We start from the raw sequence: 115,343 nt of genomic DNA on the forward strand, positions 1-115,343 counted from the left end.
GCAAGCCCCGCTACCAGGACCCGGAGTTCCGGGTTTTCCTGCGGGCGTATCAGCGCCGTGCTTTGCTCGTGGGCAAGAAGCGAGCGGCCGAAGAATGCGCGCAGACGCCGATGCCTGGGAGAGCCTCTCTCTCGTAGCGCCGCACTAACCCGCGATGTGAGGGCCGGCTATCGGCCGCGCGCGGGGCCGCTTGAGGCTGTTTACCTCTTGCGACAATTGCGCCGCGTGGGCAGCACTGTCCGCCCGAATAATGTCAGCCCATCAGCCTAGGGCTGGCGACCTCTCTGAGAGTCATGACCAAACTGGTCAAGATTCGAGGCTGAAACCGCCGGCATGCAATCTGCAACGTCGTCCGACATCGAGACGGCTGCGAGAAACACAGAATATGACTGCACGCAAAACGGCGCTCAAGACGACCACGCTCTGGTTCTCGGTTGCTGCTCTGGCCTCGCTGGCTGGCTGTGGTGCCGGTGGTGATGTCAACGAGACGAGTGGGACCCCGATTCCCCCGGTGACGTCGCCGACGCCGCCTGCGCCAGCCCCGGCGCCTGCTCCCAGCCCAGCACCGGCGCCTGCGCCTGCGCCGAGTCCATCCCCTGCGCCGAGCCCGGCTCCGAGTCCTGCGCCCGCACCAAGCCCGGCACCCGCCCCGAGTCCTGCACCGGCCCCGAGCCCCGCTCCGGCTCCGGCTCCGGCCCCTGGCGCAGCGCCGACCTACTATTTCTCCGACTGCCAGGCCGGCGCTGCCGCAGGCTGCGTCCCGGGCAGCAACAGCAACCCCGGCACCCAGGCTGCTCCGAAGCAGAACCTGTCGGGCATGAACGTCAACGCGCTGCCGGCCGGTACCCGCCTTCTGTTCAACCGCGGCGGGGCCTGGGCGAATTTCTCCGTGATGCTGGAGAACCCCAACACCACGGCAGCTTCCCCGCTGACCTTCGACGCCTACGGCACGGGTGCTGCGCCTTTGATGCGCATCGCTGCGAACAACATGTTCAACCTCGGTGGTGGTTGGGGCAACACCAGCAATGACGGCGGCTACGTGATCCGCAACCTCAAGCTCGACGGCATGGGCACCGCCGAATGGGGCTTCTGGTTCATCCAGACCGTGCGCGACGTGACGATCGAAAACACCGAGATCACCGGCTTCCGCATCGGCATCAATTCGAACGACACTGACAACCACACGGTCACCGGCATCACGCTGCGCAACAACAACGTTCATCGCAACCGCGCGATGGGCATGCTCGGCCACTACAGCAACATCCTGATCGAAGGCAACACCTTCGAGGCCAACAACTTCAGCGGCAGCACCTTCGACCACGGCACCTACATCGGTGGCGGCAACAACATCACGGTGCGCAACAACCGCTACATCCGCAACTCGACGGTCGGCGGCGTCTGCCTCGGCGGCAACATGACCTTCCACGGCCAGATCGACGGCCTGCTGATTGAAGGCAACACCATCGAGCAGGATGATTCGGCGCCCAGCTGCTGGCTCATGTCCATCACCCAGGGCTACGCAACGCCCGAGTGGTTCCGCAACGTGATCGTGCGCAACAACACGCTCGTGAACGGTGGCAATGGCATCACGGCTCAGTCGGCGCCGGGCATCGTGGTCGAAGACAACGTCTCGATCAACACCCGCGTGGCCTCGCTGAACAGCTTCATGATCGGCGGCGGCAGCTACTCGAATGGCGACGTGAACGATTCGAACGCGGTCGTGCGCAACAACACCGTGTGCCGCGTGCTCAGCACGGCCGGCGGCTACATCGCCAGCGTCAACTCACCGGGTTCCACGGTGAGCAACAACGTGGCGGTGACCGGCACGGCGGCGACCACCGGGGTTTGCGCCCGCTGATCAATTCTCGGAAAGTGAAAAACGGCCGGAGCGATCCGGCCGTTTTCGTTCGTGCGCAGGTTTCAGCGAGGCCGCATCCAGACCGCTTCGCGCCCTTGCAGCGCGTCGGGCATCGTGGCCGCCAGCAGGCGGTCGACGCAGTGGGGCCAGTCGAGGACGTCGCGCACGCGTTTGACGGCGTTCTGGCCCATGTCCATCAGGTGCTTCGGGTCACGCAGCGCTTCGACGATGGCTTCGGCCAGGCCGTCGACGTCGTGCCGATCGCTCAGCACGCCCGTCACGTTGTGGTCGACGATGTCGGGCAAGGCCCAGTTGCTCCAGTTGGCCGTGGGCAGGCCGTGGGCAGCCGCTTCGACGTACACCAGCCCCCATGACTCGCAGATGCTGGGCATGCAGAAGAGAGAGGCCGTGGCGTACAGCTCGTGCAGCTTCTCGTCGCTGGCGTGTCCGAACTGCTCGACACCGGGTTCGTTGAGGGGCGGTGCTCCAGCGCTCACCACCGTCAACGTGGCATCGGGCAGCTCGCGGCGGACCTTGCGGAACGCCTCGATCAACACCGGCCCACCCTTGCGTTCCCAGGCCCGCCCGCAAAACAGGATCTGGCGCTTCTTGTAGCGCTCGAGGTCTGCCGGCACCGGGCGATCCCAGCGGCGGATGGGGCCGCCCCCCAGCGCGAAGACCTTGCTCTTCGGGATGCCGTACTGCGCGTGCATGGTGTCGGCCACGAAGCTGCCGAACGACACGATGGCGTCGGCATCGCGGTTGGCCTGGATGATCTCGGCACGGCTGGCGTCGATCTGCTCCTGGCTGCGCGAGCCCCAGCCGAAGCCGCCGGCACGCACCGCGTCGTCGACCGTCATGTCCTGGAACAGCACGCGCTTGATCGGCAGCGAACGGTCGATCTTCGGAATGGCGTAGTGGTACATCACCCAGCTGCCCTCGGGCAGCTTGCGCAGCAGCGGCGCGAGCAGCGGGCTTCGCTCGTCGGTGGCGAGCGAGTCGTCGGTTGGCTGATGCGGGCGGCCCATCTTGCGTTGCAGGCGGCGAATGAAATGCCGCGTGGCACTGCGGCCATGCAGTTCCTTGAGGTCGGTGTCGAAGCGGCTCAGCGCGCCGTACAGCCGGCCGTGTTGCTTCAGCCCGTCGATCAGCGCGATCGTGGTGCCGGAGTTGGTCCAGCGGTCCCACGGGTCGCCGGGTGCGATGTAGAGCATTTGGGGCGCGGATGTCGGCATGGTGATGTGAGGCGCGTAGGGGCTGGCGATCAGGGGGCAGTGCGGCTGCGGATCTTCTGCAGCAGGGCCTTGGCCAGCTTCTGGTTCGAGGCCGGCACGTAGTGTCCGTCAGGGAGGAAGTTGGTCGGGTCGTTGGCGGAGAACAGCGTGTGGGTGCTGATGTAGTCGATCTTCGCCGCATCGAGCGCCGGTCCGATTGCCCGGTAAAGGTGGTCGGACTGGCCACGCGTGTGCAGCAGCAGCACGACCAGGCGCTCGCCGCGTTCTTGTGTGCGGCGCGACAGGTCGGCCAGCATTGCCTTCAGCACCTGCACCTCTTCCGCCTTCGGGTTGAAGCCTGCGTGCGAGTCGTACACCCCTTCGTCATAGGCTTCATGGTGGGCGACCCAGCCGCGGCGCACGAGGCGCACGATCGCCGAGCGGTCGAGCGGCGACTTGTCGAAGACGAACCAGTCGTAGCCGCGATCACTGGCCGCCAACTGCGCCTTGAACCGGCTCCACTCCGGCTTTCCAAAGGCCTGGCGGAACTGCGCTTCGCTGCGGATCAGGGGCTCGTCCTCGGTCAACCGATCGCCCACCAGGTGGTAGCGCGGGAAGGTGAACGGAGCGGGGCTCTCGAATTGCCAGAGCAAGCCTGACATCGAACCCATGTCGGGCACGCTCGACGAGAGCACGCCGAACACCACCACGTCGGCCTTGCGGAACGGCGTGTCGGCCTTGTAGCCTGCATACGAATGATTGGGCGGGGCGCCCGGGCCGCCGAAGCCGCGCAAGGTGATCTTGCCGTCGAGCGCCACGGCGGCGTTGGCCGCCTGCATCGAGAACGACTGGCCATACACCGCCACCGTCAGGTCGGTGCCTTCCTTGCGCTCGGACGAGACCGATTTCAGGAGCTCGGGGTCGATCCAGCCGGCGCTCAGGAGCGAGCCCTTCTTCCGCTCCTCGGTCAGGGCCTGCGCCAGCTTGCCTTCCACCGAGCGGCCATATTCGAAGTAGCGGCCGAGCGTGGTGTCCTTGGCGGCACGCGAGCCGAAGGCGAGGTTGACGGCGACGTCTGCCAGCACCAGCCACACGACGACCCACAGCACGATCCTGGCACTGCGCCCCAGCAGAATGGTCTTCAGAAGGCCCATGGTCAGAACTGGAAGTAGATGAACGCGCTGCGGGCATTGGCCATGCCCATGAGCGTGAGGAACACGAGCGCCGCGTAGAAGGCCGCCCGCACGGGCACCGGCATCGCGCGGTAGAAGGTGGCGCGCCCGCTTCGGTAGGCGGCGAGGTCGTAGAAGCACAGCAGCGCCACGCCCAGCAGCGCGGCCAGCGGCGGCCGCGCGACCGTGGCCGCCAGCGGCTGCGAGAGCGTCACCAGCTCCACCGTGAAGGCCTTGATCTGCTCGAAGGACTTGGCGCGAAACAGCAGCCAGCCGTAGCAGACGAACTGGAAGAAGACGACCGTGGCGAGTACGCGCGCGACCAGCGCTTTCCATCCCGTGAGCAGCGGCGTCTTGATGAGGTCGTTCACGATGAGCAGGGCGCCCTGGTAGCCGCCCCAGAGGATGTAGTTCCAGGCGGCCCCGTGCCAGAGGCCGCCAAGCAGCATCGTGATCATCAGGTTGACCTTGGTGCGCACCGCGTTGACGCGATTGCCGCCCAGCGGGATGTAGAGGTAGTCGCGCAGCCACGACGAGAGAGAGATGTGCCAGCGCCGCCAGAACTCGCTCGGGTTGGACGAGAAATACGGGAAGCGGAAGTTCTGGCTGAGCTCGATGCCGAAAAGCTTGGACACGCCGCGCGCGATGTCGGTGTAGCCGGAGAAGTCGCAGTAGATCTGCAGCGCGAAGGCATAGGTGCCCAGCACGATGGCCGCGGCGTTCGGCGTCTCGACGCTGTTGAACACCGAGTCGACGGTGGGTGACAAGCCATCGGCGACCACCACCTTCTTGAAGAGGCCGAGCAGGATCAGGAAGCACCCACGGGTGATGAACTCTTCGGTGATGGTGCGCGGCTTCTCGATCTGCGGGATGAGCACGGCCGGGCGCTCGATCGGGCCCGCCACGAGCTTGGGGAAGTAGGCGATGAAGAGCGCGTAGTGCCGCAGCTTCGTGGTCGCTGGCATGTGCCGCTGGTGGATCTCGATCACGTAGCTCAGCGACTCGAAGATGTAGAACGAGATCGCCGGGGGCAGCACGATGTCGAGGACCGTGCGATGGACCTTGAAGCCGAGTGCCTGCAGCGCCGTCTGCGCCGAGTCGATGAAGAAGTTGAAGTACTTGAAGTAGCCGAGGATGGTCAGCGCGAACACCGTGTAGATCACGATGTAGCGGATGCGCTTGCCGTGGTCTTCCGTCTGCCCGATGGCGCGGCCGGTGATGAAGCTCGCCCCGGTCACCACCCAGATCAGGATCAGGAAGCGCGGGTCCCAGCAGGCGTAGAAGTAATAGCTGCCGGCCAGCAGCAGCAGGTTCTGGACTTCGTGGTTGCGGATCAGCGCGTAGAGGCCGAAACCGATGAGCAGGAAGTAGGTGAACTCGAGGGAGGCGAAATTCATGGCCGATGTGCAGGGGCGTTGGCTTGGTTTGTCAGCGCGACGGGCACAGGCCGTGTGCGTGTGCAGCGGCTGCGTGCGGATGCATGGCTTGCGTCATGACCGCAGTTGCCGAGCCGCAGCGGCGACCCAGGGTCGGCGCTTCAGCCCGGGCGGAGTATGGCCGTGGCCTGAGGCCTGGAAAACCCTGTTGTTGGGGGGTGCACAAGGCTTGCGTGTGAAGTCCACACTTCGCGGCGCGCTCCGGCCAGCGGCCCGGTCAGCTGCACGCATGCAGAACATGCGCATACTCGGGCATCGGCGCGCAGCGCCCTGCGAACTGCGACACGGATTCCCATCGATTTCAGCGACTGGACGCGAATTGACCATCTTCTATGTCTGCCCTTGGTCACCGAAGCCGACCGGAGGCATCAAGCAGATATTCCGCCACGTCGAGGCGCTGAATGCGGCCGGGTTCGATGCCTACGTGCTGGCGCTCGAAACCAAGATGCCTTCATGGTTCGACTCGTCGGCCGCGGTGGCCAGGGTCCGGGTGCGCCGGCCCTTCTGGGACCTGCGCCGTTCCGCGCGGCGGAAGAACCAGATTCCATGGCTCACCGCGCCGGTCGGCCCGGAGATCGAAATCTCACGGCCCGGCCTGTCTCCACTGGAGCGGCGCCTCGGCGCGGGCGACATCATCGTCCTGCCCGAGTACTTCGGAAAAGCGCTGAAGCCCTGCGGCTTCGGGTCGAAGCTCGTGGTGTTCAACCAGAACGCGCACTACACGTTTACCGGGTTCTCTCACTCGGATGACCTGAACGGCTTCGTCTACCGCGGCCACGTGCTTGGAGCATTAGGCGTCTCGCAGCACATCTGCGACTACCTCAAGTTCGCTTTTCGCGATCTGCCCGTGCTCCTGACGCCGAATGGCGTCGACGGGACCCGGTTCTTCCCTTCGCCCGGTGAGCAGAAGAAGCAGATCGCCTTCATGCCCCGCAAACTGCCCGGCAGCATCGTGCAGGTGCTGCAGATGCTGCGCGGGCGCGGTGCGCTGGACGGCTGGGCCTTGTGCCCCATCGACGGCATGAGCGAAGCCGACGTGGCCCAGGCGCTGCGGGAGTCGGCGATCTTCCTGTCGACCTGCCACGACGAAGGCTTCGGCCTGCCGCCACTGGAGGCCGGCGCCAGCGGGTGCATCGTCGTGGGCTACACAGGCTATGCGGCGCGCGAGTTCATGCTGCCGCAATACTGCTACCCCATCGCGCAAGGCGACGTGCTCGCTTTTGCACAGACGCTGGAGGCCGTGCTCGCCGAGTTCGCGCGCGACCCGCAGCGTCTGCGGCAGCAGGCAAGCGCCTACGCCGAGTTCCTGCGGACTCACTACTCGAAGGAAGTGGAGGGCAAGTCCGTCGTGGCAGCGTGGAGCGAGCTGTGCGGTACGGCGGGCCTCCGGCAAGCGGAGGTGCGCCGTGACCGATGTGTGACGCAGTGCCGCTTCTGGTGTCGCAAACGTGTGGATTCCGGGCGATGGACGCTTGGATAGAGGGGGTCTGCAAGGACCCCTTGTCTTACAATTTCCGTCGAAGCAAATGAGTTTTTGGTATTTGCTTGCGGTGACAGTGGCGCATCTGACGCGCCGATGATCCAGCCAACCAGATCGATGAACGTTCTGCCCAGCCCTCTCAGCCGCGGAGCTCGAGACCCATTGATGCAAGATCAGGCACCTCATCGCCTGCCTTGCTCGTTGGTCTTCGTGGCGGGGCCGCTTCGCTCCGGGTCGACCTTGCTGACCTTGATGCTGGACAGGCATTCGTCGCTCAAGAATCCCGGGGAGTTCGACTTCCTCTTCGATGCCTTCGGCGTCGATGGTGGTCTGGCGCAAGCCCAGGCGATGAGTTCCGAGGAGCTCGACGACTTCTTCAGCGACCATCGCGGCTTCCTGTGCTCACCTTACAAGCTCGGCCCTGCCGCGCCGGTGCCCGATCGGCTGCATGAACTGGTGAGCCGCTACGCGCAGGGCGTGCCGTGTCTCGCGCTGTCGATCCACCGCAACTTCGTCAGTGCGCACGAGATCTTCCCGCAGGCCCGTTTCATCCATCTGCTGCGAGACGCACGCGATTGCGCCAAGTCGGCCGTCGCAGCGTCTTTCTCCGGCAACGTCTACCACGGGCTCGAACCCTGGATGAACTCGGAGGAAAGCTGGGATCGCCTGCTGCCTCGCCTCAAGCCCGAGCAGTACATCGAGGTTCGTTACGAAGAGCTGGTGTCGGAGCCGAAGAAGGTGCTGACGCAGATCTGCGAATTCCTCGGCCTCGAATTCGAGCCGCAGATGATGGACCTGAGCGGCACCACCTACGAGCCACCGTCTCCCCGCTTCGCCAACCAGTGGCGCCGCAGCATGGCCCCGCGCGACGTGAAACTCATCGAAGCGCGCGTCGGCCCGATGATGGCAGCGCGTGGCTACGACCTGGTGCACCCCTCGCAGCCCCGTTTGAGCCTCTGGACGCTCCTCTCGCTCAAGGTGCAGAACACCGTGGAGCGCCACCGTGTTGGCCTGCGCACCTATGGCGTCGGCAACTGGATGCAAGACGTCGTCGCCCGTCACCTCGGCCTGCGCAGCGTGGTACGCGCTGCCCGCCTGAGGATGTTCCCCATCAAGGCCAAGACGCTCAAGTGAAGCGGGCGGCGCCGCAGCGCCGCCAATCGTGGATCGCTCGCCGCGCGAGCCTCGCGCCTTCAGTCGAGCAGGCCCATCTCCCGCAGTTTCGAGATCACCTGGTCGGCCGCCTGCTCGGCCGTCTGATGCTCGGTGTTCACGCGGATCTCCGGTGACTCGGGCGGCTCGTAGGGCGAATCGACCCCGGTGAAGTTGCGCAGCTCGCCGCGCCGCGCCTTGCGGTAGAGGCCCTTCACATCGCGAGCCTCGGCCACGTCGAGTGGCGTGTCGACGTGTACCTCGATGAACTCGCCCTGCTCGAAGAGGCCTCGCGCCATGGCCCGTTCGGCGCGGAAGGGCGAAATGAAAGCGGTAAGCACGATCACGCCCGCATCGACGAAGAGGTGCGCCACCTCGGCCACGCGGCGGATGTTCTCCACGCGGTCGGCATCGGTGAAGCCGAGGTCCTTGTTGAGGCCGTGGCGCAGGTTGTCGCCATCGAGCAGGTAGGTGTGCCGACCCGACGCGTGCAGCTTCTTGTCGACGATGTTGGCGATGGTCGATTTGCCCGCGCCGGAAAGGCCGGTGAACCAGAGCACCGTCGGCCGCTGGCCCATGCTGCGCGCGCGTGCGGCCTTGTCCAGGTCGACCGGCTGGAGGTGCACGTTGTGCGCGCGGCGCAGCGCGAAGTGCAGCATGCCGGCGCCGACCGTGTTGTTGGTCATCCGGTTGATGAGGATGAAGGCGCCGGTGTCGCGGTTGTCCTTGTAGGGGTCGAAGGCGATCGGGCGGTCGAGCGCGATGTTGCACACGCCGATCTCGTTGAGCTCCAGCTTCTTGGCGGCCAGGTGCTCCATCGTGTTGACGTTGATCTTGTACTTGGGCTCGGTGATGGTGGCGCTCAGCGTGCGCGTGCCGATCTTGAGCAGGTAGGGGCGGCCGGGCAGCATGGCCTCCTCCGACATCCACACGAGTGTGGTCTCGAACTGGTCGGCCACTTCGGCCGGGCTGGTGGCGATGGAGATCATGTCGCCGCGCGAGACGTCGACCTCGTCGGTGAGGGTGAGCGTGATGGCCTGGCCGGCCACGGCCATCGGCAGGTCGCCCGCGGCGGTGACGATGCGGGCCACGCGGCTCTCGCGCCCCGAGGGTTGAACGCGGACACGATCGCCGGGCTTGATCGTCCCGCTGGCCACGGTGCCGCAGAAGCCGCGGAAGTCGAGGTGGGGCCGGTTGACCCACTGCACCGGCAGGCGGAAGGCGCTGCTCTGTTGCTGTCCGTCACCACCATTCGGGCCGACGCTCACCGTCTCCAGGTAGCCCATCAGCGTGGAGCCGTGGTACCAGGGCATGCGGGCGCTGTGTTCGATGATGTTGTCGCCGCGCAGCGCCGACATCGGGATCGCGGTGATGTCTTCCAGGCCGAACTGCGAAGCGAAGTTGCGGTATTCCTCGACGATGCTGCGGAAGGTCTTCTCCGAGTAGTCGATGAGGTCCATCTTGTTGATGGCCAGCACCACCTTGCGAATGCCCATCAGCGAGACGAGGTAGCTGTGGCGGCGCGTCTGCGTGAGCAAGCCGCGGCGCGCATCGACCAGGATCACCGCCACGTCGGCGGTCGACGCGCCGGTGATCATGTTGCGGGTGTATTGCTCGTGGCCGGGGGTGTCGGCCACGATGAACTTGCGCCGGTCGGTCGAGAAGAAGCGGTAGGCGACGTCGATGGTGATGCCTTGCTCGCGCTCGGCCGCCAGGCCGTCGACGAGCAGCGCGAAGTCGATCTCGCCGCCCTGCGTGCCCCATTTTTTGGAGTCGGCTTCGATGGCTGCGAGCTGGTCGTCGAACAGCATCTTCGACTCGTACAGCAGCCGGCCGATGAGTGTGCTCTTGCCGTCGTCGACGCTGCCGCAGGTGATGAAGCGCAAGAGGCTCTTGTGCTCGTGCTTGCGCAGGTACTGGTCGATGTCGGTGGCGATGAGGTCTGAAACGTGGGCCATGTCGTGATCCTCTTAGAAGTAGCCTTCTTGTTTTTTCTTTTCCATCGACGCCGACGCATCGTGGTCGATCATGCGGCCTTGCCGCTCCGAGGTGCGGGTGAGGAGCATCTCCTGGATGATCTCGGGCAGCGTCTGCGCGTTCGACTCCACCGCGCCGGTGAGCGGGTAGCAGCCCAGCGTGCGGAAGCGCACGTGGCGCATCTGCGGCGTCTCGCCGGGCTTGAGCGGCATGCGGTCGTCGTCGACCATGATCAGCGTGCCGTCGCGCTCCACCACCGGCCGCGCCGCGGAGAAGTAGAGCGGCACGATGGGGATGTTCTCCAGGTAGATGTATTGCCAGACGTCGAGCTCGGTCCAATTGGAGATCGGAAACACGCGCATCGATTCGCCCTTGTGCATGCGCGCGTTGTAGAGGTTCCAGAGTTCGGGGCGCTGGTTCTTCGGGTCCCAGCGGTGCTGTGCCGAACGGAAGGAGAAGATGCGCTCCTTGGCGCGCGATTTCTCTTCGTCGCGCCGTGCGCCACCGAAGGCGGCGTCGAACTTGTACAGGTCGAGCGCCTGCTTCAGGCCCTGCGTTTTCCACAGGTCGGTGTGGATCTGAGAGCCGTGCATGAAGGGGTTGATGCCGAGCGCCACGGCTTCGGGGTTCTGGTGCACGATGAGCTTCATGTCGAGCTCCTTCGCCATGCGCTCGCGCATCGCGTACATCTCGCGGAATTTCCACGTCGTGTCGACGTGCAGCAGCGGAAAGGGCGGCGGCGCGGGGTAGAAGGCCTTGCGCGCGAGGTGCAGCATCACCGAGCTGTCCTTGCCGATGGAGTACAGCATCACCGGGTTCTCGCACTCGGCCACCACCTCGCGCAGGATGTGGATGCTCTCGGCCTCGAGGCGTTGCAGGTGGGTCAGCTTCTGGTTCATGGCGGCAAAGGCCTCGGGAAGAGGCGCAGACACGTTGACGGGGGCGCGGGGCTGCACGGTGGCGGGCGCGGGTTGTGGGTTCGAGAAGGCGACAGGGCCCGCGGTGGGCGCGGCACTCGGCACCTGCGGGTCGGGCCCGATGGGGCACGGCCATGCTCCCTCGGGCCAGCTTGCCTGTGGCAGCGCTGGCGCGTGCAATGCGATGCACAGCGGCACGTCGAGTGCTTCCGAGAGCTGCGCGAGAAAGCGCGACAGGAGCGCGGTGTCGGCAGCGTCGGGTACGACCCGCCAGGCGATGCGGCCCTTGAGCGTCTGGGCGCGAAGCAGGGTGCCCTCGCTGCCGGGCGCGGCGGACACACAACACCACGCCACCTGTGCGCCACGCGAGCGGGCTGTCTTGACGAGATCCGGCAGGCGCGTGTTCCACCACTGCACGCCGGTCTCGCTCGTGCTCGCCACCTTGCGCCACGGCGCGAGTGCGAGGCCCCAGCGCACGAGGTAGCGCGCGAGGGTGCGTTCCTCGATGGCCACGCCGAACTGCTGCTGTACCCACTGTGCGGTAGTTGACAAAGTCCACACGCCGCCGCCGGTACCTACCGTTTCAGGGGCTTGTAGCAGTGCCGCGTGCGTCGCATGCTCCTGCGCGGCATCCAGCACCCGGCCCACGCCGAGCTTGCGGCCACGGCCTTCGAGGGGGACGGCATCCCAGCCGCCCGCGAGATAGGCCTTGTGCGCGGCGATCACGGTGGGCGCGCTGAGGCCGGTCTCGCGGCGGATGTCGGGCAACGACTTGCCGGCCACCCGCAGTTCCACCGCCCGTTTGCGACGGGCGTTCCACTGCTGGAGGTTGGCAACGGTCTCGGAATTCATTGCGACGCTTAAAATTTAAAGATTCAGGGATGGATGCATGAAAGACTTCGTGCACCTTATTCGAATAACTTACTACTACAAAGGAAATTTGTGACCCTCCCCCTCAATTCAGCGGCCCCGTCGGCCGGCGCCCTGCTCGACGCCATCGTGAAGATCGCCCGCGACGCCGGTGACGTGATCCTCGCGGTGTACGCCACCGACTTCAGCACCCGTGGGAAGGCCGATGCCTCGCCGGTGACCGAGGCCGACGAACGTGCCGAGGTGGTCATCACCGCCGCCCTCGCCGCGCTCACGCCCGACATTCCCATCGTGGCGGAAGAGGCCGTGTCGGCTGGCAAGATCCCGCAGGTGGGCAATCGCTTCTGGCTGGTCGACCCGCTCGACGGCACCAAGGAGTTCATCAACCGCAACGGTGAGTTCACCGTCAACATCGCGCTCATCGAAGACGGCAAGCCGACGCTGGGCGTGGTGCTGGCGCCTGCGCTCAAGCGCCTGTTCGCCGGGCGCGCCGGTGCCGGGGCCTACGTGGAAGACGACCAGGGCCGCCGCGAGATCCGATGCCGCGCGGTGCCGGCCGAAGGCCTGACCGTCGTGGCCAGCCGTTCGCATGGCGACGCGGCGGCGCTTGACCAGTTCCTGGCGGGTCGCAAGGTGGCCGCGCTGGCCAATGCCGGCTCGTCGCTCAAGCTGTGCCTGGTCGCCGCCGGCGAGGCCGACCTGTACCCGCGCCTGGGGCGCACGATGGAGTGGGACATCGCGGCTGGCCACGCCGTCCTGGCCGCGGCGGGTGGCAAGGTGGAAACGCTGGCCGGCGAGGCGCTGCGCTACGGCAAGCCCGGTTTCGACAACCCGCACTTCGTGGCGAGCGCCGCCTGAGGCCAGCGGCGCTGCGGGGGCGTCAGTGCACCGCGGCGCCCAGGCACTCGGTGCACAGCACCTCGGCCAGGGCCTTGGCGTGGCGGCGCAGCTCGGGCACCGCGGTGCACTCCCAGTACTGCGCCCGAAGGAACGGGCCGAGGTAGCGCAGCACCGGAGACGGCCGGCCCTTGGCGTCGAGCAAGGCGTAGTGGTCGCCGGTGGCAAGGCCCAGGCCGAGGCTGTCGGGCGTGGCCTGGCCGCAGGCCAGCAGGGACTGCATCAGCGGCTCGCGCGCGCGTTTCAGGTCGGTGCTCGGGCCGGTGCAGTTGATCACGTGGGCCACCCGCAGCGAGGCCGCGAGGTATGCGCCGCGTGGGCGGTAGATGGCCGTGAGACCACCGGCCGCGCCGCTCTGCAAGGACTGCAGCCGCCCGGCGCGCACCTGCAAGCGGCCGCTCTTGAGCAGGGCCTGCAGGCGATCGTTGAGCGGCGGCGCGAGGCGATGGCGGTGCACGTCCCAGTAGGCCTGCACGTGCCGCAGGAACTGCGCGCGCTGGCGCTGATCGAGGCGCTGCCACAGGTCGGGCGTGGCGTTGCGCAATGACGCGAGCGTTTCCCGCCAGTCGATGCCCTGACCGGCGAGCGTGTCGCACTGCGTGCGGATCATCCGCAGCCAGTGCTTGAGGTCGGGCGGGCCGGCCAGCAGCTCGTCGGGGAGGGTGATGCCGATGGGCGGTGCGCCGCCCGTGCGGTGCGGCTGCGGCAGCAGGCCGCGGCGCGAGAGGGCGATCATGGGGCCCTTGTGGCCGCGTGCTTCGAGGGCGAGTGCGATGTCGACCATCGTGAGGCCGGTGCCCAGCAGCAGCACGGGCTCGTCATGCCCGATGCGGGCCAGCGCGTCGGCACGCCAGGGGTCGCGCACGTAGCGGGTGCTGGCCAGCACGGTGTTGTCGTCGAGCCGCGGGTCGGCGGGCGCGAAGTGGCCGAGCGCGAGCACGGTGCGGTCGGCCTCCAGCGAGGCGCCCTGGCCGAAGTGCAGCACGGTGCCGTGATCGGTGAGTTCGAGCGATTCGACGTGCTCGCAGCGGTGTTCGAAACGCTCCGGCTCGGACAGTTGTGCGTGCGCCTGCTGCAGCGTCCACTCGAGGTAGTCGCCGTAGAGTTCGCGGCGCACGAAGGTGCCGCCTTGCACGCCCGGCTCCTGCGACTGCGCGTACCGCAGGAAGTGGCCTTCGTCGTCTTCGAACGCGCTCATGCGCGCGGCGGGCACGTTGAGCACGTGGTCGGCGCTGCGCGTGCCGTAGGCCACGCCGCGGGCCAGCAGGCCCGAGCGGTTGATCAGCACGATCTTGAGGTCGGCTTCGACGGCGCGGCGCATGAGGTGCACGGCGGTGAGCGTGCCGCTCAGTCCTCCGCCGACGATGGCAATGGTGTGGGTCATGCGGTCCTTTCTTGCGTGCGGGTCATCTCAAGCAAGCCACGGACCACGTTCTTCACTGCCGCGCTCAGCGCGTGAGGAACTGCCTCAAGGCGTTGAGCGATTTCGTCTTGAGCTCGTCGAGCCGTGCGTGCTGCGGCGATTGCATCGCCACCTCGGCCACCGCCACCAGATCGCCGGGCTTCAGGCGAAGGTCGGGGAAGTCGTAGCCGTAGAAGCCGGTGGTCTGCTGGTCGGGCGGCGCGTGCGGCAGGGTGGCCTTCAGGCAGTCCACCGTTTCCGAGAAGCCGAGCAGCTTGGGGTGATAGGCGATGCACACGATGGGCACGCGCTGGGCATAGGCCATCACGCAACCGTGCAGGCGCATCGAGGTGGTGAGGATGGAGCGTGCGAGCAGCGAGCACACCTCGCGTGGCTCGAGCGCCTCTTGCACGTCGACGACCTGCACGTCGGGGTGGTGCTCGGCGAGCTTGGCGGCGATGCGCTTGTGCTCGACGCGGTCGTCGTCGTGCAGCGAAGACATCGGCACGAACACGATCGCGGCATCGAGCTTGCGCGCGAGTGCCGCCAGATCGTTGGTGATCCATTGCGTCCAGCCGGCGTCTTCGCTCCAGCGCGGGGCCAGCACCACCGAGATGTAGCGCGAGGGCAGGGCGAGCTTCGACAGCAGGGGCGTGTCGTGCTGCGGCTTCATCCACAGCACGAGGTCGCCGATGGTTTCGGTCTTGACCCAGGGGGCGATCTTGTTGAGCGAGCGTTCCGAGAGCTTGTCTCGCGTGTAGACGGTGCCCAGGCCCATCAGCGAGCGCAGCAGCCGCAGACGCGCCCTCAACCCGTAGCGCACACCGGGTTCGACCGACGAGCCGAGCACCGCGGCCTGGCCCTTTGCCGCGGAGCGCAGCAGCGGCCGCGCGCGGTAGAGCACAGCACCCGGGTTCGGCTCGATCACGCCACCGCCGCACACCAGCATCGGCAGGCCTGCGAGCGCCTTGCGGCGCTGGGTGTCCTGCGGGCCCATGTAGACGATGGAGTCGAGGGTGCCGGAGCGAAAGCGCGACACAACCGACAGGCGGTGCTTCAGCCCCAGCTCCTGCAGCATGTCTTCGATGGCCAGCGGCACGGCTTCGTCGCCCGCGTTGCCGAAGCCGAACGATCCGCAGACCGCGATCTGGTCAGATTTCATGAGCACGAACGTGAACCCGGGGTGTCAGGAGGTGGCGCGCTTGACGAAGCGGTGGATGACCTGGTTTTCCCAGTCGAGGGACTCCGCGGCCTTGAACCCGGCTTCTTCAAACACGCGCAGGAACTCGGCCGCGGTGTAGTCGTTGACCCACCCGCCGGCGCGGCGGCCGGTGGTGTTCTTCTCAAGCACGGCATAGGAAGCAATGATCTCGGTCGTGCGCGGGGCGAGGTGCCGCAGGAACGAGGGCACGTCGTTGACGTACTCGAGCACGCCGCTGAACACGACAACGTCGTGCGTCGGGAAGTCGGGCAGGGGCCGCGCGTTCAGGTCGCACACGATGGTGCCGGGGCCACGGTCCACCAGGTCGCTCGGCGTGTAGCGCGCGGGCTGCTTGAGCATCTTGGCGAGCACCATACGGCCGGCACCGAATTCGAGCACGGCCTTGTGCGCCGGGATCATGTCGGCGATCTTCTGCGTGCGTGCGTCCCACAGCGGGCTCAGGTTGTCGACCTCGCGCCAGCGGCGGTAGTCCGACTTGCCGGTCTGCTTGAGGATGCGGGCGGTCAGGTCGGCGAGCACCCTCTTGGCGGTGCTGCTCACCCGGTACTTGATCGAACGGGGTTTGGTGTAGTTCAAGTCGTCCTCCTCACTCTGAAAACGGTATGTTCGCGATGCGTCAGTTGAAGGCGCGCAGCACCAGCCAGCCCAGGAAGTAGCCCACGAAACCGGCGGGCAGGGCGCAGAGCTCGAGCTTCAGGCTGAGGATGCCCCCCGCCAGCAGTCGCTTGTAGACGATGGGAAACACGATTAGCGAGCCGAGCACGGCGCCGATGGCGGCACCCGACAAGCCCATCAAGGGGTACAGCAGCCAGATGGAACCGAGCGACACCACCGTGCGCACCGCCGCGGCGAGGGCGGTCGACTTCACGTCGCCGGTGGTCATCAACGCCTGCAAGGCCAGCCGCGCCGGGATCGACAGCAACAGCAGCGACAGCCATGCGAACACGTCGGCGGCCTTGGCGTAGCGGTGGTCGTACAGCAGGTCGACGACGACCGGCGCGGTCTCGAACAGGAAGAAGGCGGTGAACCACACCAGTGCCGCGATGGGCACCAGCAGGCGGTAGTACACCCGGGGCAGCTCCTCCGGCTTGGTGCGGAAGGTGTTGCTGAGCACCGGGAAGGCGACGGCGTTGATGACCTTGTTCAGGCCCTGCTCGATCGCCATCACCAGCAGGTGGGCGATGGCGTAGAGGCCGAGCAGGTTGGCGGGCACCAGCGTGCCCAGCAGCAGGCGGTCGCCGCTCAGCGCGGTGAAGCCCAGCGCCGAGGCGATGGTGAGCCATTTGCCGAAGCGGAAGACCTCGGCGAAGGGCCCTTTGGCGATGTGCAAGGTCGGCCGCGTCGGGAACATGACGTAGGCCACGATGAGGCGGAAGACGTTGCCGCACAGGGTGCCGATGACCAGCGCCCAGACCGTCGGCGTGATGCGTGCCGCGGTGACCATGCACAGCAGCGTCACGATCTGGACCGACAGCTCCAGCTTGACCGTCACGCGCACGTTCATCTGGCGCGCCAGCCCCAGCATGCCGGTCGGCTCGAGTGAGGTGAGCAGGGGCGCCACCGCCAGCGCCATCAGCACGTAGGGGAAGAGCGGGTCGAGGTAGACGCTCTCCGACGTGCTGTGCACCTCGCCCAGGGCCAGCAGCCCGCAGGCCACGAGCAGCATGGAGACGAAGATGATGCAGCCGCGTGCGACCTGCACCGTCCAGAGGGTCTGCCGGAACTCGCGGTTCTCGAAGTTCTTGGAACTCACCGCCAGCTGCTGCAGCCCGAGGTCGGAGACCATCGCGAGGCCCTGGATGATCGCCATCGACAAGGCCATCAGGCCGAACATCTCCGGCGCCAGCAGGCGCGTCATCACGAGGTTGCTGCCCAGCCGGAGCACGATCGAGATGGCGTAGCCGGCGAGCGTCCAGAGGGCGGCCTTGGCGACGCCGCGCCGGCCGAACCGATCGTGGGTTTCCGTGATGGCCTCGCTCATGGTGCCGAGGCCTCCGGGGCAGGGCGGGCTCGCTTGCCGAGGGTCGCCGCCAGCAGGGTGTCGAGCCCGAACAGCAAGCCGACCGCCACGGCCATCAGCACGAAGCCCGCGGCGCTGTGCAGGAAGCCGGCGCCGGCCTCGTCACCGAAGTGATAGGTGATGAGCGAGAGGATCGTCACGCGCACGATGTTGGCCATGAAGGCGATCGGAAGGATCGAGGCAATCATGATCAGGTTATGCAAGCGCTGTGCGCGGTGCTTGAAATAGATGAAGAGCGCGCCGATGGCGGTGAGGCTGAACATCGAGTTCAGGCCCGAGCAGGCATCGGCCACCAGCAGCTGGTAGGGGCCGATGGAGATCATCACGCCGGTGCGGGCGATGGGGTAACCCAGGGCGTAGAGGAGGTCGACCACCAGCACCGACACCCAGCCCTTGAGCGAGCCGGTAATCGCGTCGATGACGCTGGCCGGCAGCGGCACCAGGAACAGCAGGTACAGCAGCGGGAACCAGGCCGCCTTCAAGGCCCCGCGGCCACCCAGCAGGGCCAGGCCGCTGGCGAGCACGAAGATCTGCGAGAGGAACTCGATGCTCGCCACCGAGAAGGTGCGCCCGAAGGCGTAGAGCACGACACCGAATGCGAAGAGTGGCCAGCCGAGCGCGTGGACGGGCGCGGTGGACTGCGAAGCGATGTTCTCGCGCGCACGCCAGAAGAGCCAGAGCACGAGCGCCAGGATGATCGGGCCGTGGCCCATCTCTTCGCTTTGCCAGAGCGTCTGGCTGGCCGCCCAGTAGACGGGGGCATACATGGCGGCCAGGCCGGCCACCAGCAACCACCACGGGGACAGCGGGCGCACCTCCCCCATTGCGCGAATGGGCTCAGCGCTCACCGGCCTCACCTTGCTTCTTGAGCTTGGTGGAAGGCTTCGTGAAGGGAGCGTCCACGAGCACGGAACCGACGACCTTGACCCCGGCGTCCTGCATGTGCGCGACGAGGTCACGAAGTTCGGATGTGCGGGTCATGTTGTTGCGCGCGACCACGAGCGCGGCACCCGCGAACCGCGCCAGCAGCGTCACGTCGGCGCCGCAGGTGATGGCGGGGGTGTCGATGATGATCACGTCGAAGGCCGACATGCTCTGCTCGAGGATGCGGGCGAACGACGCCCGGCCCAGCAGCTCTTCGGGGTTGGGCGGAATCGGCCCGGAGGGCAGCACCGCCAGACCCGGGATGCCGGGCACGAGCTTGATCACCTGCTCGTGCATGCGGCCCGTGAGCAGGTTGGACAGGCCGGTCTGGTTCTCGACGCGGAAGAGCGAGTTCTGCCGCGGGTTGCGCAGGTCGCCGTCGATCAGCAGCGTGCGCTCCTTGGCCTGCGCGAAGGTGACCGCGAGATTGGCCGCCAGCAGGCTGCGCCCTTCGCCAGGGCGGGTGCCGATCACCGCCAGCGCCACCCGCGAGGCGCCTTCGCGGAACCAGCGCAGCTGGAGCTGGCTGCGCAGCGAGCGCAGGCGTTCGCCTTCGGCGCTGAAGGGGCGGTAGGCCACCACCACTTCATCGCTCACCGGGTGGCCGGGGCCGCTCAGGTACGGGTAGTCGAACTGCAGCGACAGCGCGTAGAAGATGTCGGCTTCGGTCAGCAGCCCGAGCTGCATGCCCGCATCGCCGAAGCGCAGCTCCCGTTCCTTCTGGAAATTGATGATGCGTTCGACGTCTTCGATCGCCAGACGCCCTGAACTCACCAGAATCGCCCCAATTGATCGGTCTGCCTCTCGCGCCTTGCCCGAGGACATCGTCGCCATCAGGTGCCCTCTTCCAAGGTGAGTTGTGGCGGGAAGTTCTTGTCCGCCGGTGGCAGGCCCTGAGGCCCGCGTGGGCGGTGTGGCCAGCGGCGGTGGGCGTCGGCCCACGGCGACACCACACCGAGAACCGGCACGCCTTCGACGAAGTCGAGGTCGGCCGGGCTGCGCACGCGCCGGTCGAGCATTTCCCAGCCGAGGGCGGCGGCGATCGCCAGCGCCAGGCCGAGCGCAGCCGCGGCGGCCATGTTCTTCGCGATCTTCGGGCTCGACGGCGCCAACGGCTCGGCGGCCGGTGTCAGCACGCGGGCGCTGGCCTGGTCAGCCTGGCTCTCGAGCGAGACCTGGCTGCGGCGGTTGGCCACGGCATCGTGGGCACGCTGTGCGGTTTCGACGTCGCGTTGCAACAGCGCCATCTCGTCGAGCTGGGCCCGCATGCTGAGCACCGTGCGTTTCTGTGCCTCGGCCAAGGCGGAGAGTTCGGCGATCTTCTGGCCGGTGACGCGGTTGGCGGTGGCTGTGACACCCGACACGCGGCGCATCTCGGACGCGATCTGCTGCTTCAGGCCGGCGATCTGGGCCTCGAGCTGCACACGTTGCGGGTGGTTGGAGCCGACGATGGCGCTGATCTCGCCGAGCCGGGTTTCCGCACGCGCCAGCTCCGACTTCAAGCCCTGCACCACGGTGCTCTGCTGCACGTCGAGCGAGGTTTCGGTGCCGGTGTTGCGCTGGCGGCTGTTGGCTTCGGCCATCTCGGCCTGGGCGGTGGCCAGCTGCGCCATCGTGGTGGCCAGGCGCGAGCTTTCGAGCTCGACACGATCCGTGGCAACGATGCCACGCTCGCGCTGGAAGGTCGACAGCTTGCGCTGTGCTTCTTCGAGCTGCGTGCGCAGCACCTTGAGGCGCTCGTCGAAGAAGGTGCCGTACTGCCGCGAGGGCTCGATGCGCAGCTCGACGCTGAATTCGATGTACGCCTTGGCGAAGGCGTTGGCGGCAGCGGCCACGAAGCGCGGGTCGCCACCGGTGAAGCCGATGTCGATCAGGTTGGTGTTGCGGGCCGGCACGACGCTCAAGCCGTTGCGCAGGATGGAGCCGTAATACGTCTCGATGGGCACCCGACCCTGCGTGGCCTGACGCCACTGCTCCACCGCGGCCGGGCCTTCGGTCATGCCCAGCATCTTGGCGACGCGGCCGGCCAGCCGCTCGCTCTGAATGATCTCGACCTGCGTGCCCAGGAACTCGCGCGAGGCGATCGAGGGCATCAGCGTGGCCACCAGCGGGTCGGCGCGGACGTCGAGCAGCAGCGAGGTCTCGGCGGTGAACTTCTTCGGCATCCGCAGCGAGACGACGAAGGCGACGGCCATCACAAGCACGAAGAGCGCCAGCACCAGCGGCCAGCGCAGGCGCAGGATCAGCAGGATCTGGCGGAGGTTGAGGCCGTTCATGGCAGGGCGATCAGAAAACGGATTCGCGGACGTAGACCACGTCGTCGGCGCGCAGCGTGTCGTTCATCTGCACGTCGAGGATCTGGATGTTGCCGTTCGCGTCGCGGCGGTGCACCTTGAGGCCACGCGCCGTGCCGCGCTGGGTGATGCCGCCGGCGCCAGCCAGGGCCTGCACCAGGCTCATGCCGCGCTCCAGGCGCAGCGCCCCGGGGCGGGCGATTTCGCCATACATGTAGACCACAGGCGCGCGCTCGACCCAGATCACGTCGCCGTTCTGGAGCACCACGTCTTCACCGCGGCGGCCCGGGCCGAAGATGCCCGGCAGGTCGATCTCGACCCGATACGGCTGGCCGTTGCGGCGCCCGACCAGCACCACCGTGTCGGCGCCGCCCGCGGCGATGCCGCCGGCCGTGGCCAGGATGTCGGTCAGTTTGGTGTCGGCCAGCTCGAGCGGGAAGCGCCCCGGGCGGCCCACCTGGCCCAGCACCGACACCTGGTGGCCACGCACCTGCGTGACCAGGATGGAAACCTGCGGCTGCTTGACGAAGTTGCCGTCCTTCAGGCCGTCGGCGATCTTCTTCTCGGCCTGCAGCAAGGTGAGGTTGCCGATCGAGACCGAGCCGAGCAGGGGGTAGGAGATCACACCCGTCTCGCTCACGCGGGCTTCCAGCGTGAGGTCGGGGTTCTGGAAGACGGTGACACGGATCACGTCGCCGGTGGCGAGCCGGTACTGCGCGTTGGCCGTGCCCCCGGTCTGGGCGGACGCGGGCGATGCGGCGCCGAGCAACGACAGGCCCGCCAGCAGCGCGGCTGCGCAGGCGAAGTGGCGGGTCAGGCGACGGAAGATTCTCATTTCGGGCTCTCGCTGTTAACGGAAGCCGCACCGTTCACTGCGCTAGCAGGTGACGGCTGCGATGCGGCGGCCTCTGCCTGTTGGGCGAAGCTGCCGAGGTAGCGGATGGCAGAGGCCGCGCGCAGGGCCTTGATGTCGTCGGCGATGATCCGACGCTTCTGCTCGTTGAGGAGGAACTGCTCGATGGCGGGCTTCGCGCGGGCCAGCTCCACCGGCTCCAGGCGCGAGTTCGCGACCGCGATCACCAGCAGGCCGTTGGGCTTGTCGATGAGGAGCGTCTCGCCATCTTTCATCTTGGAGAAGGATGCGAGGCTGTCGAGCGGGAGTTGCTCCGCCGGGCGCACGGCCTGGTTGAAATCGAACTTGATGCTGTGCGCGCGCAGGTGGTCGGTCAACTCGTTGATCGCCTTGCCCGACTGCGCTTTCTCGCGCACGGCGTCGAGTTGCGCCGGCGTGGCTTCGATCAGCCACTCTTGCAGGCGATAGACGCGCCGCTCCGCGAAGAGCGCGGGGTTGTCATTGAAGTACTTGAAGATCTGCGCTTCGCTCGGCTTGCTGGCGCCTTCGCCCACACGTTCGTAGTAGGCACGGGACAGCACCTCGCGGCGCGCGGCTTCGAGCTGTTGCATCACGCGCGGGTCGCGGTCGAGCTTGATTTCGCTGAGCTTCTGGATCGCAAGCTCCTGGTCGATCAGGCGTTCGAGCGCTTGCTTGCGCGCGGCGTCGGCCTGCTCGGGGCGGAGGCCGCGTTGCTGCTCGAGCAGGAAGTTGACCTGGTGGATCGTGATCTCTTGCTTGTTGACCTTCGCGACGACTTGCGAGGCCGGCTTGTCATCGGACTTGCTGCAGCCCGCGAGAAATGCGCCGCAGATCACGATGACACTCGCAGCGACGGCAGGCCATGTGGGTTGCTTGCCGGGTTGTCGCTGCGGGTTCATTCAGGCTGTCTCCGGACTGGGTCGTCAAGGGGATCGCGTTGCATCGGAAGCGGGCCTGAGTGCTCGCAGGCGCGCGCTGAGACCCTGAAGTTTTTGAGTGTAGCGGCTGAGGATGTTCCGTCCCGCACCCGGATTGAGGGGGCGAAATGGAGCCGATGTCAGAGGTGTGAAATGTTCACTGCGCGTGAAGCGGATCACATGGTTTTGGCTTGCGCGCTCGGACCCGACAGGCCGCTCAGGCGCACACGATCCGCCGTCGCGGTGGCACCCAAGAGATCGGTCACGAAACGATCGTGCTCCGAGTAGGCGCGCTTCGTGTCCGTGTCGATCGACGAGACGCGAAACAGCAGGCCATCAGGGATCTGACCGGTGAGCGTGGCGCGGATCTCCCCCATGCGCTGCTCGAAGCGCGAGCGCACGGCCTGCTCGCCCAGCGTGAACCAATAGGTGACCGGCTCGAAGTGGCTGCCCTTGTTCGTGCTCATGCGCCGCCCGGGGATGGCGCCGTAGGGTGTGCCGATCTCGGCGCTTTCGCTGTGGAGCAGGTTGAAGCCCTGAGCGGGGTAGCAGACTTCGGGCTTGTGGGCCTGCATCGCACCACGCTGGTGGTTGCCGTAGGCCACCGACAACATGATGCGGTAACCGTTGGGGTTCACGTAGGTGCGGGTGAGCACCTGACCGTACAGCTTGTCGAGGAGTTGCTGCGTCTGTGGATTGACCACGAGCACGGCCTGCGCCGGGTCGAGGCGCCACTCGCCGAACTGCCGGGGGATCGCCTGCTCCAGCAGGATGCTGGGCGCTTCTCTTCTGTCTGCCAGCGCCTTCGGCTGAGGGGCGAAGGCCAGGATGACCGACGCTGAGCACATCAGCGTGGCCAGCACCGCGGCGATTCGAAGCCTGGACACCATGAACGAACTTCCTCGGGCGACGGCCCGGGCGGATTCTGCCCCGCAGTGGGGATGTCCGTGGGTGCACGCATGGCCGAACCCCGACAAATGCGGTGGAAATACCGGCCATCTCCCGCGTCTCCGGGATGGGTTGCCTGTGCCTGGCTGTTACGACGGTTCTGGTTTGTAAGTTTTCCGAAACACCGCCTCGGAGGGCCAGTGCTCGCAAACCCCCTAGTTATGGGGGTGGAGGGGGTGTTCCGTTGCCTTCTAGAGAAAACCCCGGCGGATACGTGTTGACAGTTCGACTTACAGCGCCTAGGCCGGCCGCGCCGAAACTGCTCATACCAAATCTGCAGTCCCGGAACGAATGAATCGGGGCTCAGGCTGGCTAGGCCGAGGTCTCTGCGTGATGGTGATGCACCGAAATGGTGGCAGCCGCTCAGGTTGGTAGTCCTCAATTGAAGCGTGTTGCAAACCCCTTGTGCGACGCCCGAAGCAGCCCCGAAACGGGCGTCAACTTACCGGAATTTGAAATGTTGTCTTTCTCGATCGAAACCAGGTTCAAGCTGATCCCCCTGTCTGCCCTGTGCATGGCCCTCGCGGCCTGCGGCGGCAGCGACACCTCCACCACCGAAGGTGCCCAGGCCGAATCTGAAACCCAGACCGAAAGCGCCCTCGGCACCGTGGTGTCCCTGGTTCCCGCACCGATCGGCTGGGCGCGCGTGGCCAACGAGGGTCAGAGTTTCACCCTCACCACCACCACCACCTTGCGCTACGGCTCGGGCACCCTCTACGTCCAGCGCACCCTTGCTGCCGGGACGTACACCTGCAACAACGCCCTCTTCCGCCGTGACCCGCGCCCGCAGTATGCGAAGGCCTGCTACGCGATGCCCACAACGGCACCGGCACCGGCTCCCGCACCTGCACCGGCTCCCGCACCGGCACCGGCACCGGCTCCGGCTCCGGCTCCGGCTCCGGCTCCGGCTCCGGCTCCGGCTCCGGCTCCGGCACCTGCGCCCGCTCCGGCGCCCGCACCGGCACCGGCTCCGGCTCCGGCACCTGCACCCGCACCCGCACCCGCTCCGGCTCCGGCACCGGCACCGGCACCGGCACCGGCACCGGCACCGGCACCGGCACCGGCACCGGCACCCGCCCCGTCTGGCGCCCCGACCTACTACTTCTCCGACTGCCAAGCTGGCGCCGCCACGGGTTGCATCCCCGGCAGCAATGGCAACCCCGGCACCCAGGCCCTGCCCAAGCAGAACCTGTCGGGCATCAACGTGAACGCGCTGCCGGCCGGCACCCGCCTGCTGTTCAAGCGTGGTGGCGCCTGGGCGAACTTCGCCGTGTCGCTGGACAACCCCAACACCTCGGCCGCGAACCCGCTGACCTTCGACGCCTGGGGCACCGGCTCGGCTCCGCTGATGCGCATCGCCTCGGGCAACATGTTCAACATCGGCGGCGGCTGGGGCAACACCACCAACGACGGTGGCTATGTGATCCGCAACCTGAAGATGGACGGCATGAACACCGCCGAATGGGGCGTGTGGTTCATCCAGAACGTGCATGACGTGACCTTCGAGAGCAACGAGATCACCGGTTTCCGCATCGCCATCAACTCGAACGACGGCGCGCCTTACGGTGTCTCGCACATCAACCTGATCAACAACAACATCCACCGCAACCGTGCGATGGGCCTGCTCGGCCACTACCACGACATGCTGATCGAGGGCAACACCTTCGAGGCCAACAATTTCGGCGGCAGCACCTTCGACCACGGCACCTACATCGGTGGCGGCGCGAACATCACCATCCGCAACAACCGCTACCTGCGCAACTCGGCGGTGAACGGTGTCTGCACCGGCGGCAACATGACCTTCCACGGCCAGATCGACGGTGCGCTCATCGAAGGCAACACCATCGAGCAAGACGCCGCCACGGCCAGCTGCTGGCTGATGTCGATCACCCAGGGCTACAGCTCGGCTGAAGGCTTCCGCAACTTCGTGGTGCGCAACAACAAGCTCATCAACGGCGGCAACACCGTGATGGCCGTGCAGTCGGCGCCTGGCGTGCTGGTGGAAGGCAACGTGGCGATCAACACGCAAGCCACCTCGCAAACCAGCTTTGCGATCGGCAGCGGCTCCGGCCCCTACGCCGACGGCGACCTCGCCGACTCCGGTGCGGTGGTGCGCAACAACACGGCCTGCCGTGCCAACGCCAGCGCCACGGGCTCGGTGGTGAACGTCAACTCCCCGGGGTCGACTGTCACCAACAACCTGGCCGTCACCGGCTCGGCTGCGACCACCGGCGTCTGCGCTCGCTGATCGGCTGAGCGACAGCACCCTCCGGTTCTTCCGGCAAAGGCCCCGCAGCGTGCTGCGGGGCCTTTTTTCATGGCCCCCGTGTATTCTTGTTGCGCCCGAAATTGCGCAGCGGAGAGAGCAGATGGGGATGTACAAGCAAGTGGTGCCTTGGCGAACGGTGGCCGTCGCCGCCTTGGCGGCGAGCGTCAGCGCCGGCTGCGCGACCTCGGCCTCTGCGGTCGGCCGTACCTACTACTTTTCCGACTGCCAACCCGGCGCCGCCAAGGACTGCGTGCCCGGCAGCGACGGCAACAACGGCACCAGCGAGCGCTCGCCCAAGCGCACGCTGTCGAGCGTCGACATCAACGCGCTGCCGGCCGGCAGCAAGCTGCTGCTCGCGCGCGGCGGGGTGTGGGTGCAGGGCATCACGCTGCTCGACAACCCGCGCGCCACCGCCGAAGAGCCGATCGTGATCGATGCCTACGGCAAGGGCGACAAGCCCTGGATCCAGGTTCCCAACACGAAGAACGGCGCCTTTCTCTTCGGTGGCTACAACAACACCTCCTACGACGGCGGCTACACGCTGCGCAACCTGAAGATCGACGGCATGGGCAGCTCCGACTGGGGCTTCTTCCTCGTGCACAACCTGCATCACGTGACGATCGAAGACAGCGAGATCACGGGTTTTCACATCGGCATCCACTCGCAGGCGCGCGGCCCCAAAGGCGTGACGCACGTGGTGATCCGCAACAACAGCATCAGCCGCAACAAGGGCATGGGCATCCTCGGCCAGTTCAGCGACAGCCTGATCGAGGGCAACCTCTTCGAGGCCAACAACTTCAGCGGCAGCACCTTCGACCACGGCACCTACCTGTCGGGCACCGACCCCTACAGCGGCAAGAACGTCACCCTGCGCAACAACCGCTTCATCCGCAACTCCACCGTCAACGGACAGTGCAAGGGCGGCAACATGACCTTCCACGGCCAGATGGACGGGGTGCTGATCGAGGGCAACACCATCGAGCAAGACAGCGCGGCGCCGCAGTGCTGGGGCATGTCGATCACGCAGGGCTACAACACGCCCGAGTGGTTCCGCAACTTCGTGGTGCGCAACAACAAGTTCATCAACCTCGGCAACACCGGCATGGCGGTGCAGTCGGCGCCGGGCATCGTGATCGAGGGCAACGTCTTCATCAACACGCAGGCCACCCCGCAAACGGCCATCGCGGTGGCGGGCAATCGCGACTACCCGAACGGCGACGTGGGCGACGGCGATGCGGTCGTGCGCAACAACACCGCGTGCTTCCAGTCGGCCAGCGGCGGCACCGCGGCGCGCGTGCTCGCGGCCAACAGCAAGGTCGACAACAACGTGGTGCTTTCCGGCGCCGCAGCCAAGACCGGCGTGTGCGCGCGCTGAGCGCCCTCGTGGCGCTGGCGGGCGCCGCCGTGATGATGGCGCCGGCCGAGGCGGCCACCTATTACTTCTCCGACTGCCAGCCGGGCGCTGCCAAGGGCTGCGTGCAAGGCGACGATGCCAACGACGGCAAGAGCCCGCGCAGCCCCAAGCGCCGGCTCGAGAGCGTCGACCTGAGCGCCCTGCCGGCGGGCAGCAAGCTGCTGCTCGCCCGTGGTGGCGTGTGGGTGCTGCCGATGATGATCATCGACAACCCGCACGTGACCGCCGAGGCGCCGCTCGTGATCGACGCCTACGGCGAGGGCGAGCGCCCCTGGCTGCAGGCGCCCGGCGTGAAGAACGCCGTCTTCATGTTCGGCAAGTACAACAATACGAGCTACGACGGCGGCTACACGCTGCGCAACCTGAAGCTCGATGGCATGGGCACCGCGCAGTGGGGGCTCTTCCTCATCCACAACCTCCACCATGTGACGATCGAGGACAGCGAGATCACGGGCTTCCACATCGGTATCCACTCACAGGCGAGGGCGCCGCACGGCGTGAACCAGGTGACGATCCGCCGCAACGTGATCAGCCGCAACCGGGGCATGGGCATCCTCGGCCAGTTCAGCGACAGCGTGATCGAAGACAACCTCTTCGAGGGCAACAACTTCTCGGGCAGCGACTACGACCACGCCATCTACCTCTCGGGCAACGAGGTCGGTGGGCGCCGCAACGTCGTGCGCCACAACGTCTTTCGCCACAACTCGGTGGTCGATGGCGTCTGCAAGGGTGGCAACGTCACCATGCACGGCCAGATGGACGGCATGCTCATCGAAGGCAACACCATCGAGCAGCGTGCGTCGGCGCGCAGCTGCTGGGGCTTTTCGATCACGAGCGGCTACAAGACGGCCGAGTGGTTCCGCAACTTCGTGATCCGCAACAACACGGTCGTCAACGTCGGCGAGTGCGCGATCTGCATCAACGCCGCGCCGGGCATCGTGGTCGAGAACAACCGCGTCTTCAACGACCAGAAGGCCGCGCACGTGGCGGTGATGATTGCCAACGGCAACCGCGGCCCGGGCGACGCGGCCGACCGCGACGCGGTGGTGCGCGGCAACGTGGCGTGTTTCCCGTCGGGCGCCTCCAGCCAAGTGGCGCTGCGCCTGGCGTCGCCGGGCGCGATCGTCAGCCAGAACGCCGAACTCTCCGGCGTTGCCGCGACCCGCGGCGTCTGCGCCCGTTAGGGCCTGCTACACGACCCTTCAGCGCCAATTGGCGCGGCCGGGGATGCCACGCGCGGGCTGCTGGGCGCCTGGTTTGGCCGCTGCAGCGGTGGCGCCGGCGCGTCGGGCCACCGGTTCGCCACGCGCCACCAGCTGCGTGAAGCCCACCATGAGGCCGACCAGCACCCAGTAGATCGGGTAGACGAAGAAGATCGGGCTCACCGTGGCGATGGTGACCAGCACGCCCACCATCGTGGCCAGCAGGGCCCGGCCGAGCACGTGGCGCTCCTCGGTCTTGTCGAGCTTCAGCAGGGTGGTGAACACGCCCCACATCGCCACCAGCACCAGGCTTGCGAACAGCGCGAGCGAGACCAGGCCGCCCTTGAGCGCGATCATGATGTAGGTGTTGACCACGTCGATGATGCCGTCGTTGCCGCGCAGGGCTTCGATCTCGGGGATCAGCGCGAAGTCGAAGTTGCCGAAGAACGGGTACTGCATGATCACCCGCACCGCCACGTCGAAAAGGTTCTCGCGGAAGTCGACGTTGCGTGAGTCCACCGTGCCGATCCAGGGCAGGTGGTCGATGATCGTCAGGCCGGCCTCGGTGCTGAGCAGCAGCGGCAGCGACAGCAGGATCACGCCCACGATCTTGCCCAGCGTGCCGAGCGGCGACGGGCCGAGCAGCACGAAGACCGCGATGATCGCCACGCCCCCCACCCACGGCCCGCGCGCGAATGCGCCGATGATGCCGGCGAACATGAGGGCCATGCCGAGGCGCCGCAGCCACTTGTTCTGGATCAGGGTGCCCACGTACAGGTAGATGCCGATGCCGACCGCAGCGGTGTAGCCGGCGATGATCGACTGACCGGCGGTGCCCTCGGCGCGCAGCATGCCCGAGCGAATGAGATAGCCGCGATCGCCCAGGCTCACCCCGAGTGCCCGCTCCACCGACGAATAGAGCAGCCACCGTCGCAGGAACTCGAAGGCCACCAGCGCACAGAAGACCCACAGGCCCACGGTGAGCGCGCCCAGCGCGTCGCGGAAGTGCTGCATCGAGCGCAGGGACCGGCTGCCCACGTAATACAGCAGGAAGACGTTGGTGAAAGCGTAGAAGACGCTGTCGCGCAGCACGCTCGGCACGGTGCGCTCGGGCAGCGTGAGCACGATCTCCAGCGCAAACATCGCGATCATGATCTTGTCGCACAGCAGCTTGCCGAAGGGCTCGACGTCGGGGCGCTTGCGCAGCTGCCACCACACCGGCACGAGGATGAAGAGCGCGAGCAGGCGCAGCGGGTCGATCGCGAACAGCTCCTTCACGATCCCCCCGCCCGAGATCGAGGCGGTCAGGCGCGGCAGGCAGACCAGCACGGCCAGGTGCAATGCGCACTTGTTGGGCTCGTCGCGTGCGAGGAAGATGATCGCAATCGTGGCCAGCGCGGCGAAGAGCCAGAAGTTGTGCGCGAGGAACGCCGCGAGCGTCAAGGCAAACCAGAGCTTGCGCCGCCGGTCGAAGTCTTCCGGCGCGCACGGCCCGCCGACCGTCATCGCCTTCTTCGCGAAGAAGAACACCAGCCACGCGATCGGCAGGATGAAGATGAGGGCTCTTAGATGCTCAGGCAACCGGCTTCTCCGGTACAGCAGACGGGCCGCGAGGGCGAGGGACAGGCAGTGTAATTCCGCGCTCTGGCCGGGCCGGGCTCAGCCGACCTTCTCCAGCGTGTGGAATGTGGAGCGCGGCACCAGGCCTTCCAGGTTGTAGCCGCAGGCTTCCACGTGCGGGCGGAAAAACTCGAGGTCGTAGCGCGTCCAGGCGTGGCAGCCGAAGGGCAGCCGTTCGCCATTGAGCTTGAAGAGCCGGCGCGGCAGGGTCTCGAAGGAGAACTGGCGCGCCTCGTCGAACGAGGCCACCTTGAACCACGGCAGGTGGCGGTTGACCACCAGGCCCCAGAAGCTGTCTTCGCCGCGGGCGTAGTCGAGGGTGGTGTCGCCGCCGACGAGCATGCGCGGCAGGTCGGTGAGCGCGCGGCGCAGCGCCTGCAAAGGCTTGCGGCGCGCCTCGGTGGCGAGCAGGCGCAGCCACAGCCGCTTCGAGAGGCGGCCGCGCAGCATCGACGACACCTTGCGCAGCGAGAAGCCGCCGTTGCCGACGCCGTGCACTGCGGCGTTCTCCTTGGCCGCCACCATGCCTTCGAACCAGGGCGCACCGATGTAGTCGAGCCCGCGGTCGCACCAGGCGGCGAGGTCATCGCGGAAGACGAAGGCATCGAGTTCGTAGAAGAGCACGTACTCGTACTGCGCATAGCGGCGGTACAGGAAGGGCTCGATCTTCATCAGCGTGAAGTTCGCGTAGCTCGACTGCCAGTGCGGCGGGATGTGGTCGACCTCGATCTGCGGAATGACGGCGCGGTAGGCGCTCGTGTCCATGCCTTCGGGGCAGACGAGCCGGATCGGGTAGTGCCCCAGCACCTTGAAGCACTGCCGCAGCGAGATCTCTTCCAGCGGCGTGAAGGTGGGTTGGTGCACCGTGATGAGGATGACAACCCGCTTGGAATCTTTCATGGTGTGGACTGGCCCTGCCATCGTGCAGCGGCAGATTGTTGCCGCTGCCGGCGAGTCGGAAACCCACTCAATCGGGGGCCGATTTCAGCGTGATGCCATCGCGTGATGCACGTCACGCCCAGCCGAGCTTCGCGCGGCGGATCGGCAGCTCGCGCACCCGGTGGCCGGTGGCGCGGAAGATGGCGTTGCACACGGCGGGTGCCACCGGCGGCAGGGCCGGCTCGCCGAGGCCGCCGATGGGGTTGTCGGAACGCAGGAAGTGCACCTCGATCGCCGGCGCATCGGCCATGCGCAGCAGCGGGTAGTCGTGGAAGTTGCTCTGCTTCGCCCGGCCGCCTTCGATGTCGACCACCTGCAGCCAGGCGGCGCTCAGGCCGTCGAGGATGGCGCCTTGCACCTGGGCTTCGGCGCCGCTCAGGTTGACGATCTGCTCGCCCACGTCGCACACGCAGACCACGCGCGTCACCCGCAGCTGCCCCTCGGGTGACACCGCCACCTCGGCTACCTGCGCCACATAGCCGCCGTAGCTCGCGTGGAAGGCGATGCCCTGCGCCTGGCCGCGCGGCAGGCCGCGGCCCCACTGGCTCTTCTCGGCCACCGCCTGCAGCACGTGGCGCATGCGGGCCACCTGGTAGACGCCCTGGCGCGAGAAGAAGCCGGCCGGCCGCATGGCCTGGCGGTCGCCGAGCAGCGCGAGCCGGAAGGCCAACGGGTCTTGCTTCGCTGCATGGGCCAGCTCGTCGACGAAGCTCTGCACCACCCACGCGCTCACGTTGGCATGCGGGGCCCGCCACGCGCCCATCGGGATGCCGCAGTCGATGGCGCTCTGCTCCACCCGGCAATCGCTCACCCAGGGCGCCGGGAATTCCTGCCCCAGCTGCGGATCGATGGGGCCGCCTCGGCCGAAGCCGACGAAGTGGTCATGCCAGGCCACGACCGCGCCGGCCCGGTCGAGACCCCCTCGCAGCAGGTGAAAACCGCCGGCGCGGAAGTGGTCGTGCTGCAGGTCGTCTTCGCGCGACCACACGAGCTGCACCGGCACTTTCGAGCGCATCGCGATGGCGGCGGCCTCGACCACGTAGTCGCTGGAGAGCCGCCGCCCGAAGGCGCCGCCACCGCGCACGATGTGCAGGCGGATCGCGGCGGGCGGCACGCCCAGGCTCTTGCTCACGTGGTCGCGCGCCCAGGCCGGCGCCTGCGAGGCCGTCCAGAGCTGTAGCGTGCCGTCCTGGAACGAGGCGGTGCAGTTGAGCGGCTCCATCGCCGCGTGGGCGATGAACGGGTAGGTGTAGAACGCTTCGACGCGTTGCGCAGCCGAGGCCAGTGCCTTGGCCACGTTGCCCTCCTGGCGCGAGACATTGGCGCCGGGCAGGCGGGCGATGCGGGCCGCCTGCTCGGCGAAGGTGCTGAAGCCTTGCTGCCCCACCGGGCTCTCGGCCCACTGCACCTTGAGCTTCTTGCGTGCGCTGAGCGCAGCCCAGGTCGAGTCGGCCACGATCGCGACACCCGGGCGCAGGCCGAGCACGCCGCCGATGCCGGCCACGACAAAGGCATCGTGCACACCGGGCAGGGCCTTCACCTCGTCGAGGTTGGCGCTCTGCACCGCGCTGCCGAAGACCGGGCATTTCTCGTAGATCGCGTAGCGCATGCCGGGCAAGCGCACGTCGATGCCGAAGAGCGGCGCGCCGCGCACGAGCTTGTCGTTGTCGACACCGCCGATGCGTGTGCCCAGCAGCTTGAAGTCGCGCGGAGACTTGAGCTTGACCGCACGCCCAGTGGGCACGGGCAGGGCCGCGGCGCTCGCGGCCAGTTCACCGTAGCGCAGCGAGCGGCCCGAGGCGCGGTGGTGCACGGCGCTGAGCGCGGCGTGGCATTCACGCACCGGCACGCCCCACGCCTTGGCCGCCGCCTGCACAAGCAAGGTGCGCGCGGTGGCACCGAGCACGCGGAAGGCCTGGTAGTTCTTCGGCGTGGAGCTGCTCGCGCCGCTGAACTGGTTGCCGTAGGCCTCGTCGAGATCGCCTTGTTCGACGACCACGTCTTTCCAGTCGACCTCGAGTTCTTCGGCCAGCACCATCGGCAGCGAGGTCTTCACACCCTGGCCCACTTCCATCTGCTTGGCGATGAGGGTCACCACGCCATCGGGTGCGATGCGGATGAAGACGTTGGGCTTGAAGACCTCCTGCGAATGCAGGAGGGCTTGCGATCGGGCGGCGGCGCTCGCGTGACCCGAGGAGCGCAGCGCGAGACCGAGCATGAGCCCGCTGCCCGCGAGGGTGGTGACGGCGAGGAATTTCCGGCGTGCGGGGCGCTCGGGTTGAGCGGGCGTGTGGGTCACGGCGCGAATCGATCTGAAGGCTGCGGATTATTTCACTCGCGGCCCAAATCCTTCTCGTTTGGCCCCACGGTCTTACGCTCAACTAGGGGGTCTGGACCCCCGGTAATGCCGCACATAATTCCGCGGGTTTTTGCGTAGTTTGGGCCCGTCATCGGCTTGTTTTTTCGGCCACGCACGATGTGCATCGTGTCACGACCCAGGCCCTTGCCGACCGGCGATTGAACAAGAGAAAACATGGCGAACTCAGTGCGTAGCGTCCTCATCGGTTCGGAGTCCCTGCTGATCCAGTGCGGGCAGGTTCTCGAGCAGGCAGGCCACCAGATCGTGGCCGTGGTCACGACGCGCGTCGCGATCCGCCGATGGGCTGCCGAGAAGGGCATCCGCGTGCTGGCCGACTCGGCCGCGCTGCTCGCCGCGCAAGACATCCGCCCCTTCGACTACCTCTTCTCGATCACCAACCTCTCGGTGTTGTCGCCCGAGGTGATCGCGATGCCCACGCGCGCCGCGATCAACTTCCACGACGGTCCGCTGCCCGAATACGCCGGCCTCAACACGCCCGTGTGGGCCATGCTCAACGGCGAAGGCCGCCATGGCATCACCTGGCACATGATGACGAGCGCCGTCGACCAGGGCGACATCCTGGTGCAACGCCGCTTTGACCTGTCCGAAGGCGAGACCGCGCTCACGCTCAACACCAAGTGCTTCGAAGCCGGCATGGAGAGCTTCGAGGAGCTGGTGAGGGGCCTCTCCGACGGCACGCTGCAAGGCCGCCCGCAGACCGAAGGCGTGCAGAAGTATTTCGGCCGCAAGGATCGCCCCGCCGCGGCCTGTGCCATCCGCTGGGACGAGCCCGCGTCGAAGATCGCCACGCTCGTGCGTGCGCTCGATTTCGGCACCTATGCCAACCCGATCGGTGCGGCCAAGGCGCTGTACAACGGCCAACTGGTGATCGTGCCCGAGCTGCGGGTGACGGAGACCGCCTCCACGCAACCGGCCGGCACCATCGTCTCGGCGAACGAACATGCGGTCGTCGTCGCGACGGCCGACGTCGACGTCGAGTTCAAGCGCCTCGAAACGCTCGACGGCAAGCCGCGCTTCCTCAATTGCCCGGTGCTCAACCTGCGCACCGGTGCCCGCTTCGACGTGCTCGATGCCGCCACGGCCGACCAGCTCAGCGCCATCAACGCCTCGCTGTCGGCGCACGAGACCTTCTGGCTGCGCCGCCTGGAAACGCAGACGCCGCTCGAGCTGCCCTACATCGACCGCAGCGCCGCGCCGGTGGCCACGCAGTGGCAGCAGCTCGACGCTGCCCTGCCGGCCGGCGACGCCGACGCGCGCATCGCCGCACTCGTGGGCTACCTCGCACGCCTCACGGACAAAGACGGCTTCGACCTCGGCTTCGCCGACCCCGCGCTGCGCCGCGTTGTTGGCGCTGCCCCCGCCTGGTTCGCGCAACAGGTGCAGCTGCGCGTCTCACTCGATTTCTCGCGCGGCTTCGATGCGTTGCGCGCTTCCGTTGCCGACGAACTCGCCACGCTGCGCAAGCGTGTCGGCTATGCCAGCGACATCGTCGCCCGCTCGCCCGAGCTGCGCGCCGCCGCGGCCCAGAAAGACCCGCGCGTGCAGCCGGTGGCGCTGCTGATCGTCGACTCGCTCGGTGACGCCGCCGCCTTGCCCGGCAGCGAGCTCACCATCGCCGTCACCGCCGATGGTGCGCACAGCCGTTGGGTTTTCGACGCTTCCAAGCTCTCGCGCACGACCGTGGCTGCGATGCAGCAGCAGGCCGCCGAACTCCTGAAGGCCGCCGAGGCCAACGCCACCCGCGCCCTCGCCGAGCTGCCCTTGTGGGACGCCGCCGAGCGCAGCCGCGTGCTCGACCAGTGGAACGCCACCGACGCGCCTGCGCGCACCGATGCCTGCGTGCACCGCCTCTTCGAAGAGCAGGCCGCCCGCACGCCGAACGCGACGGCCGTGACCTGCGAAGACCAGTCGCTCAGCTACGACGAACTCAACCGTCGCGCCAACCAGCTGGCGCGCCGCCTCAAGTCGCTGGGCGTCGGCCCCGACGTGCTGGTGGGCCTGTGCGCCGAGCGTTCGGTGGAGATGATGGTGGGCCTGATCGCCATCCACAAGGCGGGTGGCGCGTATGTGCCGCTCGACCCGAGCTACCCGAAGGATCGCATCGCCTACATGGTCGAAGACTCCAAGGTGCCGGTGCTGCTGACGCAGGACCGCGTGGAGTTGCCCAAGCACAGCGCCAAGGTCATCAAGCTCGACACCGACTGGGCCTCGATCGCCACCGAATCGGCCGAGCCTTTCGACGGCGGCGCTGAGCCGCAGCACCTGGCCTACGTGATCTACACCTCGGGCTCCACCGGCAAGCCCAAGGGCGTGATGGTCGAGCACCGCAACGTCGTCAACTTCTTCGCCGGGATGGACCACCATCTCGGCGAGGATGGCCCCGGTACCTGGGTCGCCGTGACGAGCCTCAGCTTCGACATCTCGGTGCTCGAACTCTGCTGGACGCTCACCCGCGGCTTCCACGTCGTCATCGCCACCGGCGAAGAGCGCTCCGGCGCCGCCCCGCGTGGCGCGGCTGCGGCCCGCCCGCTCGACTTCAGCCTCTTCTACTTCTCGGCCAACGAGGCCGAAGGCGAAGGCCAGGAGAAGCACGACAAGTACAAGCTGCTGCTGGAAGGCGCCAAGTACGGCGACCAGCACGGCTTCTCGGCGGTGTGGACGCCCGAGCGCCACTTCCACGCCTTCGGCGGCCTGTACCCGAACCCGGCGGTGGCTGGCGCCGCCATCGCCGCCGTCACCGAGCGCATCAAGATCCGGGCCGGCAGCGTGGTGCTGCCGCTCCACCACCCGCTGCGGGTGGCCGAGGAGTGGTCGGTCGTCGACAACATCTCCAAGGGCCGTGTCGGCATCTCGTTCGCTTCCGGCTGGCAGCCGAACGACTTCGTGCTCAAGCCCGAGAACTTCGCCGACAACAAGAACATCATGCTGCGCAACATCGAGACCGTGCGCAAGCTGTGGCGCGGTGAGAAGTGCAGTTTCCCCGGTGCCACCGGCAACGAGGTTGAGGTCGGCATCCTGCCGCGCCCGGTGCAGAAGGACCTGCCGTACTGGGTCACGTCGGCCGGCAACCCCGAGACCTTCATCGCCGCTGGCAAGCTCGGCGCCAACGTGCTGACGCACCTGCTGGGCCAGACGGTGGAAGAACTCGACGGCAAGCTCGCGGCCTACCGCAAGGCCTGGAAGGATGCGGGCCACCCGGGTGAGGGCTACGTGACCCTGATGCTGCACACCTTCGTCGGCCCCGACGAAGCCGAGGTGCGCGCCAAGGTCAAGCAGCCGCTGATCGACTACCTCAAGACCTCGCTCAACCTCGTCAAGCAATACGCCTGGTCCTTCCCCGCGTTCAAGAAGCGCGAGGGCATGGACGGCCCCAACTCCACCGCCAGCCTCGATCTGCAAAGCCTCAACGACGAGGAGATGCAAGGCCTGATGGAGCACTCGTTCAACCGCTACTACGAGACCAGCGGCCTCTTTGGCACGCCCGAGAGCTGCCTGAAGCAGGTCGACGCGATCAAGGCGATCGGCGTCGACGAAGTGGCCTGCCTGATCGACTTCGGCGTCGACTCGCCCTCGGTGCTGGCCCACCTCGAATACCTGAACGAGCTGCGCAAGAACGCCACGCCGCGCCGCACGGCCGCCAGCGCCAACACCGACTACTCCATCCCCACGCTGCTCAAGCGCCACCAGGCCACGCATCTGCAATGCACGCCGTCGATGGCGCGCATGCTGCTGCTCGACCCGGCCGCGGCCGACGGCCTGCGCGGCCTCAAGCGCATGATGGTCGGCGGCGAAGCGCTGCAGGCGCCGCTCGCCCGCGAGCTGAAGGGCGCCATCAGCGCAAGCGGCCACCTGATGAACATGTACGGCCCGACCGAGACGACGATCTGGTCGTCGGTGCACCGGGTCGACACGGTCGACGGCATCGTGCCGCTCGGCAAGCCGCTCGCCAACCAGGCGATCTACATCCTCGACACCCGCCAGCAGCCCACACCCGTCGGCGTGCCGGGCGAACTCGTGATCGGCGGCAAGGGCGTGGTGCGCGGTTACCTGCACCGCCCCGAACTCACCGCCGAGCGCTTCCTGCCGCACCCGATCAAGGGCGCGGCGGGCGGCCGTGTCTACCGCACCGGCGACTTGGCGCGCCTGCGTGACGATGGCTCGCTCGAATTCCTCGGCCGCTTCGACCACCAGGTGAAGGTGCGCGGCTACCGCATCGAGCTCGGCGAGATCGAGGCCTCGCTCCTGAGCCACACCGGCGTGCGCGAGACGGTCGTCGTCGCGCGTGAAGACACGCCGGGCGACGTGCGCCTCGTGGCCTACATCGTGCCGTCGGCCAAAGACAGCGCCCCCGCGGCCGAGCTGAAGGAGCACCTGCGCACCCGCATGCCCGACTTCATGGTGCCGGCGCACTTCGTGACGCTCGATGCGCTGCCGCAGACGCCCAACGGCAAGATCGACCGCAAGCAGTTGCCTGCGCCCGAAGCCAGCAAGGCGCCGCTCGCCGCTGAAAGTTTCGTCGCTCCCGCCAACGATCTCGAAGAGCAGATCGCCGCCATCTGGAAAGACGTGCTCAAGCTGCCGCAGGTCGGCTCGCGCGACAACTTCTTCGACCTCGGCGGCCACTCGCTGCTGGCCGTGCAGGCGCACCGCCGCCTGCGGGACGCGCTGCAGCGCGACATCTCCATCACCGACATCTTCCGCTTCCCCACCATCCAGAGCCTCTCCGCCTTCCTGGGCGAGGGCGGCGTGGACGACGCGGGTGCGAAGGCCGGCAATGCCCGCGCGCAGGGCCGCCGCGCGGTGATGCAGCAGCGCCGCCAGGCGTCTCGCGTCTGAGCCTGGCGTCTGACATTTCCAAACACAGAACACCGATGAACCGCTCGACAGAGGCAGGCTGCCCGCAGGGAAACACCGCATGACCGACGAGGTGAACGAGACTGACATCGCCATCGTTGGGATGGCGATCCGTGTACCGGGGGCTTCGAACCCCGAAGAGTTCTGGGCCAACCTGCGCAACGGCGTGGAAGCCACGCGGCCGTACACCGACGAAGAGTTGCTCGCCAAGGGCGTGTCGCAGAGCACGCTGGCTGACCCCAACTACGTGAAGGCCGGCATCCAGCTGCAGGACCTCGACGCCTTCGACCCCGAGTTCTTCGGCTTCAGCCAGAAGGAAGCGGCGATCCTCGACCCGCAGCACCGCCAGTTCTACGAAGTCTGCTGGGAAGCGCTCGAACGCGCCGGCCACCCGCCCGAGACCTTCGAGGGCGCCGTCGGCCTCTTCGCCGGCTGCGGCATGGGCGCGTACTTCACCTTCAACCTGCTCTCCAACCCGGAGCTGGTCGATTCGGTGGGCCTCTTCCTGTTGCGCCACACCGGCAACGACAAGGACTTCCTGTCGACGCGCGTTTCCTACGCCTTCAACCTGCACGGCCCCTGCGTCAACGTGCAGACGGCGTGCTCGACCTCGCTCGTCGCCACCCACATGGCGGTGCAGAGCCTGCTCTCGCGCGAGTGCGACATGGCGCTCGCCGGTGGCGTGACCATCGAAATGCCGCACGGCGTGGGCTACCACTACAAGGAAGGCGAGGTGCTCTCGCCCGACGGCCATTGCCGCACCTTCGACCACCGCTCCAAGGGCACGGTGTTCGGCAGCGGCGCCGGTGTGGTGGTGCTGCGCCGCCTGGAAGACGCGCTGCGCGATGGCGACCACGTGCATGCGGTCATCAAGGGCAGTGCGGTCAACAACGACGGCGCACGCAAGGTCGGCTACCTCGCACCCAGCGTGGATGGCCAGGCGGCCTGCATCACCGAAGCGCTGGCCGTGTCCGACGTGACGGCCGACACGCTGAGCTACATCGAATGCCACGGCACGGCCACGCCGGTCGGCGACCCGATCGAGATCGCGGCGCTCACGCAAGCCTTCCGCGACACCACCGACAAGGTCGGCTACTGCAAGGTCGGCTCGGTCAAGACCAACATCGGCCACCTCGACACCGCGGCCGGTGTGGCGAGCCTCATCAAGGCCACGCTCGCCCTCGAACACAAGCAGATCCCGCCTTCGCTGAATTTCGAAGCGCCCAACCCGCGCATCGGCTTCGAGGGCAGCCCGTTCACCGTGGCCTCGAAGCTCGCCGACTGGACGACCGACGGTGGCCCGCGCCGCGCCGGCGTCAACTCGCTGGGCGTGGGCGGCACCAACGCCTTCGTCGTGCTGCAGGAAGCGCCGGCCCGCAAGCCGAGCGCCATCGACGAGAGCACGCAGCTGCTGGTCTTGTCGGGCCGCAACCGCAAGGCGCTCGACGACAACGCCAAGCGCCTGGCCGCCTGGCTGCGAGAGCATCCCGAGCAGCCGCTGGCCGACGTGGCCTACACGCTGCGGGTGGGCCGCCGTGGCTTCGAACAGCGCCGCGTGCTCGCCGCCACCAGCCGCGAGGAAGCCATCGCGCTGCTGGAAATCAACGACGCCAAGCGCGTGTTCAACCACACCAAGGAGCTGGAGCACCCGCAGGTGGTGTTCATGTTCCCGGGCGGTGGTGCGCAATACGTGCGCATGGGCGCCGGGCTCTACGAGAAAGAACCCGTCTTCCGCGAGTGGATCGACAAAGGCCTCGCGATTCTCAAGAACCGCTTCAACGCCGACCTCGCGCCGGTGCTGCTGGCGAAAGAGGTCACGCCCGAGCTGAATGACGCCATCGCCAAGCCCTCGGCGCAGCTGCCGCTGACCTTCCTGGTCGAGATCGCGCTCACCAAGCTGTGGGAGTCCTACGGCGTCAAGCCCGACATGGTGATCGGCCACAGCATGGGCGAGAACGCGGCGGCCTGCATCGCCGGGGTGTTCTCGTTCGAAGACGGCCTGGGTCTCCTGCTGCTGCGCGGCCAACTGGTCGAACAGACGCCTCGCGGTTCGATGATCAGCGTGCCGATGGCCGCCAAGGAGCTGCGCCCGCTGCTGGGCAACGAACTCGACCTCGCTTCGGCCAACAGCCCGCAGCTCTCGGTGATGTCGGGCCCGCTGCCCCCGCTCGAAGCGCTCGCCGCCAAGCTCAAGGAGCAGGGCATCGACACGCAGCGCGTGAAGGTCGACGTGGCTGGCCACTCGCGCCTGCTCGACGGCATCCTGCCGCGCTTCCGCCAGTACCTGCAGAGCATCCAGCTCCACGAGCCGAAGCTCAAGCTTGTCTCCAACTTCACCGGCCAGTGGCTGGAGCCCGGCAAGGCGCGCGACCCGGAATACTGGGTGCAGCACTTCCGCAATTCCATCCTCTTCGCCGACGGCGTGGACACGCTGCTCGAGAACGAAAACCTCGTGTTCCTCGAAGTGGGCCCGGGCAACATGCTCGGCTCCTTCGTGCGCCAGAACCCGCGCTCGCCGACGCAGCGCGTGCTGTCGTCGATGCGCCACCCGAACGACCCGTTGCCCGACCACGTGTACTTCCGCACCGTGATGGGCCGCCTGTGGGCGCTGGGCGTCGATTTCGATGTGACGCGCCTGTGGGGCAAGAACCGCCACCGCGTCACGCTGCCGAGCTACGCCTTCCAGCACGGCCACTACTGGATCGAGCCGGGCACCGGCAAGCTCGGCGCCGGCCGCGCCGATGCCGAGCGCCCGCTGCGCCAGGCCGAGATGGGCGACTGGTTCAAGAAGCCGCGCTGGGTGCAGCAGGGCATCCTCGAATCGAACGAAGAGCCGAAGACCTGGCTGGCCTTCCACGGCCGCGAGCCGTTGTCGCTGGCGATGGTCTCGGGTCTGCGTGAAGACGGCCACACCGTGATCTCGGTGCTGCCGGGCGACACCTACGCCCAGGTCGACGACACCACCTACACGATCGCCGCCGAGGCGGGCGGCGTGGGCTACCCCGAGCTGATGGAGTCGCTGGAAGCGCGCGGCATCGTGCCCGACCGCGTGCTGCACACCTGGCTCGTCACGCTCGACCGCAACTTCCGCCCCGGCTCGACCTTCTTCCACCGCAACCAGGAACACGGCTTCTATTCGCTGTTCCACCTGGCGCGGGCGCTCGCCAAGGCTGGCCTCGCCGACCGTGGCGTGCACATGACGGTCGTCTCCAACGGCGCGCTGCGCGTGGGCGACGAAGCGCTGCTCTTCCCCGACAAGGCGACCGCGCTCGGCCCGTGTGCCGTGATCCCGCGCGAGTTCCCGAACGTCACCTGTGCCTTCGTCGATGTCGACCTCGGTGCCCCGCGTGCGGGCACGAAGCGCACGTCGCAGAACGACCTCGCGCTCGCCAAGATGGCGGCCGACGTGAGCGGCGAGCTGCTGGCCGACCCCGGCACGCGTGTGATCGCTTGGCGCAACGGCGTGCGCTGGGAGCGCCATCTCAGCAACGTCAAGTCGCCGGCCGGCGAATTGCCCGCGACCAAGCTGCGCCAAGGCGGTGTCTACATGATCACCGGCGGCCTCGGCGGTATCGGTGGCTTGATGGCCGAGTGGTTGGCGCGTGAATACAAAGCCAAGCTCGTGTTGCTGGGCCGCACGCCGCTGCCCGAGCGGGGCGAGTGGGATGCGTGGCTGGCCGAGCACGAGGCCGACGATTCCATCGCGCAAGGCATCCGCAAGGTGCGCCAGCTCGAATCGCTGGGCGCCACCGTGCTGCCGCTGTCGGCCGACGTGGCCGTGGCCGACCGCATGAAGGAAGTGGTGGACGAGGCGCGCGCCGCGTTCAAGCAGATCCACGGCGTGTTCCACGCGGCCGGCACGATCCGCGACAGCCTGATCCAGGTGAAGAGCCCGCGCGACATCGAAGACGTGTTTTCCGCCAAGGTCTATGGCACCTTGGTGCTCGACGAGATCTTCCGCAGCACCTCGACAGAGAGGCCGCTCGACTTCATGGTGCTCTTCTCGTCGACCAGCGCGTACATCGCGCCGAGCGGCCAGATCGACTACGTGGGCGCGAGCGCCTTCGTCAACGCCTTCGCCGAATCGTGCCGCGGTGCGCGGCCGTACCCGGTGACGTCCATCGCCTGGGGCATCTGGAAAGACGTCGGCATGGTGGGCCAGCTCGGGGCGCCTGCCGATGCGGCAAAAGACGACGCCGGCATCACCCAAGGTGAGCCGCTGCCGGTCCACAACCCGCATTTCGACAAACGCTTCTCCGCCCGCGACGGCCTCGCCCAGCTGGAACTCTTCACCGGCGTGCTGAAGAGCACCGACTGGGTGATCGACGAGCACCGCCTCGGCAGCGGCGAAGCGCTGCTGCCTGGCACCGGCTACCTCGAACTCGTGCGCGCTGCACTCGCCGAGCTGGGCCAGACCAGCGGCTGGCAGCTGAGCAACCTCGTGTTCGAGAACCCGCTCTTCGTCGACGACGGCGGCGAGCGTGCCTTCCGTGTGCGCCTGCGCGGCGATGAGCAGCGCTGGGACGTGGAGATCCTCGCCGCCGGCGACCGCGAAGGCCGCTTCGTGCGCTGCGCGACAGCGCGTGTCACGCTGTCCAAGGCCGATGCGCCTGCGAAGGTCGACATCGCCGCCATCGAAGCCCGCTGCACCGGCAAGAGCGAAGTCGCTGCCGGCTCCGGTGCGCTGCGCACCCGGCAGGAAAGCCACATCCGGTTCGGCCCGCGCTGGCGTGTGCTGAAGCGCCTGCAGCTCGGCCAGAAGGAAGCGATCGCGCTGCTGCAGCTGCCGGCCGAATTCCACGGTGACCTGGCGACCAACGGCCTGCACCCGGGCCTGCTCGACATCGCGACCGGCTATGCGATGGACCTCATCCCCGGTTATGCCGACCAGGACGTGGTGCAGAACCTCTGGGCGCCGATCTCCTACCGCGGCCTGCGTTTCATCGCGCCGCTCACCGGCGAGATCCACAGCTGGGTGCGCCTGGCGAGCGAGGGATCGGTGACGAGCGACTTCGCCGCCTTCGACGTGACGCTCACCGATGCGCAGGGCAATGTGCTCGCCGAAGTCGACCGCCTGACTCTGCGCCGCCTCGACGGCCCGTGGCACGCACCCAAGCCCGAAGCGGGTGTCGACTCGGCGGGCGAGGGCGCCACCGAGCCGGCCGCACGCGCCAAGACGCTGTCACCCGGCGAGATCGCGCTGCGCCACAACGTGAGCCAGGGCATCGCCCCGGCCGATGGCCTGAAGGCGCTCGACCGCATCCTGCGCGGCGACATGCCGTCTGAGGTGATCGTCAGCTCGATGAAGATCGACGAGCTGATCGCGCAGGCCGAGTCGCTCAGCCGCGCCGCGCTCAGCACCGGCGAAGCGCGCTTCTCGCGCCCCGAGCTCGACAGCGATTTCGCGCCGCCGCGCGACAGTTTCGAAAAGGGCCTGGCCGAACTGTGGGGCAGGCTGCTCGGCGTGGAAGGCGTGGGCATCCACGACAGCTTCTTCGACCTCGGCGGCCATTCGCTGATCGCGGTGCGTCTCTTCAACGACATCGCCGACAAGTTCGAGGTCGACCTGCCGATGTCGGTGCTGATGCAGTCGCCCACCATCGAAGGGCTGGCGACGCTGGTGCGCGGTGACGTCTACAGCGAAGAGGCTGCTGCGGCCGAAGGCGAGAGTGGCGCCAGCGCCGCGCCGCGCCAGAAGGCCGAGCTGCGCTTCCGCCACGTGGTGCCGATGCACACCGGCCCGGTGGCTGGCCGCACGCCGCTCTTCGTGGTGGCGGGCATGTACGGCAACGTGCTCAACCTCAGCCACCTGGCACACCTGCTGGGCGAAGACCGGCCGTTCTACGCGCTGCAGGCGCGTGGCCTGTATGGCGATGTGGAGCCGCACGAGAGCTTCGAGGAGGCCGCGGCCGACTACATCGCCGAGATCGTGCAGATCCAGCCGCAGGGCCCGTACCTGCTGGGTGGCTTCTCGGGTGGCGGCCTGATCGCCTACGAGATGGCGCGCCAGCTGATGGCCAAGGGCGAAGAGGTGCAGGGTGTGCTGATGCTCGACACCCCGGCGCGCGAGATTCCCAACTTCAGCCTCGGCGACAAGCTCGCGATGCTGGTGCAAAGCGCGCAGCGCGAAGGCCTGGGCATCGTCGGCAAGAAGATCGCCGCACGCATCGAGTGGGAGAAGGAAAAGCGCCGTCGCCAGGAGGAGCGCGCCGCGAACAACGGCAACGCCGCGGCCGAGGCGAACACCGCCAACTTCCAGTCGCGCCGTATCGGCGACGCCTTCCTGCGTGCGCTGGCCAAGTACAAGATTCCGAAGGTGCCGGTGAAGGTGGCGGTGTTCCGCCCCAAGCTGGACGTGAAGTTCCGGCTGTCGGGGGGACGGCTGGTGGATTCCTACCGCAACTACGTCCGTGAAGACAACTTCTGGACGCCGCACGTCGGCCACCTGCAGGTGTTCGAGGTGCCGGGCAACCACGACAACATGGTGCTCGAGCCCAACGTGCGGGTGCTGGTGTCGCTGTTGCGGCGGGTGATCGAGGGCCTGAGCAAAGGCTCCAACCAAGAAACGAAAAAGGGAGTAGCTGCATGAGCACCAAAGACCTGTACGAACTCGGCGAGATGCCGCCGCTCGGCCATGTGCCGGCGAAGATGTATGCGAGCCTGATCCGCCCCGAGCGTTATGGCGAGCCGGAGCAGGCGTTCCAGGTCGAGGTGGTCGACACGCCGAAGCCCGGCCCGAAGCAGGTGCTGGTCTACGTCATGGCCGCAGGCATCAACTACAACAACGTGTGGGCCGCGCTCGGCACGCCCGTCGACGTGGTTGCCGCGCGCCGCAAGCAGAACCCAGCGGCCGAAGCCTTCCACATCGGCGGCTCCGATGCCTCGGGCATCGTGTGGGCGGTGGGCGAGGGCGTGAGCCAGGTGAAGGTGGGTGACGAGGTCGTGCTCTCGTGCGCCATGTGGGACGAGAACGCCGCCGACATCCAGGCCGGTGCCGACCCCATCACGTCGACCAGCTGCAAGATCTGGGGCTACGAAGAGAACTGGGGTTCGTTCGCGCAGTTCACCCGCGTCGACGAGTACCAGTGTTTCAAGAAGCCTCCGAAGCTTTCGTGGGAGGCCGCGGCCGCCTACATGCTCGTGGGCGCCACCGCCTACCGCCAGCTGATGGGCTGGGAGCCGCACACCGTGAAGCCAGGCGACCCGGTGCTGATCTGGGGTGGCTCGGGTGGCCTCGGCTCGATGGCCATCCAGATCGTCAAGGCCAAGGGCGGCATCCCGATCGCCGTGGTCTCGTCGGAAAGCCGCATGGAGCACTGCCGCAAGCTCGGCGCGCACGGCGTGATCAACCGCACCGACCCCGCCTTCACCCACTGGGGCCGCCTGCCCGACACCGCCGACGCCGCGGCGTATGCCGAGTGGATGAAGGGCGCCAACGCCTTCCGCAAGAAGTGGTCGGAAGTGCTGGGCTCGCGCCAGGGCCCGCGCATCGTGCTCGAGCACCCGGGCGAGTCGACCATCCCGACGTCCATTCTGGTGTGCGACAACGCCGGCATGGTGGTGATCTGCGCAGGCACCACCGGCTACAACGCCGACGTGGACCTGCGCTACCTGTGGATGCGCCAGAAGCGCCTGCAGGGCTCGCACTTCGCCAACACCGAGCAGTGCAAGGCGCTGAACGACCTGGTGATCGACGGCCTGGTCGACCCGGCGCTGGCCGGCGTCTACGAGTTCGACGAAGTGGGCAAGGCGCACCAGCTGCTGCACACCAACACCCACCCGTCGGGCAACCTGGCGATCCGGGTCAACGCGCGGGCATGACCGGGGCAGTCGACACGCCGAAGCTCTTGGTGTCGATCGTCGCCTACAAAGGCGCCGATCTCACCATCGACTGCCTGCGCTCCATCGAGCCGGAGTTGCCGTCGGTGCCCGGCGTGCGGGTCATCGTGGTCGACAACGCGTCGCCCGATGGTGCGGCCGACAAGGTCCAGCAGGCCATCGACGAGCACGGCTGGGGCACCTGGGCCACGCTGATCCGCGCGCCCGGCAACCACGGCTTCGCCGCCGGCAACAACATCGCGATCCGCGAGCGGCAGGACGCCGACCACGTGCTGCTGCTCAACCCCGACACGATCGTGCGGCCCGGCGCCTTGCGCACGCTGCTCGACTTCATCGAAGCCCACCCCCAGGTCGGCATCGCCGGTGGCCGCAGCGAAGACCTCGACGCCACGCCGCAGATGTGCTGTTTCCGTTTCCCGAATGCAGTGAACGAGGTGCTGGGCTACCTGGGCATCGGCCTCCTCGACCGCCTGTTCGCGAAGCGCCTCACGCGCGTCGGCATCCCACAGCAACCGGTGCCGGTCGACTGGGTGTCGGGTGCGTTCATGCTGATCCGCAAGGCCGTGATCGACCAGATCGGCCTGATGGACGAGACCTACTTCCTCTATTTCGAAGAGACCGACTACACCCGCCGCGCCAAGCTCGCCGGCTGGGAGGTGTGGCACGTGCCGCAGGCGCGCATCGTGCACCTGGTGGGCCAGTCGAGCGGCGTGACCGTGCGCAACGCGCCGAAGAAGCGGGTGCCCGGTTATTGGTTCGACTCTCGCCGGCGCTACTTCGTGCTGCACCACGGGCGCCTGTACACCGCGCTGGCCGACATCGGCGTCGTGCTGGCCTACCCGGTCGGCCGGCTGCTCGATGCGCTGCGCCGCAAGCCGAACCGCCACGCGCCGCATTTCATCGGCGACTTCGTGCGCCACAGCGCGGTGCTGCGCGGAGAGCCCGGCCCGCTGCAGCTGCGGCGCGCGGAAACATGACGATGCAGCCCGCGCGGGTGCAGGTCGTCATCGTCAACTACAAGACCGGCCGGCTCGCGGTCGATTGCCTGCGGTCGCTGGTCGAGGAAGTGGCCGCGGTGCCGGGCACCGTCGTGACCGTGGTCGACAACCGCTCGGGTGACGATTCGGTCGACGTGATCGGCCGGGCGATCGAAGCCGAAGGGTGGTCGTCGTGGGCTCGGCTGCTCCCGGCCCCGGTCAACGGTGGCTTCTCGTATGGCAACAACTTCGCCGTGCGGCCCACACTCGCCGACCCGAACGGCCCGGCCTACTACTGGCTGCTGAACCCCGACACGCGCATCAAGCCGGGTGCCCTGCGCACCCTCGTGGACTTCCTCGACGCGCACCCCAAGGCCGGCATCGCCGGCAGCCGGTTCCTGCTGGAAAGCGGCGAGCCCTGGCCTTACGCCTTCCATTTCCCCAGCATCTGGAGCGAACTCGCCGGGGGCCTGCGGCTGAGCCTGGTCGCCCGCTTGCTGAAACACCGCGCGGGCCTGCGGCCGATGGGCGAGGAGCCCGCCGAGGCCGACTGGCTTCCCGGGGCCAGCCTGCTCGTGCGCCGCGAGGTCTTCCAGACCATCGGCCTCATGGACGAGGGCTATTTCCTTTATTTCGAAGAAACCGACTTCTGCCTCGCCGCCCGCCGCGCCGGCTGGCAAACGTGGCACGTCCCGCAAAGCGTGGTGCTGCACCTGGTCGGCCAGAGCACGCAGGTCAGCGGCCACCACGCGGCGAAGAACCGGCGACCGGCGTACTGGTTTGAGTCGCGCCGCCGTTACTGGGTCAAGAACCACGGCTGGCTGTATGCGGCTGCCACCGATCTCCTCTGGGTGCTGGCCTTCCTCACCTACAAGCTGAGAAGCGTCGTGCAGCGCAAGTCGGGCGAGTACCCTCCGCACTTCCTTGGCGACTTCCTGCGCCACTCCGCAATGTTCCACCGCGGCCTGCCGGGCAACGCAGCCGTTTCGCCGTCTCCTGACCATGGCCATCCAGATCGTTCCCCACAGCGCTGAATGGCGCGAGGCCGTGCAGGCCTTCAACGAGCGCATGCGTGCCGGCGGCTCCGGCTGGAGCTTCTACGTCGACCCGGTGCCCGACTGGATCCCGCCGCGCGATGGCCAGAACGTCTGGCGCGAGTACCACCTCGCGGTGGAAGACGGCGAAGCGGTGCGCGGCTGCTTCGCGCTCAAGCCGCAAGACTGGCTCATCAACGGCCAGATCCAGGTCGTGACCGACTGGCAGGGCCCGTTCTCCGAAGGTGTGATCGACACCCGCCACGGCATGCTGGGCCTGCGCATGATCCGCGACATGCTCAAGAAGCGCCCCCTGCTCTACAGCTGGGGCCACGGCGGCGACGACCAGCCGGTGGTGCAGATGCTGCGCAAGATGAACTGGCTCCTGCACCCGACGCCGTTCTGCCTGCTGGTGGTCAAGCCCTTCCGCTTCCTGCGGCTCAACGCCTTGCTGCGCCAGACGCCGGCGCGCCGGGCCTTGCTCGATCTGGGGGCATTCACCGGCCTTGGCTGGCTGGGCCTCAAGGCGCTGCACCTCGGCGCCAAGCTCAAGGCCAAGGGCGGCGGCTTCAAGGCCCGTGCGATGGAAGTGCCCAACTTCGGCCCCTGGGCCGATGCCCTGTGGGAGCGTTGCAAGAGCAGCTACCGCGCCATTGCGGTGCGCGATGCGGCCTCGATGAACGCGCTGGCCCCCGAAGGGGCTTGGCCGCCGGTCACCCGCCTCAAGATCGAGCGCGACGGCCAGGTCATCGGCTGGGCGCTGGTGATGGACACGCACATGAAAGGCGAGCACCGTTTCGGTGACCTGCACGTGGGCTCCATCGTCGACACCCTGGCCCTGCCATCGCAGGCGGGCGAGGTGGTGCATGCCGCGACCCGGCACCTGGTGGCCAAGGGGGTGGACATCGTCGTCTCCAACCAGGCTCACCCTGACTGGGCCCAGGGTTTTGCGCAAAACGGCTACGCGGTCCTACCGAACAAGCGGCTCTTCGCCATGTCGCCGCAGCTGCAGGAAGCGCTGGCGCCCTTCACCGAAGTGTCAAAAGGCCTGCACCTGACAAATATGGACGGTCACGGCCCCATGGCCCTCTAGTGCCCTGGCTTCGCGGGATTGCTTTTGACTTGACTTCGTGCCGATACTTTCGGCTCGAAAAAACCTGTTACCCGGGACGCCGTCATGGAAACCGCATCTGAACTCGCCGTCCGCCTGACCAAGGCTTCGCGCAAGAAGCACTGGGACGTCTACAACACCTTCGAATGGCCCGAGGCGCTCGACGCCAACGCCTGGTACATGCCGCCCGAGCTGATCTCGCTCTACGGCACGCCCGCCTGGGACGCGTTGACCGAAGAGCAGCAAAAACGCCTGAGCCTCTACGAACTCGGTAATTTTTTCAGCCTCGTGCTGCAAGGCGAACGCCCACTGGTCGCCGGTCTCGTCGACCGCCTCTACGCCAAGGGCAACACCACCTCCGTCAACGAGTACCTGCACCATTTCGTCGACGAAGAGAACAAGCACATGGTGATGTTCGGCGAGTTCTGCAACCGCTACGTCGGCAAGGTGTACCCCGAGAAAAAGATCATCCTGCCGCGCGAATACGCCAAGGGCGAGGAAGAGGTGGCCTTCTATTGCAAGGTGATGGTCGTCGAGGAACTGGGCGACTTCTACAACCTCGCGATCGAGAAAGACGAGCGCTGCGACGCGCTGGTGCGCGAGGTCAACAAGGTGCACCACATCGACGAAGCGCGCCACCTGGCCTTCGGCCGCGTGCAGCTGGCCGAGCTCTTCAACAAGTTCGCACCCGGCTGGTCGGCCGAGACGCTGGCCGGCTTCCGCCAGTGGCTGGGCGACTACCTGCGCGCCTCCTGGGGCGACTACTACAACCCGACCATGTACCGCGACGCGGGCCTCGCCGACTCCTACGAGCTGCGCCAGATGGCCATGAGCCACCCGGTGTGCGCCGAGTTCCGCAAGCGCGCCTCGTCCAAGGTCGTCAACTACTTCATCAAGACCGGCCTGCTGGTCGAGGAGCCCGCGCTCTGAGCGGCGGGCCACCTCCACGGACTCCAAACACATGCAAGAACAAGAGATCAGGGCCAAGCTCCGCGACTGGATCGTCAAGCACTCCAAGGCCCCGGGCAAGGCGAACTTCAGCGACGACACCAAGATTCTCGAAGAGGGCATCCTGTCCTCGCTCGACATCGTCGAGTTCGTGCTCTTCATCGAAAGCCTGCGCGGCGAAGACATCGACACCGACGACATCGAGCCCGCGGTCTTCACCAGCATCAACACGCTGTACACGGCGTTCTTCACCCAGGTGGCCTGATGCCCCACGACGCACGCAGCCTTCGCAGCGGCTTCCTCCAGTCGGCAGCACGGCACGGCGATCGGCCGGCGCTGCAGCTTGACGGGGTGGTGCTGAGCTACGGCGAGCTGCGGGTTCGTGCGGCCTCGTTCGCGCAGACGCTGCAGCAGCACGCGCCGGCCGGCGAGCCCGCGTTGACGGCCGTGTTCGCGCACCGCTCGATCACGGCCTATGCCGGCGTGCTGGGCGGCCTGTTTCGTGGCCACGGCTACGTGCCGCTCAACCCCGGCTTCCCGACCGACCGCACGCGCGGCATGCTGATCCGCTCGGAGTGCCAGAGCCTGATCGTCGACGCCCACGGCGCGGCGCAGCTCGGCGAAGTGCTGCAAGGCGTGGAGCGCCCGCTGGTGCTGCTGCTGCCCGACCATGACGACGTGACGGCGCTCGCCGCCCTGTGGCCGCAGCACTGCTTCCTCGGCAAGGCCGACCTCGTCGACGGCAGCGGCTGGACCGAAGGCCCGGTCGACCCGAGCGGCATTGCGTATCTGCTCTTCACCTCGGGCAGCACCGGCCAGCCCAAGGGTGTGATGGTGGCGCACCGCAACGCGGTGCCGTATGTCGATGCGATGGTCGAGCGCTATGGCGTCACCGAGCACGACCGCTTCTCCCAGACCTTCGACCTGACCTTCGACCTCTCGGTGCACGACATGTTCGTCTGCTGGGAGCGTGGCGCCTGCCTGTGCGCGCCGACGAACGGCCAGAAGATGTTCCCCGGCAAGTACATCACCGACTGCGGCATCACCATGTGGTTCTCGGTGCCGTCGACCGCGGTGCTGATGAACAAGCTCAAGATGCTCAAGCCCGGCAAGTACCCGGGCTTGCGCTACAGCCTCTTCTGCGGCGAGGCGCTGCCGGTCGAGATCGTGCAGAAGTGGGCCGAGGCCGCGCCGCAGTCGATCATCGAGAACCTCTATGGCCCGACCGAGCTGACCATCGCCTGCACGCTTTACCGCTGGAACAACGAGACCTCGCCGGCACAAGCCGAGATGGGCGTCGTGCCCATCGGCGAGCCGTACCCGGGCATGAAGGTGCTGGTGGCCGACGAGCAACTGCACGAAGTGCCAGTCGGCGAGGCTGGCGAACTGTTGATGACCGGCCCGCAGCTCACGCTCGGCTACTACAAGGACGCCGATCGCACGGCCGCCGCCTTCGTCGTGCCCCCGGGCCAGAGCGAGGTCTATTACCGCACCGGCGACCGTGTGCGCCGCCCGCAGCCGGGCCAGCCGCTCGTCTACTTCGGCCGCATCGACAACCAGATCAAGATCCAGGGCTACCGCGTGGAACTGGGCGAGATCGAGGCGGTGATGCGGCAGGAGGCTGGCGTCGACGTGGCCATCGCGATCGGCTGGCCGGTGAGTGCCAGTGGCGCCGACGGCATCGTCGGCTTCCTGGGGGCGGACGCGGCTGACGTCGATGCCATCCGCCAGCGTGTGATCTCGCGCCTGCCGCCCTACATGCACCCGAGCGAGTTGCGCCTCGTCTCCGAATTCCCCCTCAACGCGAACGGCAAGGTCGACCGCAAGGCGCTGCTGGCATCGCTCGCACAACCGGCCGCCGTCGCATGAACCCGATGAGCCCCAACGACATCGCCACGGTGCCCGGTGCGCTGGCACCGGTCTTCGTGCCGGCCCCGCCGCCGGCCGAGAGCAGCATCCTGCCGGTGCTGGGCGTGCCAGTGACCGACGTGACGATGGAGCATGCGCTCGGCCTGCTGCAGAACATGCTCTACGAGCAGCCGCGCCGCGCGCATTCGGTGTACTTCGTCAACACGCACACGCTCAACAACGCCTGCGACAACCCGGCCTACCGCGCGGTGCTGCAGTCGGCCGACCGTGTGTTCGGCGACGGTACCGGCGTGCGCTGGGCCTCGCGCATCCTGCATGGCGTGACCTTGAAGGACAACGTCAATGGCACCGACCTCGTGCCGCTGATGTTCCAGCGCTGGGCGAACCAGGGGCTGCGCTACTTCCTGCTCGGCAACACGCCCGAACGCATCGAGATCGCGGCCAGGCGTGCACAGGAGATGTTCCCGGGCTGGACACTCGCGGGCTACCACACCGGCTACCTCGGCCCCGACGACCACGCCAAGGTGATCGAGAAGATCAACGCCTCGGGCGCCGACCTGATGCTCGTCGGCATGGGCAACCCCAAGCAGGAGCAGTGGATCCACGATCACCTCGACCAGCTCATCGTGCCGCTGTGCCTGGCGACGGGTGGGCTCTTCGACTACTGGGTCGGTGACCTCGTGCGTGCGCCCAGGTGGGTGCGCAAGCTCGGCTACGAGTGGCTGCACCTGATGACCCGCCAGCCCCACAAGGCTGGCCGCTACCTGATCGGCAACCCGAAATTCCTCGCCCGCATCGTGCGCAGCTGGCTTCTCCGTCACGACAAGCGCCACGACCGCCAACGACGCGCATGACCATTTCCACGCTTCGCTGGATCGTCAAGAAAACTGCCCGGACCGCCATGGTGCTGGGCAGTTTCATCAGTGGATCCCTCGCGCTGCGGCGCCTCGCCGGCGGAGGCGCCACGACCGTCCGCGTGATCACCTACCACCGCTTCGGCGACGCCGTGCGCGACCCGTGGTGCGTGAGCGCGGCCGCCTTCGAAGAGCAGATGCGCTGGCTGGCCGAAAGCAAGCTCGCCGTCTCACTCGACCAGGTCGAGCGCTTCGCGCGTGGCGAGATCGACCTGCCCGATGGCGCCGTGCTCGTCACGATGGACGACGGCTTCAGCAGCTGGCTGCACGTCGCCGCACCCATCTTGCAGCGCCATCGCATCCCCGCGGTCGCCTACATGACCACGAGCTTCATGGGCACGACGAGTGTCTCCGGCGAGCCCTACCTCACCTGGGACGAAGTGGCCCAGCTCGCCAAGGTGCCGGGCATCACCATCGGGTCGCATGCGCACCATCACTGCTCGATTGCCAAGCTCGGTGTCGAGCAGGTGCGCGAAGAAGGCATCCGGTCGAAGCAGTTGCTCGAGCAATGCATCGGCGCGCCGGTTCGCAGCTTCGCCTACCCCTTCGGCATGCGTACCGACGAAAGCACGATGACCGAGCGCGTGTTGGGCGAGTGCGGCTACGACAGCATCTTCATCGCCCAGCACGGCGTGCTGCGCCGCGGTGCGCGGCTCGCACGCCTGCCGCGGGTGAAGGTCGAAGGTGGCGACGCCTTGTGGATGTTCAAGCTGCTGTGTCGCGGCGGCATGGACGGCTGGAAGCTCGTCGACGACACGCTCTGGAAACTGCAACGCCCGGCGGCGGCCGAGCAGGCGCAGTCATGAGCCTTCCGGGTGTCGCGGTTGTCGCCATCGGGCGCAACGAAGGCGAGCGTCTGCGCGCCTGCTTGAGCTCCGTGGTCGGCACGGCCGAGGTCGTCGTGTATGTGGACTCCGGCTCGACCGACGATTCGGTCGTCATGGCGCAGTCCAAGGGTGTCGAGGTCGTGACGCTGCCCAAGGATGTCGTCTTCACCGCAGCGCTCGCGCGCAACGCCGGCTGGCGCAGGGTGCTCGAACTCGCGCCGCACATCCAATTCATCCAGTTCGTCGATGGGGACTGTGCGGTCGATCCCGCGTGGCTCTCGACAGCGGAAGAATTCCTGAAGAGCCACGCCGACGTGGCCGCGGTGTGTGGCCGCCGCCGCGAGCGCTACCCCGAGCGCTCCATCTACAACCTGCTGTGCGACCAGGAGTGGGGCTCGGCCGCGGCGGGCCAGACCAAGGCTTGCGGCGGCGACGTGATGATCCGCGCCGCGGCGCTCGTGGCCGTCGATGGCTACAACCCCAAGCTGATCGCCGGCGAAGAGCCCGAGCTGTGCGTGCGCATGCGTGCCAAGGGCTGGAAGGTCTGGCGCCTCGCGGCCGAGATGACCTTGCACGACGCGGCGATGTTCCATTTCAGCCAGTGGTGGAAGCGCTCCATGCGCGCCGGCTACACCTTCGCCGAAGGGGTGCACATGCACGGCAAGCCGCCCGAGCGGCACCGCGTGGTCGAATCGCGCCGCACCTGGATCTGGGGTCTCGTGATCCCGCTTGTGGCCGTGCTGGGTGCGGTGCTCGTAAGCCCCTGGCTGCTTGCGCTGCTCTTGCTCTACCCGGCGCAGGTGCTGCGTGTGTATGTGGCCTCGGCTGGCTCGACGCGAGGTCGTGCCGCACGCGCTTTCTTCATGGTGCTCGGCAAGTTCGCCGAAATGGCAGGGCAGCTCAAGTTCCTGCGCTTGCGTCTCTCGGGTCAAACGGCCCGATTGATCGAATACAAGTAGTTCAAAGCGGTGCAGAAGGCGGTGCCGATGCACTGCGCCGATGCGTGATTTTTCGCATGCCGTGCGGGCCCGTATTCGGGGGGGAACCCCCTCGTTTCGACCTGCGCTGCAACCAGCTTTTCAGAGGTAGCGGGATACACTCGCTGCGCTCAAAACAGACCTCCAGGAGTGCTTGCATGTCCCATGAAGACCTGACCCGCGAAGAAGAGGTCGAAGGCTCTTCCGATCGCTCGTTCGGCGTCGTGTTTGCGGTCGTGTTCCTCATCATCGCGTTGTTCCCGCTGCTGCATGCGGGTGCGGTGCGCTGGTGGTCGGTGGGTGTGTCGGCCGCGTTCGCAGTGGTCGCCTTCACCGTGCCGAGCATCCTCGCGGTGCCCAATCGCCTGTGGATGAAGTTCGGCCTGCTGCTCGCGAAGATCGTGAGCCCGATCGCGCTGGGCATCCTCTTCTATCTGGTGTTCACGCCCATCGGCCTGCTCATGCGCCTCTCGGGCAAGGACCCGATGCGCCTCAAGGCCGACCCGAATGCCAAGTCGTACTGGATTGATCGTGAGCCCCCCGGCCCGCCGCCCCAGTCGATGACCAACCAGTTCTGAATTTAGGGAGACACACGATGTCGATGATCAAGGAACTCTGGGCCTTCATGCGTGCCCGCAAGAAGGTGTGGCTGTGGCCGATCTTCGGAATGATGGCGCTCCTGGGCGTGCTGATCGTGCTGGCCAAGGGCTCGGCCGTGGCGCCGTTCATCTACACCCTGTTCTGAGCCGACGATGCGCATTCTCGGGATCTCGGCCTACTACCACGACAGCGCTGCGGCGCTGGTGGAAGACGGCGTCATCGTCGCGGCAGCACAGGAAGAGCGCTTCACCCGCAAGAAGCACGACGCGCGCTTCCCCACGCACGCGATCGACTACTGCCTGAAGCGCGCCGGTGTCGGCCTCGAAGGCATCGACCGCGTGGTGTTCTACGACAAGCCCTTCCTGAAGTTCGAGCGGCTGCTGGAGACCTATCTCGCGTTTGCGCCGCTGGGCTTCAAGTCGTTCCGCATGTCCATCCCGCTGTGGCTGCGCGAGAAGCTCTTCCTGAAAGACCTGCTGCAAAAGGCCTTCCAGAAGATCGACACCGACAAGAAGTGGAACGGCGAGCTGCTCTTCAGCGAGCACCACCTGAGCCACGCAGCCAGCGCGTTCTTCCCGTCGCCCTTCGAAGAAGCCGTCGTGCTCACGATGGACGGCGTGGGCGAATGGGCCACCACCTCGGTGGCCATCGGCCGCGGCCACAAGCTCGAGGTGCGCAAGGAGATCCACTTCCCGCATTCGCTCGGGCTGCTGTACTCGGCGATGACGTACTACACCGGCTTCAAGGTGAACTCGGGCGAGTACAAGGTGATGGGCCTCGCGCCCTACGGCGTGCCGAAGTACGTCGACCTCATCTACAAGCACCTGATCGACGTGAAGCCCGATGGCTCGTTCCGCATGGACATGAGCTACTTCAACTACGCCACCGGCCTCACGATGACGAACGACAAGTTCGCCAAGGTCTTCGGCGGGCCGGCGCGCAAGTCGAGCGAGCCGCTGACGCAGCACCACATGGACCTCGCCGCTTCGCTGCAGGCGGTGACCGAAGACATCGTGCTCAAGCTCACCCGCTCGTTGCGTGAAGAGACGGGCATCGAGAACCTGTGCCTCGCCGGTGGTGTGGCGCTCAACTGCGTGGCCAACGGCAAGGTGCTGCGCGACGCACGCTTCAAGAACGTCTACGTGCAGCCGGCGGCGGGCGACGCGGGCGGCGCGCTCGGCGCCGCGCTCGTGGGCTACCACATGCAGCTGGACCAGCCGCGCACGGTCGATGGCGACAAGATGCGTGGCTCCTACCTCGGCCCGCAATTCGAGCAGGCCGACATCGAGGCCCGCCTGAAGGCCGCGGGTGCGAAGTTCGAGACGCTCTCCGACGAAGCACTGCTCGAGACCTCGGCCGCCGACCTCGCCGAAGGCAAGGCGATGGGCTGGTTCCAGGGCCGCATGGAGTTCGGCCCGCGTGCGCTCGGCAATCGCTCCATCATCGGCGACCCGCGTTCGCCCTCGATGCAGAAGACGCTCAACCTCAAGGTCAAGTACCGCGAGTCCTTCCGCCCGTTCGCCCCTTCGGTGCTGCGCGAGAAGGTGGCCGAGTGGTTCGAACTCGACGGCGACAGCCCCTACATGCTGATGGTGGCCGACGTGGTCAAGTCGCGCCGGCTCGAGATGACGCCCGAGCAGCAGAAGCTCTTCGGCATCGAGAAGCTCAACGTGCCGCGATCCGACATCCCGGCCGTCACGCACGTCGATTACTCGGCGCGCATCCAGACGGTCGAGAAGCACGTCAACCCCCGCTACCACGGCCTGCTGTCGGCCTTCGAGCGCAAGACGGGTTGCCCGGTGCTGGTCAACACCAGCTTCAACGTGCGTGGCGAGCCGATCGTCGGCACGCCGGAAGACGCGTTCCGCTGCTTCATGGGCACCGACCTCGACGTGCTGGCGGTCGGCAACTGCTACCTGCGCAAGGAGCAGCAGGACCCGTCGCTGAAGCAGAACTACGAAACCGCCTTCGAACTCGACTGAGCTTCGAGGCGAGCAGGGCGGCCCACGCGGCCGCCCTTTTTCATTGGAAAGCACGAAGATGAGTTCCCTCAAGAGCAAGCTGCAGTCCATCGGGCTGGCCGCCGTGGCGATCGGTGTCTCGCTGGTGCTGGCCGAAGGTGTCTCGCGGCTGGTGGTCGATGCGGCCGACTTCCTCAACGTCGACCCGGTGGCCGACGAGTTCCTCGGCCACAAGCTCGCGCCCGGCGCCGGTGGCCATGACGACCTCGGCTTTCGCAACCGCGCGGTGCCCGCGCAGGCCGACATCGTGGCCATCGGTGACTCGATGACCTACGGCTCTGGCGCACCGCGTGACGGGGCCTGGCCGCAGCAGCTCGCCGCCTTGAGCGGCCAGAGCGTCTACAACATGGGCCTGGGGGGTTACGGCCCGCTGCAGTACCTGCACCTCGCGGGCCACCAGGCCAAGCAGTTCAAGCCGAAGCAGCTGCTCGTGAGCTTCTATTTCGGCAACGATTTCGTCGACGCCTACATGCTGCCGCAGAACTTGCCGCGCTGGGCCGGCTGGAAGGAGAGCGGCGCCGCCTCGGCACCGGCGCCCACGCCAGCGATGGCCCCGTCGGAAGCAGCCCCCAAGCCGACCAAGCGCGGCGGTGCGCTGCGCGACTGGCTGTCGCGCCACAGCGTGCTCTACGGCCTGCTGCGCACCACGGTGCTCGCGCCCTTCGCAGTGGCCGAGCAGAAGAAGATGGCCGACAAGATGACGCCCGACGAGCGCATGAGCTGGTCCGACCCGGCCGCGCCCGACATCAAGACCGTGTTCACCGCGCAGCAGCGCACGTCGGCCCAGGACCCGTCGCAGCCCCACATGCGCGAGGGCATGCAGATCACCAAGCGTGCGTTCGCGGCGCTCAAGGACGAAGCCGACAAGCAGGGCATCCCGCTGCGTGTGGTGCTGATCCCCACGCGTGAGCGCATCTACTGCGCCTACCTCAAGTCCACCAACGCGACTTTGCCGCCCGCTCACGTGAAGCTGTGCGACCTGGAAGAGGCGAACAAGACCGAGCTGGTGCAGGCTTTCCAGGCCAAGGGCATCGCCTACGTCGACCCGACGGCGGCGATGGAAGCGCAGGTGCGCAACCACGTGCAGATCTACCCGCCGACGTCCGACGGCCACCCGACCTCGCTCGGCCACAAGGTGATCGCCGAAGCGGTGCTGTCGGCGCTGAAGAAGCCTTAACGCCCTGGCTGGGCGAGGGCGGGTTCGAGCAAGGCCATGCCGCTCGCCCAGGCTTGGGCGGCTGGCGCAAGGGCCTCGGCGGCGTTGAACGCGCGCCGGGCGTTGACCACGCGCGCGCCCTTCAGGATGAGGGCCTTGCTCTCCTGTGCGATCACGCCGAACTGCTCGGCTGCGGCGCTCAACGGTGCGTCGGGCCGGTGCGGCTGCAACCAGCGCAGGCAGGCGGCGGCGAGCTCGAAGGCAGCGCCCAGCTGGCGGATCGTCGTGAAGGCCCAGGCGTGGTAGTGCACGAGGCCTTGCTCGTGCAACTGGGGCAGGTCGCTTGCGAAGCGAGCCGCGAAACGCTCAACGGGGTTGCTGGCCGGGCGCCACGCGAAGTGCTCCTGGAGCAACTGCCATGACAGGCCGGCCAGCGCCTCGGGTGAGCGCCGCTGGAGGCGGTCGAGCCGCACCAGCTCTGCATAGAGCGGCAGGGTTTGCGCAGCGTTTTCGTCGAGCCGGAAGGTGCGCCGGAAGTCTTCCCCTTCGAGCTGGAAGTAGCCCGCGTTGTGGAAGTACCCGAGGCGCTCGTGGGCCACGTCGAGGTCGTTGAGCACGATGGTGGTCTTCACGTGCTGCTGGCGGTAGTCGGTGCCGGCGGTGTCGGGCAGCCAGAAGGCGTCGGCCTCGGTGCTGATGAGCTTGCCGGCGGCCAGGTGCTCGGCCGCATGCTCGATCAGCGGGCGCCAGACGTTGAGCTCCTGCACGTCGATGCCGTAGAGCTTCTGCAGGTCGGGCAACGGTGGCTTGAAGAAGGTCCAGTGGTCGCCTTCGAAGTCGGCGGCCAGGGTGAAGGGCATCAGCGCGAGCGGTTCGAGCTTCAGGGTGTGGAGCAGCTCGATCCACACATCGGCGTAGCAGTTCTTCTCGACCCACACGCAGGTCTCGCCGTGCAGCGCGTGGCGCGGGTAGGCCTCGGGCGACAGGCCCGGCAGGGCGCAGGCACGCGGCATGGTCACAGCGCCAGTTGCTGGCGCACCGCCTCGGGCCACTGCGAGGGGTCGAAGCCGTGCGTCTTGATGAGTGCCAGCGTCACCCGCTCCAGCCCGAAGCCGAGGCAGGCGGTGCTGGCCAGGGTGTCGTCGGCATTGCGGATGCCGAACTTGCCGGAGAAGTGGTCCTGGTGCCAGTTGAACGAGCAGATGGCGGTGGGCTTCTCTTTTGAGATCACCGGCACCAGGATCTCGAACTTGAGCTTCTGGTCGACCTGGTTGGCCGCCATCATCTTGCCGGCGCGGCCGAAGAAGGGGTCGGACGCGACGTCGCTGTTCGCATCGAGCCCGAGGCCGCGCAGCAGGTCGAGCGAGCGCTGCAGCCAGTCGTTGCGCCACTGCACCACGTCGTCGTTGCTGGCCACGCGGATGAACTCGCGCATGCGGAACGATTGCAGGCGCGTGGGCTCGTCCGAGGGCTCGTGCCGGTAGACCCAGTTCAGCACCGTCACGAGCCGCCCGCCTTGCGGTAGCAGGCCGCTGAAGATCGGGTAGACGGGGTAGCAGGCCGCGGGGGTGAGCATCACCTCGGTGATGTCGAGCAGGTCTTCCCAGCGTTCGCCGGCCTGGGTGCGGGCCGTGATCTCCCGGGCCTGCGATTCGTTGCCGAAGAAGCTGTGCACCGAGCCCGCGAGCTGCGGGAAGCTGTTCATGTAGCCGACCTTCTCGATCAGCTGGCGCGCCACGATGGGCGGGAACATCAGCTCTTCCGCGCCGTCATCGGCCGCGGTGCGCGACACGAGTTCGTTGAAGCCACGCAGGATCTTCTCGAACACCGGGCCGCGCCCGTAGCCACCGCGGATGCCGGTCGGAAGGATGAGGCCGTGTTCGACCAGCCCCTGGTAGAAGGTTTCGATGTCGTAGATCACGTCGTCAGATGCCCAGAGTGTCTTTGTGCACGAGCAGCATCGAGGCGCTCTTGGCGGCGATGCGTTCGTTCGAGATCATGAGCGACGCCGACAGCACGTCGCGGTAGTGGCGGCCGAGCGAGAAGGGCGAGTCGTTCTTGTAGCCGAGCACGCCCACGATCTGCAGGGCACGGTGCACGATCTGCGGCGCGGCTTCCGAGCACGCGATCTTCAGGTTGTTGAGGCGCAGCGCCCAGGCCATGTCGAGCAGCTCCTCAACGCTTGCCTGATCGAACGCCTGGGCCGAGGCCTGCCATTGCTGGCGCATGCCCTGCAGTTGCGCTGACACCTCGGCCAGGCGCGTGGCCGTCGGCGGCACGGTGCCGGGCTTCTTGCGCGCTTCGCCGCGCACGTAGGTGGCGGCACGGTTCACCGCATCGGCGGCGATGCCCCACCATAGCGCGGACCACAGGATGTGCGAGTACGGCACCATCGTGTCGGCGGCGATGTCGGCGAAGGAACCGGGCACGATCTGCTCGATGGGCCCGGACGATTCGAGCCGGAAGCCCGGGCTGCAGGTGCCGCGCATGCCGAGGGTGTCCCACGTGGTGGTCTGCTCGAGCTTGCTCGCGTCTTCGCGCTTCACGAGCACCAGCACCTGGTCGCTGCTCGGGGCTTGCGAATCGCGTCGGCAGGTCACGAGGATGGCGTCGGCGTTCGCGCAGTACGAGCCAGTGGTCGCGTCTTTCGCGAGCACGAAACGGTCGCCGTGACGTTCGACGGCGCAGATGCTGGAGCGGGTGTCGCCGAAGGTGCCCACCTCGGAGGTCATCGAAGCCAGCAGCGGTTGAAACTTGACCAGATCACGCAGGTATTGGGCGAAATACGGATCGTCGGCGCCGTGGCGTGCCAGGCAGGCCACCTGGATGTAGTGCATGGCAAGCACCATGCCGCTCGCGCCGCAGCCTTGCGACAGGGTCGCGCACAACTGGGCCAGCTCCTGCATCGTGCAGCCGGCACCGCCCAAGGGCTGCGGCACGGGCGCACTCAGCACGCCAGCGCTGCGCAATGCGGCCACGGTTTCCGCCGGGAAGCGCGCCTGCGCATCGACGTCTGCCGCATGCCGTGCCGCCACAGTGTTGCTGACCTCGCGCGTGGCGTTGAGCAGGGTCTCGAAGCGGGGTGTCGGTGCAGTCATGGAAGCGGCGGTATGGCCTTCGTCGGCGTCATCAATCAAGGATAGCGCCGCGTATCGCACCGGCGCATCCCGCAGATGATGGCTGCTCCGGTAAAGCTTGCGTGCAGTACGTCACGGCCTCATCAGAACTTGCTACCCCCAAGGCCGATGGCCCCCTCCATGAAGGGGATTTCATGACCGGGCAGGATCGCCCATGCTAAGCAACAGCAGCTTCCTGCAGGATCGTTTTCGCCATGTCCAACGCCATCTCCCGACTCGATGTCGCCGCGCCCGCAGCGGCGCGGATGCGTGTCGGGCTCGACGTGGTCGACATCCGGCGTGTCAGCGAATCGATGGAACGGTTTGGCCCTCGCTTCGCTCAACGTCTGTTCAGCGAAGACGAGATCGCCTATGCATCGTCGGGCGAAGGCCAGGCCGCTGAGCGGCTGGCCGCGCGCTTCGCGGCGAAAGAGGCGGCGATCAAGGCGTTCGACCTGGCCGAAGCGGGTGTGGCCTGGCGAGACATCGAGGTCCGCAAATTGCCCAATGGTGCGTGCTGCCTGGCGCTGCATGGCCGCGCGGCCACCGAGGTTGAGCGCCTGGGCGTCAGCGAGATCGCCCTGAGCCTGAGCCACGATGGCGATTTCGCCGCCGCCGTGGTGACGGCCCTGCTGGACACGCCTTCACGAATTACTACAACACATATTCTTTGAGGTACGACATGAACACGGCTGAAGAAATAGAAGACAAGATCCGGGAAGTGCTCCGCGACCATGCGCGCCTGAGCAAGCCCGTCGACCAGATCGAACTCACGACCGATCTCTACCAGGCCGGCATGACCTCGCATGCCAGCGTCAACGTGATGCTGGCGCTCGAAGGCGCGTTCGACATCGAATTCGCCGACCACATGCTCAAGCGCAGTGTCTTCACCAGCGTGGCTTCCATCCGCGACGCCGTTGCCGAACTCACGCACGCTTGACCCGTGACATGACGCCCGCAGCCCAGGACACCCCGCAACGGGTCGTGCTGGGCGGGATGTGGCAGATCTGCGCCACCGCGCCAGGGCGCTGTACTTCCCCGACGCAGCTCGATGCACTCGCTCCCGGCGAGTGGCTCACGTCCCCCCACGCCGGCACGGCCGCTGCCCTTTTGCGCAGCGCCGGCCGCTGGTCGCTCGACGGACCGGCCCGCCGCTTCGACGCCGAAGACTGGTGGTACCGCACCCGCTTCACGCCGCCCTTGCTCGATGCGGGTGAGGCGCTCTGGCTCGGGTTCGACGGCTTGGCCACGTTGGCCGACGTGTGGCTCAACGGCCACCTCATCCTGCACAGCGACAACATGTTCCTCTCGCACGAATGCGAGGTCGCGTCGCTGCTGGTGCCGGGGGAGAACCAGCTCGACATCCGCTTCCATGCGCTCGACGCGCTGCTGGCCGCCAAGCGCCCACGCCCCCGCTGGCGCGTGCCGATGGTCCCGCAGCAGCAGCTGCGCTGGCACCGCACCACCTTGCTCGGGCGCACGCCGGGCTGGTCGCCGCCGGCCGCGCCGGTCGGGCCGGTGGGCGCGATCTGGTGGGAGCGGCGTGGCGCACTCGACCCGCTGCGCCCGCAATTGCATTCAAGCGTCGACGCCGAGGGCCGCGGCCGGGTGCAGGTGCATGGCACGCTCAGTGACGCGGCCCGCGCCAGCATCGAGCGCATCGAACTCGAGCTTCGCCGCGGCGACGAGGTGTGGCGCACGCCGCTCGCCATCGCCGATGGGCGATACGAGGGCACGCTCACCGTGGCGCGGCCGGCGTTGTGGTGGCCCCATACCCACGGCGAGCCTGCGCTCTACGAGGCCCGCCTCATCACGCAGCGGCGTGATGCGCCAGGCCCGACCACGCAGCACCTGCGCCCCTTCGGCTTCCGGCGCGTCGACGCCGACACCACCGCAGGCCGCTTCGGCCTGAAGGTCAACGGCGTGCCCGTCTTCTGCCGTGGCGCCTGCTGGACACCGCTCGACGTGGTCTCGCTCACGAGCAGCCCCGAAGCGCTGCACACCGCCGTTCAGCAGGCCCGCGATGCCGGCATGAACATGCTGCGTGTCGGCGGCACCATGGTCTACGAGGGCGATGCCTTCTTCGACGCCTGCGATGCGCTCGGCGTGCTGGTGTGGCAAGAGTTCATGTTCGCCAACATGGACTACCCCGAGCACGACGAGGCCTTCCTCGCGAGCGTGCGCGCCGAGGTGGCGCAGCAGACGGCGCGCTGGCAAGGCCGTGCGTGTGTGGCCGTCGTCTGCGGCAACAGCGAGGGCGAGCAGCAGGCAGCGATGTGGGGCGCGCCACGCGAGCTGTGGGCGCCGGCGCTCTTCCACACCACCCTGCGCGAGGCGGTGGAAGCGGCGCTGCCGGGGGTGCCCTACTGGCCATCGAGCGCCCATGGCGGCGCGTTTCCGCACCAGGCCAACGCCGGCACCGCGTCGTACTACGGCGTGGGGGCCTACCTGCGGCCGCTCGACGATGCGCGCCGCTCGGAGCTGAGCTTCGCCACCGAGTGCCTGGCCTTCGCCAACGTGCCCGACGAGCGCACCGTGGCCCGCATGCCCGGCGGCCTGGGCCTGCGGGTGCACCACCCCGGCTGGAAGGAGCGCACGCCGCGCGACCTCAACGCCGGCTGGGACTTCGAAGACGTGCGCGACCATTACCTCGCCTCGCTCTTCCAGGTCGACCCGGTGCAGCTGCGCTCGGTGGACCACGAGCGTTACCTCGCGCTCAGCCGCATCGTGACGGGCGAGGTGATGGCCTCGGCCTTCACCGAATGGCGGCGCCCCGGCTCGCGCTGCGGCGGGGCGCTCGTGTGGTTCCTGCGCGACCTGTGGGCCGGCGCCGGCTGGGGCCTGGTCGACGACACCGGCCTGCCCAAGGCCTGCTTCCATGCGCTGCGCCGCGTGCTGCAGCCGGTGGCCGTGCTGATCACCGACGAAGGGGTGAATGGCGTGGCCGTGCACCTTGTCAACGAGCGCGCCGAGCCCCTCGTGGGCGAACTGACCTTGTGCCTCTACGGCAGCGGCGATGCGCGGGTCGACGAGGCCAGCCTGCCCGTCACCGTGGCCGCACGCGGCGACACCAGCATCGCCCTGGCGCAGCACCTGGGCGGGTTCACCGACGTGTCGTATGCCTACCGGTTCGGGCCGCCGCCCGTGACGCTGGTGCATGCACAACTGAAGGCGCCCGACGGCCGTGTCGTCGGCGAGGCCTTCCACTTCCCGGCCGGCCTGTCGCAGCCGGTGCACGACGACCTGGGCCTGAGCGCGCGCTACGAGCCGGGCCGCGGCGAGCTGGTGCTGACGACCACGCGCGCCGCGCAGCATGTGCACGTGCAGGTCGACGAGCACCTGCCCGTCGACAACGACTTCCACCTCGCGCCCGGTGCCACACGCTCGCTGGCGCTGCAGCGCACCGGCGCTGCCACGGGCCGCCCTTTGAAGGGCTGGGTGTGGGCGTTGAACGCCAGCCGCCCCGTGCCCATCGTGGTGCCGACATGAAGCCGCTGCCGGCACGGCCCCTGTACTTCGGTGCCGAAGGCGCGCGGCTGTTCGGCTGGCTGCACTTGCCCGCGCCGGAGGCCCGGCGAGGCGTCGGTGTGGTGGTCTGCAATCCCTTCGGCTTCGAGGAGGTCTGCGCACACCGCAGCCTGCGCCAGTTCGCGATGGCCCTCAGCGCGGCGGGCTGGCCCAGCCTGCGCTTCGACCATGCCGGCTGTGGCGATTCCGAAGGCGACGAGTTCGAGCCCGACGTGCCGGCCCGCTGGCTGGCTGGCGTGAACGCCGCCATCGACACCCTGAAGGCGGCCGGTGGCGTGCAGCAGGTGGTGCTGCTCGGTGTGCGCCTCGGCGCCACGCTCGCGGCGCTCGCAGGCATGGGGCGCGACGACGTGGCGGGCCTCGTGAGCATCGCGCCGGTGGTGCGCGGGCGCGGCTACATCCGCGAACTCACGATGCTCGGGCAAGGGGGCAGTGCGGCCGCGGCGTCGCAGGCCGATGTGCTCGAGTCGGCCGGGTTCGTGATGGCGCGGGCGACGGAAGAGCACCTCTCGCAGCTCGACCTGCGCCGCCTGCCGCAGGCCCCCGCGCCCCGTGTGCTCATCATTCCGCGCGACGATCTCGAAGACGGCGTCGACTGGCAGACCTCGCTCAAGGCCCTGGGCGCCGACGTGCAGGTCGAGCGTTTGCCGGGCTACGCCGACATGGTGCAGGACCCGCAGCGCAGCGTCGCGCCGCAAGCCATGATCGAGGGCGTGGTCCGCCGCATGCAGGCGTGGGACGACGCGCTCGCGCTGTGCCCCGTCGTGCCGGTGCCGTCTGCCGGCGATGCCGTGCTGCACCTGTCTGCCGCGGTGACGGAGCGGCCGGTCCACATCGCCACCAGTTCGGCGTCGGCGATCTTCGGCGTGCTCACCGAGCCCGAGGGTGGCGTGGCCTCGCAGCGCGGCCGGCCGGCGGTGCTGATGCTCAACTCCGGCGCGGTGCATCACATCGGCCCCAACCGCCTCTGGACGCGGCTCGCACGCCAATGGGCGGCGCGCGGGGTCACGGTGCTGCGCATCGATCTGTCGGGCGTGGGCGACAGCCCCGCACGCCCCGGCGCGCCGGAGAACGTCGTCTACTCCGCGCATGCCATGCAGGACGTGACCGACGCGCTGGCCTACCTGCGCGGCGAGCTGGGCGCCGACGAGTGCCACCTGCTGGGCCTGTGCTCGGGCGGTTACCACGCGTTCAAGGCGGCGGTGGCGGGGCAGCCGGTGGTGTCGTCGACCGTGATCAACCCGCTCACCTATTTCTGGCACGACGGCGACACACTGCGCGACGTGAAGGACTACGAGCTGGCCGAACTCACCTCGCGCTACCGCGACAAGGTCTTCACCCGCGAGCCCTGGCTCAAGCTGCTGCGCGGCCAGCTCGATGCGCGCGTGATCGCGCAGGTCGGCCTGCGGCGCACCTGGGGGCACATCGAACCCTACCTGCTGCGGCTGGCGCGCCGCCTGCGCATTCCGCTGCGCGATGACCTGGCTGGCGAGTTGTCGCGTGCGGTGCGCCAGGGCATCCGGCTGCGCTTCGTCTTCGCGGCGCGCGCCCCCGGCTACGACCTGTTGCGCAAGCAGGGCGGGAGTGCGATCGACCGGTTGGTCGAACGCCAGCTCGCATCGCTCGACTTCGTGCCCGACGCCGACCACACCTTCACCCGCCTCGAAGCGCGCGAACGGCTGGTGGCGCTGCTCGACCGGCTGGTGCCCGTCTCGCGCGCCGCATGAGCGCCGCACGAGACGACTACCGGGTCGACCTCAACGGGCTGCGCGGCCTGGCGGTCGCACTCGTCGTCGCCTTCCATCTGCAGCTCAAGGGGGCGGCCGGCGGCTTCATCGGCGTCGACGTGTTCTTCGTGCTGTCGGGCTACCTGATGACGCAGATGGTGTGGCGCCGGCTCGACGCCGGTCGCTTCAGCTATGCCGACTATCTGGTGCGCCGTGCCGCGCGCATCTGGCCGGCGCTCGCTGCGCTGGTGTTGCTGCTGCTCGTGGCCGGTGCGGCGTGGCTGCCGCCCTTCGACATGCAACGCCTGGCCGAGCAGGGCGTGCGTGCGCTGGTGTTCGTCTCGAACCACTACTTCCTCGCGCACAGCGGCTACATCACGCATGCGGGCGATTCGCTGTGGCTGCTGCACACCTGGTCGCTGTCGGTCGAGTGGCAGTTCTACCTGCTCTACCCGCTGCTGCTGATCGTGCTCACGCGCTGGTCGCCGCGGGCACGCCGCAAGGCAGTCGCCGTGGCTGGCGTGGCGCTGTTGCTGCTGCTGTCCCTGGCGTGGCACCTGTGGCTGTCGCGTCGCGCCGCAGAGAGCGGCTTCTTCCTGTTGCTCGCACGCATGTGGGAGCTGCTGGCCGGCGCACTGGTGGCGCTGCTCGCGCAGCCGTCTGCTGGCGGGCGCTGGCGAGCCTGGGGCAGCCATCTCGGCCTGGCGCTGGTGCTGGTCGGCGCACTCCTGATCGCTGCTGCGCGGGTGCGCACCGTCGGTGCAGGAGCGTGGCTCGTGCTGCCGGTGCTCGGCACGGCGATGGTCTTGTGGGCCGATGCCGACAACCGCGTGCTGCGCAACCCGGTGCTGCAAGGCCTGGGCCGGTGGTCGTACTCCATCTACCTCTGGCATTGGCCGCTCATCATCGGTTTGCGCCTGACCGACCTGCCGCAGGCCCACCCGTGGGCCTGCACCGCGGCGATCGCGTGCGCATCGGTGCTGCTGGGCTGGGCTTCATACACCTTCGTCGAGCGCCCGCTGATGCAGCGCCGGGCGGGGCGCCTGCGCACCGTGGCGGCGCCGCTGGCGACGATGTTGGCGGCCGGCGCGGTGGTGTTCGCCGTGCTGGCCACCGCGGGCCTGCCGTCTCGCAAACCGGGCCGCGGCGATTTCTACGACGGCTACTGGGCCTCGGTGAGCTCGCGCTATTTCCCCGATGCCTGCAGCAACTACAAGAAGCCCTTGCAGGAGATCAAGCCCTGCCGCATCGAGAAGCACACGCCCGCCCGCGTGCTCGTGATCGGCGACTCGCATGCCGAGCATTTCTACGCGTGGTTCGTGGCGCACAGCCCGGGCTCGGTCGATTTCTACACCGCCGCCGAGTGCCCGCCGGTGCCGAACCTGCGGCGCACGCAACCCGGCTACCACTGCGCCGAGTACGCGGCCGAAGCCTGGCGCAAGGCACAGGCCGAGCCCTACGACACCGTGGTCGTGGCGGCGCGATGGGCCACCGTGGGCTTGGCCGGGGCGCCGTATTGCCATGCGTCGGGCGACGGTCGCTGCGTGGAGCCGCCCACCCTGTCGGCCAAGCAGCGCGTGGTGCTCGACGAGCTGCGCACCGCCGTGATGGCCACGCTGGCCCGGGGCAAGACCGTCGTGCTGGTCGACAGTGCGCCCGAATCCACCCTGCGCGTGGCCGACCGGGTGGCGCGCGAGCAGTTCTGGTACGGCCAGGTGCGCCTGAGCCTGCCGGCCGCCGCCCTGCGCGCGCAGACCGGCTGGATGGAACCCTTGTTCGAGGGGCTCGCGTCGACGCCGGGCTTCCACCGCGTGAGCCTGCGGGGCCGGCTGTGCAACGAGACCTCGTGCCGCGTGTACGACGACGCGTTGAAGCGGCCCATCTACTACGACGAGAGCCACTTCGACCCGCTGTGGATCGAGCGGCAGGCCGACCTCTTCGCGCGTTTCATGAAAGCGTCGTGACACGCGGCGCATCGCGCCCGGCGTGTGCGGAATGTCGCGGCTTGACTGTTGGTCCCCGCTCACCTAGGGGGGCCCGCGAGTGCTGTGGACAGAGGGTTACGAGAGATCCCGCCAATACAATCTTTCGAGCTTTCCCGATCCACATACCGAAGCGAAAGAACGTCATGAGCAAGCAGGCGAACGCCAAGTCCAAAGCCCCGAAGATCCAGGAGAAAAAGACACCGGGCCTCGCGGCTTCCAACATGACGGGCACAGGCCCTGGCGGCCTGTCGGTGCGGGCCTTCGCCGAGTGGTACCGCGACCGTGAACTCGAGCAGTGGGAGCGTTTCGACTACGCCGCGCTCGAGAAGATCGCGAAGGCCATCGAGAAGGTCGAGAAGTCGGGCAAGACCATCTTCGTGATGGGCAACGGCGGCTCGGCCGCCACCGCGTCGCACGTCGCGACCGACTGGTCGAAGACGGCCGAGCGTGTGAACAAGCCGCTCATCCGCTGCGTCTCGCTCAACGACAACACCGCCTTCATGACGGCCATCGGCAACGACCTCGGCTACGACGAGATCTTTGCGCGCCAACTGCGCAACCTGTGCGGCAAGGGTGACCTGGTGGTCATCATCTCCGGCTCGGGCAATTCGCCGAGCGTGCTGAAGGCCAACGACTACGCGAAGAGCGTGGGCGCCACCACGGTGGGCCTCACCGGCTTCACCGGCGGCAAGCTGCGCAAGGAAGTCGACATCTGCTTCCACGTCGAGAGCGACCAGTACGGCGTGATCGAAGACATGCACATGGCCGCGGGATCGATCCTCGCGTTCTACCTGAAGCAGCGCAAGTGATGCTGCGGTGATCCACTACGTCACGCAAAACGGGATCGGCAACGCCTGGGTTGCCAACGAGCTGAGCCGCGTCGAAGCGGCCGGCATCCCGGTGGCGCTGCACGCAATGCGTGCGCCCGACAAGCTGCTGCACGACTCCGACTGGGCGGTGGCGATGAATCGCCGCACCGAGCTCATGTACCCGCTGCCGCTGGTGGCGATGTTCTTCTCGCTGCTGGCGGCGCCCTTCCGCTTCCGCGGGCGTTTCTTCGCAGCGTTGTGGAATGCCTTCTTCGGCCGGCGCGAACACCTCCGCGCGCGGCTCGCCGGCATCGCGCACCTCGCGGTGGCGGTGCACTGGGCGACCGGCATCCGCAAGAGCGGCCGCAAGGTCTCGCAGATCCACTCGCAGTGGATCAACTCCTGCGGCACGATCGCGATGTATGGCGCCTGGCTGCTCGACGCACCGTTCAGCTGGACGGGTCATGCGACCGATCTCTTCCGCAATCGCAGTGCGCTGCTCGACAAGATCGAACGAGCCAACTTCATCATCTGCATCTCGACCTTCCACCGCGACTTCTACCTGAAGCACGGTGCGCGGCCCGAGCAACTGGTGATCACCTACTGCGGCATCGACCTCTCGTGGTTCTACCCGCCGACGGTGGCACGTGACCCGAACAAGGTCTACCGCATCGTCTCGTCGGGCCGTCTCGTGGAGAAGAAGGGCTTCTCCGACCTGATCGACGCCTGCAAGATCCTCGTCGACCGCGGCGAGAAATTCGAATGCGTGATCGGCGGCAGTGGCCCGCTCGAAGCCGAGCTCAATGCGCAGATCAAGCGCCTCAACCTCGCCGACCGTATCAGCGTGACCGGCAAGGCCTTGCTGCAAGAGAAGATCGTCGACTTCATGCACGAAGGCGACGTCTACGTGCTGCCGTGCGTGTGGGCGAGCGATGGCGACGTCGATGGCCTGCCGCAGATGATCATGGAAGCGATGGCGAGCGGCTTGCCGGCCATTTCGACACGCCTCGTTGGCATTCCCGATCTGCTGCAGCATGAAGACACCGGCCTGCTCGTCGAGCCCAACCAGCCGGCGCAGCTGGCCGATGCGATGGCCCGCTTGATGCATGACCCGGCGCTGGCGGCACGCCTGTCTGCCAACGGCCAGCAGCTGCTCAAGAAGACCTTCGACCTGAACCACTGCCTCGAGCCCTTGATCGAGAAATTCCGCCAGAGCCTGGCTGCCGCTGCCCCTGGGCAGCGCAGCACCGGCCCGGCAACACCCACCAGAGTGACGACATGATCATTTCGCAAACCCCGTATCGGGTGAGCTTCGCCGGCGGCGGCACCGACCTGCCCGCCTTCTACCGCCAGGAATACGGCGCGGTGCTGTCGATGGCGATCGACAAGCACATGTACGTCACGGTCAGCCCGCGTTTCGAGAAGACGGCGCGGGTGGCCTATACGAAGGTGGAGATCGCCGAATCGATCAACGACATCCAGCACGAGCTGGTGCGCGAGGCGCTGCGCATCACCGGCCTCGGCCGCCACATCGAGATCACGACCGTGGGCGACGTGCCGGCCGGCACCGGCATGGGCTCGTCAAGCTCGCTGACCGTGGGCCTCCTGCAGGCGCTGTACGCCTACAAGGGACAGATCGTGAGCGCGAAGAACGTGGCCGAGCAGGCCTGCCAGATCGAGATCGACATCCTCGGCAAGCCGATCGGCAAGCAGGACCAGTACGCCGCGGCCTTCGGCAACCTCAACTACATCCGCTTCAACCCAGACGACACCGTCGACGTGGAGCCGGTGCCGGCGCCGGCCGAGACGATGAAGGAGCTGTCGAGCCGCATGATGCTGCTCTACACCGAGCAGCAGCGCGACGCCGACGGCATCTTGAAGCGCCAGAGCGAAGGCACGAAAGACCGCATGCCGGTGCTGCGCGCGATGCGCGACCTGGCGCAGGAGATGCGGGTTGCGATCACCGGCGCCAATGGCCTCGACGAGTTCGCGAAGCTGCTGCACCAGGGCTGGGAGCTCAAGCGCTCGCTGGGCTTCGGCATCAGCATGGAACGTGTCGATGCCTGGTACGAGCAGGCCCGCAAGCTGGGTGCGCAAGGCGGCAAGCTGCTGGGCGCGGGTGGTGGCGGCTTCCTGCTGCTGATTGCACCGAAGGAGCGCCACAACCTGATCCGCGATGCACTCGGCAACCCGCGCGAGCTGACGCTCGACATCGACCGCCGCGGTGGCCGTGTCATCTTCATCAGCGACCATCAGCGTCTGCTGCACAACCAGTAAAGACCCACCCATGAGAGTGCTCATCACCGGCGGCGCCGGCTTCATCGGTTCCCACACCGCCGACGCGCTGCTGCGCGAGGGCTACCAGGTGCGCGTGCTCGACTCGCTCGAAGAGCCGGTGCACCCCGGCCATGCGAAGCCGGCCTATCTCGACCCGCGCATCGAGTTCATCAAAGGCGACGTGCGCCACGAAGCCGTGCTGCTGGACGCGCTGCGCGGCAGCGACTACGTCTACCACCTGGCCGCGTTCCAGGACTACCTGCCCACCTTCAGCCGCTTCTTCGACGTCAACGTGACCAGCACCGCGCTGATCTATGAATTGATCGTGCGCGAGAAGCTGCCGGTGAAGAAGGTGATCGTGGCCTCCAGCCAGGCCGCGCTCGGGGAAGGCCTCTATCACGACGCCAACGGCAAGCCCGTGCTGCCTGACATCCGCCCAACCGAACAGCTCGAGCGCGGCGTGTGGGAGGTGCAGGCGCCGAAGGGCTTTACCGGCCCGCTGCAATGGCAGCGCACCGACGAGACGGTCGCCAACCCGCAGAACCAATACGGCCTGTCGAAGATCGCCGAAGAGCGCGTGGCGCTGTCGCTCGGCAAGCGCTACGGCATCCCGAGCGTGGCCATGCGCTACTCCATCGTGCAAGGCCCGCGCCAGAGTTTCTACAACGCGTACAGCGGTGCGTGCCGCGTGTTCTGCTTGAGCTTCCACCTCGGCCGCGAGCCGATGATCTACGAAGACGGCCAGCAGGTGCGCGACTTCGTGAACGTGCAGGACGTGGTCGACGCCAACCTGCTCGTGCTGCGCGACGAGCGTGCGAACTACGAGATGTTCAACGTCGGCGGCGACAAGGCGCACACGGTTTCGTCGTTCGCGACGGTCGTGGCCGAAGTCTTCGGTGCCAAGGGCTACCAGGCCGAGCCCTGCGGCAAGTTCCGCTTCGGCGACACGCGCCACATCTGCTCCGACGTGAGCAAGCTGAAGGCACTCGGTTGGAAGCCGACACGCACGGTGCACGAGAGCGTCGAGGCTTACAAGGCCTGGCTCTCGACGGCCGACAACGCGGCGCAGATCCTCGACTACTGCAACCAGCAGATGGCCGCGCTCAATGTGGTGCGCGACGTGAACAAGGCGTGAGCACAGGCCAGCGCAAAACCAAGGCGGTGCTGCTCGCGGGCGGCCTCGGCACGCGCCTGCGCCCGCTCACGAACACCGTCCCCAAGTGCCTGGTCGAAATTGCCGGCCGGCCCTTGCTGGATTACTGGTTCCAGGCGTTGCGCGCTGCCGGCATCACCGATGTGCTGGTCAACAACCACCACCTGCCCGATGCGGTGCGGGCGTTCCTCGATGACAAGCGCCACGAAGGCTTCAATGCCGTCGAGGCTTACGAGCCGGTGCTGCTCGGCTCGGCGGGCACCGTGGCGCACAACCGCGCTTGGGCCGACGACGCCGACGACGTGCTGATCATCTACGCCGACAACCTGTCGAGCCTCGATGTGCCGGCCTTCATGGCCAGCCACCGGGCACACGGCTTGCTGATGACCATGCTGCTGTTCCACGCGCCGAACCCGAAGGCCTGCGGCATCGCCGAGGTCGACGCGACCGGGCGCATCGTCGATTTCGTCGAGAAGCCGGCCGAACCGAAGTCGGACCTGGCGAACGCCGGCGTGTATGCGGTGACCGCGGAGGCCTGGCGCGAGATGGCCGATGCGAAGGCCTTCGACCTCGGCTTCGACGTGCTGCCGAAATTCGTCGGCCGCATGCAAGGCCATGTGCACGAGGGCTACCACCGCGACATCGGCAACCTCGATGCGCTGGAAGCTGCGCGTGCCGATGCACCGCGTGTGTTCGCGGGGCGATTCAACTGATCAAAGACAAGAGGACACGACATGAAAGTGCTGGTGACGGGCGGAGCGGGGTATGTGGGCAGCGCGTGCCTGCGCAAGTTGCTGGCCGAAGGCCACGACGCCATCGCGTTCGACAACCTCTCCGAGGGTTATGAGGCGGCGGTGCCGGCCGGCAAGCTGGTCAAGGGCGACATCGCCGACACGGCCGCGCTGGCCAAGGTGATGAAGGACCACGGCAGCGAGGCGGTGATGCACTTCGCCGCCGCCACGTATGTGGGTGAGTCGGTGACGAACCCCGACCACCACTACAACAACAACATCGCCGGGACGCTGAGCCTCCTGCGCGCGATGCGCCAGGCTAACGTCAACCGCATGCTGTTCTCGAGCACCTGCGCCACCTACGGCGACAACCCGGTGGTGCCGATGAACGAGACGGCCGCGCAGATCCCCTGCAGCCCGTATGCGCGCACCAAGCTCGCGGTCGAATGGATGATCCGCGACTTCGCGCATGCCTATGGCCTGGGCTTCACGCTGCTGCGCTACTTCAACGCGTCGGGCGCCGACCGTGATGGCGAGTTCGGCGAAGCGCACGACCCCGAGACGCACCTGATCCCGCTGCTGCTGCAGGTGGCCCTCGGCCAGCGCGACAAGCTCATGCTCTACGGCGACGACTACCCCACGCCCGACGGCACCTGCATCCGCGACTACGTGCACACCGACGACCTGGCGCAAGCGCACATGCTCGCCATCATGGCGACCACGCCGACCACGGCCGAGGTGTTCAACATCGGCACCGGCAACGGCCAGTCGGTGAAGGAAGTGCACCGCGCCTGCGAAGAAGTGACCGGCAAGAAGATCCCGCTGCAGATCACCGCCCGCCGCCCCGGCGATGCCCCCGCGCTCGTGGCCGACCCGACCAAGCTCAAGACGCAGCTCGGCTGGAAGCCCGAGTTCTACGACATCAAGCGCACCGTCGAGACGGCCTGGGCCTGGCACCAGAAGTACCCGCGCGGCTACGCCGACAAGGTGAAGGCCAAGCGCTGAGTCGCTTTCGCTCAAAGCAAAACGGCGCCTTGCAAGGCGCCGTTTTTTCATGAAGCGTGGCAGATCAGGCGGGGACGTGTTGCGGCAGGAAGGCCTGCACGTCGGCGTGTGCGGCGACAACGGCGTGGGCCTGCGTCGTCTCCGGCTGCGGGTGGCCGGCCGGGCGGAAGAGTAGCGTGCTGCCCACGCCCGCGCGGGCGCCCGCCTGGATGTCGGTTTCCATGTCGCCCAGCAGCACCGAGGCCGCGAGGTCGACGTCGAACTCCTGCGCCGCCTGCAGGATCATCCCGGGGTTGGGCTTGCGGAACGGCGACTCGGCCTTGTAGTGCCCGATGCCATGCTCGGCGTGGTACGGGCAGAAGTAGACCTTGTCGATGGGCGCGCTGCGCGAGGCGAACTCACCGCACATCCACTCGGTGAGCAGGTGGAAGTCGGCCTCGGTGTACTTGCCGCGCCCGATGCCCGCTTGGTTGGTGATCACGAAGACGAGGTAGCCGCGCTCGCGTGCCGTGCGCACGAGGTCGAAGATGCCGTCGACGAAATCGAAGTCTTCTTTTCTGTGCACGTGGGCGTGATCGATGTTGATCACGCCATCGCGGTCGAGGAACAGGGCAGGGCGGCCCATGCAGATGCCCCGCTTACTCGTGGTAGTCGTAGGCCTGGAAGCCAGCCATCTTGACCAGGCTGTCGCGGCGCGCCGAGTTGTAGTCGGCCTCGACCATTTCCTTCACCAGCTCGGGCAGCGAGGTGGTGGGCACCCAGCCGAGCTTCTGCTTGGCCTTGGTGGGGTCACCCAGCAGCGTTTCCACTTCGGTGGGGCGGAAGTAGCGCGGGTCGACGCGCACGATCACGTCGCCCACCTTGCACTTGGCCTTGTCGCCTTCGACCTTGGTGACGGTGCCGATCTCGTTCACGCCTTCGCCGGTGAAGGTGACGGTCACGCCCAGCTCCTTGGCGGCGAACTCGACGAACTGGCGCACGCTGTACTGCACGCCGGTCGCGATGACGAAGTCTTCGGGCTTGTCTTGCTGCAGCATCAGCCACTGCATCTCGACGTAGTCGCGCGCATGGCCCCAGTCGCGCAGGGCGCTCATGTTGCCCAGGTGCAGGCAGTCTTGCAGGCCGAGCGCGATGCGGGCGATGGCACGCGTGATCTTGCGCGTCACGAAGGTCTCGCCACGCAGCGGGCTCTCGTGGTTGAAGAGGATGCCGTTGCACGCGTAGAGGCCGTAGGCCTCGCGGTAGTTGACGGTGATCCAGTAGGCGTACATCTTCGCCACCGCGTAGGGGCTGCGCGGGTAGAAGGGCGTGGTCTCCTTCTGCGGAATTTCCTGCACCAGGCCGTACAGCTCGGAGGTGCTGGCCTGGTAGAAGCGGGTCTTCTTCTCGAGGCCGAGGATGCGGATGGCCTCCAGGATGCGCAGCGTGCCGATGCCGTCGGCATTCGCCGTGTACTCGGGCGTCTCGAAGCTCACCGCCACGTGGCTCATCGCGGCGAGGTTGTAGATCTCGTCGGGCTGCACCTGCTGGATGATGCGGATCAGGTTGGTGCTGTCCGTCAGGTCACCGTAGTGCAGGATGAAGTTCTTGTTGTCGACGTGCGGATCCTGGTAGAGGTGGTCGATGCGGTCGGTGTTGAAAAGGCTCGAGCGGCGCTTGATGCCGTGGACTTCGTAGCCCTTCTTCAGCAGCAGTTCGGACAGGTACGCACCATCCTGGCCGGTCACGCCGGTGATGAGGGCAACTTTCTTGTGGGACATGATCGATCTCGGTGAGGATGGTCTTGGAATTTACTGGCGGAACGGCGCGGTCTCGTAGGTGAGGCGCAGGCCCTCTTGCAGGCTGGTCTTGGCGCGCCAGCCGAGCGAGGCGAGGCGGCTCACGTCGAGCAGCTTGCGTGGCGTGCCGTCGGGCTTGCTGCTGTCGAAGACGATGCGGCCTTCGAAGCCCACGGTCTTCATGACGGACTCGGCCAGCTCGCGGATGGTCACGTCTTCGCCTGTGCCGATGTTGACCAGCGGGCCGTCGTAACCCTGCTCGGCCAGGTGCACGCAGGCGTCGGCCAGGTCGTCGACGTAGAGGAATTCGCGCTTGGGAGTGCCGCTGCCCCAGACCACGTATTCACCGTCGCCGCGTTCGCGTGCTTCATGCGCCTTGCGCAGCAGGGCCGGCAGCACGTGGCTGGTGGCGAGGTCGTAGTTGTCGTTCGGGCCGTAAAGGTTGGTGGGCATCACGCTCACGTACTGGCGGCCGTATTGCGCGTTGTAGGCGTCGCAGAGCTTGATGCCGGTGATCTTGGCGATCGCATACGGCTCGTTGGTCTGCTCCAGCGGGCCAGTCAGCAGGTAGTCTTCCTTGATCGGCTGCGGGCAGTCGCGCGGGTAGATGCAGCTCGAGCCGAGGAACATCATGCGCTGGATGCCCGCGAGGTGGGCGCCGTGCACGAGGTTGGCCTCGATCATGAGGTTTTGATAGAGGAAGTCGGCGCGGTAGATGTTGTTGGCCTGGATGCCGCCCACCTTGGCCGCGGCGATGAAGCTGTAGTCGGGTTTCTCGGCCGAGAGGAAGGCATGCACGGCCTGCTGGTCGAGCAGGTCGAGCTCGGCATGCGTGCGCGTCACGATGTTGCGGTAGCCGCCGGCCTGCAGGCGGCGCACGAGGGCGCTGCCCACCATGCCGCGATGCCCGGCCACGTAGATCTTGGCGTTCTTGTCCATGAATGCTGATAGGTGCGGCTTCAGCCGCGCCCGTAGGTGTCTTCGAAGCGGACGATGTCGTCTTCGCCCAGGTAGCTGCCCGACTGCACCTCGATGATCTCGAGCGGCACTTTGCCGGGGTTGGCCAGCCGGTGGGTCTGGCCGAGCGGGATGTAGGTGCTCTGGTTCTCGCCGAGCAGGATCACCTTGTCGCCGTTGGTGACCTCGGCGGTGCCGCTCACCACGATCCAGTGTTCGGCGCGGTGGTGGTGCATCTGCAGGCTGAGGCTCGCGCCCGGCTTGACCATGATGCGCTTGACTTGGAAGCGCGGGCCGGCATCGATGCTGTCGTACCAGCCCCAGGGGCGGTGCACCTGGCGGTGCAGGGTCTGCTCGCTGCGGCCGTCGGTCTGCAGGCGGTTGACGATGTGCTTGACGTCCTGGCTGCGGCTGCGGTCGGCCACCAGCACCGCATCGGGCGTCTCGACCACGACCACGTTGTCGAGGCCGACCACGCTGACGAGCCGGCTCGTGGCGTGCACGAGCGTGTGGTGGCTGTCGCGCAGCATGGCGTCACCGATGGCGACGTTGTCGTCGGCGTCCTTGTCGCCCACCTGCCAGACGGCGTCCCAGGCGCCCAGGTCGGACCAGCCGGCCGACAGCGGCACCATGCCGATGTCGAATTCTCCGGAGCCGGGGCACTTCTCCATCACCGCGTAGTCGACCGACTCGCTGGGGATGGCGGCGAACTCTGCCTTGCCCGGCCGCACGAAGCTCGCATCGACCTTGTGCGCGGCCCACGCGGCGCGGGTGCTGCTTGCGATGTCGGGGCGGAAGCGCTCCAGGGCCTTGAGCCACACCGACGCCCGCACGACGAACATGCCGCTGTTCCAGAAGTAGCCGCCCGCGGCCAGATAGCGCTCGGCGGTGGCGGCGTCGGGCTTCTCGACGAACTGCGCGACCTTGGGGCCATCGGCGCGGATGTAGCCGTAGCCGGTCTCGGCGCGGTCGGGTGTGACGCCGAGGATCACGAAGGTGCCCTTGGCGGCCTCGCGCACGGCCTGGCGCAGCGCCGTGGTGAAGGCGGCCTCGTCGACCACCGTCTGGTCGGCCGGGGTGACCACAAGCACCGGGTCCTGGCCGGAGGAGGTCGCTTGCAGGGCGGCCAGGGTCATCGCCGGGGCGGTGTTGCGGCCCATCGGTTCGAGCAGGACGGTGGCGGGCGGCAACTGGAGTTCGCGCAGCTGGTCGAGCACCAGGAAGCGATGTTCCTCGTTGCCCACCACGCAGGGCGGGGCGACGGCCAACCCGTCGGTGGCGAGCCCGGCCAGCCGGCTGGCCGCCTGCTGGAAGAGGCTGCGGTTGCCATGCAGCACGAGGAACTGCTTCGGGTACAGGGCGCGCGACAGCGGCCAGAGCCGCGTGCCGCTGCCGCCCGCCATGATGACGGGCTGGACGGCGATGGGAGCAGAGGAGGTTGAAACCATGAATGTTCTGGGTGCAGGCCTGGGCGGCGGAGGGTGGATCTTCGCCGCAGCGCTTTACCGGAGTGTGATTTCGCCGGTGCACCCGGTGATGGTGACCTCGTAGGCCGTGGCCCCGGCAACGGTGCGATTCTCGCGGCTCGCGCTGCAGCGCAAAGCCAGGCTGCGGGCGGGCAGGTAGGTGAAGCCCAGCCCGTAGCCCTTGACGGCTTCGCTTTGCGAGTTGCTGAGCGTACCTTTGCGCTGGCGCAGGTTGCCATTCAGGGAAATTTTGCCGGTGAGTTCGTACTGGGAATCCACGGCAAAGGTGGTGCCCACGCGGGTGTTGTCGACGGGCAGGGCACCGCCGCCTTCGCCGCCGGCGGTGGTGCTGAAGGTGGTTTCCTTGCCGGTGTCGCGCGTGGCCGAGGCGGTGAAGCTGAGCCGGCCAGTCGGCCGGTAGCTCCAGCTCAGGGCGCCGGTCGTTTCGGACAGGTCGGGGTTGACGCCCACCGAATGCGTTTCCTTCGTGGCGCTCACGCGGGCGTTGAAAGTGCTGAAGCCGCCCGTGACCCAGGTGGCCGTGAGGTCGATGTCGCGCCGCTTGGTTTCGTCGACGACCGGCTGCGTCTCCTGCTCGCCGCGTGTGGCCCGCACGCCAGCCCCGAGCGTGAGCCTGCCGCCCACCGCCCAGCGCAGGCCGGCGCTGACCATGTCTTGCGAGTAGTTGCGGGCGCCAGCGGAGGCGATCTCCAAGGTGCGGTGGTCGTAGCCGAGGTCGAACACGACCTGGGAAGGCAGGCCGTAGCGCGCATTGGCGCTGAACTGCTGCGTCTGCTGGTCGCTCAGGAAGGTCGACCCGTCGGCGGCGGTGAAGTTGTTGAGGTTGTTGCGGGCGTCGTAGCGCAGGCTGCCGGAGAGCGTCTCGATCGTCTCCCAGTCGAGCCCGCCGCGCACGGCGTAGCTCTTGTTGTCGAGACCCGAGACCTTGTTGTAGCGGTGCACCTCCGCGTCGGCATCGGCGAACACACGCTGCCGGCCGAAGCGCAGGTTGAAGCCTCCGATGACGCCGCCGGTCCAGATGGTGTCAGCGGTTTCGCCAGTGGGCCGCCTGTGGACGTTGGAGTCATGCGAGATGCCCACGGTGGCCCCGATGTAGTACGGGCTTTCCTCGGGTGCCGTCGTCTGCCCGAGGGCCGCGGCCGACACCGCCAGGCCCGACAGCGGCAGCACAAGTTTCAGGACGGCGTCACGACGAGTTCTTGAGATGTTGGTCATGCGAGGCTCGATGGCTGTGACGCGCGCCGTGGCGGGCGGGCACGTCAGCGTCAGTACGCGTTGCGGTCGAAGAAGACGAGCCGGATGGTACGCACAATGATCTGCAGGTCGAGCGCCAGCGACCAGTTGCGCAGGTACTCGAGGTCGTACTCGACGCGGGCCTGCATCTTGTCGACCGTGTCGGTTTCGCCGCGCTGGCCGTTCACCTGCGCCCAGCCGGTGATGCCGGGCTTCACCTTGTGGCGAACCATGTAGGCCTTGACGATGCGGCGGTATTCCTCGTTGTGCGCGATCGCGTGCGGCCGCGGCCCGACGATGCTCATGCGGCCTTGCAGCACGTTGAAGAACTGCGGCAGCTCGTCGAGCGAGGTCTTGCGGATGAACGCGCCGAATGGCGTGATGCGCGAGTCGCCCTTGGTGGCCTGCTTGACGACCGCGCCGTTGTCTTGCGTGGTCATCGAGCGGAACTTGTAGACCATGATGTCTTCGCCATCGAGGCCGGTGCGCCGCTGCTTGAAGATCACCGGGCCGGGCGAACTCAGCTTCACGCCGATGGCGATCGCCAGCAGGATGGGCGAGATCAGCACCAGGATGATCGACGCCAGCACCACGTCGCTCACCCGCTTGACGAGTTCGTTGGTGCCGGTGAAGGGCGTCTCGCAGATGCCGACGATCGGCAGGCCGTTCATGTCCTGCAGGCGGCCCTGGATGATGCTGATGCCGAAGATGTCGGGCACGAAGAAGAGCGAGGCGGTGGTGTCCTGCATCTGCTCGAGCAGCTCGACGATGCGCGGCTGCGAGCCGAGCGGCAGCGTGATGAAGACCTCGTGGATGCCCTGGCGGCGGATGAAGTCGGCCACGTCTTTCAGGCCGCCCTTGACCTGGTCCATGGCCAGGCCGTCGACACGCGCATCGGCGCGGTCGTCGAAGTAGCCGAGGAAGTCGACACCCTTGTCTTCGCTCAGCGTCAGGGCACGCATGACCTTGACGCCTTGCGGCCCGGCGCCGATCACGATGGCGCGGCGGCGTGCTTCCGGTTGTGAGAGTTGGTGCAGCACCACGCGGCGGCCGGCCCACACACCCAGCCACTGCACGATGGGCGTGGCCACGACCCAGATCACGAGCGCCTGCTGCTCGAAGTAGCTGAGGCTGCGGGTCACGTAGCCGCACAACAGCAGCACACCCATCAGCACCACCCATGACGACACGATGTCGACACCGGCGGCGATCAGGTTCTGGCGGAAGCGGTTGTGGCCGGGGAAGGTCAGCGCGAAGACGAGCAGGCACAGCACGAGTTCGGGCCGCCCGATGAACGCGTCGAGGTAGAGGTTGGCACCGAGGAAGGTGAGGACGGTGATCGTCGGCTCGAGGAACGCAGCCGCGAGCGAGGTCACCGATTGCGGAGCGCTGTAGAACGTTCGCTTGTACGGTCGGTCTTCAAACATTGCTACGGGTTGGTCCACGAGGCGGGGCCTCCATCCAGGTGTCGCGACCGAGGGGTTTTGACCGCAGGAATTCTCACCCAAGACCTGTGACAGACCGGACCCGCAAGTGTGGGGGGACATTCGTTTTAGGGAGGGGTCCATGCGTTGAATGCGTCACGAATCGGGGTGCTGCAAAGCCACCTTGGATGACCAAGTTGCGCCGTCGGTGTGACAGAACCCCGCCCCTACAATTCCCCGATGCCTACCCCCTTCGACACCCCTCTCGGGGCGCGCTTTTCCGCGTTGCTGGGCTCAGCCGCGATGGAGCGCATCACCTTGCTGCTCAACCACGTGGTCGCGGCCGAGACCGTGGCGACCGAGCGGCTGAAAGCCCACAGCGGTCGCAGCCTGCAACTGGCGTGGACGGGCTGGCCGCAGCTGCTGCCGCCGCCGCCCGTGGTGGCCTTCACCATCACGCCCGCGGGGCTGTTCGAGTGGTGCGGCGAGCAGGTGCCCGCGCAGCCCGACTTGCGGATCAGCATCGACGCGTCGAACCCGCTGAAGCTCGCGAGCCTGTGGCTGACGGGCGAACGCCCGCAGGTCGTGATCGAGGGCGACTCGGCCCTTGCGTCCGACGTCAACTGGCTCATCGACAACCTGCGCTGGGACATCGAGGACGACGTCGCCCGCGTGATCGGCCAGGCGCCCGCACATGAGCTTTCGCGTGCGGCCTCGGCCATTTCGGCCGGCTTCCGCGAGGCAGTGCGCGTGCTGCAAGGGTTTGTGTCGCGCACGCCCCGATGAGGCATCTTTTCCGGCTGGTCTTCATCGTCTTCACCGTCCTGCGCTTCGGCCTGGACGAGCTGGCGCTGTCGGGCTTCAAGCAACGCTGGGTGCGTGCGCTGGTGCGGGTGATGACGCTCGGCCGTCGCCTCGACGCGCCGCCCGGCCGCCGCCTGCGCGAGGCGCTCGAGCGGCTGGGGCCGATCTTCGTGAAGTTCGGGCAGGTGCTGTCGACGCGGCGAGACCTGCTGCCGCCCGAGGTGGCCGACGAGCTCGCCCGCCTGCAGGACCGGGTGCCGCCGTTTCCGGCGCCGGTGGCGCGAGCGCTGGTCGAGAAGGCCTATGGCCGTCCGATCGAATCGGTCTTTGCGAGCTTCGAGGCGGAGCCGGTGGCCAGTGCGTCCATCGCCCAGGTGCACTTCGCCACCCTGAAAGACGGCCGCGAAGTGGCGGTGAAGGTGCTGCGCCCCGGCATGCTGGCGGTGATCGACGACGACCTGTCGCTCCTGCGCACGCTGGCACGCTGGGTCGAGCGGCTGTCGGCCGACGGCAAGCGTCTGAAGCCCCGCGAGGTGGTGGCCGAATTCGACAAGTACCTGCACGACGAGCTCGACCTCGTGCGCGAGGCGGCCAACGCGGCGCAGCTTCGCCGCAACATGGAGGGCCTCGACCTCGTGCTCGTGCCCGAGATGGTGTGGGACTTGTGCACGTCGGGCGTGATCGTGATGGAGCGCATGTACGGCGTGCCCATCAGCCAGACGCAGCGCCTGCGCGAAGCCGGCGTCGACATCAAGAAGCTCGCGCGCGACGGTGTCACGATCTTCTTCACGCAGGTGTTCCGCGACGGCTTCTTCCACGCCGACATGCACCCGGGCAATATCCAGGTGAGCGTCGACCGGGCCACCTTCGGCCGCTACATCGCGCTCGATTTCGGCATCGTGGGCACGCTGACCGAGGTCGACAAGGACTACCTGGCGCAGAACTTCATCGCCTTCTTCCGCCGCGACTACAAGCGCGTGGCCGAGCTGCACCTGGAATCGGGCTGGGTGCCGCCGGGCACGCGCGTCGACGAGCTCGAAGGCGCGATCCGTGCCGTCTGCGAGCCGCACTTCGACCGGCCGCTGAAAGACATCTCGCTCGGCCAGGTGCTCTTGCGCTTGTTCCAGACCTCGCGCCGCTTCAACGTCGAGATCCAGCCGCAGCTGGTGCTCCTGCAGAAGACGCTGCTCAACATCGAAGGCCTGGGCCGCCAGCTCGACCCCGAGCTCGACCTCTGGAGCACCGCCAAGCCCTTCCTCGAGCGCTGGATGAACGAGCAGATTGGCTGGCGCGGCCTGGTCGAGCGCCTCAAGAAGGAAGCACCGCACTGGGCGCAGATCGTTCCTGAGCTGCCGCGGCTGGTGCACCATGCCTTGCAGCAGCGCGGGCAGGGCGCCGATGCGCGCCTGGTCGAAACTCTGCTGGCCGAACAGCGCCACACCAACCACCTGCTGCGGGTGCTGATCTACGGCGGGCTGGGGTTTGCCGTCGGCGTGATTGCGACGGTGGCAGTGCGCTGGTCGGTCGGCTGACCGGGCGCGGTTCGCGTCGCTGGAACAGATAATGCACGCCGGTCGCCCAGGGCGGGCGCCGCCTTTCAGTCAACACGATCCGCGAGCCAAGGTCGAATGAACACCACCCTCATTTCCTTTGTCGTGCTGTACCTCCTGGGCACCCTGGCGCTCGGCGTCTGGGCCGGCACCCGCATCAAGAACACCACCGACTTCGCCATCGCCGGCCGCAGCCTGCCGCTGATCATGGTGGTCACCACCACCTTCGCCACCTGGTTCGGTGCCGAGACGGTGATGGGCATCCCGGCCAAGTTCGTGCAAAGCGGCCTGGGCGCGATCGTCGAAGACCCGTTCGGCGCCGGCACCTGCCTGATCCTCGTGGGCATCTTCTTCGCCGCCAAGCTCTACAAGCAGAACCTGCTCACCATCGGCGACTTCTACCGCCAGCGCTACGGCAAGGGCATCGAGGTCTTCTGCTCGGTGGCGATCATCCTGAGCTACCTCGGGTGGGTGGCCGCGCAGATCACCGCGCTCGGCCTGGTGTTCACGGTGCTCACCAACGGTGCGATGGGCGAGACGGCCGGCATGATCGTCGGCACCCTCGCAGTGCTGATCTACGTGGTGGTCGGTGGCTTCCTCGCGGTCGCCTGGACCGACTTCATCCAGATGATCGTGCTCGTGATCGGCCTCTCGATCATCGCCATCTTCGCGAGCGACCTCGCCGGCGGCTCCGACAAGGTGCTGGCCCTGGCCAGCCAGAAGGAGCTGTGGAACTTCCTGCCGCCGCCCACCTTCACCGAGATCGCAATGTTCGTGGGCGCCGGGCTCACGATGATGCTCGGGAGCATTCCGCAGCAAGACGTCTTCCAGCGCGTGATGTCGGCCAAGGACGCCAACACCGCGCGCAACGGCGCCATGATCGGCGGCTTCAGCTACATCCTCTTCGCCTTCGTGCCGATGTTCATCGTGCTGAGCGCCGTGGTGGTGATGGGCGACAGCGCCCTCGAGATGGCGAAGAACGACTACCAGCGCCTCCTGCCCACCTTCGTGCTGACGAAGATGCCGCTGATCATGCAGATCATCTTCTTCGGGGCGCTGCTGTCGGCCATCAAGAGCACCTCGTCGGCCACGCTGCTCGCGCCGAGCACGAGCTTCGTCGAGAACATCCTGAAGAACCTGCGCCCCGGCATGAGCGACAAGGAACAGCTCTTCGCCATGCGCGCCACCATCGTTGCCTTCGCCGGCCTGGTGCTGGCCTATGCCATCGCGATGAAGGGCACGCCGATCTATGACCTCGTCTCGGCGGCCTACCAGGTCACGCTGGTGGGCGCCTTCGTGCCACTGGTGTTCGGCCTCTACTGGAAGCGCGCCACCACCCAGGGCGCGATCAGCTCGGTGGCCGCCGGCATCGCGGTGTGGATCGTCTTCTTCCCGCAGATTTCGACCTTCGGCGAAGCCTTCCCCGGCCAGCTGGCGGGCTTGCTGGCCGCCATCGTGGGCATGGTCGTCGGCTCGTTGGCGCCGCAGGTTCTCAAGAACCGTCACGAAGCCCGCCAGGCCGTGGCTTGAAGCACTGAAACGCGACCCTACATAGGCACCGCACGTCGCCCGCCGGCGTGCGCCACCTATAATTTCCTGTTTTGAATCAAGGGTTTAGCCATGCCCATCTACGCCTATCGGTGTGAGGCCTGCGGCCACGCCAAGGACGTGCTGCAGAAGATCTCCGACCCCGTGCTCAGCACCTGCCCGTCCTGCGGGGCGTCGGCCTTCAAGAAACAAGTGACCGCGGCCGGCTTTCAGCTCAAGGGCTCGGGTTGGTACGTGACCGACTTCCGCGGCGGCAACAACGGCGCCGCCAGCGCCCCGGCCGCCAGTGGCGACGCCAAGCCGGCTGATGCGCCCAAGGCCGAAGCGGCCGCGCCGGCCCCGGCCCCCGCCCCAGCAGCCAGTCCCTCCAGCGACACCCCCTGAAGCGCCAGACCCCTCCAAGGAATCATGTGAAGAAATACCTGATCGCGGGCCTGCTGGTCTGGCTGCCGCTGGCCATCACGATCTGGGTCTTGCATTCGGTGCTCGGCCTGATGGACGACGTGTTCGGCGCGCTCATCTCGGGCACGCAGGCGGTGCTGCCGGCCGCGGCGCACGAGTCGCTGGAAGCGCTGCGCCGGATCCCCGGCCTGGGCGTGGTGGTGATGATCGCCGGCCTGCTGCTCACCGGCGTCTTCGCGGCCAACATGTTCGGCCAGTGGGCGCTCACGCGGGCCAACCTGCTGCTGATCAAGATCCCCATCGTCAAGTCGATCTACAGCTCGGTGAAGCAGGTGTCGGACACCCTCTTTTCCAGCAGCGGCAATGCCTTCCGCGAAGCGGTGCTGGTGCAGTACCCGCGCCACGGGGCGTGGACCATCGCCTTCGTCACCGGCAAGCCGGGCGGCGAGGCGGCCATCCACCTGTCGGGCGACTACCTCAGCGTGTACGTGCCGACCACGCCGAACCCGACCTCCGGCTTCTTCCTCATGGTGCCGCGCAGTGATGTGATCGTGCTCAACATGAGCGTCGACGAGGCGCTGAAGTACGTCATTTCCATGGGCGTGGTGGCGCCGCCGCTGCCGGTGGCCGCGCCGGAGCCGGCGCGAAACCTGCCGGGCTAGTCGGCCCGGCACCCGGCTAGCCCATTCGCCCCTAGCGCCTACACCGTTGCGCGCCCCGGCGGGCGTCGCACAATCCCCTTTTTCGGAGCAAGAACATGAGAACAACCTACTGCGGCCTGGTCAGCGAAGCGCTCCTCGGCCAGACCGTCACCCTGATGGGCTGGGCCCACCGCCGCCGCGACCATGGCGGCGTGATCTTCATCGACCTGCGCGACCGCGAAGGCCTGGTGCAGATCGTCTGCGACCCCGACCGTGCCGAGACCTTCAAGGTCGCCGAAGGCGTGCGCAACGAGTTCTGCCTGAAGATGGTCGGCAAGGTGCGCCCGCGCCCGGCCGGCACCGAAAACGCCAACCTCACGAGCGGCAAGGTCGAGATCCTCTGTCACGAGCTCGAGGTGCTGAACCCGAGCATCACGCCGCCGTTCCAGCTCGACGACGACAACCTGTCGGAGACCACGCGCCTCACGCACCGCGTGCTCGACCTGCGCCGCCCGGTCATGCAGAAGAACATGATCCTGCGCTACCGCGTGGCGATGGAGGTGCGCAAGTTCCTCGATGCCAACGGCTTCATCGACATCGAGACGCCGATGCTCACCAAGAGCACGCCCGAAGGCGCGCGTGACTACCTCGTGCCCAGCCGCGTGAACGAAGGCATGTTCTTCGCGCTGCCGCAGTCGCCGCAGCTCTTCAAGCAGCTGCTGATGGTGGCCGGCTTTGACCGCTACTACCAGATCACCAAGTGCTTCCGCGACGAAGACCTGCGTGCCGACCGCCAGCCCGAGTTCACCCAGATCGATATCGAGACCAGCTTCCTCAACGAGGAAGAGATCCGCGGCATGTTCGAAGGCATGATCCGCACGGTCTTCCGCAGCACCATCGGTGTCGACCTGCCGGGCTACCCGGTGATGACCTATGCCGATGCGATGTACCGCTTCGGCTCCGACAAGCCCGACCTGCGTGTGAAGCTCGAGTTCACCGAGCTCACCGACGTGATGAAGGATGTCGACTTCAAGGTCTTCTCCGGCCCTGCCAACGCGAAGGACGGCCGCGTGGTCGCCCTGCGCGTGCCGGGTGGCGGCGAGATGAGCCGCGGCGAGATCGACGCCTACACCGAGTTCGTGAAGATCTACGGCGCCAAGGGCCTGGCCTGGATCAAGGTCAACGACGCCGGCAAGGGCCGCGAGGGCCTGCAATCGCCGATCGTGAAGAACATCCACGACGCCGCCATCGCCGAGATCATCGCGCGCACCGGCGCGCGCAACGGCGACCTGATCTTCTTCGGTGCCGACAAGGCCAAGGTGGTGAACGACGCCATCGGCGGCCTGCGCATCAAGGTCGGCCACAGCGAGTTCGGCAAGAAGAACGGCCTCTTCGAGGACAAGTGGGCGCCGCTGTGGGTGGTCGACTTCCCGATGTTCGAGTACGACGACGAAGGCGAGCGTTGGAACGCGGTGCACCACCCGTTCACCTCGCCGAAGGACGGCCATGAGGACTACATGGACACCGACCCGGGCAAGTGCATCGCCAAGGCCTACGACATGGTGCTCAACGGCTGGGAACTGGGCGGCGGCTCGATCCGTATCCACCGCGCCGAGGTGCAGAGCAAGGTCTTCAGCGCGCTCAAGATCGGGCCCGAGGAAGCGCAAGCAAAGTTCGGCTTCCTGCTCGACGCGCTGCAGTACGGCGCCCCGCCGCACGGTGGCCTCGCGTTCGGCCTCGACCGCCTGGTCACGCTGATGACCAAGGCCGAGTCGATCCGCGACGTGATCGCCTTCCCGAAAACCCAGCGCGCGCAAGACCTGCTCACCCATGCGCCGAGCCCGGTCGACGAGAAGCAGCTGCGCGAGCTGCACATCCGTCTGCGCAACCCGCAGGCGGTGGCTTGAAGACGTAGTTCTCACTTCACGGGGTGTCGGGCCGGTGGCCTGCCCCCCGCTTGATCCTGGTTAAGGCGCGGCGGTACCGGCGCGGCCAGCATGGTCTCCATGACCTTGCTGCCCCCAGCTGACCTCGACACCGTCCCCGACGGCCTGCACGTCTTGCCCGAACGCGAGGGCCGGCGCCCGCAGCAACGCCCCGCCACCGCGGAGGAGCTCTGGGCCCTGCTGCGCGCGGCCCGCCCCGAGGTCGAGAAGGCGGCCCGCCTGGGCGAGGCCCTGCGCCTGGCCGGGCTGATCGACCAGGGCACGCTGCACCGCGCGCTCGAATTGCAAAGTCGCCCCGGCGTGCACCGGCTGCTCGGCCGCATCCTCGTTGAGCAAGGCGCCTTGTCGGAAGTGCAGCTGCGCATGGCACTCGCGCAGTGGCTGGGTGTGCGGGTGATCGACCCGCGCGACTTCACGCCCGAGCCCGAGGCGCTCAAGCTTGTCTCGCGCGCGCTCGCCGAGCGCGAGGCGGTGCTGCCGCTGATGCTGCGCGACGACGCACTCGTGGTGCTGCTCGCCGACCCGTGGGACACGACCCTGCTCGACCAGCTGCGTTTCGTGACGCAGCGCCGTGTGGTGGTGGTGATGGCGGTGCCCGGCACGCTGATGCCCGCCGTGCACCGCGCCTATGCCGCACTGCGCCTGGCGGCCCTGCCACCGTCGGCCGAGACGCGGGCCGTCACCGTCGACGCACTCGCGAGCGAGCTGCGCGACGCCGCCGAAGCCAGCGACACGCACGACACCGACGTCGTCTCCGAGTCCGACAACACGCTGGTGCGCATGATCAACACCATCATCCAGGAGGCCATCCACCGGCGCGCGTCCGACATCCACATCGAGACCGCCGATGCCCCGCGCCAGGTGCGCGTGCGCCTGCGCATCGACGGTGACCTGGTGCCGCTCGTCGAGCTGCCGCCCAAGCTGCGCTTCGCGGTCGTGGCGCGCCTGAAGATCATGGCCGACCTCGACATCGCCGAGCACCGCAAGCCGCAAGACGGCAAGATCGACTTCGCCCGCTTCGGCGGCCCGCACGTCGAGCTGCGCATGGTCACCGTGCCCACCTCGCGCGGCCTCGAAGACGTGGTGCTGCGCCTGCTGAGCGGCTTGAAGCCCATGCCGCTCGACGACGTGGGCCTCTCCACCGCCAACCTGCAGGCGCTGCGCGAGGTGGCGAAGAAGCCCTACGGCCTCATCCTCATCTGCGGCCCCACCGGCTGCGGCAAGACGACGACGCTGCACTCGGTGCTGCGCGACCTCAACACCGAGGGCCGCAAGATCTGGACGGCCGAAGACCCGATCGAGATCACGCAGGACGGCCTGCGCCAGGTGCAGATGAACCCGCGCATCGGCTGGACCTTCGCGAACGCGATGCGCACCTTCCTGCGCGCCGACCCCGACGTCATCATGATCGGCGAGATGCGCGACGAAGAGACCGCGCGCATTGCCATCGAAGCCTCGCTCACCGGCCACCTGGTGCTCTCGACGCTGCACACCAACTCGGCGCCCGAGAGCATCACGCGGCTGCTGGAGATCGGGCTCGACCCGTTCAACTTCTCCGATTCGCTGCTCGCCATCCTCGCGCAGCGGCTGGTGCGCCGGCTGTGCGTGCACTGCCGCGAGCCGCGCACCGCCAGCCCCGAAGAGCTCGAGCACCTCGCGGGCCTCTACCTCGGCGCGAGCGCAGGGGCCGAGGCCCACGGGCGCCAGGCGCTCGTGGCGCAGTGGCACGACGAGCATGCCGACACCGATGGCCGTGTGCTGCTCTACCGCAGCCGCGGCTGCGACCACTGCGATGGCCACGGCTACCACGGCCGCATGGGCATCCACGAGCTGATGCTCTCGGGCGAGACGGTGCGCGCGCACATCCGCCGCCGCGAGAGCGCCGCCGTGCTGCAGGCCGACGCCAAGGCCTCGGGCATGAAGACCCTGCGGCAGGACGGCATCGCCAAGGTGCTGGCCGGCCTCACCGACCTGCCCGAAGTGCTGGCCGCCACCAGTGAATGAACGAACCCCGGAGAACACCATGAGCTATGACGCCCGCCACCCCGATGCCCCGCAGGCCGCGCCCGCCGTGGGCGGCATGCCCCACCTCACCGTCGGCCACCTGCGGCCGGACCTGCTGCACAAGGTGGGCGAGACCTATGCGGTGGCGTTGTCGCGGCTTCAATCGCAACTCGCCGGCACGCCCGACGCAGCGCAGGTGCAGGCCGCGCTCGCCGAGGTGTCGCGCCTGGAGCGCCTGGGCCTGCAGATCCAGGAGATCGCCCGCGTGCTGGCCGGCGAGGGCCGCTGGGTCACCGAGCGGCTCGACCTCGGCGAGGCGGCGCGCAAGGTGGCGTCGTCATGGGCGCCGGCGGCCCAGCGCCGCGGCGTGGCGCTTCAGGTGCAGGAGGGCCGCGCGCCGGCCGAGGTCAACGCGCCCGTGATCGAGCAACTGCTCGAGCTGGGCCTCGAGTACGCCCTGCACATCGGCCAGCGCGTCGAGCTGCGCGCGGCGGTCGACGGCCACCCGCCGCAGCCCGCGCTCTGGTTCGACATCCAGCGCAGCGCCCGGCACCACGGCGCCGACCAAGCCAACGACATCGACGACCTGCAGTGGCTGCTCTTCGTCACGCTGGCGCGGGCGAGCGGCATGTCGCCGCAGCGCCTGCTCCTGGGCGAGCGGGTGCAGTTGCGATTGGCCCTGGTGGCCGAGGGCGCGCCTACCGCACCGAGCCCGGCGCTGCTGCCCACCACGCCGGTGGCGGTGGGCCGGCGCGTGTTGCTCGTCGAGCCGCAGGAAGCGAGCCGCGTGCAAGCCGAGCAGCTGCTGGGCGCGGCCGGCATGCGCGTCGACGTGGCGGCGCGCATCGATCAGGCGCAGGGCCTGCTCGGCACCTCGCTGCAGACCCGCCTGCCCGACCTGCTGTTGACCGGCGTGCCCGCGCACGACCCCGCCTGCCAGTCGCTCATCGAGGCGCTGCGCGCGATGCAGCCGCGGCTGCGTGTGGTCGAGCTGGTCGACGACGACAGCGCGTTTGCGTTCTCGGTGCCGGGCACCGACCTGCCTGCGCGCGTGGGCCGGCACACCCTGCCACGCACCCTGGTGCCGGCGCTGTCGCAGGAGCTCGATGCGGTGTGAGGCGGCTACAGTCGACGCATGCCCGCGAGCGCGCCACCCAAGCCCCCGAAGATCCCTGAATCGGTGCTGGTCGTCATCCACACCGACGACCGGCAAGTCCTGCTGCTGGAGCGGGCCGACCGCCCCGGTTTCTGGCAAAGCGTGACCGGCTCGAAAGACCGTGTCGACGAGCCGCTGCAGGAGACGGCCATCCGCGAGGTCGGCGAAGAAACCGGCATCGTGATCGGTTCGCCCGAGGTGCCTCTTTCCAATCTGCGCGACTGGCAACTCAGCAACGTCTACGAGATCTACCCCGTGTGGCGGCACCGCTATGCGCCGGGGGTCACGCACAACACCGAGCATGTGTTCGGCCTGCGCGTGCCCGGTGGAACACCCGTTGCCCTCGCACCCCGTGAACACCTACGCTACCAGTGGCTGGACTGGCGCGAGGCCGCCGATCGGTGCTTCTCGCCGTCCAACGCCGAGGCCATCCTGCAGCTGCCACAGTTCATCTGACGTGACGACCACATGACACGAGGCGCCAGCTCCATCACCCAGCACCCGAGCCACATCCTGCGGGTGGCCACCTACAACATCCACAAGGGCGTGCGTGGCATCGGCCCGCGCAAGCGGCTCGAGATCCACAACATCGGCCTGGGCATCGAAGCGCTCGATGCCGATCTCGTCTTCCTGCAGGAAGTGCGCAGTTTCAACAACGCCGAAGCGCGGCGCTTCCCCGACACGCATTTCGGCTGGCCGCGCGTGCCGCAGGCCGACCACCTCGCGCCCGAAGGCTACGACGTGGCCTACCGCACCAACGCCTACACCGCCGATGGCGAGCACGGCAACGCCTTGCTCTCGCGCTGGCCGCTCGACGAAGACATCGGCCACCACGACGTGTCGGACCACCGCTTCGAGCAGCGCGGCCTGCTGCACGTGAAGATCGACTGGCACGGCCAGGTGGTGCACGGCATCGTGGCCCACCTCGGGCTCATGCATTCGAGCCGTGTGCGCCAGATCGAGCGCATCGCCGCCTTCATCGCCAACCAGATCCCCCACCACGAGCCGGTGGTGCTGGCCGGCGACTTCAACGACTGGGGCGAGAAGCTCGACGTGCCCGTGCGCGAGATGGGCCTGCAGCGCGCCGAGCAGGGCACGCCGCAACGCACCTTCCCGTCGCGCGTGCCGCTCTTCTCGCTCGACCGCATCTACACCCGCGGCTTCCGCTGTGCCGCGACCTTCGTGCCGCGCGGCAACGTGTGGGCGCGCATGTCCGACCACCTGCCGCTCGTGGCCGAGCTCGAACTGGCCTGATGACCGAGGAGACCCGTACCCGGCGTGCCGCGCTGATGCGGGTGACCAACCCGACGGTCTACAGCGGCGGTAACCATGCGCGGCTGCTGCGCGGCGGTGATGCGCTGTTCCCGGCGATGGTGCGTGCCATCGAGCAGGCCCGGCATGAGGTCTGGGTTGCCACCTACATCTACGACAACGTGGCGAGCGTCACCGCGCTCACGCAGGCGCTGGCCGAGGCCGCCGAGCGCGGCGTGCACGTGAAGCTCGTCGTCGACGGCTTCGGCTCGCGCGCCAACCTGCCCGAGCTGCGGCGTGCGCTGAGCGAGGCCGGCGTGCAGCTCACCGTCTTCCGCCCGATGGACCGCTGGTGGGCCTGGCTGCAGCCAAGCCAGCTGCGCCGCCTGCACCAGAAGATCTGCGTGGTCGACGGGCGGGTGGCCTTCGTGGGCGGCATCAACCTGCTCGACGACTGTTATGACCAGGTGCACGGCTGGAGCGACCAGCCGCGGCTCGACTTCGCCGTCGAACTCGCCGGGCCCGTCGTCGCGCCCATCGAGCAGGCCGTGCGGGCCTTGTGGACGCGCGCCAACGTCGGCCGCAACTTCGCCAAGGAGATGGCGGCCCTCGCGCGCAGCGCCGAGCCGGTGGCGCGTGCCCGCCGCCTGTTGCGCCGACTGCGCATGCCCAAGGGGGCGCGGGCCGGCGAAGAGGTGGGCGACCTGCCGCCGGTGCGCGCCGCCTTCGTGATGCGCGACAACCTGCGCCAGCGCCGTGCCATCGAGCGCAGCTACATCCACGCCATCCGCAAGGCCAAGACGCGCGTCGACCTCATCTCGCCCTACTTCTACCCCGGCCGTGCCTTCATGCGGGTGCTCATCAACGCGGCGCGGCGCGGCGTGCAGGTGCGCCTGCTCCTGCAGGGCAAGGTCGACTACCGCATCGCCGCGGTGGCGGCGCAGGCCCTCTACGACCAGCTGCTCAGCAGCGGCGTGAAGGTGTACGAGTACACCCCGGCCTTCCTGCACGCCAAGGTCGGCCTCGTCGACGACGAATGGGCCACCGTCGGCAGCTCCAACATCGACCCGCTGTCGCTGCTGCTCAACCTCGAGGCCAACGTCGTGATCCGCGATGCGGACTTCGTCAACACGCTGGCCCAGGAGTTCGACAACGCGGTGTCGGCGTCACGCGAGATCGACCCGGCGCATGCGCGGCGGGCGAGCCTGCGCGGCGTGTTGCGGCGAGGCTTCGTGGCGTGGGTGGCGCATGTCTATCTCCGTGTCGCCGGCATCACGGGCAGGTATTGAGAACACTCCCGTTCGCCCTGAGCCTGTCGAAGGGCCACGCGGTGCTCCATCGCTGCCCTTCGACAGGCTCAGGGCGAACGGGGGAGGTCCGTCGGCGCGGCCTGCCATTTGCTGATATGGCTTCATGATGCCTGCCGACCTCATCGTCCAGCGCCCCGAAGGCCTCTACTGCCCGCCTGGCGACTTCTTCATCGACCCGTGGCGGCCGGTGCCGCGGGCCGTCATCACGCATGCGCATGGCGACCATGCGCGCATGGGCAATGGGCACTACCTCGCGTCGCAGAAGTCCGAAGGCGTGCTGCGCTCGCGGCTCGGGGCCGACATCCACCTGCAGACACTCTCCTACGGCGACACCGTCGACCACCATGGCGTGCGCCTGAGCCTGCACCCGGCCGGCCACGTGCTCGGCTCGGCGCAGGTGCGGCTCGAACACGGCGGCCAGGTGTGGGTGGCCTCGGGCGACTATTTCGTCTCGGGGGCCGACGACCACAACACCGCCTGCGAGCCTTTCGAGCCGGTGCGCTGCCATTGCTTCATCACCGAGTCGACCTTCGGCCTGCCGATCTACCGCTGGCAGCCGCAGCGCGAGGTGTTCGGCGACATCAACCGCTGGTGGCAGCGCAATGCCGAGGCGGGCCGCGCGAGCCTCTTGATGGGCTACAGCTTCGGCAAGGCGCAGCGCATCCTGGCGGGGGTCGATGCGAGCGTCGGGCCCATCGTCACGCACGGTGCGGTCGACCCGTTGAACGAGGCCTACCGTGCGGCGGGCGTGGCCTTGCCGGCCACGCACCGTGTCACCGATCTCGACAAGGCGGCGCTGTCACGCGCGCTCGTGGTGGCGCCACCCTCGGTGCAGGGCTCGGCCTGGGCGCGCCGCTTCGGTGACGCGAGCGATGCCTTCGCGAGCGGCTGGATGCAGCTGCGTGGCGCACGCCGCCGCCGCGCGGTCGACCGCGGCTTCGTGCTCAGCGACCACGCCGATTGGCCGGGACTGCAGCGAGCCATCCGCGAGACGGGGGCCGAGCGGGTGATCGTCACGCACGGCTACGAAGCGATCATGGTCCGCTGGCTGCAAGAGCAGGGGCTGCAGGCGGAAGCGTTTGAAACCGAATACGACGACGAACGGGTCGACGCCGAGAAGCCGGCCGGCGACGTCGAGAGCAACGAATGAAGAGATTCGCCCAACTCTTCAACGAACTCGACGCGAGCACGGCCACCAACGCGAAGGTCGACGCGCTGAAGCGCTACTTCGACGAGGCGCCCGACGCCGACGCCGCCTGGGCGGTGTATTTCCTCTCAGGCGGCAAGCCGCGCCAAGTCGTCGGCAGCGGCGTGCTGAGCGAACTCGCGCGCCGCATCGCCGGCATCGAGCCCTGGCTCTTCGACGAGTGCTACCAGGCGGTGGGCGACCTCGCCGAGACCATCGCCCACGTGCTGCCGACCGCCGAGCACACGAGCGACGTGGGCCTGGCCGAATGGGTCGAGCAGCGCCTGCTGCCCTTGCGTGCGGCCATGCCCGAGCAGCAGGCCGAGCGCATCGCCGGCTACTGGGGCGAGCTGGATGCGACCGGCCGCTTCCTGCTCACCAAGCTCATCGGCGGCGGATTTCGCGTGGGCGTGAGCAAGCTGCTGGTGCAGCGTGCGCTCGCCGCGCATGCCGGGCTCGACGCCAAGCTCGTGGCGCAACGCATGATGGGCTACACCGACAAGACCGCGCGGCCCGATGCCGCGGGCTATCGCTCGCTGCTCGCACCGGCCTCGGTGCAGACGGCGGCCGATTCGGGCCAGCCGTATCCCTTCTTCCTCGCCCACGCGCTCGAGCAGCCGCTTGCCGAGTTCGACACGAAGCTCGGGCCAACCAGCGACTGGCTGGTCGAGTGGAAGTACGACGGCATCCGCGCGCAGGTGGTGCGCCGCGCCGGCAACATCTGGGTCTGGTCGCGCGGCGAAGAGCTCGTGACCGAGCGCTTCCCCGAAGTGATCGCGATCGCCGGCCAGTGGCCGGATGGCACGGTGGTCGACGGCGAGATCCTCGTGTGGAAAGACGGCAAACCGGCGCCCTTCAACCTCTTGCAGCAACGCATCGGCCGCAAGCTCTTGGGCAAGAAGATCCTGGCCGACGCGCCCGTGAGCTTCATGGCCTACGACCTGCTCGAATGGCAGGGCGAAGACATCCGCGCCTGGCCGCAGCACCGGCGCCGCGAAGGCTTGCTGGCGTTGCCGGGGCTGATGGTGTCGCCCACCGTCGAGGGCAACAGCTGGGCGGAACTCGAAGCGGTGAGGCAGGAGTCGCGTGCGAGAGGCGTCGAGGGCTTCATGCTCAAGCACCGCGACGCGCGCTACGGCAGCGGCCGCAAGAAACAGGAAGGTTTGGCCGCCGGCACCTGGTGGAAATGGAAGATCGCGCCGCTCTCCGTCGACTGCGTGCTCATCTACGCCCAGGCCGGCCACGGCCGCCGCGCGAGCGTCTACACCGACTACACCTTCGCGGTGTGGAACCGCCAGCCGGTCGATGCCGAGGAGGCGAAAGCCGTGCTCGACGCCATCGAGCGCCGCGAGCCGGCGCAGCCCGACGGCCTTCAGCTCGTGCCCTTCGCCAAGGCCTACTCGGGCCTCACGGACGAGGAGTTCCGCGACGTCGACCGCGTGATCCGCGCCACCACGCTCGAGAAATTCGGCCCGGTGCGCAGCGTCAGGCCGACGATGGTCTTCGAGCTCGGCTTCGAGGGCATCAACCACAGTTCCCGCCACAAGAGCGGCATCGCGGTGCGATTCCCCCGCATGCTGCGCATCCGTTCCGACAAGCCGCTGCACGAGGCCGACACATTGGCGACACTGCAAGCTTTGATGAGCCACAGCGACTGAGGGGCTTCGACAGGCTCAGCCCGAACGGGCGGGGTGTGCAAACCTTCCGTTCGGGCTGAGCCTGTCGAAGCCCTTCCGAAAAGGACCACCATGCTCTCTTACGACTGCGATCTCTTCGTCATCGGCGCCGGCAGCGGCGGCGTGCGCGCCAGCCGCATGGCCGCACAACGCGGCGCTCGCGTGGTGGTGGCCGAAGCCGGCGCGCTGGGTGGCACCTGCGTCAACGTCGGCTGCATCCCGAAGAAGCTCTACAGCTACGCCGCGCACTTCGGCGAGTGGGCCGAACAATCGCACGGCTTCGGCTGGGTGGGCGAGGCCCCGCGCTTCGACTGGGCGGTGCTCAAGCAGCGCCGCGCGGCCGAAATCAAGCGGCTCAACGGCGTGTACGAAGGCTTGCTGAGCGGCGCGGGTGTGCAGCTGCTGCGCGGCTGGGCGCGGGTGATCGACGAGCACACCGTGGCCGTCGATTGCGCCGGCGGCGAGCAGCGCATCCGTGCGCAGCACATCCTGCTGGCCACCGGCGGCGCGCCGGTGAAGAGTGGCCTGCCGGGTGACGAATGGGCGAAGAGCTCCGACGACATGTTCGACCTCGACCCCTTCCCCAAGCGCCTGGTGGTGGTGGGCGGTGGCTACATCGCCTGCGAGTTCGCGTCCATCTTCCGGGGCCTGGGTGCCGAGGTGACGCTGGTGCACCGCGGCACGCACCTGCTGCGCGGCTTCGACCAGGAAATGGCGGTCTTTCTCACCGGCGAGATGCGCAAGAAGGGCGTGAAGGTCTGCCTGGAGACGACCATCACCGAGGCCACGCAGCACGGCGCGGTGCAGCGCCTGCGCCTCAGCAACGGCGAGTCGATCGAGGCCGACACCGTGCTGCACGCCACCGGCCGCCGCGCCCGCACCGAGGGCCTCGGCCTGGAAGCGCTGGGCATCCCCGTCAACAAGGACGGCACCGTGCCCGTCGACGACCGCCTGCAGACGAACGTGCCCTCGGTGCATGCCCTCGGCGACCTGGTGGGCCGCAAGGCGCTCACGCCGGTGGCGCTGGCCGAGGCGATGTACCTCGTCGACCGCCTCTTCGGCCCGGTGACGGGCAAGCTCGTGCGCCAGCCGATCGACTACGACCTCGTGCCGACCGCCGTCTTCACCCACCCCAACGTGGGCACCGTCGGCCTGAGCGAAGAGGCCGCCCGCCGCGCCTACCCGAGATTGCGCGTGTACCGCGCCGAGTTCAAGGCGCTGCAGCACACGCTCAGCGAGAGCACCGAGCGCACGCTGATGAAGCTGCTGGTCGACGATGCGAGCGACAAGGTCGTGGGCCTGCACATGGTCGGCCACGACGCGGGCGAAGTGGTGCAGGGCTTTGCGGTGGCGATGCAGGGTGGGCTCACCAAGGCGGTGTTCGACCGCACGCTCGGCATCCACCCGACGGGCGCCGAGGAGTTCGTCACCATGCGCGAGGTGCTGCGGGTGGTGGAGGCCGACCAGCCCTGATCGGGGACACAATCGGCGCATGTCTCCGGAGCTTCTCTTCGCCACGGCCATCGCCGGCGCCGCCTTCCTCGGCGGCCTGCTGTGGGTGCGCCGGCGCGGCCCGAAGACACGCAACGTGGCCCACAAGGGCCGGCGAGACGCCCCCACCCCGACCAACCTGCGCTACACCTGTGCTGGTTGCGCCGGCCAGTTCACCCACTCGCGGCGCACGCTCTCGGCGCGCGAGAAAGGCGCCAAGAGCTTCTACTGCAACGCCTGCCACACCCGCTCGCTCACCGTGCCCAAGCCCAAGCCGTGGCAGCTGGTGAAGAAGGGCGACAAGAAGGCGGGCAAGTAGGTCGACAAGCAGGCCGACAAGCAGGCGCGGCGGGCTCTCAGCTCGCGAACCACTCCACCCAGTAGTCGACGCAGGCCTTGATCTTGGGCAGCCGGTGGCGTGTGCCCGCGGTCACGGCGTAGACGGGGCTCGGCTGCCGGTCCACGAACTCCGGCATCACCGGCACGAGCCGGCCGTCCGTCACCAGCGGCTCGGCAGCGATGGTCGAGAGCCGGCCGATGCCCAAGCCCATCAGCACGAGGTTGGCCGCCACCGCCGTGTCGTTGGCGCGCCAGAAGCCGCGCGCCGGCAGGTTCATCGCCTGGCCGTCGACGACGAAGGGCCACAGGTTGAGGTTGGTGGCGGCGGAGTTGGTGATGAGCTTGTGCTGCTGCAGCTCGTCGGGGTGCCGCGGCGTGCCGGCCTGGGCGAGGTAGGCGGGCGTGGCGTAGAGCGCGCGGCCGTGCGTGCCGATCTGCCGGGCCACCACGGTGTCGGGCAGCGGGCCGCTGGTGGTGCGCAGGGCGATGTCGATGCCGTCGCGGGTGATGTCGGCCAGCCGGTCGCTCACCTCCAGCTCCACCTGCACGCGCGGGTGGCGTGCATGCAGGCCGGGCAGGCTGGGCAGCACGCGGTACTGCGCCATCACCGTGCTCGCCGCCACGCGCACCAGGCCGCTCGCCTCGCGCGACTTGGCGCTGAACTCGCCTTCGAGTTCGTCGAGCGAGCCGGTGATGCGGTGGCAATAGTCGAGGAAGGTCTCGCCTTCGGGCGTGAGGGCCAGCGCGTGGGTGGAGCGGTGCATCAGCTTCACGCCGGTGGTCTTTTCGATGCGCGCCACGGTGCGCGAGACCTGGCTCACCGGCACGTCGCGCTCGCGCGCCACGGCCGAGAGCGTGCCGAGCGAGGCCACGCGGGCGAAGAGCTTCAGGTCGTCGAAGGTCAGGCCGTCCATCGGGCGATGGTAGGGGCCACGGTGTTGCAGCCGCTGCAAAGCGGATTTCCGCCGCGTGGGCTGTCGCCGACGAGGGCGCGTGCCTAGAGTCATTTCACCTCTGGGAGACCTGCCATGCCGGACCTCGATCGCCGTTTCGACCGTCAACTTCTCCAGCTCGCCGCCATGCAGCGCGCCCAAGCCCTGCGCGACGAAGCGCTCGACGCCGCCTGGCTCGGCCTGCGCCGCGCCGTGAGCCGGGCGGCATCCGCGCTGCTGCGGGCCGCGCCCATCGCTCGGCGCCCCAGCCGGGCATGAGGCGTGGGGCGCGGGCACAATCCCGTGCTTCATGTCCGCCCCCGCGCTTGCCCTCGTCCTCGTTGCCGCGCTCCTGCATGCCCTGTGGAACGTGGTGGCCAAGAAGGCCGGGGGCGACGGCCGCTTCGCGCTCATCGTGGCGTGCTTCATCGTGGTGGTGTGGGCGCCGGTGGGGCTCTGGGCCGGCTGGGACGCGGTGCCGCGCTGGGGCTTCCCCGAGTGGGCGCTCATCGTGGCCAGCGGCGTCACGCACCTGGCGTACTTCCATGTGCTGCTGCGGGGTTATGCGGCGAGCGACCTCACCGTGGTCTACCCGGTGGCGCGCGGCACGGCGCCGCTCGTGGCCTCGCTCGGGGCGGTGCTGCTGCTCGGTGAATCGCTGAGCACGCTCGGGGCGATCGGGGTGCTGGCCGTCACCGGCGGCGTCTTCCTCATCGCCGGCGGCCCCGGCCTCTGGGCCAAGGCGCACGACCCGGCGCAGCGCGCGCGGGTGATGGCGGGCCTGCGCTGGGGTGGCGCCACCGGCCTGCTCATCTCCGGCTACACCCTGATCGACGGTTATGCGGTGAAGGTGTGGCTGATCTCGCCCATCCTCATCGACTACTTCGGCAACTTCGCGCGCATTCCCTTCATGCTGCCGATGGCGCTGCGCAACCCCGCGGCGGTGAAGGAGGCGTGGCGCGCGCAGTGGAAACATGCGCTGGTGGTGGCCACCATCAGCCCCTTGGCCTACGTGCTGGTGCTGTATGCGGTGACGCTCGCGCCGCTGTCGCACGTGGCGCCGGCCCGCGAGGTGTCGATGCTCTTTGCGGCGCTCTTCGGCGGGCGGCTGCTGGGCGAGGGCGACCGCGGGCTGCGCATCGCCGGGGCGCTGTGCATCGGGCTCGGCGTGGCCGGGCTGGCGCTGGGCTGACGCGGCATGTCGCTCGCTGCCTTGAGCCTCGTGATCGCCGCAGCGCTGCTGCATGCGCTGTGGAACGTGGTCGCGAAGAAGGCCGGTGGCGATGCGCGCTTCTCGCTGCTGCTCACGGGCTTCCAGGTGCTGCTGTGGTCGCCGCTGGGCCTGTGGGTGGGCTGGGAGGCCGTGCCGCGCTGGGGCGTGGCCGAGTGGTGCGCCGTGGTGGCGAGCGCGTTCGCCAACCTCGTGTACTTCCACACCCTGCTGCGCGGGTATGCGCAGAGCGATCTCACGGTGGTGTACCCGGTGGCGCGCGGCACCGGCCCGTTGCTGGCCTCGCTGGGCGCGCTCGTGCTGCTCGACGAATCGATGGGCTGGCTCGGTGCCCTCGGCCTGTTGCTCGTGATCGGCGGCATCTTCCTCGTGGCCGGTGGCACGGCGGTGTGGACGAAGGCGCAGGATGTGGCGCAGCGCCGCCGTGTGTTCGCAGGTGTGGGCTGGGGCGCGGCCACCGGGCTGTGCATCGCCGCCTACACGCTCATCGACGGCTATGCGATCAAGGTGCTGACGATCCAGCCGGTGCTCTTCATCTTTCTCTGCAACGTGGTGCGGCTGCCGATGCACATGCCCGCGGCGCTGCGCGACCGGCCGGCGTTCTTCGAAGCGGCGCGCGCGCAATGGCGGCATGCGCTGCTGATCGCGGTGATGGCGCCGCTCGCCTATTTGCTGGTGCTGTATGCGGTGCAGATGGCACCGGTGTCGCACGTGGCGCCGGCGCGCGAGATGTCGATGCTCTTTGCGGCGCTGCTCGGCGGCAAGCTGCTCGGCGAAAGCGACCGTGGCCTGCGCATCGCCGGCGCGCTGTGCATCGGCCTGGGCGTCGCCGGCCTCGCGCTGGGATGAACACCATGCAACTCGCCGGCATCGACTTCACCAGCCGCCCGACGAAGCGCAAGCCCGTCACGGTGGCGCTGGGCGAGCTGCAGCATGGCGTGGTGAAGCTCACCCGCCTCGACCTGCACGAGCGCTTCGAGGCGCTCTCGCTGTGGCTGCACAGCCCAGGGCCGTGGCTCGCCGCTTGCGACTTCCCCTTCGGCCTGCCGCGCGAGCTGGTGCTGGCGCTCGGCTGGCCCACCGAGTGGCGGCCCTTGATGCAGCACTACGCATCGCTCTCGCGCGAGGAGATCCGCGACACCTTCGCCACCTTCTGCGATGCACGCCCGGTGGGCGCCAAGTTCGCCCACCGCGCCTGCGACGTGCCCGCGGGCTCGTCGCCGTCGATGAAGTGGGTCAACCCGCCGGTCGCCTACATGATGCATGCGGGCGTGCCACTGCTGCTCGAAGCGGGCGTGCACCTGCCGGGCCTGCATGCGGGCGACCCGCAGCGTGTGGCGGTGGAGGGTTACCCGGGCCTGCTCGCCCGCGAGCTGATCGCGCGGCGCTCGTACAAGAGCGACGACAAGGCCAAGCAGACGCCCGACCGCCTGATCGCCCGCAAGGACCTGGTCGACGCGCTGGAGCAGGGCCGCAGCCGGCTCGGTGTGCGCTTGCGCCTGTCGCACGCGCAGCGCGACGCGCTGGTGGCCGATGCCTCGGGCGACGCACTCGACGCCGTGCTGTGCCTCGTGCAGGCCGCGTGGGCGAGCACGCAGCCGGGCCACGGCATGCCGGCCGATGCCGACCCGCTGGAAGGCTGGATCGCGACCGCCGTGGGGGCAGGCCCTGGGCCGCGAGGGTAATTCCCGGGGGCTGAGCGGCTATTTCATACAAGCGGCCCGGCCCGAGGCCCCGAATGATCGGCATCTGTTGCGAACGGATGCCCTCTCATGGTGAACCCTCAGTTGATGAGTTCTGCCCAGCCCGCCGCCCTGTCGGCTGCGTGCGTGCACGACCGGCGCCTGCATGTGGTTCGCGACGGTTTCCTCTACGCCGGCACCATCGACGAGGTGACGACCCAGCGGCACTCGGTGGTGCTCTACCTCGCGCTGACCGACGAAGACTTCGAGATCCACCTGCCGCAAGCGAGGCTGGCTGCGCGGGCGGCCGTGCTGAGCCCGGGCGTGCGCAACCGGGTCGTGGGCGGCGCGGGGCCGGTGGCCTGCATCGACATCGGGGCCACGCATCGCCATTTCAGCCGGCTCGCGCGGGCCGGCTTCAGCGCGCAGGCGTGGCCGGCGGGGCACTTCAAGGTGGCCTTGCGGGCGCTCACGGCGTTTGGCGAGGGCCGCCTCACCCACGCGCAGGCCGACGAGCTCTACACCTGGCTGGCCGAGCTCGCGATCGACCGCACCCCGGCGATCAGGCCGACCGATGAGCGTGTGCGCGAGGTGATGCGGCTGCTGCGGCGAGACCTCGACTCGCCGACCTGCGAGCTGGCGGCGGCGGTGGGGCTGTCGGAGTCATGGCTCGTGCACCTCTTCCACCGCGAGGTGGGCATCACCCTGCGCCAGTACGAGCGCACGCTGCGCCTGCAGCTCGCCGCCGCGTACCTGAAGAGCGGCGTGAGCCTCACCGAAGTGGCGGCGATGGCCGGCTTCGCCGACCTGGCGCATTTCTCCAAGATGTGGAAGGTGCACTACGGGTTCGCGCCGCAGCGGGCGTTCGCGGGCGACGAGATCTTCATCGACCCCATTCCCTCGCCTTCGTGCGTCGAGCTTTCGTGCATCGAGCCGCGGCCGCACTGAGCGGCGCGCAGCGTCAGTACATCTCGCGCAACTGGATCAGCGGTGACTTGTACTGGCCGAAGCTGAAGCGCGCGCTCGGGTTCTGGTCGTAGGTGCTGCCGCCGGGGGCTCGGCTCTGCAGCCAGGGCAGGTTGGCCGGCACGGCGGCGGAGGTGGCCGCGCCGACCGCGCTGCAACGCACCGCGCCAGCCGTGATGGAGGCGCCGAGCTGCACGGTGCCGTCGACGCTGCCCTTGTTGCCGTTGCCCGGTGCGGCGAGCCGCATGACCGCGCGGCCACTGCTGACGCTTGTGCTGCTGGCGGTCGGCGCCGTTTCGCAGGCCGCGAGGCTGCCGCGGAAGTTGGCGAGCGACAGGCTGCTCGTGGGCAGCGTGGTGCACTGGTCGGCCGTGTTGGTGACGAAGCCGGTGCCGTTCCAGTATTGCGTTTCCACCGGCACGGCGAGTGCGACGAGCTCGCTGCCATAGGCGCTGCCGAGCTTGAGTTGGCCGTAGCGGAATTCGCCGCCCGCGTCGAAGGCCATGTCGGCGAAGGTGACGCTGCCGGTGATGCTCTCGTTGGTGGCGATGCCGCCGGTGGTTTCCGACGTGTCGGTGAGCGACCAGGTCGTGTCGATGCTGTAGGCGCTGGCCAGCAGCGGGCTTTGCGGGGTGGTGGCCGATCGGGTGAGCGAGAGCGACTCGGTCGAGGCGGTCACCTGGACGTCGGCCACGGCGTTGCCGAGGTAGCTGGCCGTGAGCGTGCTCATCGCGCCTGAGGTCGTGAGGCCGAGGCTCGTGGGTGTGGTGGCGTAGGCGGTGCCCGGCTGCAAGGTGGCGAACTTGGTGCTTGGGTAGTTGAGCGTGGCGGTGCCCGAGGCGTTTTGCGCGGTGACGTTGGCCCGCGGCAGCACCGCGTAGCCGAAGGGTTGGCCGAAGTAGGTGAAGCTGCGCGCGGCGCAGGTGCTGCCGAAAGTGCGCAAGAGCGGCGTCGTGGTGACGGTGATCGCAAAACGGTCGGGCACGAAGCGGCCGACGGTGAGCGTGCCCGACGTGATGTTGCGCTCGGCGGCGGTCGAGCCGTCGGCCGCATCGACGTTGGCGAAGCTGCTGTCGACCAGCTGGAGGTTGAACGCGCCAGCTTCCGAGTAGGTCGCGCTGTTGGTGCTGACCAAACCGGCCGAGGTGGTGGGGCTGTAGGCCATCGCGCCCAGCGTGCCGCCACAGGCTGACGATGGGGTGCCGCAGTGGCTGAGGCTGGTGGTGGGTGTGCCGGTGTAGAGGGCCGTGGTGGTGCCGGCACTGTTGACCGCGGTGGCACGCACGGTGAAGGGCCGGCCCGCCTTGTGCACGAAGTTGCCCGACAGGGCCGTGCTGAGGGGCGCGGCCGTGCTGGTGAGCGAGCGGGTGGTGCCCGCGGTGCTGCTCGTGGCGTCGGTGACGGAGAAGCTCGCGAAGCTCGCCGGTCGGATCGCGAAGTTGTCGGTGCTGCAGCCGGTGACGGTGGCCGTGCCGGTGTCGGGGTAGCTCACGCGGATGCGCGCGTTGGGGAAGGCCTCGGCCACGGTGAGGCTCACGTTCTTGCGGCCGGCGTCGGACGCGGCGAAGTTGAGCGTCACGGCCGAGGTGCCGCTCGCGACCGTCCAGTTCGGGTTGCAGCCGGTGCTGGCGTTGACCGTGCCGGCGGTGCTGCTCGCGTCGAGCACTTCGACCCGCACGTTGCCGGTGAAGCTGGTCTCCACGCCGGTGCCGGCCGTGTTGACCGCGACCACCGCCACGCTGAAGGCGGTGCCCGAGACCTTGGTGCGGATGACGCCACTCGTGCTGCCCGCGGCGGTGCTCGTCTCGAAGGCATTGAAGCGCGCGGGTGGCGTGGTGGGCGGCGTGCCGCTGCACAGCGCCGGCATGGCCGCGCCGCTGCCGTTGGTCACGCAGCTCGTGCTGCACGAGCCGAGCGCGCCGCAGCACACGCCGCCGTTGGCGCGGTCGGCCCAGTCGAGGCGCAGGTTGGCCGAGCCGGTGGTGCGCAGACATTGCGAGGCCTGGATGTTGCCGCGCAGGCGGATGCTGCCGCCCGCCGTGACCGAGGCGGCGAGCGTGGCGCCGTAGCCGATGTCGACGTTGCCGGTGGTGGTGATGCTGCTGCCCTGCAGGAACGCACGGCCGTTGGTCGTGAGCGTGGCGGCGCTGATGTTGCCGGAGATGCGGGCGTCGTACTCGAGTTGCAGTGCGCAGTTGCAGCTCACGTTGCCGGCCACCTGCGTGATGCCGCCGATGGTGATGGCGCCGCTCGTGCTCGTGATGTTGCCGGCCACGGTGTTGTCATAGCCCAGCGTGATGGCGCCGGTGGTCGTGGTGATGCTGCCGCCAAACGTCACCTGCGTGTCGGTGCTGTTGACCACCGTGGCCTGCACGTTGGCGTTGATCACCGCCTGGTAGTCGGTCGTGAGCGTGCCGTTCACGCGGATCGTGAGGTTGCTGGCCGAGCCGCCCTGGTTGATGCGGGCGTTGCTGGTGTTGAGGTTGCCATTGACGGTGATGGTGGCGGGCACGACCCCGGCGATGGTGACGGTGTCGTTGTAGGCCAGGCTGCCGCCGGGGCAGGTGTAGTTGCCGTTGCTGCCGGTGCAGCCGGTGGGCATGTTGCCGGGGAACGTGTAGTTCACGGCCAGTGCCGGCAGGCTGCTCAGCAGGAGCAGCAGGGCGAAGACGTGGCGGATCAGCGTCATGGCGTGCGGTGCATTCAGCGGTTGGTCACCACGGCTTGCAGCTGGCGCTCGGCGTAGTCGTGCTGGCCGAGCGTGCCGGCGGTGGCCGTGGCGGTGATCTGGTAGACGGTGTAGTCGGTACCGCCCTCGTTGAGCCCGCTGCTTGCGTTGCAGGCCACCTGCACCGAGAAGCCGGTGGCGGCCACGGCGCCGGGCAGGGCGGCCGAACCCGAGCAGCTGCCGTTGACGAGGGCCTGGTAGGCGCCCCATTCCATGCCCGCGCGCGCGGCGTAGTAGGCGCGTGCGCCGAGCGTGTCGCGCACGGCGCTGATCTGCTGCGAGTTCGACATCGAGACCATCAGCCCGCCGAGCAGCGCCAGCACCACCATCAGGAAGATGGCCGACACCATCGCGAAGCCGTGGTTGCGGTGAAGCGCTCTCATGGCGAGCCCTCCACCTGCACCTGCTGCAACAGGTGGATGCTTTCGCCGCCGCTCGTGAGCGTGAGGCGCAGCGTCACCACCGCGTTGCGCGTGGTGGCGCTCGCGCTGTAGGTGAACGAGCAGGCGGCGACCCAGCCGGTGACGAGTGCGTTGTTGGCGCCGGTCTGGCTCGCGAGCGCCGACGTGGGCTGCACGTTCTGGATGGCGTAGCCCGCGTAGCGGCGCAGGCTGCCGGCGCCACCGGGCACCGGCGAGCAGCCGAAGCTCACCGGCGTGCCGACGATGTGGAAGCGCTGGTTGGGCGAGGCGTAGGGGAACTGCGTGCCACCCACCGTGTAGCCGAGGGTCGACAAGGCGCTGCCGAAGGTCGTGAGCGCACGCCGGCTCGTGCCTTCGTAGGCATCGGCGCCGGGCAGGCCGAGGTTGTGCACCACCAGCTGGTCGCCGGCCACGGCGGTGACGGTGGGGCCGAGCACGTCGAAGCTGTTGTCGCTGGTGGAGCCGAAGTCGAGCACGTTGCCGGTGTTGGTGGCGCTCAGCGCCGCGCGGTAGCGCCCGGCCGAGCGCACCGGCAGGAATTCGATGAAGGTGCCGCTCGCATCGACCCGCACGCTGTTGGGCAGGGCGGTGCGCAGCTCGCGCGCCATGCGGCGCAAGGCCAGGTCGGCCGCGTCGGTGAGCTCGGTGCGGCGGCCGAGGTCGACATACGCATCGATGGGCTGGCGCACGAAGGTCGACACCATCACGCCGACGATGCCCGTGAGCATGATCACGAGCACCGCCTCCAGCAGGGTAAAGCCCCGTGCGTGGTGAAAGGGTGAGGTGCGCCGCATGGTCAGCCGATGCTGTTGGGCGCGTAGCGAAAACGATAGCCGGTGAGCGTGATCGTCTCGCCCTTGCCGGTCACCTGCACGTCGACCCGCAGCGCCGCATCGGCCGCGAGGCCGAAGCCCGCCCCGGCGCGCGTGACGCTCACCGACACCGAGTAGCCGTCGAGCGCGACGATGCGGTTGCTGCCGTCGTCCATGCCGTAGATGACGCCGTTGCTGGCGTAGCCGTGGTAGTCGGCCACGTTGTCGAACGGGTTGGTCGCGTTGAAGCGGCCTTCGGTGGCCGGCTGGGGCCCGAGCGTGCCGCCGCCCTTGTCTTGCGAGCCGCCGGCACCGCCCGTGCACCCGGCGGTGCTGCTCGGCGGCGTGGCGCCTTCGTTGGCGGTGTCTTGCGGGTCGCAGTAGGTGAAGGGCTGCGCGAGCACCTCATTGAGCATGGCCTCGGCGATGGCGACCGCCTGCTTGCGCACCATCGGGTCGGCGCTGTTGCGCACGCTGTTGTTGTAGACCATCAGCACGCCTGCCACCGAGACGCTGATGATCATGATGGCCAGCACCAGCTCGATCAGCGACAAGCCGCGCTGGCCGGTGCGTGCTTCAGCGCACGATGCCGGTTTCAGGCTCGATGGTGAGGGGCGTGGCATTTCCGGTCACCGAGATCGTGAGGGCGGTGGTACGGGGCGTCGAGGGGGCCGACATCGGCCGGCCCAGCGCATCGAAGATCACGCTCGTGGGCGTGGACACCGGCGCCTTGCTGGGCAGGGCGTTGTCGGCGTGGCTGTAGGCGAGGTTGTTGCCGGGGTTGAGCACGGCGTTGCCGGCGGCGCACGACTGGTCGGCCCCGGCGCTGCCGGCATAGGTGACGGTGAGCTGCGTGGCGCCGACCGTCACGCACACGTTGCGCCGCATCGCAATGGCCGACTTCTGCGCATAGCGCAACGCGGCCCCCACGAAATCGCGGGTGCCGCGGGCCGAGAACTGGTCCATGTCGAACATGCGGGGCACGGCGACCACCGCGAGGATGCCGATCACCATCATCACGATGACCAACTCGGCCAGCGTGAAGCCGGCTTGCTTGCGCATGAGCTTGCTCGTCGCCAGGCCGCGCGGGCCCGGCTTGCGCGCGCTCAGCGGGCGCAGAAGACGCTGGCGGTCGAGGCGGTGACGCCGGTGCCGCGCGGCGTCACGGTGCACGAGACGCTGGTCGCGGCGCCCGAGCAGTCGCCCGTGCCGCTGACCTGGAACTCGTTGTCGTTCGCCGGGGCCGCCGCCACCAGCGTGACGCCGGAGACGAAGTTGCCCATCAGCGCGGCGGTGCACACGTTGGCCGCGTTCAGCACGACGGCGTTCGAGTTGCCGGCCTGGCGGGCAGCGTAGTTGATCGACGTGCCCGACGAGATCGCGCCGGCCACGCCCTTGCCGGCGGCGGTGCGTGCATCGCCCGACAGGTCGGTGAAGCGCGGCACGGCCACGGCGGCCAGCACGCCCAGGATGATGATCACGACCACCAGTTCGATCAGGGTGAAACCACGTTGCTTGTTCATGAGAGATCTCCTAGAGAAAGAGCGAGGGATGCAACGGCTCAGCATCCGGATGTCACGGGAACGGAAATGGCCGCCGCCGTCGTGGCGTCCAGGGCTTGGGAATAGGTGAAGCTGCAGGCTTCGGGGTCAGTCGCGTCGGCGCGCATGAAGACGGTCTTGCCGCCCTCGTGACGCACGCGGTAGCGCGCGGCCGGCATCTCGGCGGCGGTGAGGCCGAAGGTCTGCGCGGGGCCGGCTGCGGGGTAGCCGTGCTGCGTGGCGACGAGGCCGTGCTCGGTGCACACCGTGCCGGCGCCCTGGAGGTGGTTGTCGGCCGTGCGACCACCGGCGCAGGGCGTCGGGTCGGGGGCGCCCTGGCGCAGGCGCGCGGCGATGTTCACGAGCGTCACGCGGGTGCTCACGATGCCGTGCAGATAACGCAGCTCGCCGATGCGGGCGCTGCGCTGCAGCTGGGCGATGCGCGGCAGCATCACCGCGGCCAGGATGGCCAGGATGCTCAGCGCAACACTCAGTTCGATCAGCGTGATGCCCTTCATGGGGGTGCTCGGTCCGTACATGCCTTCGATCGTCCGTGGCCCGGGCGCTGGCGCTCTTTCGAACAACAGTGCAAACCACGGCTTGTTCCACGCGGGCGCAATGCCGCCCCGCACGGTCTGCCCGGTCTATCGGTTGGGGTTGCTGGCTTCTTGAACCGCAAACCGGCGTCGTCCGTGACGCACTCGACGCTTGGGCCGGGTTTCACGCCACCCAAGCGGCTGGGCTGATTTGGCGGCTTGAATTTCTGTGTTGACAGAAATAACTGGCATGCCTAGAGTGGCCTCATGAACCTGTCGCCCACCCTCGAACGCTTCGTCCTGCACTGGGGCGAGATGGGCGCCCGCTGGGGCGTGAACCGCACGGTGGCCCAGATCCATGCGCTGCTCTACATCAACGGCCGGCCGATGCACGCCGAGGAGATCACCGAGACGCTGGGCGTGGCCCGCTCCAACGTGAGCAACAGCATCCGCGAGCTGCAGAGCTGGAACCTGGTGCGCCTCGTGCACATCGCCGGTGACCGGCGCGACCACTTCGAAACCTCGATCTCGGTGTGGGAGTTGGCGCGTACCATCATCCGCGAGCGCCAGCGCCGTGAGATCGCGCCCACCATCGCCGTGCTCACCGAGCTGCTCGACGACCCCGCCATCAGCCGCGACCCGGCCGAGGCCAAGCGGCGCATCCGCGAGACGCTCGATTTCCTGCAGACGCTCACCGCCTGGAGCGACGAGATGCTGCGCCTCGACACCGACACCCTGGCCAAGGTGCTCAAGCTCGGTGCCCGCGTGAAGAAGCTGCTCGGGCGTGGCGACGAGGCCGCACCCGAAACCCCGGCCGCAGACGCCCCGGTGGTGACCCCGGCCCACCTGCTCGGGCCTTGATCAAAATTTTTTTGGGCCGTCATTTCTGTTTTGACTGAAATTACTGGAGGGAGCATGAACACGATCTACCCGCTGACCCTGCTGTACGACGCCGCCTGCCCGGTGTGTGCCCTCGAGATGGACCACCTGCGCGCGCGCAACGATGCCGGCCGCCTCGTGTTCGTCGACATCAGCACACCCGGCTTCGACCCCACGCCTTACGGTGCGAGCCTCGACGCGATGAATGCCGAGATCCACGCCGTGCGCGCCGATGGCGAGTTGATGAAGGGTGTGCAGGTGCTGCGCCTGGCCTACGAGGCGGTGGGCCTGGGCTGGGTGATGCGCCCGGCCGGCTGGGGCCCGCTGCGCGGCCCGGCCGATGTGGCCTACCGCGTGTTCGCCCGGAACCGCCGCACGATTTCTCGTGCCGCGGCGCCGCTGATCGACGCCGTGCGCGCGCTGCGGGCCCGGCAGATGGCGCGGCGGATGCAGCAGTGCGCCGGCGGTGCCTGCTCGGTGGATCAAGACGAAGGGAGGACAACATGAGAGTTCTGGTAACGGGAGCGACCGGCTGCGTGGGCGCAGCCGTGGTGCATGCGCTGCGCGCGCGCGGCCATGCGGTGGTGGAAGGCTCGCGCGGTGCGGCCGACGGGCGGCACACGTTGCACGTCGACTACATGCAGCCGCGCAGCCCCGAGGCCTGGGGCGAGGCGCTGCGGCGCGAGCGCATCGAGGTGGTCGTCAACTGCGTGGGCATCCTCATGCCGGCCCGGGGGCAGAGCTTCGAGCGGGTGCACACCGAGGGGCCGATCGAACTCTTCCGCGGTGCGGCGCTGGCCGGGGTGCACCGGGTGCTGCAGGTGTCGGCGCTCGGCGTGGGCGACGATGCCGAGGCGCTCGCCACACCCTACCTGCGCAGCAAGCTGATGGCCGACGATGCGCTCGCCTCGCTGCCGCTCGAGTGGGCGGTGCTGCGGCCTTCGCTGGTCTACGGCCCGCGCAGCCAGAGTGCGGCCTTGTTCGCCACGCTGGCGAGCCTGCCGGTGATCTCGCTGCCCAGGCAGGGCTGGCAGCAGGTGCAGCCGCTGCACGTGTACGAGCTGGCCGAAGCGATGGCGCGGCTGGTCGAGCAACCCGGTGTGCTGCGCGAGGTGCATGAACTCGCCGGCCCGGCACCCATCACCTACCGAGACATGCTCGCGGAGTACCGCCGTGCGCAAGGCCTGGGCGATGCGCTGTGGCTTCCGGTGCCCATGCCGCTCATGAAGCTGCTGGCGCTCGCCGCCGAGGCCCTGCCGCAGCAGGTGTACTGCCGCGACACGCTGCGCCTGCTGGAGCGCGGCAACACCACGGAGCACAACGCGCTGCCCGTGCTGCTCGGCCGCCGCCCGACGACGATGGCGCAAGGCCTCGCGGTGACGGCGCCGCAGCCGCTCGTCGACCTGCGCGTGCAGCTCAGCCCTGCGGCGCAGTGGCTCGCACGCGGTTCGCTCGCCTTCATGTGGCTCTACACCTCGCTCATCAGCGCCTGGCTGCCGCAGGAGTCGGGCGTGCTCGCGCTGATGGCGCGTTGCGGCTTCGAGGGCGAGTGGGGCATCGCCGCGCTGGTGTTCTCGTGCAGCCTCAACACGGTGCTGGGCGTGCTCGCGCTGCGCCGGCCGGTGCCGTGGGCGATGGCCCTGCAGGTGATCGCCGTGATCGGCTACACCACGACCGCCGCGCTCAACATGCCCGAGCTGACCATCGACCACTGCGGCCCGCTGGTGAAGAACCTGCCGGTGCTCGCGCTGCTCACGCTGCTCTGGCTGGCCGCACCGGCAAGCGTGGCCAAGCCCGTGGCAGCGCGTGCCCCGGCCAGCGCCCGCATGAGGGCCACGTGAGAGCCGCATGAGCACACCCCGCACCCCGTTGCCGCCCGGCCAGCGCGCACGCGACGACTTCCCGCGCTTCGGCGCCACGCCCTACGCCGAGCGCTTCCCGGCGCATGCCGATCGCGTGCGTGTGCACATCGGTGGCGACGTGCGCACACCCCTCACGCTGGAGCAGGCCTGGGCGCAGCTGCCGCGCACCGAGGTCTGCGCCGATTTCCATTGCGTGACGACCTGGTCGCACCGCGGCCTCAGGTGGGGCGGCGTGCGCTTCGCCGACGTCTACCAGCACGTGGTGCTGCCGCTCGCAGGCGCTGCACCCGACGCCACCTTCGTGGTGATGCGTGCACAAGACGGCTATCGCTCCAGCCTGCCGCTGCAAGACCTGCTCGCCGACGACGTGCTGCTGGCCGACACGCTCGACGGCAAGCCGCTGCCCATCGCCCACGGCGCGCCGCTGCGCCTGGTGGCGCCGGCCCACTATGGCTACAAGAACGTGAAGCACCTCGACCGCATCGAGTTCCGCCGCAGCAGCGCGGGCTACCGGCCGGTCGGCCCGCGCTTCATGGCGCATGACCGTGCCCGCGTGGCGCTGGAGGAGCGCGGCCAGGGCGTACCCGGCTGGCTGCTGCGCTGGCTGTACCGTCCGCTGATCGGGCCCACCGTTCGCCGATTCGCACAGGCCCTGCGCGAGTGACGTGGCGCCCTCGGCGCTGCCGTCAGCGGCTCTGCACCTCGGGCCCTTCGATGCGGCGGCACACCTGCCGTGCGTGGGCCACGGCCTCGAGTGCCACGCTCGGCGCCGTCACGAGGTTGCGGATCTGCTGCAGGCACGGGTTGGCGGGCGAGATGACGATGTCGACCGCTTCGTCGAGCAGCCGCGCGTCGCCGTCGGCCAGCTTGAACGAGGTGGGGATGGTGTCGAGCTTGCGCTTGAGGCCGGCGTGCGCGCGGTCCACCGCCTCCAGGTCGTCGAAGCCGAAGTGATAGAAGACCAGGCGCTCGCTCAGGTCGAGCATGGGGCGGTTGCGCTCGTTCAGGGCACGGCACAGCGCGCTCGGCAGCTCGCGGGTCTCGGGTTCGCAGCTGCCGTCGTTCCAGCGCAGGCGGGCACCGTTGAATTCACCGATCAGCCGGCCGCGGTTGTTTTGCAGCAGTGCGTCGACCGCGTCGCTCACGTTGGCGTCGAGCAGCAGGCCGAGCGTGCCGCGTGGGTCGGGGTCGAGCCGGCTCGCGCCGCGTGGGCGGGTGAAGGCGTCGACCAGCATGACGACGACGCGGTCGTAGTCGTCGAGGCGGCCCTGGGCCTCGAGTTGGAAGAGCGCGCGCTTCACCGACTTGAGCCCGAGGTTGTCGGAGTTGCCGCCGTCGAACACGTGCAGGTACTGCCGGTCGGTGCACTTGAGTTCGTCGTCGCGGTTCTTCGCGCAATAGGTGTCGAGCGCGCCGGGCCGGTAGTCCTGCAGCGTGTGGCTCGGGAAGACGAGCGGGAACGATGACGAGGCCATCACCGCGCGGGCCACCGAATAGCGGCCGAGGTCGGCGTTGAGGCGGTCGCGGAAGTCCTGCTCGGTGAAGGTGAAGACGCTGCCGAAGGCGTATTCGTCGACGGCGAGGCCGGGGCCGCTCTGATCGGTGGCGGTGGTGGCGTTGACGAGCAGGAAGGGCCGCGTGGGGTTGAGCTCGTCGAAGCGCAGGTCGCCGCCGAGGAGGCGCGTGCCGTAGAGGTTGTCGCCGAGGGTCTGCGCCATGATGTCGCCGCGGTCGTAGGCGGTGAACCAGTAGCGGGCGATGTTCTGCGGCCACAGCCAGTTGCCGAACCAGCGCAGCAGGTAGTTGCGGCGGGTGAGGTCGAGCACGCTCTCGGGCTGCCAGTCGCGCAGCTGCTTGAGCGGGGCCTGGCGGCACAGGGTGTCGAGGCGGCGCAGCGCCTGCGTGTGCGTGGGCAGCCTCGTGTGCAGCAGGGCAAGGTCGTTGGTGCTCAGCGGGGCGTTGCACTGCAGCGTGTGGTGGGTGGCATCGAGCTTGACCTGCTGCGCGAGCGGCGTGCCGGCCATCAGCGGTGGCAGGGCGGCGGCGAGCGCCGGTGAGTTGAGCGACACGTCGCGCGAGGCGGCGTAGAGCGCGGCGGTGATCGAGCCACCCGACACCGACGAGAGCACGTCGACTTCATCCAGCAGGTCGAGCTCGGGGTAGAGCGTCTGCAGCCGGAGCATGGTCGCGGCCGACAGGTAGGCCGCCCGCGAGCCGCCGCCCGAGAGCGCGAGGAACATCAGCACCTTCGGGTTGCCGCGCGCGCCGTCGATGGCGAAGCTCGCGCGTGACGGGGCCGCCGCGCTCGCCGGGGGCGAGGCGGGCAGCGGCTGGTTGGTGTGGGTGAAGAGGGTCGTGCAAGCCGACAGCAGCGCGGCGCCGCAGCCCGCGAGCAGCCGGGCGGCGAGGGGGCGAAGGCGCGCGAAGCTCATGCCGGCGTTATAGGAGAGACCGAGAAGCACCGTGTCCCCAACGTTAGGGAGCCGTCTGCTACCGTCTGCCGCGTGCACAGTTTCAACCTCGTTCTCCTCGCGGGTGGGCTGCTCGTCTTCGTGAGCCTGCTGGTCGGTGTGGCGTCGGCACGCGCGGGGCTGCCCTTTCTGCTGGTGTTTCTGGTGGCCGGCATGCTGGTGGGCGTCGACGGGCCCGGTGGCGTGCGCTTCGACAACTCGCTGCTGTCGGCCTGGGTGGGCCATGCGGCGCTCGCCATCAT

94 protein-coding genes and 2 pseudogenes (2 of these 96 cut by a window edge) are annotated in these 115,343 nt (G+C 68.0%); 60 read left to right on the forward strand and 36 right to left on the reverse strand.

Features of this window, described 5'->3' with window-relative positions:
• Both KF892_21665 and KF892_21670 read left to right on the forward strand, forming a co-directional pair.
• Positions 1 to 137, forward strand: partial view of a glycosyltransferase family 2 protein gene (locus tag KF892_21665; GenBank protein ID MBX3627632.1) — the final stretch only. Its footprint begins 793 nt before the window's first position; only the last 137 of its 930 coding nucleotides appear in the window; its start codon lies off the left edge, out of view; it ends in the stop codon at positions 135 to 137.
• Between the two features lie 680 nt (positions 138 to 817).
• Positions 818 to 1,858: a right-handed parallel beta-helix repeat-containing protein gene (locus tag KF892_21670; protein ID MBX3627633.1), complete on the forward strand. Its 1,041-nt coding sequence runs from the start codon at positions 818 to 820 to the stop codon at positions 1,856 to 1,858.
• A 62-nt stretch (positions 1,859 to 1,920) separates the two neighbouring features.
• Here KF892_21670 and KF892_21675 read toward each other — a convergent pair whose 3' ends face one another.
• The 3 genes from KF892_21675 to KF892_21685 are packed head-to-tail and all read right to left on the reverse strand — an operon-like array spanning position 1,921 to position 5,641.
• Positions 1,921 to 3,072, reverse strand: a complete 1,152-nt coding sequence (locus tag KF892_21675) for a glycosyltransferase family 4 protein (GenBank protein MBX3627634.1) — start codon at positions 3,070 to 3,072, stop codon at positions 1,921 to 1,923.
• Positions 3,073 to 3,122: 50 nt separating this feature from the next.
• The gene (locus KF892_21680; GenBank protein MBX3627635.1) at positions 3,123 to 4,226 is read right to left on the reverse strand and encodes a hypothetical protein; all 1,104 of its coding nucleotides are present in this window, start codon (positions 4,224 to 4,226) and stop codon (positions 3,123 to 3,125) included.
• Between the two features lie 2 nt (positions 4,227 to 4,228).
• On the reverse strand, positions 4,229 to 5,641 hold the full coding sequence (locus KF892_21685) for an MBOAT family protein (protein MBX3627636.1): 1,413 nt from the start codon (positions 5,639 to 5,641) through the stop codon (positions 4,229 to 4,231).
• A 358-nt stretch (positions 5,642 to 5,999) separates the two neighbouring features.
• On the opposite strand from KF892_21685, the gene KF892_21690 reads away from it, so the two are divergent.
• Together KF892_21690 and KF892_21695 are read left to right on the forward strand one after the other, a co-directional pair.
• Entirely contained in the window at positions 6,000 to 7,160 is a 1,161-nt protein-coding gene (locus tag KF892_21690; protein MBX3627637.1) for a glycosyltransferase, read from the forward strand.
• 240 nt (positions 7,161 to 7,400) lie between these two features.
• Positions 7,401 to 8,294, forward strand: coding sequence for a sulfotransferase (locus KF892_21695; GenBank protein ID MBX3627638.1), 894 nt, complete (start codon positions 7,401 to 7,403; stop codon positions 8,292 to 8,294).
• Positions 8,295 to 8,353: 59 nt separating this feature from the next.
• Here KF892_21695 and cysN read toward each other — a convergent pair whose 3' ends face one another.
• Positions 8,354 to 10,270 carry a sulfate adenylyltransferase subunit CysN gene (gene cysN, locus KF892_21700; protein ID MBX3627639.1) on the reverse strand — a complete coding sequence of 639 codons (1,917 nt, stop codon included), beginning with the start codon at positions 10,268 to 10,270 and terminating at the stop codon, positions 8,354 to 8,356.
• 12 nt (positions 10,271 to 10,282) lie between these two features.
• Entirely contained in the window at positions 10,283 to 12,058 is a 1,776-nt protein-coding gene (cysD, locus tag KF892_21705) for a sulfate adenylyltransferase subunit CysD (protein MBX3627640.1), read from the reverse strand.
• 147 nt (positions 12,059 to 12,205) lie between these two features.
• Between cysD and cysQ the strand changes: the two genes are divergently transcribed.
• On the forward strand, positions 12,206 to 12,934 hold the full coding sequence (gene cysQ / locus KF892_21710) for a 3'(2'),5'-bisphosphate nucleotidase CysQ (protein ID MBX3627641.1): 729 nt from the start codon (positions 12,206 to 12,208) through the stop codon (positions 12,932 to 12,934).
• Between the two features lie 22 nt (positions 12,935 to 12,956).
• Here the strand turns inward: cysQ and KF892_21715 are convergent, their stop codons facing one another.
• The 10 genes from KF892_21715 to KF892_21760 form a co-directional block, all read right to left on the reverse strand.
• A complete protein-coding gene (locus KF892_21715; GenBank protein ID MBX3627642.1) occupies positions 12,957 to 14,357 on the reverse strand; it encodes an FAD/NAD(P)-binding protein in 1,401 nt (466 codons plus the stop codon).
• A gap of 64 nt (positions 14,358 to 14,421) precedes the next feature.
• Positions 14,422 to 15,537, reverse strand: coding sequence for a polysaccharide pyruvyl transferase family protein (locus KF892_21720; GenBank protein ID MBX3627643.1), 1,116 nt, complete (start codon positions 15,535 to 15,537; stop codon positions 14,422 to 14,424).
• Positions 15,538 to 15,561: 24 nt separating this feature from the next.
• Complete coding sequence (locus KF892_21725; protein ID MBX3627644.1) at positions 15,562 to 16,173, reverse strand: hypothetical protein; 612 nt, start codon at positions 16,171 to 16,173, stop codon at positions 15,562 to 15,564.
• A 40-nt stretch (positions 16,174 to 16,213) separates the two neighbouring features.
• Positions 16,214 to 17,578, reverse strand: coding sequence for an oligosaccharide flippase family protein (locus tag KF892_21730; protein ID MBX3627645.1), 1,365 nt, complete (start codon positions 17,576 to 17,578; stop codon positions 16,214 to 16,216).
• Positions 17,575 to 18,432 (reverse strand): exosortase B, encoded by an 858-nt coding sequence (xrtB, locus tag KF892_21735; protein ID MBX3627646.1) that lies wholly within the window; start codon positions 18,430 to 18,432, stop codon positions 17,575 to 17,577. Before xrtB ends, KF892_21730 begins: the two co-directional genes overlap by 4 nt.
• A gap of 22 nt (positions 18,433 to 18,454) precedes the next feature.
• Complete coding sequence (gene epsG, locus KF892_21740) at positions 18,455 to 19,375, reverse strand: chain length determinant protein tyrosine kinase EpsG (GenBank protein ID MBX3627647.1); 921 nt, start codon at positions 19,373 to 19,375, stop codon at positions 18,455 to 18,457.
• Positions 19,375 to 20,817 carry a chain length determinant protein EpsF gene (gene epsF / locus KF892_21745; protein MBX3627648.1) on the reverse strand — a complete coding sequence of 481 codons (1,443 nt, stop codon included), beginning with the start codon at positions 20,815 to 20,817 and terminating at the stop codon, positions 19,375 to 19,377. Before epsF ends, epsG begins: the two co-directional genes overlap by 1 nt.
• 10 nt (positions 20,818 to 20,827) lie before the next feature.
• On the reverse strand, positions 20,828 to 21,670 hold the full coding sequence (gene epsE, locus KF892_21750; GenBank protein ID MBX3627649.1) for a polysaccharide export protein EpsE: 843 nt from the start codon (positions 21,668 to 21,670) through the stop codon (positions 20,828 to 20,830).
• The gene (locus KF892_21755) at positions 21,667 to 22,608 is read right to left on the reverse strand and encodes an EpsD family peptidyl-prolyl cis-trans isomerase (GenBank protein ID MBX3627650.1); all 942 of its coding nucleotides are present in this window, start codon (positions 22,606 to 22,608) and stop codon (positions 21,667 to 21,669) included. The genes epsE and KF892_21755 overlap by 4 nt, the downstream gene beginning before the upstream one ends.
• A gap of 194 nt (positions 22,609 to 22,802) precedes the next feature.
• On the reverse strand, positions 22,803 to 23,516 hold the full coding sequence (locus KF892_21760) for an EpsI family protein (GenBank protein MBX3627651.1): 714 nt from the start codon (positions 23,514 to 23,516) through the stop codon (positions 22,803 to 22,805).
• Positions 23,517 to 24,031: 515 nt separating this feature from the next.
• Here KF892_21760 and KF892_21765 point away from each other — a divergent pair.
• The 3 genes from KF892_21765 to KF892_21775 all read left to right on the forward strand — a co-directional run bounded on the left by KF892_21765 (position 24,032) and on the right by KF892_21775 (position 28,441).
• A complete protein-coding gene (locus tag KF892_21765; GenBank protein ID MBX3627652.1) occupies positions 24,032 to 25,822 on the forward strand; it encodes a hypothetical protein in 1,791 nt (596 codons plus the stop codon).
• 127 nt (positions 25,823 to 25,949) lie between these two features.
• Complete coding sequence (locus tag KF892_21770) at positions 25,950 to 27,218, forward strand: right-handed parallel beta-helix repeat-containing protein (protein ID MBX3627653.1); 1,269 nt, start codon at positions 25,950 to 25,952, stop codon at positions 27,216 to 27,218.
• On the forward strand, positions 27,206 to 28,441 hold the full coding sequence (locus tag KF892_21775; GenBank protein ID MBX3627654.1) for a right-handed parallel beta-helix repeat-containing protein: 1,236 nt from the start codon (positions 27,206 to 27,208) through the stop codon (positions 28,439 to 28,441). The genes KF892_21770 and KF892_21775 overlap by 13 nt, the downstream gene beginning before the upstream one ends.
• Before the next feature lie 18 nt (positions 28,442 to 28,459).
• On the opposite strand, the gene KF892_21780 is transcribed toward KF892_21775, so the two are convergent.
• From KF892_21780 to KF892_21790, 3 genes are all read right to left on the reverse strand, one after another.
• Positions 28,460 to 30,040, reverse strand: coding sequence for an O-antigen ligase family protein (locus KF892_21780; GenBank protein ID MBX3627655.1), 1,581 nt, complete (start codon positions 30,038 to 30,040; stop codon positions 28,460 to 28,462).
• Between the two features lie 78 nt (positions 30,041 to 30,118).
• Positions 30,119 to 30,979: a hypothetical protein gene (locus KF892_21785; protein MBX3627656.1), complete on the reverse strand. Its 861-nt coding sequence runs from the start codon at positions 30,977 to 30,979 to the stop codon at positions 30,119 to 30,121.
• Positions 30,980 to 31,091: 112 nt separating this feature from the next.
• Positions 31,092 to 33,317, reverse strand: a complete 2,226-nt coding sequence (locus KF892_21790; protein MBX3627657.1) for a xanthine dehydrogenase family protein molybdopterin-binding subunit — start codon at positions 33,315 to 33,317, stop codon at positions 31,092 to 31,094.
• Between the two features lie 234 nt (positions 33,318 to 33,551).
• Between KF892_21790 and KF892_21795 the strand changes: the two genes are divergently transcribed.
• From KF892_21795 to KF892_21870, 16 genes are all read left to right on the forward strand, one after another.
• Positions 33,552 to 38,234 carry an LLM class flavin-dependent oxidoreductase gene (locus KF892_21795; protein MBX3627658.1) on the forward strand — a complete coding sequence of 1,561 codons (4,683 nt, stop codon included), beginning with the start codon at positions 33,552 to 33,554 and terminating at the stop codon, positions 38,232 to 38,234.
• Positions 38,235 to 38,313: 79 nt separating this feature from the next.
• Positions 38,314 to 44,841, forward strand: coding sequence for a KR domain-containing protein (locus tag KF892_21800; protein ID MBX3627659.1), 6,528 nt, complete (start codon positions 38,314 to 38,316; stop codon positions 44,839 to 44,841).
• Positions 44,838 to 46,073 (forward strand): crotonyl-CoA carboxylase/reductase, encoded by a 1,236-nt coding sequence (gene ccrA, locus KF892_21805; GenBank protein ID MBX3627660.1) that lies wholly within the window; start codon positions 44,838 to 44,840, stop codon positions 46,071 to 46,073. Before KF892_21800 ends, ccrA begins: the two co-directional genes overlap by 4 nt.
• The gene (locus KF892_21810) at positions 46,070 to 47,068 is read left to right on the forward strand and encodes a glycosyltransferase family 2 protein (GenBank protein ID MBX3627661.1); all 999 of its coding nucleotides are present in this window, start codon (positions 46,070 to 46,072) and stop codon (positions 47,066 to 47,068) included. The genes ccrA and KF892_21810 overlap by 4 nt, the downstream gene beginning before the upstream one ends.
• A 2-nt stretch (positions 47,069 to 47,070) precedes the next feature.
• Entirely contained in the window at positions 47,071 to 48,102 is a 1,032-nt protein-coding gene (locus tag KF892_21815; GenBank protein MBX3627662.1) for a glycosyltransferase family 2 protein, read from the forward strand.
• Positions 48,071 to 49,195, forward strand: a complete 1,125-nt coding sequence (locus tag KF892_21820) for a hypothetical protein (GenBank protein ID MBX3627663.1) — start codon at positions 48,071 to 48,073, stop codon at positions 49,193 to 49,195. The genes KF892_21815 and KF892_21820 overlap by 32 nt, the downstream gene beginning before the upstream one ends.
• A gap of 84 nt (positions 49,196 to 49,279) precedes the next feature.
• Positions 49,280 to 50,143 (forward strand): diiron oxygenase, encoded by an 864-nt coding sequence (locus tag KF892_21825; GenBank protein MBX3627664.1) that lies wholly within the window; start codon positions 49,280 to 49,282, stop codon positions 50,141 to 50,143.
• Positions 50,144 to 50,174: 31 nt separating this feature from the next.
• Complete coding sequence (locus KF892_21830) at positions 50,175 to 50,426, forward strand: hypothetical protein (protein MBX3627665.1); 252 nt, start codon at positions 50,175 to 50,177, stop codon at positions 50,424 to 50,426.
• The gene (locus tag KF892_21835) at positions 50,426 to 52,030 is read left to right on the forward strand and encodes an amino acid adenylation domain-containing protein (GenBank protein ID MBX3627666.1); all 1,605 of its coding nucleotides are present in this window, start codon (positions 50,426 to 50,428) and stop codon (positions 52,028 to 52,030) included. The genes KF892_21830 and KF892_21835 overlap by 1 nt, the downstream gene beginning before the upstream one ends.
• Entirely contained in the window at positions 52,027 to 52,884 is an 858-nt protein-coding gene (locus tag KF892_21840) for a WecB/TagA/CpsF family glycosyltransferase (protein MBX3627667.1), read from the forward strand. The genes KF892_21835 and KF892_21840 overlap by 4 nt, the downstream gene beginning before the upstream one ends.
• Entirely contained in the window at positions 52,881 to 53,750 is an 870-nt protein-coding gene (locus KF892_21845; protein ID MBX3627668.1) for a polysaccharide deacetylase family protein, read from the forward strand. Before KF892_21840 ends, KF892_21845 begins: the two co-directional genes overlap by 4 nt.
• Entirely contained in the window at positions 53,747 to 54,730 is a 984-nt protein-coding gene (locus tag KF892_21850; protein ID MBX3627669.1) for a glycosyltransferase, read from the forward strand. The genes KF892_21845 and KF892_21850 overlap by 4 nt, the downstream gene beginning before the upstream one ends.
• Before the next feature lie 176 nt (positions 54,731 to 54,906).
• Entirely contained in the window at positions 54,907 to 55,326 is a 420-nt protein-coding gene (locus KF892_21855) for a hypothetical protein (GenBank protein MBX3627670.1), read from the forward strand.
• Between the two features lie 17 nt (positions 55,327 to 55,343).
• Positions 55,344 to 55,493, forward strand: coding sequence for a hypothetical protein (locus KF892_21860; GenBank protein MBX3627671.1), 150 nt, complete (start codon positions 55,344 to 55,346; stop codon positions 55,491 to 55,493).
• Positions 55,494 to 55,500: 7 nt separating this feature from the next.
• Entirely contained in the window at positions 55,501 to 57,330 is a 1,830-nt protein-coding gene (locus tag KF892_21865) for a carbamoyltransferase (GenBank protein ID MBX3627672.1), read from the forward strand.
• Between the two features lie 58 nt (positions 57,331 to 57,388).
• Complete coding sequence (locus tag KF892_21870; protein ID MBX3627673.1) at positions 57,389 to 58,546, forward strand: SGNH/GDSL hydrolase family protein; 1,158 nt, start codon at positions 57,389 to 57,391, stop codon at positions 58,544 to 58,546.
• Here the strand turns inward: KF892_21870 and KF892_21875 are convergent.
• The 3 genes from KF892_21875 to KF892_21885 are packed head-to-tail and all read right to left on the reverse strand — an operon-like array spanning position 58,543 to position 61,623.
• On the reverse strand, positions 58,543 to 59,538 hold the full coding sequence (locus KF892_21875; protein MBX3627674.1) for a DUF1839 family protein: 996 nt from the start codon (positions 59,536 to 59,538) through the stop codon (positions 58,543 to 58,545). The genes KF892_21870 and KF892_21875 overlap by 4 nt on opposite strands.
• Positions 59,539 to 59,540: 2 nt before the next feature.
• The gene (locus KF892_21880) at positions 59,541 to 60,446 is read right to left on the reverse strand and encodes an amino acid--[acyl-carrier-protein] ligase (protein MBX3627675.1); all 906 of its coding nucleotides are present in this window, start codon (positions 60,444 to 60,446) and stop codon (positions 59,541 to 59,543) included.
• 4 nt (positions 60,447 to 60,450) lie between these two features.
• Positions 60,451 to 61,623 carry an acyl-CoA/acyl-ACP dehydrogenase gene (locus tag KF892_21885; protein MBX3627676.1) on the reverse strand — a complete coding sequence of 391 codons (1,173 nt, stop codon included), beginning with the start codon at positions 61,621 to 61,623 and terminating at the stop codon, positions 60,451 to 60,453.
• A 233-nt stretch (positions 61,624 to 61,856) separates the two neighbouring features.
• On the opposite strand from KF892_21885, the gene acpS reads away from it, so the two are divergent.
• From acpS to galE, 11 genes are all read left to right on the forward strand, one after another.
• Positions 61,857 to 62,315, forward strand: coding sequence for a holo-ACP synthase (gene acpS / locus KF892_21890; protein MBX3627677.1), 459 nt, complete (start codon positions 61,857 to 61,859; stop codon positions 62,313 to 62,315).
• Between the two features lie 26 nt (positions 62,316 to 62,341).
• Positions 62,342 to 62,581, forward strand: a complete 240-nt coding sequence (locus KF892_21895) for an acyl carrier protein (protein ID MBX3627678.1) — start codon at positions 62,342 to 62,344, stop codon at positions 62,579 to 62,581.
• A gap of 8 nt (positions 62,582 to 62,589) precedes the next feature.
• A complete protein-coding gene (locus KF892_21900; protein ID MBX3627679.1) occupies positions 62,590 to 65,130 on the forward strand; it encodes a glycoside hydrolase family 2 protein in 2,541 nt (846 codons plus the stop codon).
• Positions 65,127 to 66,896, forward strand: coding sequence for an alpha/beta hydrolase (locus KF892_21905; protein ID MBX3627680.1), 1,770 nt, complete (start codon positions 65,127 to 65,129; stop codon positions 66,894 to 66,896). Before KF892_21900 ends, KF892_21905 begins: the two co-directional genes overlap by 4 nt.
• Positions 66,893 to 68,860 (forward strand): acyltransferase, encoded by a 1,968-nt coding sequence (locus KF892_21910; protein MBX3627681.1) that lies wholly within the window; start codon positions 66,893 to 66,895, stop codon positions 68,858 to 68,860. Before KF892_21905 ends, KF892_21910 begins: the two co-directional genes overlap by 4 nt.
• Positions 68,861 to 69,024: 164 nt before the next feature.
• Positions 69,025 to 69,690, forward strand: a complete 666-nt coding sequence (locus KF892_21915) for an SIS domain-containing protein (GenBank protein MBX3627682.1) — start codon at positions 69,025 to 69,027, stop codon at positions 69,688 to 69,690.
• Between the two features lie 7 nt (positions 69,691 to 69,697).
• Positions 69,698 to 70,972, forward strand: a complete 1,275-nt coding sequence (locus KF892_21920; GenBank protein MBX3627683.1) for a glycosyltransferase family 4 protein — start codon at positions 69,698 to 69,700, stop codon at positions 70,970 to 70,972.
• Positions 70,969 to 71,967, forward strand: a complete 999-nt coding sequence (locus KF892_21925; GenBank protein MBX3627684.1) for a GHMP kinase — start codon at positions 70,969 to 70,971, stop codon at positions 71,965 to 71,967. Before KF892_21920 ends, KF892_21925 begins: the two co-directional genes overlap by 4 nt.
• A gap of 10 nt (positions 71,968 to 71,977) precedes the next feature.
• The gene (locus KF892_21930; protein MBX3627685.1) at positions 71,978 to 73,102 is read left to right on the forward strand and encodes an SDR family NAD(P)-dependent oxidoreductase; all 1,125 of its coding nucleotides are present in this window, start codon (positions 71,978 to 71,980) and stop codon (positions 73,100 to 73,102) included.
• The gene (locus tag KF892_21935; GenBank protein ID MBX3627686.1) at positions 73,099 to 73,833 is read left to right on the forward strand and encodes a nucleotidyltransferase family protein; all 735 of its coding nucleotides are present in this window, start codon (positions 73,099 to 73,101) and stop codon (positions 73,831 to 73,833) included. The genes KF892_21930 and KF892_21935 overlap by 4 nt, the downstream gene beginning before the upstream one ends.
• Positions 73,834 to 73,854: 21 nt before the next feature.
• Positions 73,855 to 74,856, forward strand: a complete 1,002-nt coding sequence (gene galE, locus KF892_21940) for a UDP-glucose 4-epimerase GalE (protein MBX3627687.1) — start codon at positions 73,855 to 73,857, stop codon at positions 74,854 to 74,856.
• Positions 74,857 to 74,920: 64 nt separating this feature from the next.
• Here galE and KF892_21945 read toward each other — a convergent pair whose 3' ends face one another.
• From KF892_21945 to KF892_21970, 6 genes are all read right to left on the reverse strand, one after another.
• Complete coding sequence (locus KF892_21945; GenBank protein MBX3627688.1) at positions 74,921 to 75,481, reverse strand: HAD family hydrolase; 561 nt, start codon at positions 75,479 to 75,481, stop codon at positions 74,921 to 74,923.
• Between the two features lie 13 nt (positions 75,482 to 75,494).
• Positions 75,495 to 76,616, reverse strand: coding sequence for a GDP-mannose 4,6-dehydratase (gene gmd / locus KF892_21950; GenBank protein MBX3627689.1), 1,122 nt, complete (start codon positions 76,614 to 76,616; stop codon positions 75,495 to 75,497).
• Positions 76,617 to 76,646: 30 nt separating this feature from the next.
• Complete coding sequence (locus KF892_21955; GenBank protein MBX3627690.1) at positions 76,647 to 77,573, reverse strand: GDP-L-fucose synthase; 927 nt, start codon at positions 77,571 to 77,573, stop codon at positions 76,647 to 76,649.
• A 20-nt stretch (positions 77,574 to 77,593) separates the two neighbouring features.
• The gene (locus tag KF892_21960; protein ID MBX3627691.1) at positions 77,594 to 78,994 is read right to left on the reverse strand and encodes a mannose-1-phosphate guanylyltransferase/mannose-6-phosphate isomerase; all 1,401 of its coding nucleotides are present in this window, start codon (positions 78,992 to 78,994) and stop codon (positions 77,594 to 77,596) included.
• A 99-nt stretch (positions 78,995 to 79,093) separates the two neighbouring features.
• The gene (locus KF892_21965; GenBank protein MBX3627692.1) at positions 79,094 to 80,293 is read right to left on the reverse strand and encodes a hypothetical protein; all 1,200 of its coding nucleotides are present in this window, start codon (positions 80,291 to 80,293) and stop codon (positions 79,094 to 79,096) included.
• Positions 80,294 to 80,343: 50 nt separating this feature from the next.
• Complete coding sequence (locus KF892_21970; protein ID MBX3627693.1) at positions 80,344 to 81,738, reverse strand: undecaprenyl-phosphate glucose phosphotransferase; 1,395 nt, start codon at positions 81,736 to 81,738, stop codon at positions 80,344 to 80,346.
• Positions 81,739 to 81,975: 237 nt separating this feature from the next.
• Here KF892_21970 and KF892_21975 point away from each other — a divergent pair, with 237 nt between their 5' ends.
• The 15 genes from KF892_21975 to KF892_22045 all read left to right on the forward strand — a co-directional run bounded on the left by KF892_21975 (position 81,976) and on the right by KF892_22045 (position 99,019).
• On the forward strand, positions 81,976 to 82,521 hold the full coding sequence (locus KF892_21975) for a hypothetical protein (GenBank protein MBX3627694.1): 546 nt from the start codon (positions 81,976 to 81,978) through the stop codon (positions 82,519 to 82,521).
• On the forward strand, positions 82,518 to 84,071 hold the full coding sequence (gene ubiB / locus KF892_21980; GenBank protein MBX3627695.1) for a ubiquinone biosynthesis regulatory protein kinase UbiB: 1,554 nt from the start codon (positions 82,518 to 82,520) through the stop codon (positions 84,069 to 84,071). The genes KF892_21975 and ubiB overlap by 4 nt, the downstream gene beginning before the upstream one ends.
• A 96-nt stretch (positions 84,072 to 84,167) precedes the next feature.
• On the forward strand, positions 84,168 to 85,619 hold the full coding sequence (locus KF892_21985) for a sodium:solute symporter family protein (GenBank protein MBX3627696.1): 1,452 nt from the start codon (positions 84,168 to 84,170) through the stop codon (positions 85,617 to 85,619).
• Between the two features lie 90 nt (positions 85,620 to 85,709).
• Complete coding sequence (locus tag KF892_21990) at positions 85,710 to 86,021, forward strand: zinc ribbon domain-containing protein (GenBank protein ID MBX3627697.1); 312 nt, start codon at positions 85,710 to 85,712, stop codon at positions 86,019 to 86,021.
• A gap of 26 nt (positions 86,022 to 86,047) precedes the next feature.
• Positions 86,048 to 86,701, forward strand: coding sequence for a DUF502 domain-containing protein (locus tag KF892_21995; GenBank protein MBX3627698.1), 654 nt, complete (start codon positions 86,048 to 86,050; stop codon positions 86,699 to 86,701).
• A gap of 95 nt (positions 86,702 to 86,796) precedes the next feature.
• Positions 86,797 to 88,587 (forward strand): aspartate--tRNA ligase, encoded by a 1,791-nt coding sequence (gene aspS, locus KF892_22000; GenBank protein MBX3627699.1) that lies wholly within the window; start codon positions 86,797 to 86,799, stop codon positions 88,585 to 88,587.
• A 99-nt stretch (positions 88,588 to 88,686) separates the two neighbouring features.
• Positions 88,687 to 90,630, forward strand: coding sequence for a type II/IV secretion system protein (locus tag KF892_22005; protein MBX3627700.1), 1,944 nt, complete (start codon positions 88,687 to 88,689; stop codon positions 90,628 to 90,630).
• 19 nt (positions 90,631 to 90,649) lie between these two features.
• Entirely contained in the window at positions 90,650 to 91,747 is a 1,098-nt protein-coding gene (locus tag KF892_22010) for a response regulator (GenBank protein ID MBX3627701.1), read from the forward strand.
• Between the two features lie 18 nt (positions 91,748 to 91,765).
• Entirely contained in the window at positions 91,766 to 92,242 is a 477-nt protein-coding gene (gene nudB / locus KF892_22015; protein MBX3627702.1) for a dihydroneopterin triphosphate diphosphatase, read from the forward strand.
• 12 nt (positions 92,243 to 92,254) lie between these two features.
• A complete protein-coding gene (locus KF892_22020; GenBank protein MBX3627703.1) occupies positions 92,255 to 93,040 on the forward strand; it encodes an endonuclease/exonuclease/phosphatase family protein in 786 nt (261 codons plus the stop codon).
• On the forward strand, positions 93,040 to 94,326 hold the full coding sequence (gene clsB, locus KF892_22025) for a cardiolipin synthase ClsB (GenBank protein MBX3627704.1): 1,287 nt from the start codon (positions 93,040 to 93,042) through the stop codon (positions 94,324 to 94,326). Before KF892_22020 ends, clsB begins: the two co-directional genes overlap by 1 nt.
• A 127-nt stretch (positions 94,327 to 94,453) precedes the next feature.
• A complete protein-coding gene (locus KF892_22030) occupies positions 94,454 to 95,497 on the forward strand; it encodes a ligase-associated DNA damage response exonuclease (GenBank protein ID MBX3627705.1) in 1,044 nt (347 codons plus the stop codon).
• Complete coding sequence (locus KF892_22035) at positions 95,494 to 97,191, forward strand: ATP-dependent DNA ligase (protein ID MBX3627706.1); 1,698 nt, start codon at positions 95,494 to 95,496, stop codon at positions 97,189 to 97,191. Before KF892_22030 ends, KF892_22035 begins: the two co-directional genes overlap by 4 nt.
• A 90-nt stretch (positions 97,192 to 97,281) precedes the next feature.
• A complete protein-coding gene (gene gorA, locus KF892_22040) occupies positions 97,282 to 98,682 on the forward strand; it encodes a glutathione-disulfide reductase (protein MBX3627707.1) in 1,401 nt (466 codons plus the stop codon).
• Positions 98,683 to 98,701: 19 nt separating this feature from the next.
• Positions 98,702 to 99,019: a hypothetical protein gene (locus KF892_22045; GenBank protein MBX3627708.1), complete on the forward strand. Its 318-nt coding sequence runs from the start codon at positions 98,702 to 98,704 to the stop codon at positions 99,017 to 99,019.
• A 37-nt stretch (positions 99,020 to 99,056) separates the two neighbouring features.
• Here the strand turns inward: KF892_22045 and KF892_22050 are convergent, their stop codons facing one another.
• Positions 99,057 to 99,953: a LysR family transcriptional regulator gene (locus KF892_22050; GenBank protein ID MBX3627709.1), complete on the reverse strand. Its 897-nt coding sequence runs from the start codon at positions 99,951 to 99,953 to the stop codon at positions 99,057 to 99,059.
• A 114-nt stretch (positions 99,954 to 100,067) separates the two neighbouring features.
• Between KF892_22050 and KF892_22055 the strand changes: the two genes are divergently transcribed.
• The 5 genes from KF892_22055 to KF892_22075 all read left to right on the forward strand — a co-directional run bounded on the left by KF892_22055 (position 100,068) and on the right by KF892_22075 (position 103,832).
• Positions 100,068 to 100,250 (forward strand): hypothetical protein, encoded by a 183-nt coding sequence (locus KF892_22055; protein MBX3627710.1) that lies wholly within the window; start codon positions 100,068 to 100,070, stop codon positions 100,248 to 100,250.
• Positions 100,251 to 100,281: 31 nt separating this feature from the next.
• Positions 100,282 to 101,163, forward strand: coding sequence for an EamA family transporter (locus KF892_22060; GenBank protein MBX3627711.1), 882 nt, complete (start codon positions 100,282 to 100,284; stop codon positions 101,161 to 101,163).
• A gap of 6 nt (positions 101,164 to 101,169) precedes the next feature.
• Positions 101,170 to 102,051, forward strand: a complete 882-nt coding sequence (locus KF892_22065) for an EamA family transporter (protein ID MBX3627712.1) — start codon at positions 101,170 to 101,172, stop codon at positions 102,049 to 102,051.
• Positions 102,048 to 102,887, forward strand: coding sequence for a DUF429 domain-containing protein (locus KF892_22070; GenBank protein ID MBX3627713.1), 840 nt, complete (start codon positions 102,048 to 102,050; stop codon positions 102,885 to 102,887). Before KF892_22065 ends, KF892_22070 begins: the two co-directional genes overlap by 4 nt.
• A gap of 105 nt (positions 102,888 to 102,992) precedes the next feature.
• Positions 102,993 to 103,832 (forward strand): helix-turn-helix transcriptional regulator, encoded by an 840-nt coding sequence (locus KF892_22075; protein MBX3627714.1) that lies wholly within the window; start codon positions 102,993 to 102,995, stop codon positions 103,830 to 103,832.
• Positions 103,833 to 103,845: 13 nt separating this feature from the next.
• Here KF892_22075 and KF892_22080 read toward each other — a convergent pair whose 3' ends face one another.
• From KF892_22080 to KF892_22110, 7 genes and pseudogenes are all read right to left on the reverse strand, one after another.
• A complete protein-coding gene (locus KF892_22080) occupies positions 103,846 to 106,539 on the reverse strand; it encodes a polymer-forming cytoskeletal protein (protein ID MBX3627715.1) in 2,694 nt (897 codons plus the stop codon).
• A 14-nt stretch (positions 106,540 to 106,553) separates the two neighbouring features.
• Positions 106,554 to 106,961: an agglutinin biogenesis protein MshP gene (locus KF892_22085; GenBank protein ID MBX3627716.1), complete on the reverse strand. Its 408-nt coding sequence runs from the start codon at positions 106,959 to 106,961 to the stop codon at positions 106,554 to 106,556.
• Positions 106,958 to 107,794: a type II secretion system protein gene (locus tag KF892_22090; protein ID MBX3627717.1), complete on the reverse strand. Its 837-nt coding sequence runs from the start codon at positions 107,792 to 107,794 to the stop codon at positions 106,958 to 106,960. The genes KF892_22085 and KF892_22090 overlap by 4 nt, the downstream gene beginning before the upstream one ends.
• Positions 107,795 to 107,796: 2 nt before the next feature.
• The gene (locus KF892_22095; GenBank protein MBX3627718.1) at positions 107,797 to 108,435 is read right to left on the reverse strand and encodes a prepilin-type N-terminal cleavage/methylation domain-containing protein; all 639 of its coding nucleotides are present in this window, start codon (positions 108,433 to 108,435) and stop codon (positions 107,797 to 107,799) included.
• 355 nt (positions 108,436 to 108,790) lie between these two features.
• Positions 108,791 to 108,892 (reverse strand): annotated as a pseudogene (locus KF892_22100) (type II secretion system protein).
• A 332-nt stretch (positions 108,893 to 109,224) separates the two neighbouring features.
• Positions 109,225 to 109,335 (reverse strand): annotated as a pseudogene (locus tag KF892_22105) (type II secretion system protein).
• 38 nt (positions 109,336 to 109,373) lie between these two features.
• The gene (locus KF892_22110) at positions 109,374 to 109,892 is read right to left on the reverse strand and encodes a prepilin-type N-terminal cleavage/methylation domain-containing protein (protein ID MBX3627719.1); all 519 of its coding nucleotides are present in this window, start codon (positions 109,890 to 109,892) and stop codon (positions 109,374 to 109,376) included.
• Between the two features lie 264 nt (positions 109,893 to 110,156).
• Between KF892_22110 and KF892_22115 the strand changes: the two genes are divergently transcribed.
• The 4 genes from KF892_22115 to KF892_22130 are packed head-to-tail and all read left to right on the forward strand — an operon-like array spanning position 110,157 to position 113,294.
• Positions 110,157 to 110,750, forward strand: a complete 594-nt coding sequence (locus tag KF892_22115; GenBank protein MBX3627720.1) for a MarR family transcriptional regulator — start codon at positions 110,157 to 110,159, stop codon at positions 110,748 to 110,750.
• Positions 110,751 to 110,804: 54 nt separating this feature from the next.
• Positions 110,805 to 111,275: a DUF393 domain-containing protein gene (locus KF892_22120; protein MBX3627721.1), complete on the forward strand. Its 471-nt coding sequence runs from the start codon at positions 110,805 to 110,807 to the stop codon at positions 111,273 to 111,275.
• Positions 111,272 to 112,609: an SDR family oxidoreductase gene (locus KF892_22125; protein MBX3627722.1), complete on the forward strand. Its 1,338-nt coding sequence runs from the start codon at positions 111,272 to 111,274 to the stop codon at positions 112,607 to 112,609. The genes KF892_22120 and KF892_22125 overlap by 4 nt, the downstream gene beginning before the upstream one ends.
• Positions 112,610 to 112,616: 7 nt before the next feature.
• Positions 112,617 to 113,294 (forward strand): molybdopterin-dependent oxidoreductase, encoded by a 678-nt coding sequence (locus tag KF892_22130; GenBank protein ID MBX3627723.1) that lies wholly within the window; start codon positions 112,617 to 112,619, stop codon positions 113,292 to 113,294.
• 22 nt (positions 113,295 to 113,316) lie between these two features.
• Here KF892_22130 and KF892_22135 read toward each other — a convergent pair whose 3' ends face one another.
• Positions 113,317 to 115,062, reverse strand: a complete 1,746-nt coding sequence (locus KF892_22135) for a patatin-like phospholipase family protein (GenBank protein MBX3627724.1) — start codon at positions 115,060 to 115,062, stop codon at positions 113,317 to 113,319.
• Between the two features lie 72 nt (positions 115,063 to 115,134).
• Here KF892_22135 and KF892_22140 point away from each other — a divergent pair, with 72 nt between their 5' ends.
• Positions 115,135 to 115,343: the 5' end (the start) of a potassium/proton antiporter gene (locus KF892_22140; protein ID MBX3627725.1), read on the forward strand. It continues 1,273 nt past the right edge of the window; the window shows 209 of its 1,482 coding nt (coding positions 1–209); its start codon is at positions 115,135 to 115,137; the stop codon falls past the right edge of the window.

The sequence above is a fragment of the Rhizobacter sp. genome, from assembly GCA_019635355.1.
Classification (GTDB): Bacteria; Pseudomonadota; Gammaproteobacteria; order Burkholderiales; family Burkholderiaceae_C; genus Rhizobacter.

Excerpts from the sequence above, each read along its gene's own strand:
- KF892_21670 (MBX3627633.1), top strand. The coding sequence starts at position 818 with ATGAACGTCAACGCGCTGCCGGCCGGTACCCGCCTTCTGTTCAACCGC.
- KF892_21675 (MBX3627634.1), bottom strand. The coding sequence starts at position 3,072 with ATGCTCTACATCGCACCCGGCGACCCGTGGGACCGCTGGACCAACTCC.
- KF892_21680 (MBX3627635.1), bottom strand. The coding sequence starts at position 4,226 with ATGGGCCTTCTGAAGACCATTCTGCTGGGGCGCAGTGCCAGGATCGTG.
- KF892_21685 (MBX3627636.1), bottom strand. The coding sequence starts at position 5,641 with ATGAATTTCGCCTCCCTCGAGTTCACCTACTTCCTGCTCATCGGTTTC.
- cysN (MBX3627639.1), bottom strand. The coding sequence starts at position 10,270 with ATGGCCCACGTTTCAGACCTCATCGCCACCGACATCGACCAGTACCTG.
- cysD (MBX3627640.1), bottom strand. The coding sequence starts at position 12,058 with ATGAATTCCGAGACCGTTGCCAACCTCCAGCAGTGGAACGCCCGTCGC.
- KF892_21715 (MBX3627642.1), bottom strand. The coding sequence starts at position 14,357 with ATGACCCACACCATTGCCATCGTCGGCGGAGGACTGAGCGGCACGCTC.
- KF892_21720 (MBX3627643.1), bottom strand. The coding sequence starts at position 15,537 with ATGAAATCTGACCAGATCGCGGTCTGCGGATCGTTCGGCTTCGGCAAC.
- KF892_21730 (MBX3627645.1), bottom strand. The coding sequence starts at position 17,578 with ATGAGCGAGGCCATCACGGAAACCCACGATCGGTTCGGCCGGCGCGGC.
- epsG (MBX3627647.1), bottom strand. The coding sequence starts at position 19,375 with ATGGCGACGATGTCCTCGGGCAAGGCGCGAGAGGCAGACCGATCAATT.
- epsF (MBX3627648.1), bottom strand. The coding sequence starts at position 20,817 with ATGAACGGCCTCAACCTCCGCCAGATCCTGCTGATCCTGCGCCTGCGC.
- epsE (MBX3627649.1), bottom strand. The coding sequence starts at position 21,670 with ATGAGAATCTTCCGTCGCCTGACCCGCCACTTCGCCTGCGCAGCCGCG.
- KF892_21755 (MBX3627650.1), bottom strand. The coding sequence starts at position 22,608 with ATGAACCCGCAGCGACAACCCGGCAAGCAACCCACATGGCCTGCCGTC.
- KF892_21760 (MBX3627651.1), bottom strand. The coding sequence starts at position 23,516 with ATGGTGTCCAGGCTTCGAATCGCCGCGGTGCTGGCCACGCTGATGTGC.
- KF892_21765 (MBX3627652.1), top strand. The coding sequence starts at position 24,032 with ATGTTGTCTTTCTCGATCGAAACCAGGTTCAAGCTGATCCCCCTGTCT.
- KF892_21770 (MBX3627653.1), top strand. The coding sequence starts at position 25,950 with ATGTACAAGCAAGTGGTGCCTTGGCGAACGGTGGCCGTCGCCGCCTTG.
- KF892_21785 (MBX3627656.1), bottom strand. The coding sequence starts at position 30,979 with ATGAAAGATTCCAAGCGGGTTGTCATCCTCATCACGGTGCACCAACCC.
- KF892_21795 (MBX3627658.1), top strand. The coding sequence starts at position 33,552 with ATGGCGAACTCAGTGCGTAGCGTCCTCATCGGTTCGGAGTCCCTGCTG.
- KF892_21800 (MBX3627659.1), top strand. The coding sequence starts at position 38,314 with ATGACCGACGAGGTGAACGAGACTGACATCGCCATCGTTGGGATGGCG.
- ccrA (MBX3627660.1), top strand. The coding sequence starts at position 44,838 with ATGAGCACCAAAGACCTGTACGAACTCGGCGAGATGCCGCCGCTCGGC.
- KF892_21810 (MBX3627661.1), top strand. The coding sequence starts at position 46,070 with ATGACCGGGGCAGTCGACACGCCGAAGCTCTTGGTGTCGATCGTCGCC.
- KF892_21815 (MBX3627662.1), top strand. The coding sequence starts at position 47,071 with ATGCAGCCCGCGCGGGTGCAGGTCGTCATCGTCAACTACAAGACCGGC.
- KF892_21820 (MBX3627663.1), top strand. The coding sequence starts at position 48,071 with ATGGCCATCCAGATCGTTCCCCACAGCGCTGAATGGCGCGAGGCCGTG.
- KF892_21825 (MBX3627664.1), top strand. The coding sequence starts at position 49,280 with ATGGAAACCGCATCTGAACTCGCCGTCCGCCTGACCAAGGCTTCGCGC.
- KF892_21830 (MBX3627665.1), top strand. The coding sequence starts at position 50,175 with ATGCAAGAACAAGAGATCAGGGCCAAGCTCCGCGACTGGATCGTCAAG.
- KF892_21835 (MBX3627666.1), top strand. The coding sequence starts at position 50,426 with ATGCCCCACGACGCACGCAGCCTTCGCAGCGGCTTCCTCCAGTCGGCA.
- KF892_21840 (MBX3627667.1), top strand. The coding sequence starts at position 52,027 with ATGAACCCGATGAGCCCCAACGACATCGCCACGGTGCCCGGTGCGCTG.
- KF892_21845 (MBX3627668.1), top strand. The coding sequence starts at position 52,881 with ATGACCATTTCCACGCTTCGCTGGATCGTCAAGAAAACTGCCCGGACC.
- KF892_21850 (MBX3627669.1), top strand. The coding sequence starts at position 53,747 with ATGAGCCTTCCGGGTGTCGCGGTTGTCGCCATCGGGCGCAACGAAGGC.
- KF892_21855 (MBX3627670.1), top strand. The coding sequence starts at position 54,907 with ATGTCCCATGAAGACCTGACCCGCGAAGAAGAGGTCGAAGGCTCTTCC.
- KF892_21860 (MBX3627671.1), top strand. The coding sequence starts at position 55,344 with ATGTCGATGATCAAGGAACTCTGGGCCTTCATGCGTGCCCGCAAGAAG.
- KF892_21865 (MBX3627672.1), top strand. The coding sequence starts at position 55,501 with ATGCGCATTCTCGGGATCTCGGCCTACTACCACGACAGCGCTGCGGCG.
- KF892_21870 (MBX3627673.1), top strand. The coding sequence starts at position 57,389 with ATGAGTTCCCTCAAGAGCAAGCTGCAGTCCATCGGGCTGGCCGCCGTG.
- KF892_21875 (MBX3627674.1), bottom strand. The coding sequence starts at position 59,538 with ATGCCGCGTGCCTGCGCCCTGCCGGGCCTGTCGCCCGAGGCCTACCCG.
- KF892_21885 (MBX3627676.1), bottom strand. The coding sequence starts at position 61,623 with ATGACTGCACCGACACCCCGCTTCGAGACCCTGCTCAACGCCACGCGC.
- acpS (MBX3627677.1), top strand. The coding sequence starts at position 61,857 with ATGTCCAACGCCATCTCCCGACTCGATGTCGCCGCGCCCGCAGCGGCG.
- KF892_21900 (MBX3627679.1), top strand. The coding sequence starts at position 62,590 with ATGACGCCCGCAGCCCAGGACACCCCGCAACGGGTCGTGCTGGGCGGG.
- KF892_21905 (MBX3627680.1), top strand. The coding sequence starts at position 65,127 with ATGAAGCCGCTGCCGGCACGGCCCCTGTACTTCGGTGCCGAAGGCGCG.
- KF892_21910 (MBX3627681.1), top strand. The coding sequence starts at position 66,893 with ATGAGCGCCGCACGAGACGACTACCGGGTCGACCTCAACGGGCTGCGC.
- KF892_21915 (MBX3627682.1), top strand. The coding sequence starts at position 69,025 with ATGAGCAAGCAGGCGAACGCCAAGTCCAAAGCCCCGAAGATCCAGGAG.
- KF892_21925 (MBX3627684.1), top strand. The coding sequence starts at position 70,969 with ATGATCATTTCGCAAACCCCGTATCGGGTGAGCTTCGCCGGCGGCGGC.
- KF892_21930 (MBX3627685.1), top strand. The coding sequence starts at position 71,978 with ATGAGAGTGCTCATCACCGGCGGCGCCGGCTTCATCGGTTCCCACACC.
- galE (MBX3627687.1), top strand. The coding sequence starts at position 73,855 with ATGAAAGTGCTGGTGACGGGCGGAGCGGGGTATGTGGGCAGCGCGTGC.
- KF892_21945 (MBX3627688.1), bottom strand. The coding sequence starts at position 75,481 with ATGGGCCGCCCTGCCCTGTTCCTCGACCGCGATGGCGTGATCAACATC.
- gmd (MBX3627689.1), bottom strand. The coding sequence starts at position 76,616 with ATGTCCCACAAGAAAGTTGCCCTCATCACCGGCGTGACCGGCCAGGAT.
- KF892_21955 (MBX3627690.1), bottom strand. The coding sequence starts at position 77,573 with ATGGACAAGAACGCCAAGATCTACGTGGCCGGGCATCGCGGCATGGTG.
- KF892_21960 (MBX3627691.1), bottom strand. The coding sequence starts at position 78,994 with ATGGCGGGCGGCAGCGGCACGCGGCTCTGGCCGCTGTCGCGCGCCCTG.
- KF892_21965 (MBX3627692.1), bottom strand. The coding sequence starts at position 80,293 with ATGACCAACATCTCAAGAACTCGTCGTGACGCCGTCCTGAAACTTGTG.
- KF892_21970 (MBX3627693.1), bottom strand. The coding sequence starts at position 81,738 with ATGTTTGAAGACCGACCGTACAAGCGAACGTTCTACAGCGCTCCGCAA.
- KF892_21975 (MBX3627694.1), top strand. The coding sequence starts at position 81,976 with ATGCCTACCCCCTTCGACACCCCTCTCGGGGCGCGCTTTTCCGCGTTG.
- ubiB (MBX3627695.1), top strand. The coding sequence starts at position 82,518 with ATGAGGCATCTTTTCCGGCTGGTCTTCATCGTCTTCACCGTCCTGCGC.
- KF892_21985 (MBX3627696.1), top strand. The coding sequence starts at position 84,168 with ATGAACACCACCCTCATTTCCTTTGTCGTGCTGTACCTCCTGGGCACC.
- KF892_21990 (MBX3627697.1), top strand. The coding sequence starts at position 85,710 with ATGCCCATCTACGCCTATCGGTGTGAGGCCTGCGGCCACGCCAAGGAC.
- aspS (MBX3627699.1), top strand. The coding sequence starts at position 86,797 with ATGAGAACAACCTACTGCGGCCTGGTCAGCGAAGCGCTCCTCGGCCAG.
- KF892_22005 (MBX3627700.1), top strand. The coding sequence starts at position 88,687 with ATGACCTTGCTGCCCCCAGCTGACCTCGACACCGTCCCCGACGGCCTG.
- KF892_22010 (MBX3627701.1), top strand. The coding sequence starts at position 90,650 with ATGAGCTATGACGCCCGCCACCCCGATGCCCCGCAGGCCGCGCCCGCC.
- nudB (MBX3627702.1), top strand. The coding sequence starts at position 91,766 with ATGCCCGCGAGCGCGCCACCCAAGCCCCCGAAGATCCCTGAATCGGTG.
- KF892_22020 (MBX3627703.1), top strand. The coding sequence starts at position 92,255 with ATGACACGAGGCGCCAGCTCCATCACCCAGCACCCGAGCCACATCCTG.
- clsB (MBX3627704.1), top strand. The coding sequence starts at position 93,040 with ATGACCGAGGAGACCCGTACCCGGCGTGCCGCGCTGATGCGGGTGACC.
- KF892_22030 (MBX3627705.1), top strand. The coding sequence starts at position 94,454 with ATGCCTGCCGACCTCATCGTCCAGCGCCCCGAAGGCCTCTACTGCCCG.
- KF892_22035 (MBX3627706.1), top strand. The coding sequence starts at position 95,494 with ATGAAGAGATTCGCCCAACTCTTCAACGAACTCGACGCGAGCACGGCC.
- gorA (MBX3627707.1), top strand. The coding sequence starts at position 97,282 with ATGCTCTCTTACGACTGCGATCTCTTCGTCATCGGCGCCGGCAGCGGC.
- KF892_22045 (MBX3627708.1), top strand. The coding sequence starts at position 98,702 with ATGTCTCCGGAGCTTCTCTTCGCCACGGCCATCGCCGGCGCCGCCTTC.
- KF892_22050 (MBX3627709.1), bottom strand. The coding sequence starts at position 99,953 with ATGGACGGCCTGACCTTCGACGACCTGAAGCTCTTCGCCCGCGTGGCC.
- KF892_22055 (MBX3627710.1), top strand. The coding sequence starts at position 100,068 with ATGCCGGACCTCGATCGCCGTTTCGACCGTCAACTTCTCCAGCTCGCC.
- KF892_22060 (MBX3627711.1), top strand. The coding sequence starts at position 100,282 with ATGTCCGCCCCCGCGCTTGCCCTCGTCCTCGTTGCCGCGCTCCTGCAT.
- KF892_22065 (MBX3627712.1), top strand. The coding sequence starts at position 101,170 with ATGTCGCTCGCTGCCTTGAGCCTCGTGATCGCCGCAGCGCTGCTGCAT.
- KF892_22070 (MBX3627713.1), top strand. The coding sequence starts at position 102,048 with ATGAACACCATGCAACTCGCCGGCATCGACTTCACCAGCCGCCCGACG.
- KF892_22075 (MBX3627714.1), top strand. The coding sequence starts at position 102,993 with ATGAGTTCTGCCCAGCCCGCCGCCCTGTCGGCTGCGTGCGTGCACGAC.
- KF892_22080 (MBX3627715.1), bottom strand. The coding sequence starts at position 106,539 with ATGACGCTGATCCGCCACGTCTTCGCCCTGCTGCTCCTGCTGAGCAGC.
- KF892_22085 (MBX3627716.1), bottom strand. The coding sequence starts at position 106,961 with ATGAGAGCGCTTCACCGCAACCACGGCTTCGCGATGGTGTCGGCCATC.
- KF892_22090 (MBX3627717.1), bottom strand. The coding sequence starts at position 107,794 with ATGCGGCGCACCTCACCCTTTCACCACGCACGGGGCTTTACCCTGCTG.
- KF892_22095 (MBX3627718.1), bottom strand. The coding sequence starts at position 108,435 with ATGCCACGCCCCTCACCATCGAGCCTGAAACCGGCATCGTGCGCTGAA.
- KF892_22110 (MBX3627719.1), bottom strand. The coding sequence starts at position 109,892 with ATGTACGGACCGAGCACCCCCATGAAGGGCATCACGCTGATCGAACTG.
- KF892_22115 (MBX3627720.1), top strand. The coding sequence starts at position 110,157 with ATGAACCTGTCGCCCACCCTCGAACGCTTCGTCCTGCACTGGGGCGAG.
- KF892_22120 (MBX3627721.1), top strand. The coding sequence starts at position 110,805 with ATGAACACGATCTACCCGCTGACCCTGCTGTACGACGCCGCCTGCCCG.
- KF892_22125 (MBX3627722.1), top strand. The coding sequence starts at position 111,272 with ATGAGAGTTCTGGTAACGGGAGCGACCGGCTGCGTGGGCGCAGCCGTG.
- KF892_22130 (MBX3627723.1), top strand. The coding sequence starts at position 112,617 with ATGAGCACACCCCGCACCCCGTTGCCGCCCGGCCAGCGCGCACGCGAC.
- KF892_22135 (MBX3627724.1), bottom strand. The coding sequence starts at position 115,062 with ATGAGCTTCGCGCGCCTTCGCCCCCTCGCCGCCCGGCTGCTCGCGGGC.